The 115343-nt window shown below is 71.9% G+C and carries 101 protein-coding genes and 3 tRNA genes (2 of these 104 cut by a window edge); 45 read left to right on the top strand and 59 right to left on the bottom strand.

Annotated features, from left to right (window positions below; all coding sequences use genetic code 11):
- Window positions 1–1113, top strand: the 3' portion of a protein-coding gene (locus tag AB0398_RS09510; protein WP_366373313.1) for a M18 family aminopeptidase. It extends 195 nt beyond the left edge of the window; only the last 1113 of its 1308 coding nucleotides appear in the window; its start codon lies off the left edge, out of view; it ends in the stop codon at window positions 1111–1113.
- Window positions 1114–1180: 67 nt separating this feature from the next.
- Window positions 1181–1525, top strand: a complete 345-nt coding sequence (locus AB0398_RS09505) for a hypothetical protein (RefSeq protein ID WP_366373312.1) — start codon at window positions 1181–1183, stop codon at window positions 1523–1525.
- Window positions 1526–1529: 4 nt separating this feature from the next.
- Here the strand turns inward: AB0398_RS09505 and AB0398_RS09500 are convergent, their stop codons facing one another.
- The gene (locus AB0398_RS09500; protein WP_366373311.1) at window positions 1530–3329 is read right to left on the bottom strand and encodes an NHL domain-containing thioredoxin family protein; all 1800 of its coding nucleotides are present in this window, start codon (window positions 3327–3329) and stop codon (window positions 1530–1532) included.
- A gap of 146 nt (window positions 3330–3475) precedes the next feature.
- Between AB0398_RS09500 and AB0398_RS09495 the strand changes: the two genes are divergently transcribed.
- From AB0398_RS09495 to AB0398_RS09485, 3 genes are read left to right on the top strand one after another with little or no spacing between them, the layout of a single operon-like run.
- Window positions 3476–4897 (top strand): hypothetical protein, encoded by a 1422-nt coding sequence (locus tag AB0398_RS09495; protein WP_366373309.1) that lies wholly within the window; start codon window positions 3476–3478, stop codon window positions 4895–4897.
- Window positions 4898–4899: 2 nt separating this feature from the next.
- Window positions 4900–5649 (top strand): hypothetical protein, encoded by a 750-nt coding sequence (locus AB0398_RS09490; RefSeq protein ID WP_366373308.1) that lies wholly within the window; start codon window positions 4900–4902, stop codon window positions 5647–5649.
- 31 nt (window positions 5650–5680) lie between these two features.
- A complete protein-coding gene (locus AB0398_RS09485; RefSeq protein WP_366373307.1) occupies window positions 5681–6172 on the top strand; it encodes an LURP-one-related family protein in 492 nt (163 codons plus the stop codon).
- 7 nt (window positions 6173–6179) lie between these two features.
- Here the strand turns inward: AB0398_RS09485 and AB0398_RS09480 are convergent, their stop codons facing one another.
- Entirely contained in the window at window positions 6180–7367 is a 1188-nt protein-coding gene (locus AB0398_RS09480) for an aminotransferase class I/II-fold pyridoxal phosphate-dependent enzyme (RefSeq protein ID WP_366373305.1), read from the bottom strand.
- 63 nt (window positions 7368–7430) lie between these two features.
- Between AB0398_RS09480 and AB0398_RS09475 the strand changes: the two genes are divergently transcribed.
- On the top strand, window positions 7431–9014 hold the full coding sequence (locus AB0398_RS09475) for a PLP-dependent aminotransferase family protein (RefSeq protein WP_366373303.1): 1584 nt from the start codon (window positions 7431–7433) through the stop codon (window positions 9012–9014).
- 65 nt (window positions 9015–9079) lie between these two features.
- Here AB0398_RS09475 and AB0398_RS09470 read toward each other — a convergent pair whose 3' ends face one another.
- Window positions 9080–9892, bottom strand: a complete 813-nt coding sequence (locus AB0398_RS09470) for a carbon-nitrogen family hydrolase (RefSeq protein WP_366373302.1) — start codon at window positions 9890–9892, stop codon at window positions 9080–9082.
- Between the two features lie 155 nt (window positions 9893–10047).
- On the opposite strand from AB0398_RS09470, the gene AB0398_RS09465 reads away from it, so the two are divergent.
- The gene (locus tag AB0398_RS09465; RefSeq protein ID WP_366373301.1) at window positions 10048–10875 is read left to right on the top strand and encodes a maleylpyruvate isomerase family mycothiol-dependent enzyme; all 828 of its coding nucleotides are present in this window, start codon (window positions 10048–10050) and stop codon (window positions 10873–10875) included.
- 15 nt (window positions 10876–10890) lie between these two features.
- On the opposite strand, the gene AB0398_RS09460 is transcribed toward AB0398_RS09465, so the two are convergent.
- The 5 genes from AB0398_RS09460 to pdhA (AB0398_RS09440) form a co-directional block, all read right to left on the bottom strand.
- Complete coding sequence (locus tag AB0398_RS09460) at window positions 10891–12207, bottom strand: MFS transporter (protein ID WP_366373299.1); 1317 nt, start codon at window positions 12205–12207, stop codon at window positions 10891–10893.
- Window positions 12204–12845, bottom strand: a complete 642-nt coding sequence (locus AB0398_RS09455) for a GntR family transcriptional regulator (protein ID WP_366373298.1) — start codon at window positions 12843–12845, stop codon at window positions 12204–12206. Before AB0398_RS09455 ends, AB0398_RS09460 begins: the two co-directional genes overlap by 4 nt.
- 110 nt (window positions 12846–12955) lie before the next feature.
- The gene (locus AB0398_RS09450; RefSeq protein ID WP_366373718.1) at window positions 12956–14365 is read right to left on the bottom strand and encodes a dihydrolipoamide acetyltransferase family protein; all 1410 of its coding nucleotides are present in this window, start codon (window positions 14363–14365) and stop codon (window positions 12956–12958) included.
- Between the two features lie 31 nt (window positions 14366–14396).
- Window positions 14397–15377 carry an alpha-ketoacid dehydrogenase subunit beta gene (locus AB0398_RS09445; protein WP_366373297.1) on the bottom strand — a complete coding sequence of 327 codons (981 nt, stop codon included), beginning with the start codon at window positions 15375–15377 and terminating at the stop codon, window positions 14397–14399.
- Between the two features lie 2 nt (window positions 15378–15379).
- Window positions 15380–16573, bottom strand: a complete 1194-nt coding sequence (pdhA, locus tag AB0398_RS09440; protein WP_366373296.1) for a pyruvate dehydrogenase (acetyl-transferring) E1 component subunit alpha — start codon at window positions 16571–16573, stop codon at window positions 15380–15382.
- A gap of 342 nt (window positions 16574–16915) precedes the next feature.
- On the opposite strand from pdhA (AB0398_RS09440), the gene AB0398_RS09435 reads away from it, so the two are divergent.
- The 3 genes from AB0398_RS09435 to AB0398_RS09425 all read left to right on the top strand — a co-directional run bounded on the left by AB0398_RS09435 (window position 16916) and on the right by AB0398_RS09425 (window position 19266).
- A complete protein-coding gene (locus AB0398_RS09435; RefSeq protein ID WP_366373294.1) occupies window positions 16916–17575 on the top strand; it encodes a response regulator transcription factor in 660 nt (219 codons plus the stop codon).
- 86 nt (window positions 17576–17661) lie between these two features.
- A complete protein-coding gene (locus tag AB0398_RS09430) occupies window positions 17662–18114 on the top strand; it encodes a pyridoxamine 5'-phosphate oxidase family protein (protein WP_366373293.1) in 453 nt (150 codons plus the stop codon).
- Window positions 18115–18270: 156 nt separating this feature from the next.
- Window positions 18271–19266, top strand: coding sequence for a phosphotransferase (locus AB0398_RS09425; RefSeq protein WP_366373716.1), 996 nt, complete (start codon window positions 18271–18273; stop codon window positions 19264–19266).
- 113 nt (window positions 19267–19379) lie between these two features.
- Here the strand turns inward: AB0398_RS09425 and AB0398_RS09420 are convergent, their stop codons facing one another.
- Window positions 19380–21014 carry a protein kinase gene (locus tag AB0398_RS09420; protein WP_366373292.1) on the bottom strand — a complete coding sequence of 545 codons (1635 nt, stop codon included), beginning with the start codon at window positions 21012–21014 and terminating at the stop codon, window positions 19380–19382.
- 263 nt (window positions 21015–21277) lie between these two features.
- On the opposite strand from AB0398_RS09420, the gene AB0398_RS09415 reads away from it, so the two are divergent.
- The 6 genes from AB0398_RS09415 (at window position 21278) to AB0398_RS09390 (ending at window position 29017) form a co-directional block, all read left to right on the top strand.
- A complete protein-coding gene (locus AB0398_RS09415; RefSeq protein ID WP_366373291.1) occupies window positions 21278–22909 on the top strand; it encodes a protein kinase in 1632 nt (543 codons plus the stop codon).
- A 203-nt stretch (window positions 22910–23112) separates the two neighbouring features.
- Window positions 23113–23871 (top strand): hypothetical protein, encoded by a 759-nt coding sequence (locus tag AB0398_RS09410; protein ID WP_366373289.1) that lies wholly within the window; start codon window positions 23113–23115, stop codon window positions 23869–23871.
- Between the two features lie 85 nt (window positions 23872–23956).
- Window positions 23957–24592: a PadR family transcriptional regulator gene (locus tag AB0398_RS09405; RefSeq protein WP_366373287.1), complete on the top strand. Its 636-nt coding sequence runs from the start codon at window positions 23957–23959 to the stop codon at window positions 24590–24592.
- Window positions 24593–24778: 186 nt separating this feature from the next.
- Complete coding sequence (locus AB0398_RS09400; protein WP_366373285.1) at window positions 24779–25513, top strand: ABC transporter ATP-binding protein; 735 nt, start codon at window positions 24779–24781, stop codon at window positions 25511–25513.
- Window positions 25510–28374: an FtsX-like permease family protein gene (locus AB0398_RS09395; RefSeq protein WP_366373283.1), complete on the top strand. Its 2865-nt coding sequence runs from the start codon at window positions 25510–25512 to the stop codon at window positions 28372–28374. The genes AB0398_RS09400 and AB0398_RS09395 overlap by 4 nt, the downstream gene beginning before the upstream one ends.
- 97 nt (window positions 28375–28471) lie before the next feature.
- Window positions 28472–29017 (top strand): bacterial proteasome activator family protein, encoded by a 546-nt coding sequence (locus AB0398_RS09390; RefSeq protein WP_030206591.1) that lies wholly within the window; start codon window positions 28472–28474, stop codon window positions 29015–29017.
- 69 nt (window positions 29018–29086) lie between these two features.
- Here the strand turns inward: AB0398_RS09390 and AB0398_RS09385 are convergent, their stop codons facing one another.
- From AB0398_RS09385 to pdhA (AB0398_RS09355), 7 genes are all read right to left on the bottom strand, one after another.
- Window positions 29087–30073: an NAD(P)H-quinone oxidoreductase gene (locus AB0398_RS09385; RefSeq protein WP_366373281.1), complete on the bottom strand. Its 987-nt coding sequence runs from the start codon at window positions 30071–30073 to the stop codon at window positions 29087–29089.
- A gap of 71 nt (window positions 30074–30144) precedes the next feature.
- On the bottom strand, window positions 30145–31230 hold the full coding sequence (locus AB0398_RS09380; RefSeq protein ID WP_366373279.1) for a potassium channel family protein: 1086 nt from the start codon (window positions 31228–31230) through the stop codon (window positions 30145–30147).
- Window positions 31227–32735 (bottom strand): molybdopterin molybdotransferase MoeA, encoded by a 1509-nt coding sequence (locus tag AB0398_RS09375; RefSeq protein WP_366373277.1) that lies wholly within the window; start codon window positions 32733–32735, stop codon window positions 31227–31229. The genes AB0398_RS09380 and AB0398_RS09375 overlap by 4 nt, the downstream gene beginning before the upstream one ends.
- Before the next feature lie 20 nt (window positions 32736–32755).
- Window positions 32756–33607, bottom strand: a complete 852-nt coding sequence (locus AB0398_RS09370; protein WP_366373275.1) for an NTP transferase domain-containing protein — start codon at window positions 33605–33607, stop codon at window positions 32756–32758.
- Between the two features lie 80 nt (window positions 33608–33687).
- Window positions 33688–35037 (bottom strand): dihydrolipoamide acetyltransferase family protein, encoded by a 1350-nt coding sequence (locus tag AB0398_RS09365; protein WP_366373272.1) that lies wholly within the window; start codon window positions 35035–35037, stop codon window positions 33688–33690.
- The gene (locus AB0398_RS09360) at window positions 35037–36083 is read right to left on the bottom strand and encodes an alpha-ketoacid dehydrogenase subunit beta (protein ID WP_366373270.1); all 1047 of its coding nucleotides are present in this window, start codon (window positions 36081–36083) and stop codon (window positions 35037–35039) included. The genes AB0398_RS09365 and AB0398_RS09360 overlap by 1 nt, the downstream gene beginning before the upstream one ends.
- The gene (pdhA, locus tag AB0398_RS09355; protein ID WP_366373715.1) at window positions 36083–37228 is read right to left on the bottom strand and encodes a pyruvate dehydrogenase (acetyl-transferring) E1 component subunit alpha; all 1146 of its coding nucleotides are present in this window, start codon (window positions 37226–37228) and stop codon (window positions 36083–36085) included. Before pdhA (AB0398_RS09355) ends, AB0398_RS09360 begins: the two co-directional genes overlap by 1 nt.
- A 201-nt stretch (window positions 37229–37429) precedes the next feature.
- Here pdhA (AB0398_RS09355) and AB0398_RS09350 point away from each other — a divergent pair, with 201 nt between their 5' ends.
- The gene (locus AB0398_RS09350; protein ID WP_366373713.1) at window positions 37430–37939 is read left to right on the top strand and encodes an Lrp/AsnC family transcriptional regulator; all 510 of its coding nucleotides are present in this window, start codon (window positions 37430–37432) and stop codon (window positions 37937–37939) included.
- A gap of 23 nt (window positions 37940–37962) precedes the next feature.
- Here the strand turns inward: AB0398_RS09350 and AB0398_RS09345 are convergent, their stop codons facing one another.
- Window positions 37963–38556 carry a TetR/AcrR family transcriptional regulator gene (locus AB0398_RS09345; RefSeq protein ID WP_366373269.1) on the bottom strand — a complete coding sequence of 198 codons (594 nt, stop codon included), beginning with the start codon at window positions 38554–38556 and terminating at the stop codon, window positions 37963–37965.
- Entirely contained in the window at window positions 38553–40220 is a 1668-nt protein-coding gene (locus AB0398_RS09340) for a 3-hydroxyacyl-CoA dehydrogenase (RefSeq protein WP_366373267.1), read from the bottom strand. Before AB0398_RS09340 ends, AB0398_RS09345 begins: the two co-directional genes overlap by 4 nt.
- A gap of 124 nt (window positions 40221–40344) precedes the next feature.
- Between AB0398_RS09340 and paaN the strand changes: the two genes are divergently transcribed.
- Window positions 40345–42042: a phenylacetic acid degradation protein PaaN gene (paaN, locus tag AB0398_RS09335; RefSeq protein WP_366373265.1), complete on the top strand. Its 1698-nt coding sequence runs from the start codon at window positions 40345–40347 to the stop codon at window positions 42040–42042.
- Window positions 42043–42089: 47 nt separating this feature from the next.
- Here the strand turns inward: paaN and AB0398_RS09330 are convergent, their stop codons facing one another.
- Genes AB0398_RS09330 through AB0398_RS09320 form a run of 3 tightly spaced genes read right to left on the bottom strand, consistent with a single transcriptional unit; the run spans window position 42090 to window position 44889 of the window.
- A complete protein-coding gene (locus AB0398_RS09330; RefSeq protein ID WP_366373263.1) occupies window positions 42090–42785 on the bottom strand; it encodes a TrmH family RNA methyltransferase in 696 nt (231 codons plus the stop codon).
- Complete coding sequence (locus AB0398_RS09325) at window positions 42782–44017, bottom strand: HTTM domain-containing protein (protein ID WP_366373711.1); 1236 nt, start codon at window positions 44015–44017, stop codon at window positions 42782–42784. The genes AB0398_RS09330 and AB0398_RS09325 overlap by 4 nt, the downstream gene beginning before the upstream one ends.
- Window positions 44018–44043: 26 nt before the next feature.
- Window positions 44044–44889: a DUF5819 family protein gene (locus tag AB0398_RS09320; protein ID WP_366373261.1), complete on the bottom strand. Its 846-nt coding sequence runs from the start codon at window positions 44887–44889 to the stop codon at window positions 44044–44046.
- Window positions 44890–45001: 112 nt separating this feature from the next.
- Between AB0398_RS09320 and paaA the strand changes: the two genes are divergently transcribed.
- From paaA to AB0398_RS09295, 5 genes are read left to right on the top strand one after another with little or no spacing between them, the layout of a single operon-like run.
- Window positions 45002–46033, top strand: a complete 1032-nt coding sequence (gene paaA, locus AB0398_RS09315) for a 1,2-phenylacetyl-CoA epoxidase subunit PaaA (RefSeq protein ID WP_366373259.1) — start codon at window positions 45002–45004, stop codon at window positions 46031–46033.
- A complete protein-coding gene (paaB, locus tag AB0398_RS09310; RefSeq protein ID WP_030206642.1) occupies window positions 46030–46317 on the top strand; it encodes a 1,2-phenylacetyl-CoA epoxidase subunit PaaB in 288 nt (95 codons plus the stop codon). The genes paaA and paaB overlap by 4 nt, the downstream gene beginning before the upstream one ends.
- Window positions 46314–47066 carry a 1,2-phenylacetyl-CoA epoxidase subunit PaaC gene (gene paaC, locus AB0398_RS09305; RefSeq protein ID WP_366373256.1) on the top strand — a complete coding sequence of 251 codons (753 nt, stop codon included), beginning with the start codon at window positions 46314–46316 and terminating at the stop codon, window positions 47064–47066. Before paaB ends, paaC begins: the two co-directional genes overlap by 4 nt.
- Window positions 47060–47557 (top strand): 1,2-phenylacetyl-CoA epoxidase subunit PaaD, encoded by a 498-nt coding sequence (gene paaD, locus AB0398_RS09300; protein WP_351971073.1) that lies wholly within the window; start codon window positions 47060–47062, stop codon window positions 47555–47557. The genes paaC and paaD overlap by 7 nt, the downstream gene beginning before the upstream one ends.
- The gene (locus AB0398_RS09295) at window positions 47558–48646 is read left to right on the top strand and encodes a 2Fe-2S iron-sulfur cluster-binding protein (protein WP_366373254.1); all 1089 of its coding nucleotides are present in this window, start codon (window positions 47558–47560) and stop codon (window positions 48644–48646) included.
- Between the two features lie 49 nt (window positions 48647–48695).
- On the opposite strand, the gene AB0398_RS09290 is transcribed toward AB0398_RS09295, so the two are convergent.
- The 4 genes from AB0398_RS09290 to AB0398_RS09275 form a co-directional block, all read right to left on the bottom strand.
- Window positions 48696–49040: a rhodanese-like domain-containing protein gene (locus tag AB0398_RS09290; RefSeq protein ID WP_366373252.1), complete on the bottom strand. Its 345-nt coding sequence runs from the start codon at window positions 49038–49040 to the stop codon at window positions 48696–48698.
- 56 nt (window positions 49041–49096) lie between these two features.
- Entirely contained in the window at window positions 49097–49912 is an 816-nt protein-coding gene (locus AB0398_RS09285; RefSeq protein ID WP_366373709.1) for a hypothetical protein, read from the bottom strand.
- A 70-nt stretch (window positions 49913–49982) separates the two neighbouring features.
- Window positions 49983–51446, bottom strand: a complete 1464-nt coding sequence (locus AB0398_RS09280) for a DUF2252 domain-containing protein (RefSeq protein WP_366373251.1) — start codon at window positions 51444–51446, stop codon at window positions 49983–49985.
- Window positions 51447–51574: 128 nt separating this feature from the next.
- Complete coding sequence (locus AB0398_RS09275; protein ID WP_366373249.1) at window positions 51575–52717, bottom strand: hypothetical protein; 1143 nt, start codon at window positions 52715–52717, stop codon at window positions 51575–51577.
- A gap of 91 nt (window positions 52718–52808) precedes the next feature.
- Between AB0398_RS09275 and AB0398_RS09270 the strand changes: the two genes are divergently transcribed.
- Complete coding sequence (locus tag AB0398_RS09270; RefSeq protein ID WP_366373707.1) at window positions 52809–53276, top strand: MarR family transcriptional regulator; 468 nt, start codon at window positions 52809–52811, stop codon at window positions 53274–53276.
- 190 nt (window positions 53277–53466) lie between these two features.
- Here the strand turns inward: AB0398_RS09270 and AB0398_RS09265 are convergent, their stop codons facing one another.
- From AB0398_RS09265 to AB0398_RS09255, 3 genes are all read right to left on the bottom strand, one after another.
- On the bottom strand, window positions 53467–54126 hold the full coding sequence (locus AB0398_RS09265) for a response regulator transcription factor (protein WP_366373247.1): 660 nt from the start codon (window positions 54124–54126) through the stop codon (window positions 53467–53469).
- 36 nt (window positions 54127–54162) lie between these two features.
- Window positions 54163–55950, bottom strand: coding sequence for a histidine kinase (locus AB0398_RS09260; protein WP_366373245.1), 1788 nt, complete (start codon window positions 55948–55950; stop codon window positions 54163–54165).
- A 253-nt stretch (window positions 55951–56203) separates the two neighbouring features.
- Window positions 56204–56290: transfer RNA gene (locus AB0398_RS09255), tRNA-Leu, on the bottom strand.
- A gap of 550 nt (window positions 56291–56840) precedes the next feature.
- Here AB0398_RS09255 and AB0398_RS09250 point away from each other — a divergent pair.
- From AB0398_RS09250 to pknB, 6 genes are all read left to right on the top strand, one after another.
- The gene (locus AB0398_RS09250) at window positions 56841–57683 is read left to right on the top strand and encodes a DUF3662 and FHA domain-containing protein (protein WP_366373243.1); all 843 of its coding nucleotides are present in this window, start codon (window positions 56841–56843) and stop codon (window positions 57681–57683) included.
- A gap of 10 nt (window positions 57684–57693) precedes the next feature.
- Window positions 57694–58215: an FHA domain-containing protein gene (locus tag AB0398_RS09245; protein ID WP_366373242.1), complete on the top strand. Its 522-nt coding sequence runs from the start codon at window positions 57694–57696 to the stop codon at window positions 58213–58215.
- Window positions 58216–58413: 198 nt separating this feature from the next.
- Entirely contained in the window at window positions 58414–59910 is a 1497-nt protein-coding gene (locus AB0398_RS09240) for a Stp1/IreP family PP2C-type Ser/Thr phosphatase (RefSeq protein ID WP_366373240.1), read from the top strand.
- A 25-nt stretch (window positions 59911–59935) separates the two neighbouring features.
- A complete protein-coding gene (locus AB0398_RS09235) occupies window positions 59936–61357 on the top strand; it encodes an FtsW/RodA/SpoVE family cell cycle protein (protein ID WP_366373238.1) in 1422 nt (473 codons plus the stop codon).
- Window positions 61354–62820 (top strand): penicillin-binding transpeptidase domain-containing protein, encoded by a 1467-nt coding sequence (locus AB0398_RS09230; RefSeq protein ID WP_366373236.1) that lies wholly within the window; start codon window positions 61354–61356, stop codon window positions 62818–62820. The genes AB0398_RS09235 and AB0398_RS09230 overlap by 4 nt, the downstream gene beginning before the upstream one ends.
- A 190-nt stretch (window positions 62821–63010) precedes the next feature.
- Window positions 63011–65053, top strand: coding sequence for a Stk1 family PASTA domain-containing Ser/Thr kinase (gene pknB, locus AB0398_RS09225; RefSeq protein WP_366373234.1), 2043 nt, complete (start codon window positions 63011–63013; stop codon window positions 65051–65053).
- A gap of 118 nt (window positions 65054–65171) precedes the next feature.
- Here pknB and AB0398_RS09220 read toward each other — a convergent pair whose 3' ends face one another.
- From AB0398_RS09220 to AB0398_RS09200, 5 genes are all read right to left on the bottom strand, one after another.
- Window positions 65172–65849, bottom strand: coding sequence for a class E sortase (locus AB0398_RS09220; protein WP_366373233.1), 678 nt, complete (start codon window positions 65847–65849; stop codon window positions 65172–65174).
- 37 nt (window positions 65850–65886) lie between these two features.
- The gene (locus AB0398_RS09215) at window positions 65887–67269 is read right to left on the bottom strand and encodes a class E sortase (RefSeq protein ID WP_366373231.1); all 1383 of its coding nucleotides are present in this window, start codon (window positions 67267–67269) and stop codon (window positions 65887–65889) included.
- Window positions 67266–67904 (bottom strand): aminodeoxychorismate/anthranilate synthase component II, encoded by a 639-nt coding sequence (locus tag AB0398_RS09210; RefSeq protein WP_366373230.1) that lies wholly within the window; start codon window positions 67902–67904, stop codon window positions 67266–67268. The genes AB0398_RS09215 and AB0398_RS09210 overlap by 4 nt, the downstream gene beginning before the upstream one ends.
- Window positions 67901–68062 (bottom strand): hypothetical protein, encoded by a 162-nt coding sequence (locus AB0398_RS09205; RefSeq protein WP_148003371.1) that lies wholly within the window; start codon window positions 68060–68062, stop codon window positions 67901–67903. Before AB0398_RS09205 ends, AB0398_RS09210 begins: the two co-directional genes overlap by 4 nt.
- Window positions 68063–68211: 149 nt before the next feature.
- Window positions 68212–68979, bottom strand: a complete 768-nt coding sequence (locus AB0398_RS09200; RefSeq protein WP_366373229.1) for a DUF881 domain-containing protein — start codon at window positions 68977–68979, stop codon at window positions 68212–68214.
- A gap of 140 nt (window positions 68980–69119) precedes the next feature.
- Between AB0398_RS09200 and crgA the strand changes: the two genes are divergently transcribed.
- Window positions 69120–69374, top strand: coding sequence for a cell division protein CrgA (gene crgA, locus AB0398_RS09195; RefSeq protein ID WP_366373228.1), 255 nt, complete (start codon window positions 69120–69122; stop codon window positions 69372–69374).
- Window positions 69375–69690: 316 nt separating this feature from the next.
- On the opposite strand, the gene AB0398_RS09190 is transcribed toward crgA, so the two are convergent.
- On the bottom strand, window positions 69691–70554 hold the full coding sequence (locus AB0398_RS09190) for a rhomboid family intramembrane serine protease (RefSeq protein ID WP_366373227.1): 864 nt from the start codon (window positions 70552–70554) through the stop codon (window positions 69691–69693).
- A gap of 22 nt (window positions 70555–70576) precedes the next feature.
- A complete protein-coding gene (locus tag AB0398_RS09185) occupies window positions 70577–71104 on the bottom strand; it encodes a peptidylprolyl isomerase (protein WP_366373226.1) in 528 nt (175 codons plus the stop codon).
- 172 nt (window positions 71105–71276) lie between these two features.
- On the opposite strand from AB0398_RS09185, the gene AB0398_RS09180 reads away from it, so the two are divergent.
- Window positions 71277–71990 carry a DUF5324 family protein gene (locus AB0398_RS09180; RefSeq protein WP_366373225.1) on the top strand — a complete coding sequence of 238 codons (714 nt, stop codon included), beginning with the start codon at window positions 71277–71279 and terminating at the stop codon, window positions 71988–71990.
- Window positions 71991–72329: 339 nt separating this feature from the next.
- Here AB0398_RS09180 and AB0398_RS09175 read toward each other — a convergent pair whose 3' ends face one another.
- The 3 genes from AB0398_RS09175 to AB0398_RS09165 form a co-directional block, all read right to left on the bottom strand.
- The gene (locus AB0398_RS09175) at window positions 72330–72713 is read right to left on the bottom strand and encodes a DUF6344 domain-containing protein (protein WP_366373224.1); all 384 of its coding nucleotides are present in this window, start codon (window positions 72711–72713) and stop codon (window positions 72330–72332) included.
- 145 nt (window positions 72714–72858) lie between these two features.
- Window positions 72859–74046: an MFS transporter gene (locus AB0398_RS09170; protein WP_366373223.1), complete on the bottom strand. Its 1188-nt coding sequence runs from the start codon at window positions 74044–74046 to the stop codon at window positions 72859–72861.
- A gap of 360 nt (window positions 74047–74406) precedes the next feature.
- Window positions 74407–74479: transfer RNA gene (locus AB0398_RS09165), tRNA-Ala, on the bottom strand.
- Window positions 74480–74608: 129 nt separating this feature from the next.
- Here AB0398_RS09165 and AB0398_RS09160 point away from each other — a divergent pair.
- Both AB0398_RS09160 and AB0398_RS09155 read left to right on the top strand, forming a co-directional pair.
- Entirely contained in the window at window positions 74609–75169 is a 561-nt protein-coding gene (locus tag AB0398_RS09160) for a DNA-binding protein (protein ID WP_366373222.1), read from the top strand.
- A 61-nt stretch (window positions 75170–75230) separates the two neighbouring features.
- Window positions 75231–76637, top strand: coding sequence for a protein kinase (locus tag AB0398_RS09155; RefSeq protein ID WP_366373221.1), 1407 nt, complete (start codon window positions 75231–75233; stop codon window positions 76635–76637).
- Between the two features lie 4 nt (window positions 76638–76641).
- On the opposite strand, the gene AB0398_RS09150 is transcribed toward AB0398_RS09155, so the two are convergent.
- The 11 genes from AB0398_RS09150 to dnaA all read right to left on the bottom strand — a co-directional run bounded on the left by AB0398_RS09150 (window position 76642) and on the right by dnaA (window position 90968).
- A complete protein-coding gene (locus tag AB0398_RS09150) occupies window positions 76642–77973 on the bottom strand; it encodes a hypothetical protein (RefSeq protein WP_366373220.1) in 1332 nt (443 codons plus the stop codon).
- Between the two features lie 169 nt (window positions 77974–78142).
- The gene (locus tag AB0398_RS09145; protein WP_003958712.1) at window positions 78143–78277 is read right to left on the bottom strand and encodes a DLW-39 family protein; all 135 of its coding nucleotides are present in this window, start codon (window positions 78275–78277) and stop codon (window positions 78143–78145) included.
- 169 nt (window positions 78278–78446) lie between these two features.
- A tRNA-Ile gene (locus AB0398_RS09140) sits at window positions 78447–78520 on the bottom strand.
- A gap of 110 nt (window positions 78521–78630) precedes the next feature.
- Window positions 78631–79197, bottom strand: a complete 567-nt coding sequence (locus AB0398_RS09135) for a DUF3566 domain-containing protein (RefSeq protein WP_366373219.1) — start codon at window positions 79195–79197, stop codon at window positions 78631–78633.
- 109 nt (window positions 79198–79306) lie between these two features.
- Entirely contained in the window at window positions 79307–81919 is a 2613-nt protein-coding gene (gene gyrA, locus AB0398_RS09130; RefSeq protein ID WP_366373218.1) for a DNA gyrase subunit A, read from the bottom strand.
- 41 nt (window positions 81920–81960) lie between these two features.
- A complete protein-coding gene (gyrB, locus tag AB0398_RS09125; RefSeq protein WP_366373217.1) occupies window positions 81961–83991 on the bottom strand; it encodes a DNA topoisomerase (ATP-hydrolyzing) subunit B in 2031 nt (676 codons plus the stop codon).
- A gap of 407 nt (window positions 83992–84398) precedes the next feature.
- On the bottom strand, window positions 84399–84968 hold the full coding sequence (locus AB0398_RS09120) for a DciA family protein (protein ID WP_366373216.1): 570 nt from the start codon (window positions 84966–84968) through the stop codon (window positions 84399–84401).
- A gap of 13 nt (window positions 84969–84981) precedes the next feature.
- On the bottom strand, window positions 84982–86103 hold the full coding sequence (gene recF / locus AB0398_RS09115) for a DNA replication/repair protein RecF (RefSeq protein ID WP_366373215.1): 1122 nt from the start codon (window positions 86101–86103) through the stop codon (window positions 84982–84984).
- Between the two features lie 56 nt (window positions 86104–86159).
- Window positions 86160–87038, bottom strand: a complete 879-nt coding sequence (gene gnd, locus AB0398_RS09110; RefSeq protein WP_366373214.1) for a phosphogluconate dehydrogenase (NAD(+)-dependent, decarboxylating) — start codon at window positions 87036–87038, stop codon at window positions 86160–86162.
- A gap of 123 nt (window positions 87039–87161) precedes the next feature.
- Window positions 87162–88292 (bottom strand): DNA polymerase III subunit beta, encoded by a 1131-nt coding sequence (gene dnaN, locus AB0398_RS09105; RefSeq protein WP_030205035.1) that lies wholly within the window; start codon window positions 88290–88292, stop codon window positions 87162–87164.
- A 903-nt stretch (window positions 88293–89195) separates the two neighbouring features.
- Window positions 89196–90968, bottom strand: coding sequence for a chromosomal replication initiator protein DnaA (gene dnaA / locus AB0398_RS09100; protein WP_366373213.1), 1773 nt, complete (start codon window positions 90966–90968; stop codon window positions 89196–89198).
- Between the two features lie 396 nt (window positions 90969–91364).
- On the opposite strand from dnaA, the gene rpmH reads away from it, so the two are divergent.
- The 9 genes from rpmH (at window position 91365) to AB0398_RS09055 (ending at window position 98064) form a co-directional block, all read left to right on the top strand.
- Window positions 91365–91502 (top strand): 50S ribosomal protein L34, encoded by a 138-nt coding sequence (gene rpmH, locus AB0398_RS09095; RefSeq protein ID WP_007265229.1) that lies wholly within the window; start codon window positions 91365–91367, stop codon window positions 91500–91502.
- A 21-nt stretch (window positions 91503–91523) separates the two neighbouring features.
- A complete protein-coding gene (rnpA, locus tag AB0398_RS09090; protein WP_366373212.1) occupies window positions 91524–91895 on the top strand; it encodes a ribonuclease P protein component in 372 nt (123 codons plus the stop codon).
- The gene (gene yidD, locus AB0398_RS09085; protein WP_015034858.1) at window positions 91892–92218 is read left to right on the top strand and encodes a membrane protein insertion efficiency factor YidD; all 327 of its coding nucleotides are present in this window, start codon (window positions 91892–91894) and stop codon (window positions 92216–92218) included. Before rnpA ends, yidD begins: the two co-directional genes overlap by 4 nt.
- A gap of 3 nt (window positions 92219–92221) precedes the next feature.
- Entirely contained in the window at window positions 92222–93553 is a 1332-nt protein-coding gene (gene yidC, locus AB0398_RS09080) for a membrane protein insertase YidC (protein WP_366373211.1), read from the top strand.
- Window positions 93554–93583: 30 nt separating this feature from the next.
- The gene (locus AB0398_RS09075; RefSeq protein WP_366373210.1) at window positions 93584–94096 is read left to right on the top strand and encodes a R3H domain-containing nucleic acid-binding protein; all 513 of its coding nucleotides are present in this window, start codon (window positions 93584–93586) and stop codon (window positions 94094–94096) included.
- 121 nt (window positions 94097–94217) lie between these two features.
- On the top strand, window positions 94218–94934 hold the full coding sequence (gene rsmG / locus AB0398_RS09070) for a 16S rRNA (guanine(527)-N(7))-methyltransferase RsmG (RefSeq protein ID WP_366373209.1): 717 nt from the start codon (window positions 94218–94220) through the stop codon (window positions 94932–94934).
- A 272-nt stretch (window positions 94935–95206) separates the two neighbouring features.
- Window positions 95207–96301 (top strand): ParA family protein, encoded by a 1095-nt coding sequence (locus AB0398_RS09065; protein WP_366373705.1) that lies wholly within the window; start codon window positions 95207–95209, stop codon window positions 96299–96301.
- On the top strand, window positions 96298–97278 hold the full coding sequence (locus AB0398_RS09060; RefSeq protein ID WP_366373208.1) for a ParB/RepB/Spo0J family partition protein: 981 nt from the start codon (window positions 96298–96300) through the stop codon (window positions 97276–97278). The genes AB0398_RS09065 and AB0398_RS09060 overlap by 4 nt, the downstream gene beginning before the upstream one ends.
- Before the next feature lie 168 nt (window positions 97279–97446).
- Window positions 97447–98064, top strand: a complete 618-nt coding sequence (locus tag AB0398_RS09055; RefSeq protein ID WP_366373207.1) for a GNAT family N-acetyltransferase — start codon at window positions 97447–97449, stop codon at window positions 98062–98064.
- A gap of 110 nt (window positions 98065–98174) precedes the next feature.
- On the opposite strand, the gene trxA is transcribed toward AB0398_RS09055, so the two are convergent.
- From trxA to AB0398_RS09020, 7 genes are all read right to left on the bottom strand, one after another.
- The gene (gene trxA / locus AB0398_RS09050; RefSeq protein WP_366373206.1) at window positions 98175–98507 is read right to left on the bottom strand and encodes a thioredoxin; all 333 of its coding nucleotides are present in this window, start codon (window positions 98505–98507) and stop codon (window positions 98175–98177) included.
- Between the two features lie 47 nt (window positions 98508–98554).
- Complete coding sequence (trxB, locus tag AB0398_RS09045) at window positions 98555–99538, bottom strand: thioredoxin-disulfide reductase (protein ID WP_366373205.1); 984 nt, start codon at window positions 99536–99538, stop codon at window positions 98555–98557.
- Between the two features lie 139 nt (window positions 99539–99677).
- Window positions 99678–100610 (bottom strand): hypothetical protein, encoded by a 933-nt coding sequence (locus AB0398_RS09040; RefSeq protein WP_366373204.1) that lies wholly within the window; start codon window positions 100608–100610, stop codon window positions 99678–99680.
- Window positions 100607–101311: an RNA polymerase sigma factor SigM gene (gene sigM, locus AB0398_RS09035; RefSeq protein ID WP_366373203.1), complete on the bottom strand. Its 705-nt coding sequence runs from the start codon at window positions 101309–101311 to the stop codon at window positions 100607–100609. Before sigM ends, AB0398_RS09040 begins: the two co-directional genes overlap by 4 nt.
- Before the next feature lie 26 nt (window positions 101312–101337).
- On the bottom strand, window positions 101338–103032 hold the full coding sequence (locus AB0398_RS09030) for a protein kinase family protein (RefSeq protein ID WP_366373202.1): 1695 nt from the start codon (window positions 103030–103032) through the stop codon (window positions 101338–101340).
- Window positions 103033–103149: 117 nt separating this feature from the next.
- Window positions 103150–105417 (bottom strand): murein biosynthesis integral membrane protein MurJ, encoded by a 2268-nt coding sequence (murJ, locus tag AB0398_RS09025; RefSeq protein WP_366373201.1) that lies wholly within the window; start codon window positions 105415–105417, stop codon window positions 103150–103152.
- Window positions 105418–105462: 45 nt separating this feature from the next.
- On the bottom strand, window positions 105463–107856 hold the full coding sequence (locus tag AB0398_RS09020) for a DUF6049 family protein (RefSeq protein WP_366373200.1): 2394 nt from the start codon (window positions 107854–107856) through the stop codon (window positions 105463–105465).
- Window positions 107857–108080: 224 nt separating this feature from the next.
- On the opposite strand from AB0398_RS09020, the gene AB0398_RS09015 reads away from it, so the two are divergent.
- Window positions 108081–109547: a CCA tRNA nucleotidyltransferase gene (locus AB0398_RS09015; RefSeq protein ID WP_366373199.1), complete on the top strand. Its 1467-nt coding sequence runs from the start codon at window positions 108081–108083 to the stop codon at window positions 109545–109547.
- An 89-nt stretch (window positions 109548–109636) separates the two neighbouring features.
- Here the strand turns inward: AB0398_RS09015 and AB0398_RS09010 are convergent, their stop codons facing one another.
- From AB0398_RS09010 to AB0398_RS09000, 3 genes are all read right to left on the bottom strand, one after another.
- Window positions 109637–110896, bottom strand: coding sequence for an MFS transporter (locus AB0398_RS09010; protein WP_366373198.1), 1260 nt, complete (start codon window positions 110894–110896; stop codon window positions 109637–109639).
- A gap of 73 nt (window positions 110897–110969) precedes the next feature.
- Window positions 110970–112052 carry an inositol-3-phosphate synthase gene (locus AB0398_RS09005; RefSeq protein WP_366373197.1) on the bottom strand — a complete coding sequence of 361 codons (1083 nt, stop codon included), beginning with the start codon at window positions 112050–112052 and terminating at the stop codon, window positions 110970–110972.
- 49 nt (window positions 112053–112101) lie between these two features.
- Window positions 112102–112782 carry a helix-turn-helix transcriptional regulator gene (locus AB0398_RS09000; RefSeq protein WP_366373196.1) on the bottom strand — a complete coding sequence of 227 codons (681 nt, stop codon included), beginning with the start codon at window positions 112780–112782 and terminating at the stop codon, window positions 112102–112104.
- 368 nt (window positions 112783–113150) lie between these two features.
- Between AB0398_RS09000 and AB0398_RS08995 the strand changes: the two genes are divergently transcribed.
- A protein-coding gene (locus AB0398_RS08995) for a transglycosylase domain-containing protein (RefSeq protein WP_366373194.1) crosses the window boundary here: on the top strand, window positions 113151–115343 show its 5' portion. Its footprint extends 567 nt past the window's final position; the window shows 2193 of its 2760 coding nt (coding positions 1–2193); its start codon is at window positions 113151–113153; the stop codon falls past the right edge of the window.

The following is a 115343-nucleotide window of genomic DNA, read 5'->3' as shown; positions in this document are numbered from 1 at the left end:
GTCCGCGGCGGCGCGATCATCGCCTGGTACGTGCCGGAGGGCGCCGCCGCCCACACCCCGTACCGGATCGTCGGCGCCCACACCGACTCGCCCAACCTGCGCGTGAAGCCGCGCCCCGACATGGGCGCGCAGGGCTGGCGGCAGGTCGCCGTCGAGGTCTACGGCGGCACCCTCCTCAACACCTGGCTCGACCGCGACCTCGGCCTCGCGGGCCGCCTGACCCTGCGCGACGGCGGCCACCGCCTGGTGAACGTCGACCGGCCGCTGCTGCGCGTCCCGCAGCTCGCCATCCACCTCGACCGGCAGGCCAACGACGGCCTCAAGCTCGACCGCCAGCGCCACATGCAGCCGGTCTGGGGCATCGGCGACGTCCACGAGGGCGACCTGATCTCCTTCGTCGCCGACGAGGCCGGCGTCGACGCCGAGGACGTCACCGGCTGGGACCTGATGGTCCACGCCGTGGAGGCCCCCGCCTACCTGGGCCGCGACCGCGAGCTGCTCGCCGGGCCGCGCATGGACAACCTGCTCTCCGTGCACGCCGGCACCGCCGCGCTCGCCTCCCTCGCGGGCCGCGACGACCTGCCGTACATCCCGGTCCTCGCCGCCTTCGACCACGAGGAGAACGGCTCCGAGGCCGACACCGGCGCCCAGGGGCCCCTGCTCGGCAACGTCCTGGAGCGCTCGGTGTACGCCCGGGGCGGCGGCTACGAGGACCGGGCGCGCGCCTTCGCCGGCACCGTCTGCCTCTCCTCCGACACCGGCCACGCGGTCCACCCCAACTACGCGGAACGGCACGACCCGACGCACCACCCGCGCGTCAACGGCGGCCCGATCCTCAAGGTGAACGTCAACCAGCGCTACGCCACCGACGGCAGCGGCCGGGCCGTCTTCGCCACCGCCTGCGAGAAGGCGGGCGTGCCCTGGCAGTCCTTCGTCTCCAACAACGACATGCCCTGCGGCACCACGATCGGCCCGATCACGGCCGCCCGCCACGGCATCAGCACCGTGGACATCGGCGTCGCGATCCTCTCCATGCACAGCGCCCGCGAACTGTGCGGCGCGGAGGACCCGTTCCTCCTCGCGAACGCGCTGGTGGCGTTCCTGGAGGGCTGAGTCCCGGGCGGGGGCGGGACCGGCGGCGAAACATCCGCGAAAGGTCCCGCCCGGCAGGCTCGTCCCCATGCACCGTCATGAGGGTCCGCCGCCGCGGAAGTTCGTCCCGTTCGCCGTCGTCGGCGTGCTCGCCGCCCTGACCGGGACGGGGCTGCTGATCGGGGCGTACGACGACCGGCCGCCGTGGGGCACGGACATCGCGTACGAGGGCGGGTACGTCCTGGCCTCGCGGATCCGCGGGTACGACGTGGACGGGTCGCGGACGAAGGCGCTGATCGCCGGGGGGTGCGTGCGGATGGAGCGGGAGGGGCAGGGCGGCGACCGGGCCGTCCACGACCCGGCCGCCTGGGTGGCGGGCTGCCTGGACGGGGCCTCGGGGCGCCCGTCCAGGAACCAGGGGCTCGTGCGCTAGACGGTCAGGCCTGCTCGTCCATGCCCGCCAGGATCAGCGGCAGCCGGGAGACGCCCGTGTCCGTGACCTTCACCGGGACGCCCCAGTCCTGCTGGTGGACGTGGCAGGCCGGGTACTCGTTGGCCGGGTCGTCGTCGCAGGAGGCGGCCATCGCGGAGACGTGCAGGACGCCCTCGGTGAGCTCCGGGTTCAGGTCCAGCTCGCGGAAGAGGTCCGTGCCCGTGCCCTCGCCGCCGAGCAGCAGCTCCGGCGGGGTCGAGGAGACCAGGAGCCGGGTCGAGGGGCCGTAGCGCTCGTCCAGCTTCTGGCCGGTCGGGGCGCGGAAGACGACGTCGAGGCGGAGGCGGCCGGGGGCGACCTCGGTGGCCTCGCGCCGGGTGCGGTGGGCGACCGCCTCGACCCGGACGGCCTCCTCGGGCAGCCGCAGCCGGGTCAGCCGGTGCCGGGCGGACTCGACGACCACGATGTCCCCGTCCACCAGGACCGCGTCGCTCGGCTCGCGCAGATCGGTGGCGAGCGTGGTGACCTCGCCGGTGGCGGGGTCGTAGCGGCGCAGGGCGTGGTTGTACGTGTCGCTGACGGCGACCGAGCCGTCGGGCAGGGCGGTCACGCCCAGCGGGTGCTGGAAGAGCGCCTGGCCGGCGTCGCCGTCGCGGTGCCCGAAGTCGAAGAGCCCGGTGCCGACGGCGGTGCGCACGACGCCGTCCGCGTCGATCCAGCGCAGGGCACTGGTCTCGGAGTCCGCGATCCACAGCCGGTCCTCGGTGGCCGCGAGGCCGGAGGGCTGCGCGAACCAGGCCTCGGCGGCGGGGCCGTCGACGAGCCCCTCGTTGGTGGTCCCGGCCGCGACCCCGACGGTCTTCGTCTCCGGGTCGTACGTCCACAGCTGGTGGACGCCGGCCATGGCGATCCACACCTTCCCCCGCCACCAGGCCACGTCCCACGGCGAGGACAGGTCGACCTCCAGGGCGGGCCCCGAGGTCGGGGACCCCTGCCACCACTGCTTGCCGGTGCCGGCGATCCGCTCGATCGCGCCGCTCTCCGGGTCGTACGTCCGCAGGGCGTGGTTCACCGTGTCGGCGACGACGACCTTGCCGTCGGGCAGCCGCACGAGGCCCTGCGGCTCGCGGAAGACGCCCTCGCCGATGCGGCGCACGACGGTCTCGCCGTCCGCCGCCAGCTCGACGAGCTGGTGCCGGGTGGTGTCGGAGACCAGGAAGTTCCCGGAGGGGAGGGTGATCGCCTTGCCGGGGAAGCGCAGGTCGGTGGCGACAGGCTCGGGCGCCACGTACGGCCCGTCGCCGCGCCGCAGCGTCCCCTTGGCCTCGTGCTCGGCCTCCAGCTCCTCCACGAGGGTCCGGATGGCGTTGGCGTGCCCCTCGCCCGCGTGCTGGGCGACGACGTACCCCTCGGGGTCGATCACCACGAGCGTCGGCCAGGCGCGCACGGCGTACTGCTTCCAGGTCGCGAGCTCCGGGTCGTCCAGTACGGGGTGGTGCACCTCGTACCGCTCGACGGCGTCCACCACGGCCTGGTGCTCGGCCTCGTGCACGAACTTCGGCGAGTGCACCCCGACGATCACCAGGGTGTCGCGGTGCTTCTCCTCCAGGTCGCGCAGCTCGTCGAGGACGTGCAGGCAGTTGACGCAGCAGAAGGTCCAGAAGTCGAGGAGGACGATCTTCCCCCGCAGGTCGGCGAGGGTCGGTCGTTCTCCGCCGGTGTTCAGCCAGCCGCCCTTGCCGATCAGCTCGGGGGCGCGGACACGGGCACGTCGGGGCGCGGAGGTGGGCGCGGGATCGTTCATGGTTCCAAGGGTGCCGTACGGGTGGAAAGTGGGGGTCGGGCGGGGGCGGAGGGCGTGTCCGGGAGCGGGTTCCGGGGCGGGGGCCGGTCAGCATGGCGAGCATGGCGGAGCACGTGGGCAGATCATCGGACTATTCCCGCTGTCGGGTGAGTGCCGGTTTACTCGTGGCGGTGCTGCTCGCGTCCGCCCTCCTGGAGGGGTCCGTGTGGGCCGGCGGGGTCGGGGACGGCGACCTGCGGCTGACCGTGACCGTGAACGGCCGGCCCGACAGCGACCGCCGGCCCCCGGAGGTACGGGTCGGGACGTGGGTCGTGAAGCGGTACCGGCTCCTGAACCTGAGCGAGGCGGACCTGCACCGGGTGCGGGTCCTCGACCCCGGCGCCCCCGCCGGGTCCGTGCGGTGCCCGGCGGCGCCGCTCCTCGCGGCCGAGGAGGTGGAGTGCGTGGCCCGGTTCCGGGCCGTGGCGGGGAGACACGTGCATCCCGTACGGGCCGAGGGCGACGTCCCCTCCTCGCACACGCGGCTCACCGCGACCGCCCGCGCCGGGTACGTCGGGGTCGCCGGGGTTCTCCAGCTCACGGAGGAGGTGGTGGTCGCGACTCCGGGGGCGGAGGCGGGGCCTGGGGCGGGTGTGGGGTCGGGGTCGGGGCCAGGTGTGGGGCCTGGGTCGGGGTCGGGGTCGAGTGCGGGTACGGGTACGGGTACGGGTACGGGTGCGAGCGCAGGTGCGGGTTCGGGTGCGGCCGTGGCCACCGTGACGTACACCGTCGCCAACCAGGGGAACCTTCCCCTCTACGCCGTGCTGGTCGAGGACCCCGGGCTCGCCCTCGCGCCCGGCGCGCCTGACTGCGGGGGACAGGGCGGGACCGTGGCCGTCCTCGCCCCGGACACCTCCGCCCTGTGCCGATCGACCGTACGGCTCCGCCCGGGGACCTACCGGAGCGCCGGCCGCGCCTCCGGGAGCGACCGGGCGACCACGTTCGGGGCGGGCGGCGAACGGGTCTCGGCGCCGGTGCTCACGGCGGGGGCCTCGGCCGTCTTCGTGGTGCGGGAGGCGGCGGCGGTGAGGACGGGCGGGGCTCCGGGAGCGGGCGGAACTCCGGCTCCGAGGGCTTCGGGGGCGGCCGGAGCTTCGGCGACGGCCGGGGCGGTTCCCGGCGCTCCCGGCGCTCCCGGCGCTCCCGGCGCTCCCGGCGCTCCGGGGGCTCCAGGGGCCCTCGCGGGAGCGGATTCGGGAGCAGGTGCAGGCGCAGGCACAGGCGCGGCCGGAAGGCTCGCGGGCCCCGTCGTTCCCGGTGCGGGGGCCGTACCCGGAGCCGTACCCCCCGGAGCCGTACCCCCGGGCGGCGTGTCCCCCGGAGCCGTACCGCCCTCCTCCGTGCCCCCGGGAGGAACCGTTCCCCCTCCCGGGCTCCGGCGGGCCGACGGGCTCGACGACGAGGGGTTCCTCGGGCGGGTGCGGCGGCGGGGGCGGGAGGCGCGGGAGCTCGGGGTGGCGACGATGCTGCTGTTGATCCTGATCCCGGCGGCCGTCGCCGCCGCGCTGCTCGGCAGCAGGAGGAAGTGACCGTGGTCCTGCTCGAAACCCTCGTCGTCGTCCTCGGGGTCGCGCTCGTCGCCGCCCTCGCCGTGTTCGCCAAGACCAGGCTCTTCCCGGTCGGGGAGGACGAGGAGCCGCGCGAGGACGTGGCCGAGTACATCGCCATGATGGTGTCGGTCCTCTACGCCGTCGTCCTCGGCCTCTGCCTGGTCTCCGTCTGGGAGACGCGTTCGGCCGCCTCCGACCACGTGCAGGCCGAGGCGAGCGCCCTGCACCAGACGTATCTGCTCGCGGACGCGCTCCCGCTCGCCCAGCGGGAGCCGGTGCGCGACGCGGCCCGGACGTACGCGAGCCACGTCGTGGACGTCGAGTGGCCCGCGATGGTCGGCCGCGAACCGCTCGACGCCTCGGGCTGGACGCTGCTCGACCAGCTGCGGCGGGCGGGCGAGGTGACCCGCTCCGACCGGGTGTCCGAGCAGATCGCGGCCCAGGAGCTGCTGGCCCAGCTCGGTTACGTGGACGACGCGCGGCGCGGCCGGGAGGCGGCGGCGCAGGAGCGGCTCTCGCCCGTGCTGTGGACGGGGCTGCTGATCGGCGGCGTGCTGACGCTCGCGTTCATGTTCCTCTTCGGGATCAAGCGGAGCACGACCCACGTGGTGATGGTGATGGGCCTGTCCGGGTTCATCGCCTTCACGGTACTGCTGATCCATCAGCTCGACTCGCCGTTCGGGGAGATGCTCGGGGCGGGTCCGGACGCGTTCACCCGCTACTTCGGGTGAGAAGCGGCTCCGGCCGGGCAGGAGTAACCGGGTGAAATATCTCGTACGGGACAAGATCTTCGCGATCGGCGACGACTACTGGATCGAGGACGAGGACGGCCGCCACGCCTTCCTCGCCGACGGCAAGGCCATGCGGCTGCGCGACACCCTGGAGCTGAAGGACCCCGACGGACAGGTCCTGATCACCCTGCGGCAGAAGATGTTCAGCCTGCGGGACACCATGACGATCGAGCGGGACGACCGGCCGCTGGCGACCGTCCGCCGCAAGCGGCTCTCGCTGCTGCGCAACCACTACCGGGTGACGCTGGTCGAGGGCACGGAGTTGGACGTCAGCGGCCGGATCCTGGACCGGGAGTTCGCCGTCGAGTACGAGGGCGAACTCCTGGTCCACGTCTCCCGGCAGTGGTTCCGCGTCCGCGACACGTACGCGGTGAACGTGGTCCGGGAGGACGCCGACGCCGCCCTCATGGTCGCGGTGGCGGTGTGCGTGATCCGGATGGCGGAGCGGGAGCGGGAGGACTGAGGGCCCGTCAGGCCGCCTTCTTCCATGCCTGGTCCAGTGCCTGCTCCAGGTCCGCCCACAGGTCCTCGACGTGCTCGATGCCGACCGAGATCCTGACCGTGCCGGCGCCGATGCCCGCCGCCGCGAGGGCCTCCTCGTCGAGCTGGTGGTGGGAGGTGGAGGCCGGGTGCATCACCAGCGTCTTCACGTCGCCCAGGGAGACGCTGAGCGAGACGAGCCGGACCGCCTCGACGAAGGTGCGGCCCGCCTCCCGGCCGCCCGCGAGGTCGACCGAGACGACTCCGCCGCCGCCGGAGGGCAGCAGGCGCGCGGCGATCTCCCGGTCCGGGTGGTCCGCGAGGGACGGGTGGCGGACGGCGGCGACCGCCGGGTGCGCGGCGAGGCGGGCCGCGAGCTCGGCGGCGTTCGCGCACTGGCGCTCGATGCGCAGGGAGAGGGTCTGCAGCCCGCGCAGGGTGAGCCAGGCGGCGAACGGGTCGGTGGAGGCGCCCTGTTCGACGGCGTGGCGGCGGACCCGCCCGTACAGCTCGCGGTCCTTGAAGACGGCGATCCCGCCGAGGACGTCCGCGTGCCCGGCGAGGTACTTGGTGGCGGAGTGGATCACGACGTCGGCACCGTGGTCGAGGGGGCGGCAGAGCAGCGGGGAGGCGAAGGTGTTGTCGACGGCGACCGGGATCCCCGCCTCGGCGGCGACGGCGGCGAGGGCGGGCAGGTCGGAGACGCGGGTGGTGGGGTTGGCGATGGTCTCCAGGTAGAGCAGGCGGGTCTCGGGGCGCAGGGCCGCCCGCACCTCCTCCGGGTCCGTGCCGGAGACGTACGTGACGTCGACGCCCCAGCGGGCGGCGAGGTCACCGAGGACCGCGTACGTGCCGCCGTACAGGCAGGTCTGGGCGACGACGTGGGCGCCGGAGCCGAGGAGGGAGAGGAGGACGGCGTTGACGGCGCCCATGCCGGAGGCGAAGGAGAGGCCGGAGGCGCCGCCTTCGAGGCGGGCGACGGCGTCCTCCAGGGTGCGGACGGTGGGGTTGCCGAGGCGGGCGTAGAGGAAGGCGTCCGGGGAGGTGAAGCCCTCGGCGAGGGCGTCGGCGGAGTCGAACGCGAAGACGTGGTTCTGGTGGAGGGGGACACCGAGGGGCCTGCTGCCGGTGAGCTCGACGTGGGGCGGGTGGACGGTGAGGGTCTCGGGCCGGGTCATGAACCCAGTCTGGGAAGGGGCGGCTTGCCTTCCCAGGGCCAATCCGGGCAGATTGGTCCGGCGATGGAGCCAATCGATGTCCCCCCGCCCGCCCAGCGCCTTCCCCTCCCCCCTCGCGGTTCTCCTCCGCCTGCCGAGCGCCTTCCCCTCCCCTCCTCCGAGCCCCTTCCTCCTCCCTCCCTCGACGTCCTGGTCGCCCGGCTCGGGCGCTGGTCCGCCGGGCGCGGGCCGCTGTACCTCCTGCTCGCCGCCCGGCTGCGGCGGCTGATCGACGAGGGGGCGCTGCCGCCGGGCACGCTCCTGCCGCCGGACCGGCGGTTCGCGACGGCCCTGGCCGTGGGCCGTACGACGGTGGTCGCCGCCTACGACACGCTGCGGCAGGAGGGACGGCTCGTACGGAGGCAGGGCAGCGGTACGCGGGTGTCGCCGGCCGCGCTGACGGCGAAGCGCCTCCGGGCGGCGGGAGCGGGTACGGGGTCGGGGGTGCCCCGGGTGCGGGAGACGTCGAACCCGCTCTTCCTGCACCTCCTGGAGGCGCCCGACGGCGTGATCCTGCTGAGCTGCGCGGCCCCCGACCGGGCGCCGGACGAGCTGACGGAGGCGTACCGCTCCCTCGAACTGCCCGTCGGGGACATCGGCTACCACCCGGCCGGGCTCGGGGTGCTGCGCGAGGCGGTCGCCGCGCGGTACGCGGCGCGGGGCGTGCCGACCGGGCCGGAGCAGGTCCTGGTGACCACCGGCGCCCAGCAGGGGCTGGCGCTGCTCGCGCGACTGCTGCTCGCGCCCGGGGACGGGGTCCTGGTGGAGGCGCCGACGTATCCGGGGGCGCTCGACCTCTTCCGGGAGGCGGCGGCCGTGCCGCTGCCGGTGGCGGTGGGCCCGGACGGGGTCGACGTGGCGGAGGCGGTGCGGGTGATGGAGCGTCACCGTCCCGCCCTGGCCTATCTGGTGCCCCGCTTCCAGAACCCGACCGGGACCGTGCTCCCGCCGCTCGCCGGGCGCCGGCTCGTCGAGGCGGCGAACGCGCTCGGGGTGCCGCTCGTCGACGACGAGGCGCTCGCCGACCTGGCCTTCGACGCCGGGGCGCCGTGGACGCCGCTCTCGGCGTACGGGGAGGTGGTCGCGGTCGGGTCGCTCAGCAAGGTGGTGTGGGGCGGGATCCGCATCGGCTGGGTGCGCGGCCCGGCCCCGCTGATCGCCCGGCTCGCCCGGCTGAAGGCCCTGCACGACCTGGGCAGCGACGTCCCGGCCCAGCTGGCGGCGGCCCGGATCCTGGACGGTTTCGGGCCGGTCCTGGCGGCGCGGACGCGGGCGGTCCGGGCGGGCCACGCCCATCTGCGGGCCGAGCTGGCGCGGCTGCTGCCGTCCTGGTCCTCCGTCCCGGCGACGGGCGGCCAGACCCTGTGGGTGCGGCTCCCCCACGGCGACGGCGTCTCCTTCGCGCAGCTCGCCCTCCGGCACGGGGTCGCCGTCCTCCCCGGCGCCACCGCCGACGCGCTCGGCGGCAGCGTCCGCCACCTGCGGCTGCACTTCCTTGCGTCCCCGGAGGTGCTGACGGAGGCGGTGCGGAGACTGGCGGCGGCCTGGGCGGAGTACGCCCCGGGTCCGGAACCGGGGCGGGCGGCCCTGCACGCGATCACGGTGTGACGGGCGGGAGGGGCGGGCCTTGCCGGGACCTGGCCGTAGCCCCGCGGGCCCCGCCGGGCCGGGCCCTAGGGTCGCGTCGGCGTCGCCCGCTTCGGCGTCCGCACGCCCAGGACCCGGTCCTTGAGGGCCGGGAAGTCCTCGCGGGTCGTGGCAACCCGGCCGGGGTCGAGCTCGACGCGCAGGACCTCCTCGCCGGGTCCGGCCTCCGCCAGGACCTCGCCCCAGGGGTCGACGACGATCGAGTGTCCGGCCTGCTCGACGCCCGCGTGGGTGCCGGCGGTGCCGCAGGCCAGGACGTACGCCTGGTTCTCGACCGCGCGGGCCCGGGCGAGGAGGGTCCAGTGGCCGCGGCGGCGGGCGGGCCAGCCGGCCGGGACGACGAAGGCCTGGGCGCCCGCGTCGACCAGGCCGCGGAACAGCTCGGGGAAGCGCAGGTCGTAGCAGGTGCCGACGCCGACGGTGAGGTGCGGCAGGTCGACGGTGACCAGGTCCTCCCCGGCGGCCATGAGCACCGCCTCGCCCTGGTCGAAGCCGAAGCGGTGGATCTTCCGGTAGGAGGCGGCGAGTTCGCCGTCGGGGGAGAGGACGAGCGAGGTGTTGTAGAGGGCGCCGGCCTCCGTCTCGACGAAGGAGCCGGCGTGCAGCCAGACCCCGGCGTCCCGGGCGGCCTCGGCCATCGCCCGGTGCGTGGGGCCGTTCAGCGGCTCGGACTCGGCGGCGAAGAGGTCGGACGCGAAGGCGCCGACGGTCCACAGCTCGGGGAGGACGACGAGGTCGGCGTGGCCGGATTCCTCCCGTACGAGGCGCGCCGCGCGGGCGCGGCGGGCGTCGACCGGTTCGTCCGGGTCTACCGCGATCTGGATCAGCGAGGCGCGCACAGTACCACCGTCCTGGCATTCGAGCCGTCAACACCGGCCTACGATCGTCACACGAAAGCACTGCCGGGGTGCCTTCGGGCAGCGTAACTTAGCGTCCGAGCCTCCCACCCAGTCGTGTTTTCAGCCCGCGCACCGAAGAACCGCCGAGGGGTCCCGTGACCGTCCATCCCAGCCTCCAGAACCACGCCGACGCCTGGACGCACGCCGTCGAGGCGATAGCCGAGCTGGTGCAGCCGCTCGTGGAGGGCGAGTGGAACCGGCCGACCCCGTGCCCCGGCTGGTCGGTGCGGGACATCGTGTCGCACGTCATCGGCATGGAGACGGAGATGCTCGGCGACCCCCGGCCGATCCACTCGCTGCCGCGCGACCTCTACCACGTGCGCAGCGACTTCGCGCGCTACATGGAGGTCCAGGTCGACGTGCGGCGCCACCACACGGCGCCGGAGATGACGTCGGAGCTGGAGTACATCCTGATCCGCCGGGCCCGGCAGCTCCGCAACGAGAACCGCTCCCCCGACCGTCTGATCCGCGCCCCGCTGGGCGCCGAGCAGACGCTCGAAGCGGCCTACCGGGAGCGGGCCTTCGACGTGTGGGTGCACGAGCAGGACCTGCGGGCGGCGCTCGGGGTGCCGGGAAACCTGGACTCGCCCGGGGCGCTCGTGGCCCGGGACGTGCTCCTGGAGGCGCTGCCGAAGGTGGTCGCCAAGGACGCGGGCGCGCCGGCCTCCTCGGCGGTGGTGCTGGACGTGACCGGTCCGGTGGAGTTCCTGCGGACGGTGCGGGTGGACGCGGAGGGGCGCGGTTCGATCGACGGCGCGCCCTCGCTCGGCCCGGCGGTGTCGCTCACGACGGACTGGGAGACGTACGTGCGGCTCGCCTGCGGCCGGGTCCGGGCGGCCGACGTGGCGGACCGGGTCAAGGTGGAGGGCGACGAGCGGCTGGCGCGGGCGATCCTCGACAACTTCGCGGTGACGCCCCGATAGCTCCCCCCCTTCGGGTCAGACGGGTACGTGCACGGCCTCCACGCGGCTGGCGACGAGCCGTTCGCGTTCCCTGCGGTGGGTGCGGGCCTTGAGGCGCAGGATCTGCACGACGCCGAGGGCTTCGAGGACGAAGACCGAGGAGAACGCGATCCGGTAGTCGTCGCCGGTCGCGTCGAGCAGTACGCCGACGGCGAGGAGCGTCGTCATCGAGGCGACGAAACCACCCATGTTGACGATGCCGGAGGCGGTTCCCTGACGCTCCGGCGGGTTCGCCGGGCGGGCGAAGTCGAAGCCGATCATCGAGGCGGGTCCGCAGGCCCCGAGGACCAGGCAGAGGGTGACGAGCAGCCACATCGGGGCGTGGTCGCCGGGGTACGCGAGGGTGGTCCCCCACAGCAGGGCGGTGGCCGCGACCGTGCCGAGGGCGAGCGGGGCGCGGGCCGCGTGATGGCGGGCGATGATCTGTCCGTACGCGAGGCCGACGACCATGTTCGAGAGCACGACCAGGGTGAGCAGCGTCCCGGCGGTGGACCGCGACAGGCCCTGCGCCTCGACGAGGTACGGCAGTCCCCACAGGAGCAGGAACACCATGGCCGGGAACTGGGTGGTGAAGTGCACCCACATGCCGAGCCGGGTGCCGGGCTCGCGCCAGGACTCGGCGATCTGGCGGCGGACGTAGGCCGCGCCCGCGTGCTGGGCGGGCCGGGGCTCGTACCCCTCGGGGTGGTCCTTGAGGAAGAGCAGCAGCAGGACGAGGACGAGGACGCCGGCGAAGGAGCTGCCGACGAAGGTGGCGGTCCAGCCGAGTCCGTGCAGGGCGCGGGCGATGAAGACGGTGGAGACCAGGTTCCCGGCCATGCCGAAGAGGGCGGCGACCTGGCCGATGAGCGGGCCGCGCCGGGCGGGGAACCAGCGGCTGCCGAGCCGCAGGACGCTGATGAAGGTCATGGCGTCGCCGCAGCCGAGGAGCGCGCGGGAGGCCAGGGCCGTGCCGTACGACGGGGAGAGCGCGAAGCCGAGCTGGCCGGCGGTGAAGAGGACGACGCCGAGGACCAGGACCTTCTTGGTGCCGAGCCGGTCGACCATGAGGCCGACGGGTATCTGCATGCCGGCGTAGACGAGCAGCTGGAGTATGGAGAAGGTGGAGAGCGCGGAGGCGTTGACGTCGAAGCGGTCGGCGGCGTCGAGTCCGGCGACGCCGAGCGAGGTGCGGAAGATGACGGCGACGAAGTAGACGGCGACGCCGACGCCCCAGACGAGGGCGGCGCGGCGGCCGCCGGGCGGGTCGCCGGGGAGGGTGACGGCGGAGCCGTGTCCGTTGCGGTTGCTCACCGGTCCTCACCCCGGACCAGGACCTTGACCCAGCTGAGGTGCTGGCGGACGCAGTGCGCGGCGCCCTCGGCGTCGCCGGCCTTGATGCGGTCGAGGATCTCGGCGTGCTCGGTGATGTTCTTGGCGACGCGGTCGGGCTGGGACTGCATCACGGCGACGCCCATGCGCAGTTGGCGGTCGCGGAGCTGGTCGTAGAGCCGGGCGAGGATCTGGTTGCCGGCGTACTGGACGATCTCGGCGTGGAAGCAGCGGTCGGTGACGGCGACCTCGGCGAGGTCCCCGGCCTCGGCCCGCCGCTTCTGCTCCTCCAGGAGCTCTTCGAGGCGGGCGATCAGGCCGGCGGGGGCGGGCACGGCCCGGCGGACGGCGAACTCCTCGACGAGGAGCCGGGTCTCGACGACGTCGGCGATCTCCTGCGCGGAGACAGCGAGAACGAGGGCGCCCTTCTTCGGGTAGAGCTTGAGCAGCCCTTCCATCTCCAGCTTGAGCAGCGCCTCGCGGACGGGGGTCCGCGACACTCCCACGGCCGTGGCGAGTTCGCCCTCGGTCAGGAGGGTGCCCCCTTCGTAACGCCGGTCGAGTACGGCCTGCTTGACGTGCATGTAGACGCGATCGGCGGCGGGGGGAGCTGAAGGCATGCGTACAGCATAGATACAACATGGATGCCGCACAGGGCCCCGTCCACATCATGGACGGGGCCCCTATGAGCACGTGCGCCGGTTTCACGTGAAACAACGCGAGTCGGGCGTCACGCCCAGGTGATCAACCGCTTCGGCTGCTCCAGGATCGCGGCGACGTCCGCCAGGAACTTGGAGCCCAGCTCGCCGTCAACCAGGCGGTGGTCGAAGGAGAGGGCCAGGGTGGTGACCTGACGCGGCTTCACCTTGCCCTTGTGGACCCATGGCTGGAGCTTGATCGCGCCGACCGCGAGGATCGCGGACTCGCCGGGGTTGAGGATGGGCGTACCGGTGTCGACGCCGAAGACGCCGACGTTGGTGATGGTGAAGGTGCCGCCCTGCATCGCCGCCGGGGTCGTCTTCCCCTCGCGGGCCGTGGCGACCAGCTCGCTCAGGGACTTCGAGAGCTCGGGCAGGGTCTGGGCGTGCGCGTCCTTGATGTTCGGCACGATCAGACCGCGCGGGGTGGCCGCGGCGATGCCCAGGTTCACGTAGTGCTTGAGGACGATCTCCTGCGCCGCCTCGTCCCAGGCCGCGTTGATCTCCGGATTGCGCCGGACCGCGACCAGGATCGCCTTGGCGATGAGGAGCAGCGGGTTGACCCGCAGGCCCGCCATGTCCTTGTCGGTCTTGAGCTCCTCGACCAGCTTCATCGTGCGCGTGATGTCGAAGGTCACGAACTCGGTGACGTGCGGGGCGGTGAAGGCCGAGCCGACCATCGCCGCCGCCGTGGCCTTCCGCACGCCCTTGATCGGGACACGGGTCTCCCGGGCGCCGGACGTCTCCGTGGTGGGCGCGGCGGCCGGGGCCGCGGCGGGAGCCGGGGCCTGGACCGGGGCCGGAGCCGCGGCCGGGGTCTCGACGGCCGGCGCGGGCGCCGGGGCGGCGGCCGCGTGGACGTCCTCGCGGGTGATGATGCCGTCCGGGCCGGTCGGGACGACCGTCGTCAGGTCGACGCCGAGGTCCTTGGCGAGCTTCCGGACCGGCGGCTTGGCCAGCGGCCGGCCGGCCGCCGACGCGTGCCCGTTGAGCTGCTCGGGCACGGAGACGGCGGCGGGCGCCTGCTGGACGGGAGCGGTCGGGACCACGTCCCCGGACGCCTTGCGGGGGCGCCGCTTGGTGGAGCTGGCGGCCACGCCGTAGCCGACGAGGACCGGCTGGCGGCCCTGCGGCTCGTCCTCCTCGGCCACCGGCTCCGCCGGTACGGCCTGGGCCGCGACGGACTCGGTCACCGGGGCCGCCGGGGCGGGGGGCGCGTCGCCGCCGACGTTCACCGAGATGATGACCTGGCCGACGTCGACCGTCGTGCCCTCGGGGAAGCACAGCTCGTGGACCGTGCCGTCGAACGGGCTCGGCAGCTCGACGGCCGCCTTCGCCGTCTCGACCTCGCACACGACCTGTCCGTCGGTGACGGTGTCACCGGGCTGGACGTACCACTTGAGGATCTCGGCCTCGGTGAGGCCCTCGCCCACGTCGGGCATCTTGAATTCGCGGATCGTCACGGTGCTCTCCTCAGTACGCCAGCGAGCGGTCGACGGCGTCGAGCACGCGGTCGAGACCCGGCAGGTACTCCTCCTCCAGGCGCGCCGGCGGGTACGGCGCGTGGTAGCCGCCGACCCGCAGGACGGGGGCCTCCAGGTGGTAGAAGCAGCGCTCGGTGATGCGGGCGGCGATCTCCGCGCCCGAACCGAAGAACACCGGGGCCTCGTGGACGACGACCAGGCGGCGGGTCTTCTCGACCGAGGCCTGGACGGTGTCGAAGTCGATCGGGGAGATCGAGCGCAGGTCCACGACCTCGATCGACCGGCCCTCCTCGGCGGCGGCCGCGGCCGCCTCCAGACAGGTCTTCACCATCGGGCCGTAGGCGAGGAGGGTGAGGTCCGTGCCCTCGCGGGCGACCCGGGCCTTGTGCAGCTCGCCGGGGATGGCCTCGGTGTCGACCTCGCCCTTGTCCCAGTAGCGGCGCTTGGGCTCGAAGAAGACGACCGGGTCGTCGCTCTGGATCGCCTGCTGGAGCATCCAGTAGGCGTCGGAGGGGGTCGCCGGGGTGACCACCTTGAGGCCCGCGACGTGCGCGAAGAGCGACTCGGGGGACTCGGAGTGGTGCTCGACGGCACCGATGCCGCCGCCGTACGGGATGCGGATGACGACCGGCACCTTCACCGCGCCGAGCGAGCGGGCCCGCATCTTCGCGAGCTGCGTGACGATCTGGTCGTACGCGGGGAAGACGAAGCCGTCGAACTGGATCTCCACGACCGGCCGGTAGCCGCGCAGCGCGAGGCCGATCGCGGTGCCCACGATGCCGGACTCGGCGAGCGGGGTGTCGACGACCCGGTCCTCGCCGAAGTCCTTCTGGAGGCCGTCGGTGATCCGGAAGACGCCGCCGAGCTTGCCGACGTCCAGGCCCATGACGACGACCTTGGGGTCGGTCTCCAGGGCCGTGCGCAGCGACTCGTTGAGCGCCTTCGCGAGGGGAAGCTTCTGAACAGCCATGATTACTCGGCCTCTCCGTTCGCGAAGGACGCCTGGTAGGCGGCGAACTGCGCGCGCTCCTCGTCGACGAGCGCGTGCCCGTCCGCGTACACGTTGTCGAACATCGCCATGTGCTCCGGCACGGGCATGGCGCGGACGACCTCGCGGACGTGCTTGCCGAGGGTCTCGCTCTCCGCCTCCAGCTCCTCGAAGAAGGCCGCGTCCGCGTGGCCCTCGTTCTCCAGGTACACCCTGAGGCGCAGGATCGGGTCCTTGGCCTCCCACTCCTCGCGCTCCGCGTCGCGGCGGTAGCGGGTCGGGTCGTCGGAGGTGGTGTGGGCGGCCATCCGGTAGGTGAACGCCTCGACGAGCGTCGGGCCCTCGCCGCGGCGGGCGCGCTCCAGGGCGGAGCGGGTGACCGCGAGGCAGGCCAGGACGTCGTTGCCGTCGACCCGGACGCCGGGGAAGCCGAAGCCCTGGGCGCGCTGGTAGAGCGGGACGCGGGTCTGCTTCTCGATGGGCTCGGAGATGGCCCACTGGTTGTTCTGGCAGAAGAAGACGACCGGGGCGTTGTAGACCGCGGAGAAGACGAACGACTCGTTGACGTCGCCCTGGCTGGAGGCGCCGTCGCCGAAGTACGCGATCACGGCGGAGTCCGCGCCGTCCTTGGTGATGCCCATGGCGTAGCCGGTGGCGTGCAGGGTCTGCGAGCCGAGGACGATCGTGTACAGGTGGAAATTGTTGCTGTTGGGGTCCCAGCCGCCGTTGTTCACTCCGCGGAACATGCCGAGGAGGTTCGTCGGGTCGACCCCGCGGCACCAGGCGACGCCGTGCTCGCGGTAGGTCGGGAAGACGTAGTCGTCGTCGCGCAGGGCGCGGCCCGAACCGATCTGGGCGGCCTCCTGGCCGAGGAGCGAGGCCCACAGGCCCAGCTCGCCCTGGCGCTGGAGGGAGGTGGCCTCGGAGTCGAAGCGACGGGTGAGGACCATGTCGCGGTAGAGGCCGCGCAGCTCCTCGGCGCTCAGGTCGATGTCGTAGTCGGGATGCTGGACGCGCTCCCCTTCGGGCGTCAGGAGCTGGACGAGCTCGGGCTCCGTCGCTCCCGCCGCGGCGCGCGTGCTCGTCTTCTTGGTGGTGCTCTGGCTCGCGCTTGCGGTGCGCTTGGTGCCGCTGCTGCGTCGCGTCGTCTTGCGCGCGGCAGTGCTCTCCACGGTCACGTGCGTGCTCCTCCGTCGGTCCGGCCCCCGGGTTCGCCGGTGAGGCCAGTGCGGCTCTCCGCCTTATCCGTACCCTTCGCACGGGGTGGGTGCGACGCGGCCGGGGTCGGGCGTGACAAGTGCCCCGGCGAGCGCCCTGTCATAGGCACGTTACCCACAGCGCCGCATTCCCGCGAAACCCTTCTTGACCTGCGATTTTGCTTGGATTTCCAAGTAAATCGAGAAAAGTGGGAACAGCGGCTGGTCAGCGCGTCGGCAGCGGCTTGGAGGGCCGCCGGAACAAGCGGCACGTTATCCCGCGCACCCCGGGCGCGGGAAGAGCCAATATGTGAGACTGACCGGGTGCGCGAAGAAGGAAAAATCCGGGTATTTCTGCTGGACGACCACGAAGTCGTCCGGCGCGGCGTCCACGAGCTGCTCTCCGTGGAGGGCGACATCGAGGTGGTCGGCGAGGCCGGCACGGCGGCGGACGCGCTGGTCAGGATCCCCGCGTCCCGTCCGGACGTCGCGGTGCTCGACGTGCGCCTCCCGGACGGCAGCGGCGTCGAGGTGTGCCGGGAGGTCCGCTCCCGGGACGAGGACGTCAAGTGCCTGATGCTGACCTCGTTCGCGGACGACGAGGCCCTCTTCGACGCGATCATGGCCGGGGCCTCGGGCTACGTCCTCAAGGCCATCCGGGGGAACGAGCTCCTGAACGCGGTGCGGGACGTGGCGGCCGGAAAGTCTCTGCTCGACCCGGTGGCGACCGCCCGGGTCCTGGAGCGGCTGCGCGACGGGAACACCCCCAGGAGTGACGACAAGCTCGCCGCCCTGACGGACCAGGAGCGCAGGATCCTGGACCTGATCGGCGAGGGCCTGACCAACCGGGTCATCGGCGAGCGGCTCCACCTCGCGGAGAAGACCATCAAGAACTACGTCTCCAGCCTGCTGTCGAAGCTGGGCATGGAGCGGCGCTCGCAGGCGGCGGCGTACGTGGCGCGGAGGCAGGCCGAGAGGCGCTGAACCGGTCCGCTTCGGGACCTACGTCCCGCCCCGAGGGGGGCGGGGGCCCCTTCTCGGACACCCGGCGGTGACGGAGAGTGGAAGACATGTCCACCGACGAGATCCGCGCCATCGAGCTGCTGCACCGCGTGTCGTACGGCCGGGTGGCGACGAGCGTGCGGGCGATGCCCTTCGTCGCCCCGGCCCGCCACGTCGTGGTGGACGGCCGGGTCCTGCTCCGGATGCACGAGGGCCTCGGCTACCACGGCGCCTGCGACGGCGGCGTCGTCGCGTACGGGGCGGACAACTTCGGCACGGGCGCCGAGCACGTCTGGTCCGTGCAGCTCTGCGGCACCGCGAGGGTCGTCGAGCCGACCGGGGAGGAACGCGCGGCCTTCGGTCCCGAACCGGAGCTGGTGGACGGCGAGCCCTTCGTCGCGGTCTACCTGCGGATCGAACCCCGGTTCGCGACGGTGCACGCGCTCGACTACGCGAGCGAGGCGCCGGAGACCCTGCCGACGGCCCGTTCCGTACGGCGACACCTGCACCACGTAGCGTGATCTAACATCTGGCGGGTGCCGCGCTCATCTGAAACCCTCTCCCCGCCGACCGGCGCACCGCCACCGCCCGCCCGCCCGGCCACCGCCCCGCCGCCCCGGCCCACCGCTGTCCGACCCACCGGCGTCCGGCCCGCCGGCGTCCCGCCCGTCGACGCCCTGCTGCGCCGGCACCGGCACGCCGGGGAGCCGCTGGCCTGCGTGCCGGTCACCGAGGGGCTGCTCAACCGCGGTTTCCGCCTCACCACCACCCGCGGCACCTACTTCCTCAAGCAGCACCTGGACGCCGCCACCGCCGACCGGGCCACGGTCGCCCGCCAGCACCGCGCCACCCAGCGGCTGCACGCCCTCGGCCTGCCTGTCGCCCCGCCGCTCGCCGACGCCCGGGGCCGTACGGTCGCCGTCGTCGGCGGCCACTGCTACGCCCTGCACCCCTGGGTTGAGGGCCGCCACCGGCACGGCGGCCAACTCTCCACCGGTGGCTGCCGCCGCCTCGGCGCCCTCCTCGGGCAGGTCCACACCGCGCTCGACCGGGTGATGGGCGCCCCGGGGCCCGACGGCCCCGGCGGGACGGACGCGGAGGCGTGCGCGAGCGCGGACCCCCAGGACACCTTCCGGGCCATCGACGAGCTGATCCGCCTCGTCCGCGCGCACCGCCCCCGCGACAGCTTCGACGCGCTCGCCGAGCACCGGCTCAGGGAGCGCCGCGGGCTGCTCGCCCAGCACGCCCACCACCGGCCCCCGGCCGCCTCGGCCGCCGGCTGGGTGCACGGCGACTTCCACCCGCTGAACCTGCTCTACCGGGGCACGAAGCCCGCCGCGATCGTCGACTGGGACCGGCTCGGGCTCCGCCCGAGGGCCGAGGAGGCGGTCAGGGCCGCCGCCATCTTCTTCGTACGACCGGAGGGCGAGCTGGCCCTGGGGAAGGTACGGGCCTACGCGCGCGCGTACCGGCGGGCGACGGGCGCCGACGGCGCCGAGCTGGCGGCTGCGGCGCACCGGGTGTGGTGGGAACGGCTCAACGACTTCTGGACCCTGCGCTGGCGCTACCAGCTGCACGACCGGAGGGCCGACGCGCAGTTCCCCGCGGTGTCGGCCCTGGCGGTCTGGTGGACCCGCGAGTACGAGGCGGTGCGGGAGGCCTTCGCGGGCTGAGCCCGGCGCTCGTCGGGCCCCGTGGTGGGTCCACCGGGCCCGGAGGCCTTCGCGGGGCGAGCCCGGCGCTTCCGCCGAACCCGCCCGTCAGCCTGTCGAGCCCCGTCAGCCCGTCAGCCGGAGGTGCCGGTGGTGGCCGTCGGCTGCGTGCCCGTGCCGCCGTCGCCGCCGTCACCACCGCCGTCGCCGCCCCCCGAGGGGTTGCCGTCGGTCGGCTCGGAGGTCGCCGTGCTCGTGGGACGGGTCGTCGGCTCGCCCGTCTTCGTGGGCGTGTCCGTGGGATCGACCGGCGGCGTGGTGGTCGGCTCGGTCGGCGTCTCGGTGGTCGGCCGGCCCGTGGGCCAGTTCGGCTGCCGCGTCGGCTGCTCGGTCCACGGCTCCCGCGTCGAACCGCCGGTGGACGTGCCCGGGTCCTGCGTCGGGTCCTCGGAGGGCTTCTCCGAGGGCGTGGGCTCCTCCGAGGCCTTCGTCGACGGCGAGGTGCTGACGGTCGGCGTCTTGTTCTCCGTACCGCCGCCGCCGTTCCCGCCCGCCTTGCTGAGGGCGAACGCGACTCCGGCGACCACCGCGACCACCGCGAGCGCGGCGAACAGCCACATCTTGCCGCGGCCGCCGCCACCGCCCTGCGACCCGTACGAGCCGCCCTGGCCGTAGCCCCCGCCGCCCGTGCCGCCGTCATAACCGCCGTCGTCGGGGTTCATCGGCGGGAGGATCGGGCGCTGCGCGGTCTCCCCGTGCGTCGGGTGGCCCATCGCGGTCGTCGCGGCCACGCCGCCGGCCGGGGTCCGCCCGCCGTCGTGCACCTCGATCGGGCCGGTGTTCCACGTGCCGGTGTAGCCGCCCTGCTGCTGGAGCATCTGGAGGGCGTACTGGATGAGCCCGCGCATCTCCTCGGCGCTCTGGAACCGGTCGTCCGGCTCCTTCGCGAGCGAGCGCATCACCAGGCCGTCCAGCTCCGGCGGCACGGACCCGGTCACGTCGGACGGCGGGACCGGCACGTCCTGGACGTGCTGGTAGACGACGGACAGCGGGGTCTCGCCGGTGAAGGGGGGACGCAGCGCGAGGAGTTCGTAGAGGAGGCAGCCCGTCGCGTACAGGTCGGAGCGGTGGTCGACGGCCTTGCCGAGCGCCTGCTCGGGGGAGAGGTACTGCGGCGTGCCCATGACCATGCCGGTCTGGGTCATCGTCGACTGCGCGCCGTGCAGGGCGCGGGCGATGCCGAAGTCCATGACCTTGACGGCGCCGCCGTGGGTGATGATCACGTTCGCCGGCTTGATGTCGCGGTGCACGATGCCGTGCTGGTGCGAGTAGGCCAGCGCCTCCAGGACCCCGGAGACGATGATCAGGGCCTGCTCGGGGCCGGGCGCCTCGGCGCTCAGCAGCAGGTCACGGATGGTGCGGCCCTCGACCAGCTCCATCACGATGTACGGCACGGGGCGGCCGCCCACCAGGTCCTCGCCGGAGTCGTACACGGCGACGATCGCGTGGTGGTTGAGGCCCGCGACGGACTGCGCCTCGCGCGTGAAGCGGGCCTTGGAGACCGGGTCCTCGGCGAGGTCGGCGCGCAGCAGCTTGACGGCCACGGTGCGGCCGAGCCGTACGTCCTCCGCCGCGAACACCTCGGCCATGCCGCCGCGTCCCAGACGGTGCGTCAGCCGGTAGCGGCCGTCGCCGACGACGCCGCCGACGCCCCAGGATTCCGCGGACGCGTCCGGCACACCGCCACCTGCTCCGGATTCGGGTGCCATCAGTCCTCGCCGTCGTCTGTCGTGCCGTGTCCAGTCGTCACGCTACAGGCTCCGTACGACATCACGGTCCGAGATGGACCGGCCATCCAATCCCGTTCACGTACACCTGTGCAAATTCGACGCTTTCCCGCACCGGTTCGGAAACGCTTCCTGTGCGGAGGGTCACGTAACGGGCACCCGGCTTGACGGGTCACCGCCCTGGGGCAGACTTGGCCGGGAAATCCATGTCGACGTCGCCACGCGCGCGTGTAGGGGGAGCACAGATGAGCCAGGACGGCGGACAGGGCCGCTACGCGGGCGGTTCGGTCGCGGGCGGCCGGTACCAGCTGCGCGATCTTCTCGGCGAGGGCGGCATGGCGTCGGTGTACCTGGCGTACGACACCGCCCTCGACCGGCAGGTCGCCATCAAGACGCTGCACACGGAGCTCGGCCGGGAGCAGTCCTTCCGCGAGCGGTTCCGGCGCGAGGCGCAGGCCGTGGCGAAGCTCTCCCACACCAACATCGTCTCGGTCTTCGACACCGGCGAGGACACCCTCGACGGCGCCGTCATGCCGTACATCGTCATGGAGTACGTGGAGGGGCAGCCGCTCGGCTCGGTCCTCGCGGCGGACGTGCGGCAGTACGGCGCGATGCCGGCCGACAAGGCACTGAAGGTCACGGCCGACGTGCTCGCCGCCCTGGAGGTCAGCCACGAGATGGGGCTGGTCCACCGGGACATCAAGCCGGGCAACGTGATGACGACCAGGCGCGGCGTGGTCAAGGTCATGGACTTCGGCATCGCGCGGGCCATGCAGTCGGGGGTGACCTCGATGACCCAGACCGGCATGGTCGTCGGCACTCCCCAGTACCTCTCCCCCGAGCAGGCCCTCGGCCGCGCGGTGGACGCCCGCTCCGACCTCTACTCGGTCGGCATCATGCTCTTCCAGCTCCTCACGGGCCGGCTCCCCTTCGACGCCGACTCCCCGCTCGCCATCGCGTACGCACACGTGCAGGAGGAGCCGGTCGCCCCGTCCTCCGTCAACCGTTCGGTGACGCCGGCGATGGACGCGCTCGTCGCCCGCGCGCTCCGGAAGAACCCGAACGAGCGGTTCCCGAGCGCGGCGGCCATGCGCGACGAGTGCCTGCGGGTCCTGTCGGCCGGGCAGACAAGCGCCCCCGTGATCGTCGCGGGCGGCCCCGTCAGCAGCGGCGCGGGCGTCGGCTCGGCGGTCTTCCCGCCGGTCGGCCAGACCTCGCCGCCCGGCCCGTACTCCACGCCGCACGGCGTGCAGCAGCCGTACGCGCCGACGCCGCAGCCGGGCCCGTACGGCCCCGTGACCCCGGCGCCCGCCCCGTCGTACGGCTACCCGCAGCAGGCCCCGACGCCCGCCCCGTACGCCCAGGCCCCGACCCCCGCGCCGTACGCCCGGACGCACGCGCCCGCCCCGGCGGGCGGCGGCTCCCGGCGGAACACCCCGGTGGTCGTCGGTGCGATCGCGGTCGCCGTGATCGCGGTCGGCGGCCTGGTCCTGGCGCTCAACCTGGACAAGGGCGAGAAGGACCCGCAGGCGGGGAGGACCGGCGGCACGGGCACCCAGCAGAGCCAGTCGGCGACGCCGGGCCACAAGGGCCCCGACCTGACCAAGACCATCGACGTGAAGAAGTGCACCCAGCCGAGGGAGTCGAGCAGCGACCCCGAGAAGTTCGAGGTGCCCAACTTCAAGTACCGGAACATCCAGTCGGTGAAGGACTGCGTCCAGGCCGCCGGGTGGAAGATCAAGGTCCAGACCCCGGTGGACGAGGCGACGTACGGCGAGGGCACGGTCCTGGAGCAGTACCCGTCGGCCGGTACGGACATCGACGCCAAGGACGCGGAGTTCACCCTCCAGATCTCGACGGGCAACCCGCCGCAGTAGGTCCCGGGGGTTCCGTGGGCCCCGGGGATCCCGGGGCGGTCTCGGGGGTCGGGCGGGTCCTGTGATTCCCGGAGGTCTCGCCGCGGCGGGCCCCCGGGGGATTCCCGTCTCCCTCTCCGGGCGCGTACCGGATGCCGGAATCATCCCGACATGTGACGCTGAGCCGAAGACCTCGGCGGCTCGGTACGGGAGGGGGTCACCCGGTGACTCCAGTACTCCGCGGGGCGCGGGCCCGAGCCCTGCGCCCCGCACTCATCTGCGCGTTCACCTGCGCCTGCGCCCTGTACGCCGCCCCCCTCGCGCATCCGGAGGGGCCCCCCGCCGCCACGGCGGGGACCACGGCCCCGGCGCCCACCGGCACCACCCCGGCCCCCTCCGCCTCCTCCTCCGCGGCCCCGCCGGGCATCCCCTCCGCGACCGCTCCGCCGTCGGCCCCCGCGTCCGCATCGGCGTCCGCCTCCGCTCCCGTCTCCGCTTCGGCTCCCGCGTCCGCCTCCGGTGCCGCCTCCGTCCCGCCGGGGCGCGTCGGAGCCGTGGTCCCGCCCGCTCCCGCGCCCGCCGGTGCCGGAGCGGCCTCCCCGGTCACGCAGACCGGGCCCTCCGGCGTCCCCGCGCCGGAGCCCTCCGCCTCCCTCGCGGGCCGGCCCGCCGCCGAGGGCAGGGTCCGGCCCGGCCGCACCGAGACCGCCCCGACGCCCCCGGAAAGCTCCTCCCGTACCGAAACCGCTACGGAATCGGAGCCGTGGGAGGACGCGGAGGAGGAGGGCGGAGCGGTACGCGAGGAGGAGCCCGCGCCGCCCGAGGCCGCGCCCGCCAGCCTGTCCGACGTCGCACCCGAAATGGACAACGAGGCCGCCTCCGACCTCGTTCACCAGCGGATTCCCGTGCTCACCCTGGGAGTGGGGCTGGCCCTGATGGGGCTCGGGATCGGTTTTCTGGGGCTTCGGATGCGCCGCCGCTGAGGGCCGGAGTCCCCCTTGAGTGGGACCTCCCGCTTCCGCCTCAGGTCGGTTGTCCGCGGCGGCATACCCGGTATACATACTGAGTATGTCCATCCGCCACGGGCTCCTCGCCCTCCTCGAACGCGGTCCGCGCTACGGCTCCCAGCTCCGTACGGAGTTCGAGTCCCGCACCGGTTCCACCTGGCCGCTCAACGTCGGCCAGGTCTACACGACCCTCAACCGCCTGGAGCGCGACGGAATGGTCGCGCAGGGCGGCGAGGACGAGGCCGGGCACACGCTCTACGCGATCACCGACAGCGGGCGCGCCGAGCTGAGGACCTGGTTCGAGAAGCCGGTGGACCGCACCAGCCCCGCCCGTGACGAGCTCGCGATCAAGCTCGCCATGGCGGTGGGCGCGCCCAGCGTCGACATCCGCGACGTCATCCAGTCCCAGCGCCGCCACACCGTGCAGGCGATGCAGGACTACACCCGGCTCAAGGCCCAGGCGCTCCTGGCCGTCGAGGGCGGCGGGAGCCTGGAGCGGGACGACGTGGCCTGGCTGCTCGTCCTGGAGCAGCTGATCTTCCAGACGGAGGCCGAGGCGCGCTGGCTGGACCACTGCGAGTCCCGGCTGATCCGCCTCTCGGCGACCGCGCGCTCGGCACCGGACGCCGAGGCCCCGGCGCCCGCCCCGGCCCCCGCCGCGCGGTCGGGCGCCCGGGCCGCCCGCACCCGTTCGTGACTCCGGGAGCACTGCGCACCCGTCCATGACTCCGGGGCGCGCCGACCGCCCGTCTGCGCCCCTTCGTCCGTCCGGCGCATCCGTACCTCCGCACTTCCGACGCATCCGTACTTCCGACGCACCACCTTCCACCGCACGCTCCGTACCCGGCCGACCGCCCGGTGCGCCCAAGGGGGGAACCCTTCCATGTCCGCACAGCAGCCCGTGCTGCAACTGAAGAACCTGACCCGGGTCCACGGCTCGGGCGCCACCGAGGTGCACGCCCTGCGCGGCATCGACCTCGCCGTGTACCCCGGTGAGCTCGTCGCCGTCATGGGCCCGTCCGGCTCCGGCAAGTCCACCCTGCTCACCATCGCGGGCGGCCTGGACTCCCCCACCTCGGGCGAGGTGATCGTCGAGGACACCGACATCACCAAGGTCGGCATCAAGCAGCTCGCGGCCCTGCGCCGCCGCAGCATCGGCTACGTCTTCCAGGACTACAACCTCATCCCGGCCCTCACCGCCGCCGAGAACGTCGCCCTGCCGCGCGAGCTGGACGGGACCTCCGCCCGCAAGGCGCGCGTCGAGGCCCTCGCCGCCCTGGAGGAGATGGCGCTCGGGCACCTCGCCGACCGCTTCCCCGACGAGATGTCCGGCGGTCAGCAGCAGCGCGTGGCCATCGCCCGCGCCCTGGTCGGCGACCGCCGTCTGGTCCTCGCCGACGAGCCGACCGGCGCCCTCGACTCCGAGACCGGCGAGTCCGTCCTCGCCCTGCTCCGCTCCCGCTGCGACGCGGGCGCCGCCGGCGTCCTCGTCACCCACGAGCCCCGGTTCGCCGCCTGGGCCGACCGCGTCGTGTTCCTGCGGGACGGCGCCATCGTCGACCAGACCGTGCGCAGCGAGGCCGACTCCCTCCTCTCGGGCCGGGTGGCGGAAGCGTGAAGACCTGGTTCCACTCCTGGCGGGCCGCGATCCGCATCGCCCGCCGCGACGCCTGGCGCGCCAAGGGCCGCAGCGCCCTCGTCCTCGCGATGATCGCCCTGCCCATCCTGGGCGTCAGCGCCTTCGACCTGACCTTCCGCAGCTCGGAGCTGTCCCCCGCCGAGAAGGCGGACCGGACGATCGGCGCGGCCGACGCGCGCTTCCGGGACGCCGACATGGCCGGCGTGCCGATCCTCCAGGACCCGGCCGGTGAGATGAGCGCGCCGGCCAGGAAGGAGGACGACGAGCGGTGGCCGTCGGGCAGCACCGACGTCAGCAAGACCTTCCCCGCGGGCGCCACCGTCCTCACGGACCGCGTCGGGTCGGCCAAGCTGACCACGTCCCACGGCCTGCTCATGACCGAGGTGCGCGAGCTGAAGGCGTCCGACCCGGTCGCCCGCGGCATCATGCCGCTCCTGGAGGGGCGCTACCCGGAGAAGAGCGACGAGGTCATGGCGACCTCGCACTTCCTGGAGACCAGCGGTCTGTCGATCGGCTCGACCCTTTCCGCTCGCAACTTCGAGCGTCCGTATCGGATCGTCGGCTCCTACGAACTTCCCGACTCGCTCAAGGCGGATCAGGTCAACGCGCTTCCCGGCGCCTTCCTCGCCCCGTACGCGACGGCCGTCCAGAAGGCCGGTCTGCCGGCCCCCGGCTCCTCCGTCTCGTACCTGGTGCGGAAGTCCGGTGGTTTCACGTGGAACACCGTCCAGGAGATCAACACCAAGGGCGTCCTGGTCGCCTCGCGCGCCGTGCTCCTCTCCCCGCCCGCCGACGCCGACGTGCCGCTCTACCAGAAGGACGGCTGGGGCAACTACGAGGTCGGGCCCGGGGGACGGGCCGCCGAACTCGCCGCCGTCGCGACCGTCGTGGGCCTGGCGATGCTGGAGATCTGCCTCCTCGCCGGACCCGCCTTCGCGGTCGGCGCCCGCCGCTCGCGCCGCCAGCTCGGTCTGGTCGGTGCCAACGGCGGTGCCCGCAGCCACATCCGGGCGATCGTGCTGAGCGGCGGTCTGGTCATCGGCGTCGCGGCGGCCGTCGTCGGCACCCTGCTCGCCGTGGCCCTGACCCTGGCGCTCCAGCCGCTCCTCGAACAGGCGATGGGCCAGCGGTTCGGCTCCTTCGACGTCCGGCCGCTCGAACTCCTCGCCATCGCGCTGCTCGCGGTCCTGACCGGTCTGCTCGCCGCGATCGTCCCAGCCGTCACCGCCTCCCGGCAGAGCGTCCTCTCCTCGCTCACCGGCCGGCGCGGTGTCCGCCGCGGCAGCCGGGTGCTGCCGGTAATCGGCCTCGTGGCCCTCCTGCTCGGCGGGTCCGTCGCCCTCCTCGGCTCCCTCGTCACCGAGCAGGTCGCCGTGGTGGCGGCCGGCTCCGCCCTCGCCGAGCTGGGCGTCGTCGCGATGACCCCGGCCCTGGTGGGCCTGTTCGGACGCACCGGACGCTGGATGCCGCTCTCCCCGCGCCTGGCGCTGCGGGACGCCGTCCGCAACCGGGGCCGTACGGCTCCGGCCGTCGCCGCCGTGCTCGCCGCCGTCGCGGGGACGGTCGCCGTCTCCACGTACATGGCCAGCAGGGAGGCCGAGAACAGGGCCTCGTACGAGCCCAAGCTGCCGTACGGCGTCGCCGCCGCCTTCGTCCGCGAAGAGGGCGGCCGGGACGTCCCGGCGGTCCGCGAGGCCGTCCAGCGGTACCTTCCCGTCGAGCTGCGCGCCGACGTCGACCGCGTCACGGTCGGCAAGCCCGGCTGTGCCCCGTGGAGCAACGACGCGGGCTGCGGACGCTTCGAGGTCGTCGTGCCCCCGGCGAACGAGTGCCCGCTGTACGTGTCGGTCCCGGGCGGCGGCGACCCCGCGGAGAAGTTCACGCCCGACCAGCGGCGGAAGATGCTCACCGAGGACTGGCGCTGCAAGGAGTCCTTCCACAGCGGGATCTACGTCGACGGCGGTCTGCTCGTCGGTGACGCCACGCTCCTCAAGGTGCTCGGCGTCGACGACCCCGGGGCCGAGAAGGCCCTCGCCGACGGCAGGATCGTCACCTTCGACCGGGCCCAGATCGACAAGAACGGCACCATCGGGCTCAAGCAGATCACCGACACCACCGCCGCCGACAAGGCCATGGAGGAAGGCCGTCCCGCACCCGGCAAGGTCAGCTCCGTGCCCGCCTACCTGGTGCCCGGCGGCAAGAACTCCTACGGGCTCCAGGCCGTGATGACCCCGGCCGCGGCCAAGGCCGCCGGTCTCTCCACCGTGCCGCTGGGCGTGTACGCCGCCACCGACCGGCTCCCGGACGGCGAGCAGCGGCAGAAGCTCGACGGCGAGATCGCCAAGCTCGGCAGCGACGTCGAGCTGCATGTGGAGGAAGGTTTCGTCAACGAGTACGGCATCGTCCTGCTCTCGCTGGCGATCTTCGCGGGCCTCGTCACCATCGGCGCCGCCGGCATCGCCACCGGGCTCGCCCAGGCCGACGCCGAGGCCGACCTGAAGACGCTCGCCGCCGTGGGCGCCCCGCCCCGGGTCCGCCGCACGCTCAGCGGTTTCCAGTGCGGGGTCGTCGCCGCGATGGGCGTGGTCCTCGGCTCGGCCGCCGGACTGCTGCCCGCCGTGGGGCTCCGGCTCACCGAGGAGCGCGACCAGCTCCGCTACCACGAGCAGAGCATCGCCGAGGGCTGGACCGGAACCGACGCGGTGCCGCCGGACCTGCCGATCGTCGTCCCGTGGGAGACGCTGGCCGTCCTGCTCGTCGCCGTGCCGCTGGGCGCCGCCCTGCTCGCCGCCCTGGTGACCCGCTCGCGCGGCGCGCTGGCCCGGCGCGCGGCGACCTGACGCTCTTCGCCGCCCATCTGTGCCCCTGTACGAGGGTGGATCACCCTCGTACAGGGGCACACCCCGTGGTGAAGCACGTGTACGAGAGAATGGCGGCATGGAGATGCCGAGGAATGACAGGTCGCAGGAGAGCCCCCAGGTCCTCATCGTGGGACAGGACGGGATGGCGCTCGGCGGCACTCAGGGCGACGACGAATCCCGCGAGGTCCCGGTGACGGAAATGGTCGAGCAGCCTGCGAAGGTCATGCGGATCGGCAGCATGATCAAGCAGCTCCTGGAAGAAGTACGCGCGGCTCCTCTGGACGAGGCCAGCCGGGTCAGGCTCAAGGACATCCACGCCAGCTCCGTGAAGGAGCTGGAGGACGGGCTCGCGCCCGAACTGGTCGAGGAACTGGAGCGGCTCTCCCTGCCGTTCACGGACGAGGCGATCCCCTCCGAGGCGGAGCTGCGCATCGCGCAGGCGCAGCTGGTGGGCTGGCTGGAGGGCCTCTTCCACGGCATCCAGACGGCGCTGTTCGCCCAGCAGATGGCGGCCCGCGCCCAGTTGGAGCAGATGCGCCGGGCCCTGCCGCCGGGGGCCGGTCACGACGATGACGACGACCACGGCCCGGGCCACGCGGTCCGCTCGGGGCCGTACCTGTAGGTCGTACGGCGGTCGTACGCACAGGGGCCCGGCACACACACCGTGTGCCGGGCCCCTGTGCGTAACGGGTCAGGCGCCGGGAGCGAGGAGCAGGACCTTGCCGACGTGGTCGCCGGCCTCCAGCGCCCGGTGCGCGTCGGCGGCCTCCGGCAGCGGCACCGTGCGGTCGACGACCGGCCGGATCGTGCCCGCCTCGATCAGCGGCCAGACGTGCTCCCGGACGGCGGCGACGATCGCCGCCTTCTCCTGCGGCGGACGGGACCGCAGCGTGGTCGCCATGACGGCACCGCGCTTCGCGAGCAGCGCCCCGAGGTTCAGCTCGCCCTTCACCCCGCCCTGGAGGCCGATGATCACCAGGCGCCCGTTCACGGCGAGCGCCTTCACGTTCCGTTCCAGGTACTTGGCGCCGACGATGTCCAGGATGACGTCCGCCCCGGCCCCGTCCGTCGCCCCGGCCAGCTCCTCGACGAAGTCCTGCTCGCGGTAGTCGATGAGGACGTCCGCGCCCAGCTCGGCGCAGCGCGCCAGCTTCCCGGGGCTTCCGGCGGTGACCACGACCCGGGCCCCGACCGCCTTCGCGAGCTGGATCGCCATCGTGCCGATCCCGCTCGCGCCGCCGTGCACGAGGAGCGTCTCGCCCGGCCGCAGATGGGCGATCATGAAGACGTTGGACCAGACCGTGCACGCCACCTCGGGGAGCGCGGCGGCCGTGGCCAGGTCGAGGCCCTTGGGCACCGGCAGGAGCTGACCGGCCGGGACCACGACCTTCTCCGCGTAGCCGCCGCCGGTGAGCAGCGCGCACACCTCGTCGCCGACGGCCCAGCCGGACACCCCGGGGCCGAGCGCGGCGATCCGGCCCGAACACTCCAGGCCGGGGTACGGGGAGCTGCCCGGCGGCGGGTCGTAGAAGCCCTGGCGCTGGAGCAGGTCGGCGCGGTTGACCGCGCTCGCCACCACCTCGACGAGCACCTCGCCCTCGCCGGGTACGGGATCGGGCACCTCGGACCAGACCAGGGCCTCGGGTCCGCCGGGTTCCGGAATCGTGATCGCATGCATGGCGGCGAGGCTACTCCGGCGATCACCGCCGGGACGGGTGCGCCGTGGTGGATCCGTCCCGGCGGACAGACTCAGTCCTCCGGCGGGGTGGAGAGCCGGGTCACCGGCGTGGCGCGCACGATGGTGATCACCCGGTCGGTGGCCTGGAGCGGACCGGCGGCGGGGTCGTCGTAACTGAGCAGGCGGTGGCCCCGGAGCACGCTCACCACCAGGTCCTCGGTCTCCCGGGGGCCCTTGCCCACCTCGCTCTTGGTCACGGGGCGGTCGACCAGGTCGAGCCCGGAGCCCTGCTGGATCAGGTCCTCCATCACCGTGCCGGCGCTGGGACTGAGTACCGAGAGGCCGAGCAGGCGTCCGGCGGCGCTGGCGCTGGTGATGACCGCGTCCGCGCCGGACTGGCGCAGCAGCGGCGCGTTCTCCTCCTCACGGACGGCGGCGACGATCTTCGCGCCCCGGTTGAGCTGGCGCGCGGTCAGGGTGACCAGGACGGCCGTGTCGTCGCGCTGGGTGGCGATGACGATCTGTCGGGCCCGCTGCACCTCGGCGCGGAGCAGTACGGCGCTGCGGGTCGCGTCGCCGATGACGCCGACGAAACCGTCCGCGTTCGCCGTCTCGATCACCTTGCTGGAGGGATCGACGATGACGATCTGCTCCTTGCTGAGCCCGGTCGCGCAGAGGGTCTGGATCGCGGACCGCCCCTTCGTGCCGAACCCGACGATGACGGTGTGGTCGCGCAAGGTGGACCTCCAGCGATTCAGCCGGAACTCCTCCCGGGTCCGCTCGGTGAGGACCTCCAGGGTGGTACCGACCAGGATGATCAGAAACAGCACGCGCAGGGGCGTGACCAGCAGGATGTTGACGAGCCGCGCCGAGTCGCTGTACGGGACGATGTCGCCGTACCCGGTGGTGGAGAGCGTCACGGTCGCGTAGTAGGCGCAGTCGAGGAAGTCGAGCGCCTCGTCGGCGTTGTCGTGGTAGCCGTCCCGGTCGAAGTAGACGAGGAGGATCGTCACGAAGAGGACGCCGAGCGCCATGAGCAGCCGCTTGCCGACCTGGCGGAGCGGCCGCTCCACCTCCCGGCGGGGCAGGGTGACCCGCGGGCCGGAGATCTTCTCCTCCGCCTGGCGGGCCATCACGTCACGACTGGGAAGTTTCACGTGAAACACGCTCCTTGGGCCGGTACGGCCCCCGCCGTCGGCGGCCAGGGAAGATCGAGGACGTCCAGTTCCTGTCCGGGCCGTGCCCCGCCGGGCGGGACGACGGCCAGGCCGTCCGCGGCGGCGATGCCGCGGAGCATGGCCGGACCGTTGTAGCGCAGCGGAACGGCCGACCCGCTGCGGCGGACGACCGGGACGAGTCGTGTGTCATGGGGGTGCCCGTGCACCTCGTCCCGAACGGGCACACGGTACGGCACGGGGGTGCGGGCCTCTGATCCGGCCCCGTCCTCGGGGCGGCTCCCGCCCTCGGCGAGGGGGTCGGCCCCCGTGGGAGGTACGGGCTCGGTCAAAGCGTCGAGCAGCGGGGCGGCGAGGGTGAGGAGCCCGGAGACGGCCGCGAGCGGGTTGCCGGGCAGGCCGACGAGATGGCGTACGTGGAGCGGGCGGGCGGGGTCGGCGCCGAGGCGGGCGAGGAGCATGGGGTGCCCCGGCCGCACCTTCACCCCGTCGACCAGGAGCGTGGCACCGGCCTTGTCGAGCACGCGGTGGACGTGGTCCACGGGCCCGGCGGCGGTGCCCCCGGTGGTGACGACCAGATCGGCGGCGGAGCCGGTGACGGCCGCGTACAGCGCTTCGGCGTCGTCGCCGATCCTGCGGGTGGCGAGGACGTCCGCGCCGAGCGCCGCCAGCCAGGGGCCGAGCATCGGGCCGAGGGCGTCCCGGATGAGGCCCTCGCGGGGGAGACCGGAGGCGAGGAGCTCGTCGCCGAGGACCAGGACCTCCACGCGGGGGCGGGGCAGCACGGGGAGTTCGTCGTATCCGGCGGCCGCGGCGAGGCCGAGGACGGCGGGGGTGACGAGGGTGCCGGCGGGCAGCAGCGCGTCGCCGGTGCGGCACTCCTGGCCCCGGGAACGGATGTCCTGCCCGGCGACGACCTCGCGCAGGGCGTGCAGCAGCGCGTGACGCCCGCCGCCCGAGTGCTCGGTACGGGCGTACTCCGTGCGGGGAGGTTCGGTGTCGGAGGGCCCCGTGCGGGGAGGTTCGGTCTCGGAGGGCCCCGTGCGGGGTGGTTCGGTGCGGGCGTGCTCCGTGCGGGAGTGCTCGCTCCGGAGGACGGCCGTGGTCCCGGGCGGGACGGGGGCGCCGGTGGCGATCCGTACCGCCTCGCTGTCGGCCAGGGCTGCGGCCGGGGCGTGCCCGGCGAGGACCGCGGTCCCCTCGCGCACGCGCCAGGGTCCGGGGCCCGCGACCGCCCAGCCGTCCATGGCGGAGGTGTCGAAGGGGGGCAGGTCGGCGAGGGCCGTGAGCGGTTCCGTCAGGACCTGGCCGAGCGCCTTCGCCGACGGGAGCGCCGACGGCTCCCGGCCGGCCCGGGCCGCGATCCCGGCCCGGCGCGCGGCGGCCCGCGCCTCGGGCCAGGCGGTGGCCCGGTGCGGGTGCCCGGCTCCGGCGCCACCGGCGGGTGCGGCGGGGTGGGGCGCGTCGTCGGCGGATCCGGGGGCCACGGGAGCGGGCTCCTTCAGGCTCATCCGGCCCCGTCCTGCTCGGCTTCCCAGCGCAGGGCGAGCGCCGCGGCCTTGCGGGCTGCCTCCGCGACCGCCTCCGGGCCGCCCTCGCCAGCACGCGCCGCCGCGTATCCCACCAGGAAGGTGGTCAGGGGCGCGGCGGGGCGGGCCACGTTGTGGGCGGCGTCGCGGGCCAGATCGAGCAGTACGCCGGTGTCGACGTCCAGCTCGATGCCCAGTTCGTCCTTGACTGCGGTGATCCATTCATCCAGCACGCTCCCATGCTCCCTGATGCGGGCGCGGGCCGTGGCGATGTCCTCCCAGGTGTCGCAGTCGAAGGAGGCGAGAGGGCCCGCGGGGAGCCGGGCGAGCCGGAGCGCGTGCGTGAGGCGGCGCAGGGGGAGACGGGCGAGACCGCCGTGCTCGTGCGCGAGCCGGTCCAGCTCGCGCCGCAGCGGACCGGACCGGTACGCGGCGACGAGCGGCTGGTCGCGCCCCTCGGCGTCGGTGAGGAGCACGGCCTCGGTCCCGGGGTCCTCGTCCAGCGCGCCGAGGAGGCTCCGTACGGTGGCGCCGTCCAGGAAGGGCAGGTCGGCGGAGAGGACGAGCAGGACGGCGGCCTCCGTCTTCCGCGCCCCCGCGTCGAGGGCGGCCACCGGGCCGCCGCCGGGCGGGTCCTCCCCGGTCCAGCGGACGGGGCGGCCGGTCGGCCGGGGGGAGCCGACGACCACGGTCCGGCCGGCGTCGGAGCAGGCCGCGAGCACCCGGTCGAGGAGGGTCCGGCCGCCGACCCGTACCCCGGGCTTGTCGGTGCCGCCGAGGCGCCGGGCGGCGCCCCCGGCGAGCACGACGGCGTCGTATGCGGTGGTCACCCCAGCAGTATGGGCCGCCGGGACCACGGACGCCCGGCCCGTCCCACGGGGAGGGACGGGCCGGGCGGCGACGGGTGCCGTCAGACCGTGCGGAGCAGCACCGACGGCTGTTCGACGCAGTCCGCCACGTACCGCAGGAAGCCGCCCGCCGTGCCGCCGTCGCAGACGCGGTGGTCGAAGGTGAACGAGAGCTGCACCACCTGACGGACGGCCAGTTCGCCCCGGTGCACCCAGGGTTTGGGGATGATCCGGCCGACGCCGAGCATCGCGGCCTCGGGGTGGTTAATGATCGGCGTGGAGCCGTCGACCCCGAACACCCCGTAGTTGTTCAGGGTGAACGTGCCTCCCGTCAGGTCGGCCGGGGTGAGCGCGGACTGCCGGGCGGCCTCGGTCAGGCGCCCGAACTCCTCCGTCAGCGACTCGGCCGTCCGCCTCCCCGCGTCCTTGACCACGGGGACGACCAGGCCGCGCGGGGTCTGGGCGGCGAACCCGAGGTGCACGTCCGGCAGTCGGACGATCTCCCGGGCGGCGGTGTCGACCGTGGAGTTGAGCTCGGGGAACCGGGCCAGGGCGTGGACGCAGATCCGGGCGAGGAGCGCGAGCAGTGAGATCTTCGGCCCGCCCGCCGCGTTCATCGCCGCCCGCGCGGCCATCAGCTCGGTCGCGTCGGCGTCGACCCAGCAGGTCGCGTCGGGGATCTCCGTACGGCTGCGGGACAGCTTGTCCGCCACCGCGCCGCGCACCCCGCGCAGCGGGACCCGCTCGCCCGCCGCCGTGACGGGGGCGGCGGACGCCGTGGGGGAAGGGACGGGCGCGGGCGCGGCGGTCTGCCGGTCCCCGGCCGTGGTGAGTGCCAGCTCCACGTCGGCCCGCAGGATCAGCCCCTCGGGCCCCGAACCGCGCACCTGCCGCAGATCGAGCCCCCCGTCCCTGGCCAGCTTCCGTACGAGCGGCGAGATGACGGGCACGGGCCCCTGGTGGGCGGGGACGGGAACGGGTGCGGGCGCCGTCTCGGGCGTCGCGGCCGGGACCGTCTGCCGCACCCGGCGGCGCCGGGCGGCGGGCCCGGCGGTGCCGTACCCGACGAGGACGTTGCCGGAGTACTCGGAGGAGACGGCCGATTCGGCGGCGTCCCCGGAACCCTCCTCCGCGGCGGGAGCGTCCGTGCCCCCCGCCCCTCCCGTACCGCCCACGGCGACCGTCAGGAGCGGTGCGCCGACGGGCAGTTCGGTGCCCTCCTCGCCGTACCGCGCGGTGACGACGCCGCCGTACGGGCAGGGCACCTCGACCATGGCCTTGGCCGTCTCGACCTCGACGACCGGCTGGTCGACGGCGACGACGTCGCCGACGGCGACCAGCCAGCGCACGATCTCGGCCTCGGTGAGTCCCTCGCCGAGGTCGGGAAGCTTGAATTCGAGGACCTGGGCCATCAGTTGCCCGCCTCCCACTGGAGCCGGGCCACCGCGTCCAGGACCCGGTCCACGCCGGGCAGGTGGTGCCGCTCCAGCATCGGCGGCGGGTACGGGATGTCGAAGCCCGCGACCCGCAGCACCGGCGCCTCCAGGTGGTGGAAGCAGCGCTCGGTCACCCGGGCGGCGATCTCCGCACCGGGGCCGCCGAAGCCGGTCGACTCGTGGACCACGACCGCGCGTCCGGTGCGCCGCACCGAGGCGCAGACGGTCTCGTCGTCGAACGGCACGAGCGAGCGCAGGTCGACGACTTCGAGGTCCCAGCCCTCCGCCTGCGCGGCCTCGGCGGCCTCCAGGCAGACCGGCACCGAGGGGCCGTAGGTGATCAGGGTGGCGCCGGTGCCCCGGCGGCGCACGACGGCCTTCCCGATCGGCTCGACGGACGCGGGCGCCTCGGGGGACCAGTCGGACTTGGACCAGTAGAGCCGCTTGGGCTCCAGGAAGACCACCGGGTCGTCGGAGGCGATGGCCGCGCGCAGCAGGCCGTAGGCGTCCTCGACGGTGGCCGGGGTGACGACGTGCAGGCCCGGGGTGGCCGTGTAGTAGGCCTCGGAGGAGTCGCTGTGGTGCTCAACGCCGCCGATCCCGCCGCCGTACGGCACCCGGATGACGATCGGCATCGGCATCGCGCCGCGCGTGCGGTTGCGCATGCGGGCCACGTGGGAGATCAGCTGCTCGAACGCCGGATAGGCGAAGGCGTCGAACTGCATCTCCACAACCGGCCGCAGGCCGTACATGGCCATGCCGACGGCCGCGCCGAGGATGCCGGCCTCGGCCAGCGGGGTGTCCGTGCAGCGGTCCTCGCCGAACTCCTTCGCGAGTCCGTCGGTGACCCGGAAGACCCCGCCGAGGGTGCCGACGTCCTCGCCCATCACGTGGACGGTCGGGTCCTCGGCCATGGCGTCGCGCATGGCGCGCTGGAGCGCCTGCGCCATCGTGGCGGGCTTGGCCTTCCCGGCCTTCCCGCCGGCCCCGGACGCCTTGGGGCCGGTCGTCGCGGTCGTCATCACGCCTCACCCTCGGCTTCGAGCTCGGCGCGGAGCTGCGCCGCCTGTTCGCGCAGTTGCGTGGTCTGCTCCGCGTACACGTGGGCGAACAGGTCCATCGGGTCGAGCACCGGGTCGGCGTTCATCCGTTCGCGCAGCTCCGCCGCCATCGTCTCGGCGGCCTCGGCCGCGGCGCGCCTGCCGTCCTCGTCGAGCAGGCCGCGCTCGGTCAGTTCCCGTTCGAGGATCAGGACGGGGTCGTGCGCCCGCCAGGTCTCGACCTCGGCCGCCTCCCGGTAGCGGGTGGCGTCGTCGGCGTTGGTGTGGGCGTCGATCCGGTAGGTGACGGCCTCGACGAGGGTCGGTCCGCCGCCGCGCCGCGCGCGTGCCACGGCCTCGCCGAGCACCTGGTGGACGGCGACCACGTCGTTGCCGTCGACCAGCCGGCCCGGCATGCCGTATCCGACGGCCTTGTGGGCGAGGGAGGGGGCGGCGGTCTGCTTGGCGAGCGGCACGGAGATCGCGAAGCCGTTGTTCTGGACGAAGAAGACCACGGGGGCCTGCCAGACGGCCGCGAAGTTCAGCGCCTCGTGGAAGTCGCCCTCGCTGGTGCCGCCGTCGCCGACCATGGCGAGGGCGACGACGTCGTCGCCCTTGAGGCGGGCGGCGTGGGCGAGGCCCACGGCGTGCGGGAGCTGGGTGGCCAGGGGCGTGCAGAGCGGTGCGATCCGGTACTCGTGCGGGTCGTAGCCGGTGTGCCAGTCGCCGCGCAGCAGGGTCAGGGCCTGGACGGGGTCGAGGCCGCGGGCCACGGCCGCCAGGGTGTCGCGGTACGAGGGGAAGAGCCAGTCCCGGTCCTCCAGGACGGCCGCGGCGGCGATCTCGCACGCCTCCTGGCCGGTGGTGGACGGGTACACGGCGAGCCGGCCCTGCTTGGTGAGGGCGGTGGCCTGCGTGTTGTAGCGGCGGCCGCGGACCAGCTCCGCGTAGAGCCTCAGCAGCAGCGCGGGATCGGCGTCGGCCACGGCGTCCGTGCCGAGCACGCGCAGCGGCTCGGCCTCCGGCAGCAGCGGCGCGGGGTCGGTGCGCGGCTGCCAGGCCGGCGGGGCGGTCCGGTGGGCGGGGGCGCCGGGCGGCTCTTGGACTGTCGAACTGCGCTGTCGCAACGAGTCCACCTCCTCGTGGGAGCGGGCATGAAGCCCGAAGGCGGGCGGCGCGAGTGTGGTGCGCCTCACCTACCGATTGTTCGGTCGTGGAGGCATTTTGGCTACAGGCACCTCCAGCCTGTGGACAAACGGTTCTCCACAGCCTGGGATGGGAACAGGTCGTCCACCGGAGAGAGGCGGGGGCACATGGCGGATGAACAAATGGCCGACGAGTGGGAGCAGGTCGTGTCCCCGGCTCCCGCGACGGAGCCGCCGGGCCCGCCCGCGCGCCCGCTGGACGCCGTCGACCGCGACATCCTGCGCATACTCCAAACGGACGGACGCGCCTCGATCCGCTCCGTGGCCGACCGGGTGCACGTCTCCCGGGCCAACGCCTACGCGCGGATCAACCGGCTCATCGACGACGGGGTGATCCGGGGCTTCAGCGCCCGCGTGAACCACGAGCGGGCGGGCCACGGCGCCTCCGCCTACATCACGCTCAAGATCGTCCAGAACTCCTGGCGGACCGTGCGGGAACAGCTCCAGGCCCTGCCGGGAGCCGCGCACATCGCTCTGGTCAGCGGCGATTTCGACGTGCTGCTCCTGGTGCACACCCCGGACAACCGGTCCCTGCGCGAGCTGGTGCTCACCAAGCTCCAGTCGATCCCGGAGGTGCTCTCGACCCGGACCCTGCTGGTCTTCGAGGAGACGGACCTCGACCCGGACCACTGAGGCGCCGCCCGGGCCGACCGCCGTCAGTCGGCCGTCCGCAGCCCGTCGAAGGCGAGGTGGACGACGGTCCCGGCGATCCGCTGCCGCTCCGCCGCCGTGTCCGGGTGCGGCCGGTACCACTCCACCAGCGAGTTGATCATGCCGAAGAGCAGCCGGGTCGCGAGCCGGATGTCCACGTCGGCCCGCAGGTCGCCCTCGGCGACGGCAGCCTTCAGGAGGTCGGCCACCCGGTGGTCGAACTCGCGGCGCCGCTCCATCGCCCACCGCTCGGTGGCCGTGTTGCCGCGCACCCGGAGGAGGAGCGTCACGTACGGCAGCTCCTCGATCAGCACCTCGACCGTGCGGCGCGTGACGTACTCGACCCGCTCGACGGCCCGGCCCTGCCCGGCCCCCGGCTCGTCGAGGACCGCGAACAGGCCGTCGAGCGCCCGGCTGACCGCCCGCCGGAGCAGCTCCTCCTTGCCGGACACGTGGTGGTAGATCGACGACTTGGAGATGCCCGCCGCCTTCGACAGGTGCTCCATGGACGTGCCGTCGTAACCGCGCTCGTTGAAGACCCGCACCGCGACCGAGAGCAGCGTCTCGGGGGTGTACGTGTCGCGCTTCGCCGTGGTCATCGGGAGTCACGTCCTTCCTCGGCGTATCCCCGGCGGGCGGTGCCCAGGCTCGGCGCGTACCGCCCCGTCGGGTAGCGCTCGTGCAGGGACATGAGCAGCCCCCGTACGCGCGCGTGCCCCACCTTCCCGGCCCACTCCAGCGGCCCCAGCGGATAGTTCACGCCGAGCCGCATCGCCGTGTCGACGTCCTCGGCGGTGGCGACCCCCCGGTCGACCGCGTCGGCCGCCAGGTCAGCCAGCATCGCGACCGTACGGGCGACGATCATGCCGGGCACGTCGCCGATGACGGAGACCTGCTTGCCGAGGGCCTGGAAGAGGCCGACGGCCTCGGCGAGGGATTCGGGCGGGGTGTCCTCGCCGGTCGACAGCACGATCCGGGTCGCGCGCGCGTAGTCAAGCGCGAGGTCGAAGTAGATGATCTCCTCGCCGGGGTACTCGAAGGCGGTCTCGCCGTCGGCCAGGCCGAGCCGGGCGCCGCCGGGGAGCTGGATGTATCCGCTGCCGCTCTTGCGCCGGACCTTGATCCCCGCCTCCTCGAAGAGCTTCACCAGCGGCTCGGCGGGCTCCAGGTCGCCCCGGACGGTGATCTTCTCCGGCGCCTTCGCCGGCGGCGCCGTGTGCGGTTCGGGGCGCTCGGCGCCCTCTGCGTACGAGAACCAGCCGTGGCCCGTCTTGCGGCCGAGGCGCCCCGACTCGACGAGCCGGCGCTGTGCGAGCGACGGGGTGAACTTGGGGTCCTGGTGGAAGGAGTCCCAGACGGAGCGGGTGACGGCCTCGTTCACGTCCTGGCCGATCAGGTCGGTCAGCTCGAACGGGCCCATGCGGAAGCCGCCGCTCTCACGCAGGGCCGCGTCGATGGTGGCCGGGTCCGCGCCGCCCTCCTCGTGGACGCGCAGCGCCTCGGCGTAGAAGGGGCGCGCGACCCGGTTCACGATGAAGCCGGGGGTGTCCGCGCAGCGCACCGGCGTCTTGCCCCAGCCCTTCACCGTCCCGTACGCGCGCGTGGCGGTGTCCGGGTCGGTGGCGAAGCCGCTGACGACCTCGACGAGCGGGAGCAGCGGCGCCGGGTTGAAGAAGTGCAGTCCGACGAACCGGCCGGGCAGCCGCAGGCCCCCGGCGATGGCGGTGACGGAGAGCGACGAGGTGTTGGTGGCGAGGACGGTGTCGTCGCCGACGACCTCCTCCAGGTCGGCGAAGAGCCGCCGCTTGACCGTCAGGTCCTCGACGATCGCCTCGACGACGAGGGCCGCGTCCGCGAGCTCGGCGAGTTCCCCGGCCGCGTGCAGCCGTCCAACGGCCGCCTCGCGCGCGCCGGCGTCCAGGCGGCCCTTCTCCACGAGCCGGTCGAGGCGGGCGGCGAGGGCGGCGACGGCCTCCCCGGCCCGGCCGGGGGCGCTGTCGTAGAGGCGCACGGGGTGGCCGGCGACCAGCGCGACCTGGGCGATGCCCTGGCCCATGGTCCCGGTGCCGACGACGGCGACGACGCGGTCCCGGGCGACGGGCTCCGCGGCTTCGGCCCGGTCCGTCTCCGCGTCCGCGCTCCGGCCCGCCCCTCCGTCCCCGGTCCGGTCCGTCTCCACGGCTTCAACGCGTTCCTGCTCCACGGCGGCGGCCTCGTTGGCGGTCACGTCGTCGCTCCCCCTGACGGTCACGTCGGCACTCATGGGAGTGATCCTCCCCGATGGGTTTTCCACAGGATCGGCGGACCCCCTTGTCCCGACCGATCGTTCGGTTACTCTAACTCCGTACGTGTCTCCCTGCCCAGCTCGACGAGGAGTTGGTCCACCCATGGCCACCGCTCAGCCGACCACCGACCGTCTGGCCGAGAAGCACCGGTCCACGCTCGACCAGGCGCTCGACACCATCCGCACCCGCGCCTACTGGTCGCCGCACCCCGAGCACCCGAAGGCCTACGGGGCGGACGGCTCGCTCGACGCGGCGGCCGGCCTCGCCGCGTACCAGTCCCTGCTGAACGGCCGCTTCGAGCTGGACCAGCCCGGCACGGACGGCTGGACCGGCGGCGAGGTCTCGCCGTACGGCCCGGAACTCGGCGTCGAGTACCCGCACGCGGACGTCGACGTCCTGCTGCCCGCCATGCGCGAGGGGACGGGCGCCTGGCGCGACGCCGGGCCCGAGACGCGCGCCCTGGTCTGCCTGGAGATCCTCGCCCGGATCTCCGCCCGCACCCACGAGTTCGCCCACGCCGTCATGCACACCAGCGGCCAGGCGTTCATGATGGCGTTCCAGGCCGGCGGCCCGCACGCCCAGGACCGGGGCCTGGAGGCCGTGGCGTACGCGTACGCGGAGCAGACCCGCACCCCCGCCGGGCGGGCCGGCTGGTCCAAGCCCCAGGGCAAGCGGGACCCCCTGGAGCTGAGCAAGGAGTTCACCCCGGTCGGCCGCGGCGTCGCCCTGGTGATCGGCTGCAACACCTTCCCCACCTGGAACGGCTACCCGGGCCTGTTCGCCTCCCTCGCCACCGGCAACCCGGTCCTGGTCAAGCCCCACCCGCGCGCGGTCCTGCCGCTCGCGCTCACCGTCCGGATCGCCCGCGAGGTCCTCGCCGAGACGGGCTTCGACCCCAACCTGGTGGCGCTCGCCGTCGAGCGTCCCGGCGAGGGCATCGCCAAGACCCTGGCCGTGCGCCCCGAGGTCCGGATCATCGACTACACCGGCTCGACCGCCTTCGGCGACTGGCTGGAGGCCAACGCCCGCCAGGCCCAGGTCTACACCGAGAAGGCCGGGGTCAACACGGTCGTGGTGGACTCCACCGACGACTACCGGGGCATGCTCGGCAACCTGGCCTTCTCGCTGTCCCTCTACAGCGGCCAGATGTGCACCACCCCGCAGAACCTGCTGATCCCCCGCGACGGCATCGCCACCGACCAGGGCCCCAAGTCGTACGACGAGGTCGTGGCCGACCTCGCGGCGGCGGTCGACGGCCTCCTCGGCGACGACGCCCGGGCCAACGGCCTGCTGGGCGCGCTGGTCAACCCGGACGTGAAGGCGCGCCTGGAGGCCGCCGCCGAGCTCGGCGAGGTGGCGCTGGCCTCCCGCGAGGTGGCCCATCCGGAGTTCCCCGACGCCGTGGTCCGCACCCCGGTGATCGTGAAGCTGGACGGCGCCAAGCCGGAGGCCCGGGACGCGTACTTCTCGGAGTGCTTCGGCCCGGTCTCCTTCGCCGTCGCGGTGGACTCCACCGACGACGCCCTGGAGCTGCTGCGGCGCACGGTCCGCGAGAAGGGCGCGATGACGGTCGGCGCGTACACGTCCTCGGAGGAGGTCGAGCGCGCGGTGGAGGAGGTCTGCCTGGAGGAGTCGGCCCAGCTGTCGCTGAACCTGACGGGCGGGGTGTACGTGAACCAGACGGCCGCGTTCTCCGACTTCCACGGCTCCGGCGGCAACCCGGCGGCGAACGCCGCCCTGTGCGACGGCGCCTTCGTCTCCAACCGCTTCCGGGTGGTGGAGGTCCGCCGCCAGGCCTGACCTCCCGCGTGCGGCGGGGCCCACCGGGCCCCGCCGTCCCGGCGCCCCTAAGGCGTCTCGATCTCCGCGTACCGCTGGATCCACGCGTGCATGGCGATGGCGGCGGCCGCCCCGGCGTTGATCGACCGGGTGGAGCCGAACTGGGCGATCGAGCAGACCGTCTCCACGTGGGCGCGGGCCTCCTCGGTGAGGCCGGGGCCCTCCTGCCCGAAGAGCAGCACGCAGCGGCGGGGGAGCACGGTCCGCTCCAGGGGCACGGCGCCGGGCAGGTTGTCGATGCCGATGACGGGCAGGCCCTCGGCCGCCGCCCACGAGGTCAGCGACCCGGTGTCCGGGTGGTGGCGGACGTGCTGGTAGCGGTCGGTGACCATGGCGCCGCGCCGGTTCCAGCGGCGCCGGCCCACGATGTGGACCTCCTTGGCCAGGAAGGCGTTGGCGGTCCGCACCACCGAGCCGATGTTGAAGTCGTGGCCCCAGTTCTCCACCGCCACGTGGAAGTCGTGGCGCCGGGTGTCCAGGTCGGCGACGACCGCCTCGCGCGTCCAGTACCGGTAGCGGTCGACGACGTTGCGCCGGTCGCCGCCGGCGAGCAGCTCGGGGTCGTACCGCTCGCCCTCGGGCCACGGCTCCGGGTGCGGCCCGACGCCGACCTCGGTGCCGAACCCCTCGTCGTACTGGACCGGCTCCGGCTCGGGTCCGGCGGTCTCCTGCCCGGTCCCGGGCGTCTCTTCGGTGGTGCTCACCCGACGAGGGTACGGGGGGCACCCTCCCCGTCCGCACGGCGCTGCTCGGGCAGCGTCCCCGCCGGCGTCCGCCGCAGCAGCCGGTCCCTCACCCGCGTCACCCGTGTGCCCAGGGCCACCAGGAAGACCGTCGGCAGGAACACCGCGTCGGCGGAGATCATCGCCATCGAGAAGATCGGCAGGCCGAGGAGCAGGGCGATCCCGGCGTGCTCCAGCATCATCGCGACGAGGAGGACGTTCTTGACCTTGCGGTTGAAGAGCGTGAAGGGGAAGGCGACCTGCACGATCACGGTGCCGTAGGTCAGCACCATCACCATGATCCCGCCGGCGGCGAGCAGCTCGGAGAGGGCGGGCCAGGGCGTGAAGTAGTCCAGGTGGAGCGGGTAGAACAGCGCGGTGCCGTCCTGCCAGCGCGAGCCCTGGATCTTGTACCAGCCGGCCGTGGCGTAGATCAGGCAGACCTCTGCCATGAGCACCAGCAGGGTGGCGTTGTGCGCGAGGTTGGCGAGGGCGTCGAGCAGGGTGCGGGGCTCCCCCGGGGCGTACCGGCGGACCAGCCACCACAGCGCGTTCCCCAGCCAGAGCACCCACAGCAGCAGCAGCGTCCACCACTCGCCGCTGACGTCGGAGAACCAGGTGGCGGCCACGAGGAAGCCGCCGAGCACGGTCCACAGCAGCGGGCCGGTGAGGTCGCGGCGCGGGGGCTCCCCGGCGCGGGCGGCACGGTCCTCGCGGGCCATCCGCCGGGCGTCGAGGGACCACACCTGGGAGCAGCGGGTCAGGACGAGGTAGATCGCGGCCAGGTGGAGGACGTTGTCGCCGCCGTCGCCCACGAAGACGGCGCGGTTCTGGAGCGACAGGACCCCGACCATGAAGACCACGGAGACGGCCCGGGTGCGCCAGCCCACCAGGAGGAGGGCGGTGGAGAGCACCGCGAGTCCGTAGACGATCTCGAACCAGATCCGGCCGTCCGACCACATGAGCACGGTGAAGGCCCGGTTGTCGGCGATCAGCCGCTCGGCCATCCCCCACGACCAGGGGCTCTCGGAGCCGTAGAGCTGGTGGCGGTGCGGCAGTTCGCGCAGCAGGAAGAGCAGCCAGGTCAGCGAGAAGCCGATCCGTACGATCGCGCTCTGGTACGGGCCGAGGGAGCGGCCGGTGACGTTCTGGACGGCGCGGGCGAGCCGGCGGTCGAAGGGCTCGCGGGCACGCGCACGCGTGGGCGCGGACATCGGCGTCGGCGTCGGGACCGGGGCGCTCATCGGGCCTCCTCCGTGCGGTGCGGGGCCGCGTCCGCGCTCTTCCGGTCGGCACCGGTGTCGGCGGACCGGTCGGTGTCAGTGATCCGCCACCACGGGAGGTCGCGGTAGGTGGGGGACGTCTTCCGCTTCTCGTCGCTCCACTGCGGCGCGGGAACCGGCCGGTTGACGGCCCGGAGCTGGACGCGCCGCACGTCGGAGCCGGCCAGGGAGGGCAGGGCGTCGAGCCGCTGCACCGCGATCCGGCGCATGTACTGCTCCGAGAGGCGGCCGCGCAGCCCGTTGGGGCGGTGGTCGTCGGAGTGCGAGTTGAAGTAGAAGTCCACGGCCCTGCGGAGCTGGTTCTGCTGGGTGTGGCTCGGCATCGGGTTGTGGCGGATGGCCTCGATGTCCTGGACCGTGAGGTCGATCCAGCCGGTGGTCCGGCGGGTGCCGTCGGCGGCGGTGACCTCGGCGCGGGCCTCGACGGAGACGTTCTGCTGGAGCGGATTGGGCGCGAAGAGCTTCCAGTTCTGCTCGAACTCGGGGTAGATCCAGTCGTCGACGGCCTGGCCGTTCTGCTTGGTCAGCGTGTTGGACGGCGCCACGTGCAGGAAGACCATCGCCAGGTGGACGCAGGCGAAGACGCCGACGACGGCGAGCGCGACGGCGACGACGACCTGGTACGGCAGGGACAGGGCCATGATCCCGCCGCCCGTCCCGCTGCCACTCCCCGTCCCGCCCGTATCGCCTGCTCCGGCGGCCTGTGGGGACGCGGGGTCCGGGTGCGCGGGCGGCGGTTCCTCCGGGGGCGTCCGCCGGTCGTCCCCCACCTCGACCGCGTCCTTTTCGACGTACGCGTCCATCCCGCCCCGATCCCGATCGGCCCACCTCGGTTATCCACAGGGTTGACACCATACGGGCCGCCGTCTCACCATTGAAGCCAATGAACCGAACGATCGGTCGGTAGGGGATCTGATGACCGCAGTGACGGCAGGAACGGCAGGGACCGCGAGCACGGCGGGCGGCGCGGGCACGACCGGCGCGGCGGACGCGGCCGCGGTGGAGGCGGCCGCCCACGAGGCCGTGTTCGACGCCGCCGTCGCCGCCGACGAGCGCATCGAGCCGCGCGACTGGATGCCCGAGGCCTACCGCGCCTCGCTCGTCCGGCAGATCGCGCAGCACGCCCACTCCGAGATCATCGGCATGCAGCCCGAGGCGAACTGGATCACCCGCGCGCCCTCGCTGCGCCGCAAGGCGATCCTGATGGCCAAGGTGCAGGACGAGGCCGGCCACGGCCTCTACCTGTACAGCGCGGCGGAGACCCTCGGCACCAGCCGGGACGAGCTGCTCGACAAGCTCCACTCCGGCCGCCAGAAGTACTCCTCGATCTTCAACTACCCCACGCTGACCTGGGCCGACGTCGGCGCGATCGGCTGGCTGGTGGACGGCGCCGCGATCACCAACCAGGTCCCCCTGTGCCGCTGCTCCTACGGCCCGTACGCCCGCGCGATGGTCCGGGTCTGCAAGGAGGAGTCCTTCCACCAGCGGCAGGGGTACGAGGCGCTGCTCGCCCTGTCGAACGGCACCGAGGCCCAGCACGCCATGGCGCAGGACGCGGTGGACCGCTGGTGGTGGCCCTCGCTGATGATGTTCGGCCCGCCGGACGACGAGTCGACGCACACCGCCCAGGCGATGGCCTGGAAGATCAAGCGCCACTCCAACGACGAGCTGCGGCAGCGCTTCGTCGACATCGCCGCCCCGCAGGCCGACGCGCTCGGCCTCACCCTCCCCGACCCCGACCTGCGGTGGAACGAGGAGCGCGGGCACTACGACTTCGGGCCGATCGACTGGACCGAGTTCTGGGACGTCCTCAAGGGGAACGGCCCCTGCAACGACCAGCGGCTGAGCAGGCGGCGCCAGGCCCACGAGGACGGCGCCTGGGTCAGGGAAGCCGCGGCGGCCCACGCGCGGAAGCACACCGGAGAGAACGGGGAGGCACAGGCATGACGAGCGACGGTTGGCCGCTGTGGGAGGTGTTCGTGCGCTCGCGCCGCGGGCTGTCCCACACCCACGCGGGCAGTCTCCACGCGCCCGACGCGGAGATGGCCCTGCGCAACGCCCGCGACCTGTACACCCGCAGGAGCGAGGGCGTCTCGATCTGGGTCGTGCCCTCCGCGGCGATCACCGCCTCCTCGCCCGACGAGAAGGACCCCTTCTTCGACCCGGCGGCGGACAAGCCCTACCGCCACCCGACGTTCTACGAGATCCCGGAGGGGGTGAAGCACCTGTGAGCACCCCCGACACCCGCGAGGGCGCCGTCGCGGTGCCCGCCGTGCCCGTCGGCGCGGCCCTCGCCCTCGGCGACGACGCCCTGGTCCTCTCCCACCGCCTGGGGGAGTGGGCCGGCTCCGCCCCCGTCCTGGAGGAGGAGGTCGCCCTGGCCAACATCGCGCTCGACCTGCTCGGCCAGGCCCGCGTCCTGCTCTCCCTCGTCGGCGACGAGGACGAACTGGCCTACCTCCGGGAGGAGCGCTCCTTCCGGAACGTCCAGCTCGTCGAGCAGCCGAACGGCGACTTCGCCCACACCATCGCCCGGCAGCTCTACTTCTCCACCTACCAGCACCTGCTGTACGGGCGGCTGGCCTCCGGCGACGGGCCCTTCGCCGGCCTCGCGGCGAAGGCCGTCAAGGAGGTCGCCTACCACCGGGACCACGCCGAGCAGTGGACGCTGCGCCTCGGCGACGGCACCCCCGAGAGCCACGAACGGATGAGCCGGGCCTGCGAGGCCCTGTGGCGGTACACCGGCGAGCTGTTCCAGCCGGTCGAGGGACTCGACGTGGACCGCGCGGCCCTGGAGAGCGCCTGGCTGGAGTCGGTGACGGACGTCCTCGGCAGGGCCACGCTCGACGTGCCCTCCGGGGCGCGCACCGGCGCCTGGAGCGCGGGCGCGGGCCGGCAGGGCCTGCACACCGAGTCCTTCGGGCGGATGCTGGCCGAGATGCAGCACCTGCACCGCAGCCACCCGGGGGCGTCGTGGTGACCATGACGGCCCTGGAGGAGGAGCTGAGCCGGGTCGCCGGCTCCGTCCCCGACCCGGAGCTGCCCGTCCTCACCCTGGAGGAGCTGGGCGTGATGCGGGGCGTCCACGTCACCGGTCCCGGCCGGGTCGAGGTCACCCTCACCCCGACGTACACGGGCTGCCCGGCGATCGAGGCCATGTCCTCGGACATCGAGCGCGCGCTCCACGACCACGGGGTCCCGGAGGTCTCCGTCGTCACGGTCCTCACCCCCGCCTGGTCCACCGACGACATCAGCGAGGAGGGGCGGCGCAAGCTCACCGAGTTCGGCATCGCCCCGCCACGCCCGCAGGGCCCGGCCGGCGGCCCGGTGCCGCTGACGCTGGCGATCCGCTGCCCGCACTGCGGCTCCACCGACACCGAGCTCCTGAGCCGCTTCTCCTCCACCGCGTGCAAGGCCCTGCGCCGCTGCACCGCCTGCCGCGAACCGTTCGACCACTTCAAGGAGCTGTAGATGGTGTCCTCAGGCGCGGGACGGGCCGGGTTCCATCCGCTCGCGGTGAGCGAGGTCGAGCGGCTCACGGACGACTCCGTGGCCGTCACCTTCGCGGTCCCGTCCGAGCTCCACGAGACGTACCGGCACCTGCCCGGCCAGCACCTCGCGCTGCGGCGCACCGGCGAGCGGGGCGGGGAGGTCCGGCGCACGTACTCGATCTGCGCCCCCGCCGCCCCGGCCGGCGAGCCGCCCGTCCTGCGCGTCGGCATCCGGCTCGTGGACGGCGGCGCGTTCTCGACGTACGCGCTCAAGGAGCTGGCCGTGGGCGACCTCGTCGAGGTCATGGAGCCGACGGGCCGCTTCACGCTCGCCCCGCGCCCCGGCTACTTCGCGGCCGTCGTCGGCGGCAGCGGCATCACCCCGGTGCTCTCGATGGCGGCCACCCTGCTCGCCCGCGAACCGGAGGCCCGGTTCTGCCTGGTCCGGAGCGACCGCACCGCCGCGTCCACGATGTTCCTGGACGAGGTGGCCGACCTCAAGGACCGCTACCCCGGCCGCTTCCAGCTCGTCACCGTGCTCTCCCGGGAGGAGCAGCAGGCGGGTCTTCCGTCGGGCCGACTCGACCGCGAGCGGCTCGCCGGACTGCTTCCCGCGCTGCTGCCGGTCGGCGACGTCGACGGCTGGTTCCTGTGCGGCCCGTTCGGGCTCGTGCAGGGCGCCGAGCGGGCGCTGCGCGACCTGGGCGTCGACCGGAGCCGGGTCCACCAGGAGATCTTCCACGTCGACGACGGCTCCGCGCCCGTAGCGGCCCCGGCATCCGACACCCCCGCGCACGCCACCCTGACCGCGACCCTGCACGGCCGGTCCGGCACCTGGCCGGTGGAGCGGGGCGAGAGCCTCCTGGACACCGTGCTCCGCGCCCGCGCGGACGCCCCGTACGCCTGCAAGGGCGGGGTGTGCGGCACCTGCCGGGCCTTCGTCGTCGGCGGCGAGGTGCGGATGGACCGCAACTTCGCCCTGGAGCCGGACGAGACGGAGGCCGGTTACGTCCTGGCCTGCCAGTCCCGCCCCACCACCGCCGACGTGGAGCTGGACTTCGACCGCTGACGGGGCCGGCCCGGAGGGAACGGGAGAACGGCGCGGGGGCCGGGAGGGATCAGAGGACGAACGCCTGGGCGCCGTTCTCCGTCACCATCGGGCGCCCGGCGCCGTCCCAGGCGATCATCCCGCCGTCGATGTTCACCGCGTCGAAGCCCTGCTGGACCAGGTACTGCGTGACCTGCGCCGACCGGCCGCCCACCCGGCACATCACATAGGCCCGGCCGTACTCGGCCAGGGACTCCGTGACCTCGCCGAAGCGGGCCACGAAGTCGCTCATCGGCACGTGCACCGCGCCCTCGACGTGGCCGGCCGCCCACTCGTTCTCCTCCCTGACGTCCAGCACCAGGGCATCGGCCGGCACGGAAGCCGCGTCCACCGAGGGCAGCGGGGAGAAATTCATGGGACCGGCCTTCTCTCGTCAGAACCGCCCGAAGGGGCTCGGGCGCACGGAAAAACCTACTGCACCAGACCGGACAGCTCGGTCTCCCGCTCGGAGACCTGCGCGAGCAGCTGCTCCGCGATCTCCTCCAGGAGCCGGTCCGGGTCGTCCGGCGCCATCCGCAGCATCGCGCCGATCGCGCTCTCCTCCAGCTCGCGCGCCAGCGCCGACAGCATGTCCTTGCGCTCCGCCAGCCACTCCAGGCGCGCGTACAGCTCCTCGCTCTCGCCGGGCCGCTCCTCGGCCGGTGCCGGACCGGCCTCCCACTCGGCGGACAGCTCGCGCAGCAACCTCTCGTCGCCGCGGGCGTAGGCGGCGTTCACCCGGGTGATGAACTCCTCGCGCCGCTTCCGCTCGCCCTCCTCGCGGGCCAGATCGGGGTGGGCCCTGCGGGCCAGCTCGCGGTAGAGCCTGCGGGCCTCCTCGCTGGGCCTGACCCGCTTGGGCGGCTGGACCGGCCGCTCGGTGAGCATGGCCGCCGCCTCGGGGGAGAGGCCGTCGGTGTCGATCCAGTCGTGGAACAGCTCCTCCACCCCGGGCATCGGCATGACGGCGGCCCGGGCCTCCTGGGCCCGCCGCAGGTCCTCGGGGTCGCCGGTGCGCGCCGCACGGGCCTCGGCGATCAGCGCCTCCAGCTCGTCGAGCCGCGCGTACATCGGGCCGAGCTTCTGGTGGTGCAGCCGGGAGAAGTTCTCCACCTCGACCCGGAAGGTCTCGACGGCGATCTCGAACTCGATCAGCGCCTGCTCGGCCACCCGCACGGCACGTTCGAGCCGCGCCTCGGGCCGCTCGTCGCCCCCGGCTTCCGCTCCCTGCTCCAGGCCCTGGTCCACGTCGCTGTCCTCGCTCCGGCTCGTCACCCTCCCAGCGTAAGGGGCCGGAGCACCGGCCCCCGCGCGGGAGTCAGACGCCGAGCTCGGCCGCCACGCGCCCGGAACGGACGGCGGAGAGCAGGTCGGCGTGATCGGCCGTGGTGCGGTCCGCGTACGCGACGGAGAAGGAGGCGACGGCCTCGTCCAGCTCCTCGTTCTTGCCGCAGTACCCGGCTATCAGGCGCGGGTCGGCGCTGTGGGCGTGGGCGCGGGCGAGCAGGGCGCCGGTCATCCGCCCGTAGTCGTCGACCTGGTCGGCGCCGAGCGCGGCGGGGTCGACGCTGCCCTTGCGGTTGCGGAACTGGCGCACCTGGAACGAGCGTCCCTCGATCGTGGTCCAGCCGAGCAGGATGTCGCTGACGACCTGCATCCGCTTCTGCCCGAGCACCACGCGCCGCCCCTCGTGGCCCGTGTCCTGGACCGGGAAGCCGGCGGCCGGGAGGTGGGGGAGCAGGGCCGAGGGCCTGGCCTCCTTGACCTGGAGCACCAGCGGCTCGCCCCGGTGGTCGAGGAGCAGGACGACGTAGGAGCGGGTGCCGACGCTGCCGGTGCCGACCACCCGGAAGGCCACGTCGTGGACGGCGTACCGCGCGAGGAGCGGTAGCCGGTCCTCGGACACGGTCTCCAGGTAGGCCCCGAGGGAGGCGGTCACCAGGGCCGCCTCGGCGTCCGGGACCCTCCGCAGCACCGGAGGGGCGTCGACGAACCTGCGGCCGCCGCCCTCGGCGTCCGGCACGGCCTCGGTCGACCGGGAGGCGAACCGGGCGCTGGTGTTGTTGCGCGCCTTGGTGGAGACCTTCTCCAGGATGCCGAGGAGGTCGTGGGCGTCGGCGTGGGAGACGAGTTCCTCGTCGGCGATCGCGTTCCAGGCGTCGGCGGCGGGGAGCCGGGCTAGCAGGCGCATGGTGCGCCGGTAGGCGCCGACGGCGTCGAAGGCGGCGGCCCGGCAGACCTCCTCGCTCGCGCCGACCTCCCGCCCGGCGAGCACGAGGGAGGTGGCGAGCCGCTTGAGGTCCCACTCCCAGGGGCCGACGACGGTCTCGTCGAAGTCGTTGAGGTCCATGACGAGCCGGCCGCGCGCGTCCCCGTAGAGGCCGAAGTTGGCGGCGTGCGCGTCGCCGCATATCTGCGCGGCGATCCCGGTGACGGGGGTCCCGACGAGATCCTGGGCCATCAGTCCGGCGGATCCGCGCAGGAAGGCGAACGGGCTTGCCGCCATCCTGCCGACCCGTATCGGCGTGAGCCCGGGGACCCGGCCGAAGTTCGACTCCTCGACGGCGCGGACGGCGTCCGGGCGGTCGGTGGCGAGGTCCTGCCGGACGTGCGAGGAGCGGGGGACCCGCTCGCGCAGCGCCTTGCCCCGCTCCCTGAGGGAGGAACCGGTCCCCGCGGCCGCCCGGCGCGCGAATCCCGGCACGTGCGGGACGCGCTCCACGTCCGGCGCCACCCCGCCCGTACCGCGCTGTTCCGGCACGACAGCCGTGATCACGTCCATGGGACGCCCTCCCCCGATGCGATGCTCGTCCTCGTTCGGCCCCGACGGTACCCCCGCCGCCGATCGGCCGTCTCCCCCTGTGGACGAGTACCTGTGGACAACTCCCCGTCGTGGGGACCGGGCGGGATTCAGACCGCGACGGCCTCCTCCATCTCCTCCTCGGCCTCGGCCTTCCCCTCCCCGGAAGACCCGACGGCGGACCCGGCGGCGAGCCCGACGGCAGGACCACCTGAGGACCCACCTGTGGACCCGGCGGAAGACCCGACGACGGACGCCCCCGCGGCCTGCTTCGCGCGCCGCGCCTCCGCGAGGCCCGCGACAGTCACCAGGGCGGCGCCGACGAGGAACCAGAGGGCGAGGACGAGGACGTTCCCGCCGAGGGCGTGGCCGTCGAAGTACACGTGGGCGCGCACGCCCTCGACGAAGCCCGCGCCGTTCCAGAAGGCGTGCAGGGCGCCGAAGAAGCCGGGCTGGAGCTCGGGCCGGTAAATGCCCCCGGAGCTCGTGAAGTTGAGCATGACGAAGAGGACCATCACGCCGAGCGTGGTCCAGCGGCGCAGGAAGGTGTGCAGACCGACGCCGACCAGCAGGATGCCCGCCGCGTACAGCCAGGACATCGCCCAGACCCCGCCGAGCCCCCGGTCGACCAGGTGGAAGACCGGCCCGGCGAAGAGGGTGCCGATCAGGCTGACGACGAACGACATGCCGGCGGCGAGGAGGACCCTGATCCGCATGGGCAGGACGGCTCCGGCGCCGCCGATGACGGCGACGGAGGCGTACGCGCCGATGCTGAGGGCGACCAGGAGGAAGAAGACGCCCTGGCCGGTGGGGTCGCCGGAGGCGGTGGGGGCGACGTCGGTGACGTCGAGCGGGGCGCCCTGCGCGGCGGCGACCTTGGTGAACACCTTCTCGACGGCCATGGCGCTGGTGTCGGAGGAGCCCGAGGCGACGAGGAGTTCGGGCTTCTCGCCCGGCACGTAGGCGCCGAAGCTGTGCTGCTCGCGCAGCGCGGTGACGGCCGTCTCCCGGTCGGCGACGGTACGGACGTCGAGGGCGCCCGCCCCCTTGTCCTGGAGCGACTGGGCGAGGACCTGGGTCGTGGGCCCCGAGCCGACGACGTCGACGCGCAGGTCGTGGGGTTCGGGGGCGTGGAAGGCGCCGAGGTAGGCGAGTCCCATGCCGACGCACATCAGCAGGGGGGTGAGCAGATGCCCGAGGACGTGCTTCAACGCTCCCCTGGTGTTCGGTCCTGCGGACACCGAGACCTCCATGGTTGGCTTTTACAACTAAGTAACCGTTGTACTATACAACTGAAAGGCCATGGTGGGCGAACAGCGCCCGCACGACGACGAGGGAGCCCCCATGACCGGCGGCGCGGAACCACCCCGTGAGGCGTCCCTGGACGTCATCCAGCGCGAACTGACGGCCTTCGCCCGCCGGGCCCGCGCGGCGGCGGCCCGGGTCCATCCCGAGCTCCCGCTCGTCTCGTACACGCTCCTCGCCCACATCGAGGAGCGGCACGGCTGCCGCGCCACCGACCTCGCGGCCCACTACCTGCTGGACAAGTCGACGGTCAGCCGCCAGCTCGCGGGCCTGGAGAAGCTCGGCTTCGTGGAGCGCCGCCCGGCCCCCGACGACCACCGCGTACAGGTCCTGCACGCCACGGAGGCGGGCACGAAGGTCCTCGCCTCGGCCCGGACGAACCGCCAGGCGGCCTACCAGGAGCGCCTCAAGGACTGGTCCGCCGAGGACCTGGCCCACTTCGCCGCGTACCTCCTGCGCTACAACGACGCCGGCACGAGCGGCCTCCCGGACCACCCCACGAGCTGACCCGGACCCCCAGGCCCCGCGCCGCCCTGGCCCCGGCCCTGGCCCTGGCCCCGGCCCGGGCCGGTTCCGGCCCCAGCCCCAGCCCCAGCCCCAGCCCCAGCCCAGGTTCCAGCCCCGATCCAGATTCCGGCTCCAGCCCAGATTCCAGCCGTGACCCCGGCCCCGGTTCTGGCCGCCCTCGTCGCCCCCCTTACAACCCCGCGTCCCGCGCCAGCAGCGCCGCCTGGACCCGGTTCTCGCAGTCCAGCTTGGCCAGGATCCGGCTCACGTACGTCTTCACCGTGCCCTCGCTCATGTGCAGCCGCTTCCCCGCGTCCGCGTTGGAGAGCCCCTCCCCGAGCAGCGCCAGGACGTCCCGCTCCTTCTCGCTCAGCGCCGCCACCCGCCCCCGGGCCTCCTCTGCACGGGCCGCCTCCCGGCCCTTGGCGAGCCGCTCCACCACGTGCCGGGTCGCCGCGGGCGACAGGTACGCGTCCCCCGCCGCGGCGGCCCGCACCGCCCCGATCAGCTCCGCGGGCGCCGTGTCCTTCAGCAGGAACCCGGCACCCCCGTGCTCCAGCGCCCGCAGGACGTTCTCCCGCTCGCCGAAGGTCGTCAGGATGATGACCCGGGCCGCGGGCGCCGCCCGCCGCAGCTCCGGCAGCGCCGAGAGCCCGTCGAGGACCGGCATCTGGATGTCGAGCAGCACCACGTCGGCGGCGTGCGCCCGCGCCGCCTCGATCGCCGCCCGCCCGTCGGCCGCCTCACCGACGACCTGGATCCCCGGGTCCGAGATGAGGATCATCCGGATCCCGGCCCTGATCAGCGGCTCGTCGTCGGCGATCACGACCCTGATGGGCTGCCCTGCCACAGCTTCTCCCCCACGGCTCCGGTACGAGCGGCCGCGCTACCGCTGCTCGGCCATGTACGACTTCTTCTCGATCAGCTTGCCGTCCTTGAAGCAGAACCGGAAAACGGGCTCCTCGTCCCAGCTCTCGCTCGTCTCCGAGGACAGCAGCACCAGGCACTCGGAACCCTCCGGCCGCGCGGGCCCCGAGCCCTGGAGGCCGACCGTGGCTATCGAGTCGCCGGAGGGCAGTTGGGCACGGACCTCCTGCTCGCTCGCACCGACCTTCACCGCCTCGTACTCCGCGGTCTCGATCATCCCCTTCTCCAGCGAACCGATCAGGAAGTAGAGGCCGAAGCCCCCCGCCACCAGAAGCAGGACGAGCACCCCGAACGCGATCCCGCATCCCAGCGCGACCCCCCTGCCCGTGCTCGCGTCCCTGCCCCCACGCATCGCCATCGCCAACTCCCGCTCGGTGAAAGTCCAGTCGGCCGGTCCGACCACGACCGGACGACCATCTCCCACCAGCGGCTCCGTGGTCTGCTGCCGGAAGTCGTCGGCCGCATCGACCAAAGGCACCGCCTCCGCGACCGGCGCCGCCCCGTACGGCAGCATCCCGGCCACCCGGAACCCACCGCCGTCGGCCGGCCCGGCGTGGCACATGCCGCCCACCAGCCGGGCCCGCTCGGCGAGACCGGTCAGCCCCTGACCGCCGCTCACCATGCCCTCGGCGGGCCCGTCCACCGGTTCCTCGTTGACGACCTCTACCACGAAGGCGTCGGGCTCGTACCGCAGTTCGACGCCGATCGGTGCTCCCGGCGCGTACTTGTAGGCGTTGGTCAGGGCCTCCTGCGCGATCCTGTACGCGGCGTGGTCGGCCGCCGGCGCGAGCGGCCGCTCCTCCCCCGTCCGCCGCAGCCCGACCTCGGTGCCGGCCGCACGGGCCGCCGCCACGAGCCCCTCGATGCCGGCGATCCCCCGGGCCGCCCTCCCCGTCTCGTCCCCGGCGGGCGCGGGCGCCGCCGCGGTCCCGTTCGCCGCCCCGACCCCGTCGCGGAGTATCCCGACGACCTCCCGCAGCTCGTGCATCGCGGTCACCGAGGCGTTCCGCAGGACGCCGACCGCCTCGCGCTGCCGCTCGCTCAGCTCCCGGTCCACCTCCAGAGCCCCGGTGTGCACGGCGATCAGGGCCAGTTGGTGACCGAGGCTGTCGTGCATGTCCTGGGCGATGCGCTGCCGTTCCCGCAGCCGCGCCTGCCAGACCACCATGGTCCGCTCGCGCAGCAGTTGGGCGTTGCGCTCCTGGAGCGCGTGCAGCAGGGTCCGCCGCTGGGTCCAGTAGCGGTGGGCGAGCCCGGGGGCCAGGGTGGTCCCCAGGTAGTAGAGGGTCGCCATGAAGACGACGGTGAAGAGCCGCTGCCGGTCCCAGGTGTCCAGGAGCGTCCCCCCGACGTCGAGGACGAAGGCGGCGATGAACGCGGCCAGCGCCCGCCCGGCGCTCGCGATGTACCGGCCGGCCGACCAGCCGGCCACGATCAGCAGCGGACCGAACCCGGCGACGAAGGGGGAGAGCGCCGCCGTCAGGACGAGCACGCTCGCGGGGAGCCGCCGTCGCAGCAGCGACAGCACGGCGGCACCGGCGGCGACCGCCGCCAACCGCCACCCCTCGCCGCCCAGCAGCTCCTCGGTCCCGGCGGCGAGCAGCCCCACGACCACGGCGAGCGCCACCTCACCGGTGGTCCTGCGTCCCGACCACTGTCCGGGCACCGCGAACCAGGCCCACCCGGCGGCGAGTGCGGCCCCGATCCCGTACGAACCCCGGTCCCCCGACTTCGACAAAGCGTCCACGCCCGCACCCTAGGCACCGGTCCCACCGCCGGCCTTCCCCCTTTCGTCGCACTCGCCCACGACGAAGGTCTCGCGCCCGGCACGGAGAACGGGCGCGAGCGGACGAGAGCGAGGGGAAGGAAGACGGGAGAAGAGGAGGAGTGCCTGTGCAGTACCTCACACCACCCGTCCGGCAGGTGCCGGGAAAAGCGAGAAGGCCGACACCATCTTCATGGTGCCGACCTTCTCATCGTTACATCTGGAGCGATGCTCCTGGTGCGCGAGGGGGGAGTTGAACCCCCACGCCCTTTCGGGCACTGGAACCTGAATCCAGCGCGTCTGCCTATTCCGCCACCCGCGCATTGGGTGTGCTCCGGACTCTCTCACTTTTCGGTGGGAGCGCCTGGCGACATCAGAAGATTAGCACGTCGCAGACCGTGGATTCACATCCGTTGTTTCGGCTCCACTCGCGGAGACCAAGGTGTCCAGGGGGAGGGAGTGACAGGAGGACGGACGGGGGTAGGCCGGAGCGGAGAGGACGGAGAGACGAGGGGGAGGGGAGGGCCGAACGGCCGGACGAGGGGGGCCGCCGGAGAGGACGGACAGGGGAAGAGCGGGGAAGCGGGGGAAGAGGAAGCGCGGGGAAAGCGGGGAAGAGGACGGGCGGGGGAAGCGGGAGCGGGGAGGGGAACACGGGAGGAACGGGGACGGACCGCCCGGCCCCCGGACCGAGCCCCACGTACACAGCCGGGTGCGGGACACTGTCCACAGGCCGCCTCTACGATCCGTGGGGGCAACCTGTGAGAGGTGACACTCGTCCACAGGGCAGAGAAGGGGAACCAGCCGATTTCCCGACGCGTGGATACGATCAGTGAGCAGTACCAGGACGGCAACGACGGAGGAGGTGCCCCATGGGAGTCATGAAGCGTTTCGAGCAGCGTCTCGAAGGTCTGGTCAACGGCACCTTCGCCAAGGTCTTCAAGTCCGAGGTCCAGCCTGTCGAGATCGCCGGCGCTCTCCAGCGCGAGTGCGACAACAACGCGCAGATCTGGAACCGTGAGCGGACCGTCGTGCCCAACGACTTCATCGTCGAGCTGAGCACGCCGGACTACGAGCGTCTCAGCCCCTACTCGGGCCAGCTCGGCGACGAGCTCGCCGGCCTGGTCAGGGACTACGCCAAGCAGCAGCGGTACACCTTCATGGGGCCGATCAAGGTCCATCTGGAGAAGGCCGAGGACCTCGACACCGGCCTGTACCGCGTCCGCAGCCGCACGCTGGCGTCGAGTACGTCACAGTCCCAGCCGCCCGCGGCCGGACAGCAGCAGGGCCGCGACGGCTACGGGTACCCCCCGGCCGGCGCCCCGCCCATGCCCGCCTCCCCGCCCCCCGGCGCGCCCGGCCACCGGCCGTCGGCCGCCGCGGGACGTCCCGGCGCCATGCCCGGACCCGCCACCCACGGCGGGGCGGGCACCCAGGTGCGCCGCTGGATCGAGATCAACGGCACCCGCCACCAGATCTCGCGCTCGACCCTGGTCCTCGGCCGCAGCACCGACGCGGACGTGAGGATCGACGATCCCGGCGTCTCCCGTCGGCACTGCGAGATCCGGACCGGAACGCCCCCGACGATCCAGGATCTCGGATCCACCAACGGCATCGTGGTGGACGGGCAGCACACCACCCGCGCTACGCTCCGCGACGGCTCGCGGATCGTCGTGGGCAGCACCACCATCGTTTACCGGCAAGCCGAAGGGTGAAGCGGGGGCAATGTCAGAGCTGACCCTTACGGTCATGCGGTTGGGTTTCCTGGCCGTTCTGTGGCTGTTCGTCATCGTGGCCGTGCAGGTCATCCGCAGCGACCTCTTCGGTACGCGGGTCACCCAGCGCGGTTCGCGGCGCCAGGAGGCGCGGCCCCAGCAGGCCGCGCGCCAGGCCGCCGCGCCCCCGCAGCAGCGCGGCCAGCAGCAGAGCACGGGTGGCCGCCAGCGCCGTGGCGCCCCGACCAAGCTCGTCGTCTCCGAGGGCACCCTCACCGGCACGACCGTCGCCCTCCAGGGCCAGACGATCACGCTGGGCCGGGCCCACGATTCGACGATCGTCCTGGACGACGACTACGCCTCCAGCAGGCACGCCCGGATTTACCCGGACCGGGACGGCCAGTGGATCGTCGAGGACCTCGGGTCCACCAACGGCACGTACCTCGACCGGTCCCGTCTGACCACCGCCACGCCGATTCCGCTGGGCGCGCCGATCCGCATCGGCAAGACCGTCATCGAGCTGCGGAAGTAGTGGCTGCATCATGAAGAGGCGCGAGCGGAGCGAGCGAGCCGGGACGGTCCCCGTCGCGGGACGTGCCGCACTCGCGGCCGGAGTGGCCGGAGCGGTTGAAGCGTCCGGAGCGACTGAAGTGACCGGAGCGACCGGAGGGTGGGCAGTGTGGGTCGAGACCGGCTGTACCCCGATGCAGCGTCGACAGGGCAGGTGCGCATGACTCTGTCGCTGCGATTCGCCGCGGGCTCGCACAAGGGCATGATCCGCGAGGGCAACGAGGACTCCGGCTACGCCGGTCCCCGGCTGCTCGCCATCGCCGACGGCATGGGCGGCCAGGCCGCCGGTGAGGTCGCCTCCTCCGAGGTGATCTCCACCCTCGTCACGCTCGACGACGACGTCCCCGGCTCCGACATCCTCACCTCGCTCGGTACGGCGGTGCAGCGCGCCAACGACCAGCTGCGGATGATGGTCGAGGAGGACCCGCAGCTGGAGGGCATGGGCACCACGCTCACCGCCCTCCTGTGGACCGGCCAGCGGCTCGGTCTGGTGCACGTCGGCGACTCGCGCGCCTACCTGCTCCGCGACGGCGTCCTCACCCAGATCACCCAGGACCACACCTGGGTCCAGCGGCTCGTCGACGAGGGCCGGATCACCGAGGAAGAGGCCACCACCCACCCGCAGCGCTCGCTCCTCATGCGCGCGCTCGGCAGCGGCGACCACGTCGAGCCCGATCTCTCCATCCGCGAGGTCCGGGCCGGCGACCGCTATCTGATCTGCTCCGACGGCCTGTCCGGCGTGGTCTCGCACCAGACGCTCGAAGACACCCTCGCCAGCTACCAGGGCCCGCAGGAGACCGTGCAGGAGCTGATCCAGCTCGCGCTGCGCGGCGGTGGCCCCGACAACATCACGGTGATCGTCGCCGACGTCCTCGACGTCGACGGCGGCGACACCCTCGCCGGTCACCTCAGCGACACCCCGGTCATCGTGGGCGCGGTCGCCGAGAACCAGGCCCAGCTCAACGACGGCGGGGTCATGCAGACCCCGGCCGGCCGCGCCTCCGGGCTCGGCCGCCACGCCTCCCACCGGCAGCAGCCCCCGGCCGGCGGCTTCGGTCCGCCCGGCAGCGGCGACGACCACGGTTACAGCCACGACGGGATGCCCCCGGAGGGCTCCTTCGAGTCGTACACCGAGGACGACTTCGTCAAGCCGCGCAAGGGCCGCAAGTGGCTCAAGCGCTCCTTCTTCCTCCTCCTGGTCCTCGCCCTCCTCGGCGGCGGCCTCTACGGCGGCTGGCGCTGGACGCAGACCCAGTACTTCGTGGGGTCCAAGGACCAGCACGTGGCGCTCTACCAGGGCATCAGCCAGGACCTGGCGTGGGTCTCGCTGTCGAAGGTCGAGAAGGACCACCCCGAGATCGAACTCAAGTACCTCCCCGCCTACCAGCGGAAGCAGGTCGAGGACACGATCGCGGGCGGCAGCCTCGTCAAGGCCCGGACGAAGGTCTCCGAGCTGGCCGTGCAGGCCTCCGCCTGCAAGAAGACCGAGGAGCGCCGCGCCGCCGCCGAGAAGGCCGCCGACCAGGCCAGCAAGCCGCCGGCCCAGAAGCCCGACGGCACCACCCCCGACCCCAAGCCCACCGCAGCCGCTCCGTCCCCGGGTCCCACCCTCACGGCGGAGGAGCAGAAGCTGGCCTCGAACTGCGGCAAGCAGTAAGCACCCGTAGGGGGCCTTCACCACCATGAGCGTTGTCACCAATACGACCACCATCGGCGCGATCGAGGCGCCGAGCCGTCGCAACACCGAGCTGGCGCTGCTCGCGTTCGCCGTCATCATCCCGGTGTTCGCGTACCTCAACGTCGGTCTGGCCATCGACGGCAAGGTCCCGGCCGGCATGCTCGGGTACGGACTCGGCCTCGCCCTCCTCGCGGGCGTCGCGCACCTGGTGGTGCGGAAGTGGGCGCCGTACGCGGACCCGCTGCTGCTGCCCCTCGCGACGCTGCTGAACGGCATGGGCCTGGTGCTGATCTGGCGGCTCGACCAGTCGCCGCGGCTGATCGCCACCTCGATGCGGCGGTACGGCAGCTTCAGCCCGGACGCCCCCAGCCAGATGATGTACTCGGCGATCGGCATCGCCATGTTCGTGGGCGTGCTGCTGCTGCTCAAGGACCACCGCGTCCTCCAGCGCTACACGTACATCTCCATGGTCGTGTCCCTCGTCCTGCTGCTGCTGCCGCTCGTGCCGGGCCTCGGCATGGACAGCTTCGGCGCCAAGATCTGGATCCGGGTGGCCGGCTTCTCGATCCAGCCGGGCGAGTTCGCGAAGATCGTCCTCGCGGTCTTCTTCTCCGGCTACCTCATGGTGAAGCGCGACGCGCTCGCCCTGGCCAGCCGCCGCTTCATGGGGCTCTACCTGCCCCGCGGCCGCGACCTCGGGCCGATCCTGACGATCTGGGCGGTCAGCCTCCTCATCCTGGTCTTCGAGAACGACCTCGGCACCTCGCTGCTGTTCTTCGGCATGTTCGTGATCATGCTGTACGTGGCGACGGAGCGGACCAGCTGGATCGTCATGGGCCTCCTGATGTCCATCGCGGGCGCGGTGGGCGTGGCGTCCTTCGCGAGCCACGTGCAGGCCCGTGTCGACGCCTGGGCCGACCCCTTCAGCTGCGCGGACAAGGTCGACGCCTGTGACCAGATGACCCAGGTGCTGATGTCCTTCGGCTCCGGCGGCATCCTCGGCACCGGCCTCGGCCAGGGCAACTCCGACCTGATCGGCTTCGCGGCCAACTCCGACTTCATCTTCGCCACGGTCGGCGAGGAGCTGGGCCTCACCGGTGTGATGGTCTTCCTGCTCTTCTACGGCCTGATCGTCGAGCGCGGCATCCGTACCGCCCTCGCCGCCCGCGATCCCTTCGGCAAGCTGCTCGCGATGGGCCTCTCCGGCGCCTTCGCGCTCCAGATCTTCGTGGTCGCCGGCGGTGTGATGGGCCTCATCCCGCTCACCGGCATGACCATGCCGTTCCTCGCGTACGGCGGTTCCTCCGTGATCGCCAACTGGGCCCTGATCGGCATCCTGATCCGGATCAGCGACACCGCGCGCCGTCCCGCGCCCGCGCCCGCCCCGTCCCCCGACGCCGAGATGACCCAGGTGGTCCGTCCGTGAACAAGCCGCTGCGACGGGTCGCGATCTTCTGCGGCCTGCTCATCCTCGCCCTGCTCATGCGGGACAACTGGCTCCAGTTCGTCCGCGCCGACGAACTGAGCACCCACGCCTCCAACCGGCGGGTCCAGGTCGAGCGGTACGCCAACGAGCGCGGCAACATCATCGTCGACGGCAAGCCGATCACCGGCTCCGTCGACTCCAAGGACGAGTACTACAAGTACAAGCGGACCTATGCCGACGGCCCCATGTGGGCCCCGGTCACCGGCTTCGCCTCGCAGGCCTACGACGCCACCCAGATCGAGAAGCTCGAGGACGGCATCCTCACCGGCAACGACGACCGGCTCTTCTTCGACCGCACCCTCGCCATGTTCACCGGCGAGAAGAGGAAGGGCGGCGACGTCGTCACCACCCTGAACGGCGCCGCGCAGAAGGCCGCCTTCGAGGGCCTCGGGAACAACACCGGCGCCGTCGTCGCCATCGAGCCGAAGACCGGCAAGATCCTGGCGATGGCCTCCACGCCCTCCTACGACCCCTCCTCCATCGCCGGCTACTCCGGCAAGGACGAGAAGGCGTGGATCGCCCTGGAGAAGGACAAGAACAAGCCGAAGCTGAACAGGGCGCTCCGCGAGATCTACCCGCCCGGTTCCGTCTTCAAGGTCGTCACCGCCGCCGCCGCGCTGGAGGCCGGCAAGGTCACCGACATCAACGCGCCGACCGAGACCCCCGAGGGCTGGAAGATCCCCCTCTCCACCAAGGAGATGGTCAACCACGCCAGCGGCTGCGCGAACGCCAGCCTGAACCGGGCGCTGGAGATCTCCTGCAACTCGGTCTTCGCGAAGCTCGGCGACGACGTCGGCCGCGACAAGATGGTCGAGACGGCCGAGAAGTTCGGCTTCAACGCCGAGCAGTACACCCCGGTCCGCTCCGTCGCCTCCGTCTACGACAAGAGGGCCGACCGGGGCGGCAACGCGCTCTCCTCCATCGGCCAGTTCAACACCGCGACCACCCCGCTCCAGATGGCGATGGTCACGGCGGCGATCGCCAACGACGGCAAGCTGATGAAGCCGTACATGATCGACGAGCTGCGCGCGCCCAACGTCGACCTGGTCAAGAAGAACGAGCCCGAGGAGATGAGCCGCCCGGTCTCGCAGGAGACCGCCCAGAAGCTCCAGCAGATGATGGAGAACGTCGTCTCCAACGGCACCGGCGGCAACGCCGACGTGAAGACGGACGGCGTGAAGGTCGGCGGCAAGACGGGCACGGCCCAGCACGGCGAGAAGAACGCCAAGCGCCCCTACGCCTGGTTCATCTCGTACGCGAAGACCTCCGAGGGCTCCCCGGTCGCGGTCGCCGTCATCGTGGAGGACTCGGCGGGCACGAACCGCGAGGACATCAGCGGTGGCGGTCTGGCCGCCCCGATCGCGAAGGCCGTGATGAAGGCGGTCCTGAAGACCCGGGGCTGACCCCCGAACCCGGCGGGAACCCCCGTAAGGGCCCCGTAAGGGCCCGACACGGGCCAGGTACCGGTCGGGTATCAAGCTACCGGCCCCGGGCGGAACGCCTGCCCGGGGCCGGTAGCGTATGCGCGAACAGCACACACCGCCGGACCACCCATGGGTGCGGTCGGGACAGACGGAGAGGGCTGGATTAGCTATGGAAGAGCCGCGTCGCCTCGGCGGCCGGTACGAGCTGGGCTCGGTGCTCGGCCGTGGTGGCATGGCCGAGGTGTACCTCGGCCAGGACACCCGGCTCGGCCGCACCGTCGCCGTGAAGACGCTGCGGGCCGACCTGGCCCGTGACCCGTCCTTCCAGGCCCGGTTCCGCCGTGAGGCACAGTCCGCCGCCTCGCTGAACCATCCGGCGATCGTCGCGGTCTACGACACCGGCGAGGACTACGTCGACGGGGTCTCCATCCCGTACATCGTGATGGAGTACGTCGACGGGTCGACCCTGCGTGAGCTGCTGCACTCCGGGCGCAAGCTGCTGCCCGAGCGCACCCTCGAGATGACGGTCGGCATCCTCCAGGCGCTGGAGTACTCGCACCGCGCCGGCATCGTGCACCGCGACATCAAGCCGGCGAACGTCATGCTGACGCGCACCGGCCAGGTCAAGGTCATGGACTTCGGCATCGCGCGCGCCATGGGCGACGCGGGCATGACCATGACGCAGACCGCCGCGGTGATCGGCACGGCCCAGTACCTCTCCCCGGAGCAGGCCAAGGGCGAGCAGGTCGACGCCCGCTCCGACCTGTACTCCACCGGCTGCCTGCTCTACGAGCTGCTCACCGTCCGTCCCCCGTTCATCGGCGACTCCCCGGTCGCGGTCGCGTACCAGCACGTCCGCGAGGAGCCGCAGCCGCCGAGCAACTTCGACGCCGAGATCACGCCCGAGATGGATGCCATCGTCCTCAAGGCGCTGGTCAAGGACCCCGACTACCGCTACCAGTCCGCCGACGAGATGCGCGCGGACATCGAGGCCTGCCTCGACGGCCAGCCGGTCGCGGCCGCCGCCGCGATGGGCATGGCGGCCGCGCCCGCGTACGGCGGTGGCTACGGCGGCTACCCGCCGGAGGACCAGCCGACCACGGCCCTGCGCCAGGCCGACCCGGGCGGCCAGACCGCCATGCTCCCGCCGGTCAACCCGAACGACGGCGGCTACGGCTACGACGACCGCCCGGACCGCCGTCGCGGGAACGGTGGCCAGAAGAAGTCGAACACCTCGACGATCCTGCTGGCCCTCGCCGGCGTCCTGGTGCTCATCGGCGCGATCTTCATCGGCGTCGCGGTCTTCGACAAGAAGGACGGCGCACAGCCGGTCACGGTGCCGAACCTGGTCGGCGAGAAGCTGGACGTCGCGACGAACCGCGCCGCCAACGTGAACCTGAAGGTCGAGCAGGCGGGCACGGAGCGCTGCGAGCAGCCCGCCGGCGCCGTCTGCCGTCAGGACCCGGTCGCGGACAACGTCGCGAAGCTCCAGCCCGAGAGCACGATCAAGGTGTTCCTCTCCGAGGGCGCGCCGCTCGTGGAGGTCCCGGACGTCCAGGAGCAGTCCCAGGAGCGGGCCACGAAGTCCCTGGAGGACAAGGGCTTCAAGGTCAAGGTCGAGGAGGAGGAGTCCGACGAGGACCTCGGCTCGGTCCTGCGCCAGAACCCGGGCGGCGGCACCAAGGCGGAGAAGAACTCCGAGGTGACGATCACCATCGCGAAGAAGAAGCTCTCGCAGCTTCCCAACGTGAAGGACCGCGCCTACGACCAGGCCGTCCAGCAGCTGAACACGGTCGGCTTCACCAACGTGGTCAGGGAGGACGTCGACTCCGACAAGCCCGCGGGCACCGTCGTCGACCAGACCCCGCAGGGCGACTCGAACCAGCCGAAGGACGTCCAGGTCACGCTGAAGGTCTCCAAGGGCCCGCAGCAGACCCAGGTCACGATCCCGGACGGCCTCGCGAACCGTCCCTTCAAGGACGTCAAGGCACAGCTCGAAGGCATGGGCCTGACGGTCGTCCAGAAGGGTTCGGACAAGGAGGACGCGCTGGTGGTCGCCACGAACCCGGGCGCGAACACCCCGGTCAACACCGGCACCTCGGTGGACGTCTTCACCATGGGCGGCGGCTTCCCCAGCAACCCGGGTGACGGCAACAACGGCGACGGCGACAACAGGGGCAACGACAACGGTGGCGGCGGCCTGTTCGGCTGATCACCGACCACCTCGTACGACGGGAGAGCCCCGGCATCCGGAAGAACGGATGCCGGGGCTCTCCCGTCGCCGGGGCTCTCCCCGTCGTGGGGGCTCTGTCATTGCCGGGTCCGGACGCTCAGCGCAGCTCCGCCGGGGGCGTCCGGTCGCCGTCGACCCGTTCCGTGCGCTCCAGCTCGCCCCAGACGATGTACCGGTAGTCCGAGGTGTACATGGGCGTGCAGGTGGTCAGCGTGATGTAGCGGCCCGGCGCGGACTTGCCGGACTCCTCGGGGACGGGCTGGAGGACGTCCACGTTGAACTTCGTGGTCGACGGCAGCGTCTTGTAGACCTTGTAGACGTACCAGGTGTCCTTGGACTCGAAGACGATCGCGTCCCCGGTCCTCACCTTGTGGATGTTGTGGAACTTCGCCCCGTGCCCGTCCCGGTGCGCGGCCAGCGTGAAGTTGCCCTTCTCCTCCTGTGGGAGCGCGGACTTGATCGGGTCGGTGTAGTAGCCGGCCACGCCGTTGTTGAGGACGTCGGGATCGGTGCCCCGCTTCACCAGGACCTCGCCGCCGCCCATCGCCGGCACGTGCAGGAAGCCGATGCCGTCGCGGGTGTCGAGCGCGCCCGGGGCGTCGTCGGCCCAGTGGTCGCGGACCTGGGCGCCGTCCTGGTCGGCGGCGCGGTCGGCGAGGACGTTGGTCCACCACAGCGAGTAGACGACGAAGAGACCGAGCACCAGGCCGGCTGTGATGAGGAGTTCGCCGAGGACACTGATGATCCCGGCGATCCGGTTGCGCGCTCGTGCCACTAGGTCGTCCCGTCGTCCCGTCCGGAGGTGTGGGGTCTCAGCCTACGAGCGCTTCTGGCTTTCCCTTGCTGCGCGGACGCTCCTCCAGGAGCCTGCCCCACACGATCATGCGGTACGTGCTGGTGAACTCGGGCGTGCAGGTGGTCAGCGTGATGTACCGGCCGGGCTCGGTGAAGCCCGAACCCTTCGGGACGGGCTGGATCACGGACACGTTGGAGGGCGGGGTCTGCGGCAGGATGCTCGCCATCTCGTACGTGTAGTACGCGTTCCGGGTCTCGACGACGATCGGGTCGCCGGGCTTCAGCCGGTTGATGTACCGGAAGGGCTCGCCGTGCGTGTTCCGGTGGCCGGCCACAGCGAAGTTTCCCTGCTTGTCGGAGGGCATCGCGGTCTTGAGGCCGCCCTCGGCGTAGTGGCCGACCATGCCCTTGTCGAGGACCTTGGTCTTGTCGATGCCCTCGGCGATGGGGACGACGACGTCCAGCTTGGGGATGTACATGATGGCGAAGCCCTCGCCGGGCTCGAAGGCTCCCGGCTGGTCCTCGCCCCCGCCCTTGGCCCAGGTGTCCTCGATCCGCTCCTTGGCCTGGTTCGTCTCCTGGCCGGCCAGGACGTTCGTCCACCAGAGCTGGTAGGTGACGAAGAGCAGCATGACGACGCCGAGGGTGATGAAGAGCTCGCCGACGATCCGGCTGGCGACGACGCCGACGCTCTCCTTGGCCTCGCGGGCGGCCCGCCGGGCCTCGACCCGGGAGAGGGGCGCGGCCGGCTTCGCGGCGGCGGGCGGGGTGGAGGGGCGGCGGCCCTTCCCCCGGCCGCCCTTGGCGGCACGGCGCCGCTCGGCCCGCCCGGGACCGGGAGGCGGCCCGTCCGCCGCCCCCGAGTGCTCGGAGGGCCCTTCAACGACCGGCAGGACCGCCGTCTCGTCCGGCGGGACCGTCGGCACCTCCTCGGCGCCGTACGGCCCGTAGGGGGGCTCGTAGGGGCCCTCGGAGGAGGTGTCCCCCCGGGCGGAGGCCCGCTCCTGCGGGTACGACCGGGGCCGCGCATAGGAATTGTCCGGTACGTACGGATCGGCGGCGGGCGCGTGGGGGTCCGGAGGGGCATACGCCCCCGGGTTCCCGTACGGGTCGGCGGGCGCCGTGTACTGCTCCGCACGCGCGTACGGATCGACTGCGGGCGCGTAAGCCCCCGGGGACGCGTACGGGTCGGCCTGCCCCCGCGCATCGGGCCGCCCGTGCGGCTCCGCCTCCGGCGCGTACCCGCCCTCCGGTACGTAACCGCCCCCCGGCACGTATCCGCTCTCCGGTACGTACCCGTCCCCCGCCGCGTACCCGTCATCCGGTACGCGCTTGTCCCCCCGTATCGGCTCCTGCCCCGGCTCCTGCCTCGCCCGGAACCACGGCGAGCCCGTCGTCACGCGACGGCCTTGCCCACCACCGGCGCGAGCCCCGCCGACCGGTCGACCGCTCCCTTGTCGCCGCACTCCTCCAGCCAGTTGGCGAGCATCCGGTGACCGTGCTCGGTGAGCACGGACTCGGGGTGGAACTGCACGCCCTCGACCGGGAGTTCGCGGTGCCTGAGGCCCATGATGATGCCGTCCTCGGTCCGCGCGGTGACTTCGAGCTCGGCGGGCAGGGCGGAGGGCTCGGCGGCCAGCGAGTGGTAGCGGGTCGCCGTGAACGGCGAGGGCAGTCCGGCGAAGACGCCCCGGCCGCCGTGCGTGACGGGCGAGGTCTTGCCGTGCAGCAGCTCGGGCGCCCGGTCGACGACGCCGCCGTACGCCACGGCCATCGACTGCATGCCGAGGCAGACGCCGAAGACGGGCACGCCGGTCTCCGCGCAGTGCCGGACCATGTCGACGCAGACCCCGGCCTGCTCGGGCGCTCCGGGCCCGGGCGACAGGAGGACGCCGTCGAAGCCGTCCTGGGCGTGGCTCAGCTCGACCTCGTCGTTGCGGAGGACTTCGCACTCGGCGCCGAGCTGGTAGAGGTACTGAACGAGGTTGAAGACGAAGCTGTCGTAGTTGTCGACGACGAGAATTCGCGCGCTCACTGGCCGTCCACCGTCACATCGTTGAACGGAAGCAGCGGCTCCGCCCAGGGGAACACGTACTGGAAGAGGACGTAGACGACCGCGAGGGCCAGCACGATCGAGATCAGCGCCCGCACCCACGCGTTGCCCGGCAGATGCCGCCAGATCCAGCCGTACATGACGTCGACCGCCCCTTCCGTTCGTTACGGGCACCAGAGTACGGGGCGCGGGGGTCGGGAGGGGTTGACTGTCCAAAGCCTGTGGACAACGCGCCGCGACCGGGAATCGTCGTCCACAGCCCGTGGACGGGCCCATGGGCGGGATCCGGTCAGCCCACCGGCTTCGCGTAGTGGAGGTCCACCGTGCCCGAGTAGCCGGGGAGGGTCACCGACCGGTGCTCGTCGACCTTCCAGCCCAGCCCGTACGCCTTGACGTAGAGCTGGTAGTTCCGGATCGCCGGGGAGTCGGCCAGCGCCCTGGTCAGCCGCCCCCGGTCACCCACGGCGGTGATCTTGTACGGCGGCGAGTAGACGCGGCCCTGGAGGATCAGGGTGTTGCCGACGCAGCGCACGGCGCTGGTGGAGATGAGCCGCTGGTCCATGACCCGGATGCCCTCGGCGCCGCCCTGCCAGAGGGCGTTGACGACGGCCTGGAGGTCCTGCTGGTGGATGACCAGGTCGTTGGCCTGCGGCTCGGGGTAGCCGGGGGCGGACCGGGCGTTCGGCGGGGCGTCGTCGAGGGTGACGGTGAGGCCGGAGCCGGAGACCTCGGTGGTGCCGGCCGCCGCTTCGAGCGCTTCGAGCTTCTCGTCCTCCGCGCGCGTGGAGCCGTCGTCGCGGGCGGCGAGGGAGTCCACCTCGGAGCGGAGGGCGGCGGCGGTCTCGTCGAGTCCGGCGTTCTTGTGGCTGCGCTCCTCGATCAGGTCGGAGAGCCTGAGGAGGGAGGCGTCCGTGCGGAGGTTGGTGCCCTTGGCCGTGTTGAAGCTCGTGACGAAGATCAGTCCGGCGAGGGCGAAAACGGCAAGGGTGAGCAGCCGGACGGGGCGCCACCTCGCGGTGCGGCCCGGCCCTTCAGGAGTGCCGGCGGAATTGCTCAACGTACCCTGATCCCCTTCGGTGCCGCGGAACCACTACGCTAACGGACGCCTGGGGGACGCAGACGTCCTCCTTCGTCACATCCCGGCGCCAGCCACAGTTCCCTGCGCGGTCACGCAGCGCATCGACAGGAGAGTCCCTCGTGCCGAAGTCACGTATCCGCAAGAAGGCCGACTTCACGCCTCCGCCCGCCAAGCAGGCCACCAGCATCAAGCTGACCAACCGCAGCTGGGTGGCGCCGGTGATGCTGGCGCTGTTCGCCATCGGTCTGGTCTGGATCGTGGTCTTCTACGTCACCGACGGCACGATGCCGATCGAGTCGATCCGGAACTGGAACATCGTGGTGGGCTTCGGCTTCATCGCGGCCGGTTTCGGCGTCTCCACGCAGTGGAAGTAGCGACGGCCCGCTCGTCCACGGCGGCGGCCTAGCGCCCGTGCCGGGTGCCCGTCAAGCTCTCCCCTGAGTTTATCCACAGCGTTGTGCACAGCACTGGATAACTTACGAAGATCTGTGGATAACTCATGCCGGGGTTGACGCCGGTATGACCGCGATCACCTTCGGCACGATGTGTCGCGCCCCTCACCTCCCTGGAAAATCCCCAGGTCAGAGGTGAGGGGCGCGTTCTTTCTCCACGGAGCGGGAGGAGTTCGCCACACACTGTGGATAACTCTGGGGAAAGCTCACACGGAAGCTCATCCACAGCCTTGTGCGCTCAGGCGAGCACGGCCGATCGGAAGAGCACGATCCCCAGGTCGAGCAGGAGAACCAGTCCACAGGCTGTGTACTGCACCAGGTTCCGCCGGGCCCGGGGCGCGTGCACCAGCGCGTACGTCACCAGGGCGCCGCCGACCAGACCGCCGATGTGGGCCTCCCAGGAGATCCCCGGACGGGTGAAGGTCAGCAGCAGGGACAGCGCGACGAAGAGGACGACCGGCCGCATGTCGTGCCGCCGGCGGCGGGCGAGGACGACCCAGGCGCCGATCAGCCCGAAGACGATCCCGGAGGCGCCGAGCGAGAACTGGTTCTGCGGGGAGAGCAGATAGGCGAGCGCCGAACCGGAGAGCCCGGACAGCAGGATCAGGGCCGTGTACCGGATCCGGCCCAGTTCGGGTTCGACGATCCCGCCGATCACCCAGAGTCCCAGCATGTTGAAGAGGAAGTGCGGGATCTCCTGGTGGAGGAAGGCCGAGGTCAGCAGCCGGTACCACTCGCCGTCCGCGACCCCGACCAGCTCGCCGGTCGGGAGGAGGGCATACCCGATGAGCGCCAGGTCGTCGACGAGCCGGTCGCCCACCGCCTGGACGGCGATGAAGAGGGCCAGGTTGATCGCGATGACGATCTTGGTGACGAAACGTTCGTCCGTGGCCACCCGGCCGCCCGCGAGCGTCCGGGGCCGGTTGGCGTCGGGGGCGTGTCCGGTGCCCGAACCGCCGCGTACGCAGTCGGGGCACTGGAAGCCGACGGAGGCGGAGACCATGCACTGCGGACAGATGGGCCTGTCGCAGCGGACGCAGCGGATGCCGGTCTCGGTCTCCGGGTGGCGGTAACAGCGCGGCAGACCGGGCTGCGCGTCCATGGGAGGTCCCGTCCCTTCCGGCTCAGCGCTTCTCGATCACCACGGACTCGACGACCACGTCCCGGAGCGGACGCTCGGTGTGCGGATCGGTCCCGGTCTCCGCGATCGCGTCCACGACCTTCCGGCTCTCCTTGTCCACGACCTCGCCGAAGATCGTGTGCTTGCGGTTCAGCCAGGTCGCGGGGGCGACGGTGACGAAGAACTGCGAGCCGTTGGTCCCCGGGCCGGCGTTGGCCATGGCGAGCAGGTAGGGGCGGTCGAAGAAGAGCTCCGGGTGGAACTCGTCGGCGAACTCGTAGCCGGGACCGCCCGTGCCGTTCCCCAGGGGGTCGCCGCCCTGGATCATGAAGCCCTTGATGACCCGGTGGAAGACCGTCCCGTCGTAGAGCGGGTCCTCGGAGACCGCGCCGGTGGCGGGGTGCGTCCACGCGCGCTCGCCCGACGCGAGTTCGACGAAGTTGCGCACCGTCTTCGGCGCGTGGAACGGCATCAGCCGCACCTCGATGTCGCCCAGGCTCGTCTTGAGGATCGCGTACAGCTGCTCGGCCACGGTCGCCTTCCGTCCACATCGGTGCGCGTCATGTCACGCCTGACTCTGCAGTGAACGATCCTCGCATGCCCCGGATGCCCGCCCCACATGCCGGACCTGGCTTCGGCGGGCATGATTCCGAAGAGGATGGAAAGGCGAAAACCTGACATCGCCACCGAGGAGGAGGAATCCCGTGACCCGCATGGACAGCGTGCGCGCCGCCACAGGTTCGGCGAAGGAGAGCGTTCTGCACGCCGCGGAAGTGGTGGCGCCGTACGCGGAAACGGCCCGGGACCAGGCCACACAGTATGCGAACGAGGCGCGTGAACTGATCGCGCCGAAGCTTTCGAAGGCGGCTCATCAGGCCCGGACGCAGGCTCGTACGCAGTACGACGCGTACGTCGCACCGCGGGTCCCGCCGCGGGTCGACGCGGCCGCACACCGTGCGGCGGTCAAGACCCGCCGGGCCGCCCGTCAGGCAGCCGACTACACCACTCCGCGCGTCGAGAGCGCGGTCGCCGCGACCGGTCCCGTCCTGGAGGAGGCCGGTGCGCGCTCCACGGCCGCCTGGGCCGCGCTGCGCGGTCAGGTGACGCCGAAGGAGATCCGGAAGATCGTGAGGAAGCACGAGCGCCGGGCCAGGGCCGGGCGCTTCGCCAAGGGACTCGTCGTCCTCGGCGTGGTGGCCGGCGGCGTGTTCGCCGCCTGGAAGTGGTGGGACAAGCAGTCGAACCCCGACTGGCTGGTCGAGCCGCCCGCCGCCACCGAGGTGGACGAGGAGGTCACCGTGCTGACGTCCGTCGACGGCAGTGGGGCCACCCTCGATCCGGAGGTGGAGGTCAAGGAGGCGGAGGCCGCCGAACTGGACGCCACCGAGGCCGCCGAGCGCCGCGACGAGGGCCGCTGACCGGACGGGGACTTCGTACGGGGTCCTGCCGGGCTCTGCCGCGCGGTTCCGGAGACCGCCGGGTGCGGTTGGGTAGTGCCGGAGCCTGCCGGGTGCATTGGGGTAGTGCCGGGTTCTACCCGGCCCTGCCATGCGGTGCCTGACCCTGTCGGGGCCTGGCGGGTGCTGCCGGATCCTGTCGGGTCCGGCCGTACGGTGCCGGGTGCCACCAGGTGGTCCAGGTGCTTCGGACGCTTTGGATGACGCCGGTTCCTACTACGTGATGCCGGATGGGCACTGCGTGGTGCCGGATGGGCACAAGTGGGGTGCGGGGAGTGCACGTCGTGGTCTCCCCGCGCCCTACGCCGCCGTGGCGAGCGCCAGCTCCGTCAGCGCGACCGGGTCGCTCTCGACGGCGGCGGGCACGGCCGACCGCTGACGCGCGGCGGGGGAGGAACCGTGGGCCTCGGCGGCGATGCGCTGCTTGATGGTGGGCGGCAGGGAACGGTCCCCCGCGAGCAGCGGCCACCGGTGTGCCCGCTGTGCCGGTACGGAGGCGGACGCGCGCTCCCCCGCGGCGGAGGAGGTCGTGGCGGCGGCAGCGGGAGCCACCGGCTCCTCGGGCTGCCGCACGGCGGGCTGCTGGGCCGCGGCGGCGGTGCCCGCCAGGCCGACGGAGGCGAGCAGGGCGAAGAGGACGGAGATGAAGGCGGCCCAGAACTGCTTGACCTTGGCGGTGGCCATGGTCCCTCGCTTTCGTGGTGTTCTCGGATGGTTCATTTCGAGTTGCGCGCTTTACATACCTTCCTCATGATGTGACTGCGCCCCGGAATGGCACGGAGCGACGCCGCCCGTGCGCAGTTCTTCGGATGAACACCACTCGTACGGATCAGCGGGCGGTGTCCGCCCACCGCACGGCGGGGCCGGTCGCCGCGCCCGCGACCAGGAAGACCCCGCCCAGGAGCAGCCACCCGGGCACGCCCCAGCCGATGAGCAGGGTCGTCACGAGCAGGGGCCCGAGGGTGCGGGCGACGGGGACCCCGGAGCCGTAGAAGCCCTGGTACTGGCCGATCCGGTCGGCGGGGGCCAGCGCGAATCCGATCTGCCACGAGCCCGCGGAGTGCCGCATCTCGGCGAGCACCTGGAGCACGGCCCCGAGGACGAGCACCGCCGCCGCGACCCCCGCCCCGGCGCCACGACCCGCCTCCGACGCCCCCGAGAACGCGAAGACCGCGCACGCGGCGCACATGACCGCCCCCGACCACCGCACCGCACGCGCGGCCGTGGCGAGGTCCGTCACGGACCGGGCGGCACGGACCTGGAAGAGCGTCACCACGACGGTGTTGAGGACGAAGAGCGCCGACACGGTCCAGCCGGGAGCCGCCGTCCGCTCCACGATCCACAGCGGCAGGGCGAGGCTGAGGAGCGGCATCCGCAGCAGCATCAGGGCGTTGAGGAGGGCGAGCAGCGCGTACGGCCGGTCCCGCAGCACCGCGAGCCCCGGCCCGCCGCCGGACGGCCCCGGGGCGGGCGCCACCGCGGGCAGCCGGCCCAGGACGAGCGCGCAGACCAGGAAGGCGGCGGCGTCCAGGGCGAACACGGCGAGGTACGCGCTCCGCGTCCCCGCGTGCAGCGCGAGCCCGCCGAGCGCCGCCCCCACGGCGAGCCCGCCGTTGAGGACGGCCTGGAGCCGGGCGAGCGCCCGCGTCCGCACGGCCGGTCCGACCAGCCCGGCGAGCAGGGCCTGCCGGGCCGCGGCGAGCCCGCTCTGCGCCGTGGCGTACGCGACGGCCGCGCAGAGGAACGGCACGAAGGAGCGCAGGACGAGGAAGAACGCGACGGACCCGGCGGTGGCCAGGGCGAGCAGTACGGCGGTCCCGCGCGGCCCCCGCCGGTCGGCCAGGTGCCCCAGCGGCACCCCGGCGACCGACCCCACGGCCCAGGCGACCGCGAGCCCGGCCCCGATCTGCGGCGCGGAGAGCCCGACGATCCGCGTGAAGTAGAGCGCCGAGGAGACGTAGAAGGCCCCGTCCCCGACCGCGTTGACGAACTGCGCGACCACCAGCGCACGGGGCACACGCCCGCCGGCCTCCCCACGCGCTCCCCCGTCGCCCTCCCCACGCGCTTCCCCGCTCGCGTGCCCGCCGGCTTCCCCGCCGGCCTCCCCGCGCGCGTGCCTGCGGATTTCGCGCGCGTACGGCTCGGCCTCGTCCGTCCGCCCCCGCGCGTTCCCTCTGTTCGCCATGGACACGACGCTAGAACCGAGTGGCCCACCGTTCCTGGTCCATTCGCACCTCCGGAGCCTGGGCCACTTGGGCCCCTGCTCACCCAGCGCCACGCCCCCGGGCCCCGGTCCCGGCCGCCGTCCGCGTACCGGAGGAGACGCGAAAGACCCCTCTGGCCCGCGCTTCCGCAGGTCAGGGGGGTCCATCCGGAGTGGAGCCTAGGGGAGTCGAACCCCTGACATCTGCCATGCAAAGACAGCGCTCTACCAACTGAGCTAAGGCCCCGGAACGAGGACAGCGTACCGGGTCACCCCCCATGTCCGGCAAAAGGATTGGGACTCCCGGTCCGCGACCACGCTCCGTAAGATGCTGCCCGAGGTTCGCAGTGGCGAACCGCAGGGATGGGGAGAAGTGATGGACGCAGCGCAGCAGGAAGCCACGGCCAGAGCCAGAGAGCTTCAGCGCAGTTGGTACGGGGAGCCGTTGGGGGCGCTCTTCCGTCGGCTGATCGACGATCTCGGGCTCAACCAGGCCAGGCTCGCGGCCGTGCTCGGGCTCTCCGCGCCCATGCTGTCCCAGCTGATGAGCGGCCAGCGGGCGAAGATCGGCAACCCGGCCGTCGTCCAGCGCGTCCAGGCGCTCCAGGAGCTCGCCGTGCAGGTCGCCGACGGCAGCGTCAGCGCCGCCGAGGCCACCGACCGCATGGAGGAGGTCAAGAAGTCGCAGGGCGGCTCCGTCCTCACCGGCTCGGGCCAGACCGGCGCCGGCACGGGCACCGGCTCCGGCGCCCCGACCGTGCGCCGGGTGGTCCGCGAGATCCAGTCCCTGCTGCGCTCCGTCGCGGCCGCGGGCGACATCATCGACGCCGCCGACTCGCTCGCCCCGGCCCACCCGGAACTGGCAGAGTTCCTCAGGGTGTACGGCGCCGGGCGCACCGCGGAGGCGGTCGCCCACTACGAGTCGCACCAGAACTGAGGGGCCCGGCGGCCGGCCGGATCCGCGGAGAGACGACGCAACGGGGAGCGGGCGCAGCACGATGGGTGAGGTCTTCGCCGGACGGTACGAGCTGATCGACCCGATCGGACGGGGCGGGGCGGGCGCGGTGTGGCGGGCCTGGGACCACCGGCGCCGCCGCTACGTGGCGGCCAAGGTGCTCCTGCAGAGCGACGCCCACACCCTGCTCCGCTTCGTCCGCGAGCAGGCGCTGCGGATCGATCACCCCCACGTCCTCGCCCCGGCCAGCTGGGCCGCCGACGACGACAAGGTCCTCTTCACCATGGACCTGGTGGCCGGCGGCTCGCTCGCCCACGTCATCGGGGACTACGGCCCGCTGCCGCCCCGCTTCGTCTGCGTCCTCCTCGACCAGCTGCTCTCGGGCCTGGCCACGGTGCACGCCGAGGGGGTCGTCCACCGGGACATCAAGCCGGCCAACATCCTCCTCGACGTCACCGGCACCGGACGGCCGCACCTGCGCCTCTCCGACTTCGGCATCTCCATGCGCAAGGGCGAGCCCCGGCTCACGGAGACCGACTACGTCGTGGGGACGCCCGGCTACTTCGCGCCCGAGCAGCTCCTCGGCGCCGAACCGGACTTCACCGCCGACCTGTTCGCCGTCGGCCTGGTCGCGCTCTACCTGCTCCAGGGCCGCAAGCCGGACTCCCAGGCCCTGGTCGAGCACTTCCTCGCGTACGGCACCCCGAGCGCCCCCGAGGGCCTCCCGGAGCCCCTGTGGCAGGTGCTCGCGGGACTGCTCCAGCCCGACCCGCAGGCCCGCTTCCGGACGGCCACGGGGGCGCGCAAGGCGCTGAGCGCCGCCGTCGAGATGCTGCCCGATCCGACCGCCGACGAGGAGCCGGTCGAGATCTTCGACCAACTCGGCCCCCTGCCCCCGGGCTTCGGTCCCGAAGGCCCCACGAGCACCACGAGCACCACCGGCACCACCGGCACCACGAGCTCCTCACCCCCCGCGGCCGACGCGACCCCCGCCCCGGCCCCGCCCACAGCCACCGACCCCGAGCGCCCCCTCTCCGCGCCCGTACCGGCCCCGGAACAGCCCGCGGGCCCCGCGCACCCCGTGCCGCCACAGCACCGGCCCCCGCACCCGGCCACCCCGGTCACAGCCCCGGTCACCCCCGCCGCTCCGGCCGTCCCGCCCCACCCCTCCGAGACCGGCAGCTTCCACCTGCCCCCGCCGGCCCCGCACCCGGGTCCCGCCTTCAACCAGGGGATCGCCCCGGCGGGCCCGTACGGGCAGGCCCCCGCGAACCCGTACACCGCCCACCCCGTCCAGGCCCCCGGCCCCTACGGGTACCCGCACCCGGTGACGGCCCCCGTGCCCGCCCCCGTACGCCGTCCGGGACCGCCCCCGAAGGTCGCGGTCCCGGTGCTCCTGCTCGCGCTCGTCTGCCTCGCGGTCGGCTTCTGGGCCCTCACTCAGGTCTGAGGCGTCACGCCGTCCGCCTCCGCGCCACCAGCGTCCACGCGCCGAGGCCGAGCAGCAGCACCGTCCCGGTGCCGATCCCAGCGGTGGCGACCAGCCGCATGGAGTCGCCGCGCTCCGCCTCCTCGGCCGCCTGCGCGCCGCTGGACCCCTTCTCGGCCGACCTCTTGTCGTCGGGGGTCACGGCGAACGGGCCGGGGTCCCCGTCGTACCCGGGACCGGCCTTCGCCGCGTTCAGCACGTTCACCCGCAGCGTCAGCGGCACCGGCCCGTCGCCGTACTCCCCGGCGAGCTCCGGGCTGAGCGTGGCGGACAGGTAGTACCAGCCGGCGAACCGCATCCCGCTCGTGGCCTCGGTGTACGAGGTGCGGTTCTCGTGCGCCACCGGCCGCTGCGGGCCGAGCGCCAGCGTCGCCTGCTTCCCGCTGTAGCCGACGGTCTCGGCGTCGACGTGGCCGAGCGCCGGGTTCTCCAGGGAGAGCACCAGCGCGTTGGAGACGTAGTCGTCGCCCTCGACGCTGCTGCCCAGCTCGGCGGTGGCGAAGAGCTGCTGCCCCCAGTCGAGGGGGACCCGGTAGAAGAGGGTCTGCCCCGGCCGGATGTCGGACCGCCACTCGCCCCGCGTGAGCGAGGCCGCGTCGTGGATCCCCGAGCCGCCCTGCCGTGGCTTCGGTTCGCCCGTCAGGGGCGCGGGCGTGGCGGACGGCCAGGCCTCCGGAAGTTCGGTCGGCCCCGCCTTCTTCAGGAGCGGCTCGGCCAGGTGCCGGATCTCGACGTCCCAGTCGGACTGGTCGGAGCCCGTCTTCGTGGTGCGCTCGACGAGCACGTAGTAGTTGCCGGGCTGCTGGCAGCTCGAACTGTCCGGGTCGACCGTGCGGCGGGCGTAGGCGGCGAGGGGGCGGGTGTACCGGGCCGAGGAGAAGCCCGTCTGCTGGTAGCCGCACTCGGTGCCGGAGTCGTCCTGGATGCTGACCTTGAAGCCGTCGCCGTACTCGACCTTGCCGCCCGGCTCGGGGACGGCGACCACGGAGACGTACGTGTTCCGCTTTCCGTCGAGGACGATCCGGTAGTAGACCTTGCCGTTCTTCCGGAGCGTGTCGCGGTAGGTCCGCCCGGTCCTCAGCTCCTGCGCGTCCGAGCTGGAGGCGGCGCCCCGGACCCGCTGGGCGGTGGAGTCGAAGGTGTACGGCGGGAGCGCCTCCCCGCCGGCGGCCCGGACCTGGGCCTGAATCCGAGTGTGGGCCTGTGCCTGGGCGGGCGTCCCCGCCACCGTTCCCACCGCCGCGGCGGCCGCGATCAGGGCCCCCGCCCTCCTGCCGATGCCGACCCGCTTCTTCACGCGCTCCCCCTCGTCACTTCCTCATCGCTTCCTCTTCGCTTGAGCAAGCAACATATTCGCCCGGGCAAACCGCCGACAGGGCCCGGCGGGATCCGGACGGCCCCGGAACAGAGCGAAGCCCCGGCCCGCACAAGTGCGGCCGGGGCTTCACCCACAGACGGTCTTCGTCTCAGACACCCGAACCTGCGGGCACGGAGTCGGTCGCCTCCGTCCACAGATCCTGCTCGGCGCGATCCGCCTGGATCTGGCGGTACACGAGGAGCCCGCCGATGGCGGCCAGTGCGACCAGGAGAAGCTTCTTCACCGCGCGACCTCGTCTTTCGTTGACGTAGGAGACTTCTGACGCCCACTCTACACATCGACCGATACCGATCGGTGACCTGTGCGAGTTTCAAACCCACGACGTCCCCGATTCCCTCCGGGGCAAAGAGAATCGGCCCGGACGGTTGAACCGTCCGGGCCGATCTGAAATGTGGGGCTAACAGGATTTGAACCTGTGGCCTCATCCTTATCAGGGATGCGCTCTAACCAACTGAGCTATAGCCCCGCCGCGCTTTGCGGTGTGTGTCCCGCGCGCTGACTCCTGAAGATTAGCGCACGTGGGGGCCAGTCCCAAAATCCGTTCCCGGGACCGGCCCCGCGCGTCCCGCTCGGCCGCTACTCGTCCTCGGCCAGCGTCAGCTCGACGCCGCCCACGAAGCCGGCCGACAGGTTGTAGATGAACGCGCCGAGCGTCGCCAGGGCGGTCATCAGGACCACGTCGATCACGGCGATCACCGAGGTGAACACCAGCACCCGCGGCAGCGACAGGAACGACTGCAGGTCGAAGCCGTTGGACTCGTTCGAGCCCGTGGCCTCGCTGATCGTCCCGCCGACCGTCGAGAAGACGCCCATGGCGTCCATGACCATCCACAGCACGGCCGCGGCCACGACCGTGCAGATGCCGAGCGCGATGGAGAGCAGGAAGCTCACCTTCATCACCGACCACGGATCGGCCTTCGCCACCCGCAGCCGGGCCTTGCGCGTCCGGGGCGTCGTGCGGGCGCCCGTCCGGGGCCGGCGCACGGCCCCGGACTTGCCGCCGCCCGCCGTGCCGCCCGTCGTCGGGGCTCCGTAGGCCTGCGGCGGGTGGTACGGCCCGCCGGTCTGCCCACCGGGCCGCTCGCCGGGCAGCGGCCCGTTGTAGCTGTCGTACGAGGGCTGCTGCCCCCGAGTGTCCGTCACCGCAACCCCCTGGGAGTCCGTGGCGGAACCACGGGCGCCGCTCGCGCCGGCACCTGCAGAAGAAGCTCCGGCGGCCGCCGATCCGGCGCCCGTGGCTCCACTCACGCTCTTACTCCTCGTGCTCCCCGGCCGAGGACTCCGTGCCCTCGGCTGTCCCGCCCTCGACCATCTCGGTCTCGGACACCTCGACGACGCCCTCGGCCTCGTCGGCGTCGTCGACCTCGTCGTCGCCGCCGGCCTCGGCGTTCCGCGCGATGCCGACGACGGCGTCGCGCTTGCCCAGGTTGATCAGCTGGACGCCCATGGTGTCACGGCCGGTCTCCCTGACTTCGTTGACTCGCGTACGAATCACACCGCCGGACAGCGTGATGGCGAGGATCTCGTCCGTCTCCTCGACCACCAGCGCGCCCACGAGCGAGCCGCGGTCCTCCACGATCTTGGCGGCCTTGATGCCGAGGCCGCCACGGCCCTGGACGCGGTACTCGTCGACGGGGGTGCGCTTCGCGTACCCGCCGTCGGTCGCGGTGAAGACGAACGTACCCGTCCGGACGACATTCATCGAGAGCAGTTCGTCGTCCTCGCGGAAACTCATGCCCTTGACACCCGAAGTGGCGCGTCCCATCGGACGCAGCGCGTCGTCCGTGGCGGTGAAGCGGATCGACTGCGCCTTCTTGCTGATGAGCAGCAGGTCGTCCTCGGCCGAGACCAGCTCGGCGCCGATCAGCTCGTCGTCGCCGCCGTTCTCCAGCTCGCGCAGGTTGATGGCGATGACGCCGCCGGAGCGGGGCGAGTCGTAGTCCTTCAGCGCGGTCTTCTTCACCAGGCCGGCCTTGGTGGCGAGCACCAGGTACGGCGCGACGCCGTAGTCGCGGACCGCCAGGATCTGGGCGATCTGCTCGTCCGGCTGGAAGGCGAGGAGGTTGGCCACGTGCTGGCCGCGGGCGTCCCGGCCGGCGTCCGGCAGCTCGTACGCCTTGGCCCGGTAGACCCGGCCCTTGTTGGTGAAGAAGAGCAGCCAGTGGTGGGTGGTGGAGACGAAGAAGTGGTCGACGATGTCGTCCTGCTTCAGCTTCGTGCCCCGCACGCCCTTGCCGCCGCGCTTCTGCGAGCGGTAGTCCTCGGTCTTCGTCCGCTTCACGTAGCCACCGCGCGTGATGGTGACGACGATGTCCTCCTCGGCGATCAGGTCCTCGATGGACATGTCGCCGTCGAAGGGCACGAGCTTGGAGCGGCGGTCGTCGCCGAAGCGCTCGACGAGCGCGGCCAGCTCCTCGCTGACGATCGTCCGCTGCCTCTCGGGCGAGGCCAGGATCGCGTTGTACTCGTTGATCTTCGCCTGGAGCTCGTCGTGCTCGGCGACGATCTTCTGGCGCTCCAGGGCGGCGAGCCGGCGGAGCTGCATCTCCAGGATCGCGTTGGCCTGGATCTCGTCGATGCTCAGCAGGTCCATCAGGCCCGTGCGGGCGACCTCGACCGTGTCGCTGCGCCGGATCAGCGCGATGACCTCGTCGATCGCGTCCAGGGCCTTGAGCAGGCCACGCAGGATGTGGGCGCGCTCCTCGGCCTTGCGCAGCCGGAAGCGGGTCCGGCGGACGATGACCTCGATCTGGTGCGTCACCCAGTGGCGGATGAACGCGTCGAGCGAGAGGGTGCGCGGCACGCCGTCGACGAGCGCCAGCATGTTGGCGCCGAAGTTCGACTGGAGGTCGGTGTGCTTGTAGAGGTTGTTCAGGACGACCTTGGCGACGGCGTCGCGCTTGAGCACGATGACCAGGCGCTGGCCGGTCCGGGACGAGGTCTCGTCGCGGACGTCGGCGATGCCGCCGATCTTGCCGTCCTTCACCAGGTCGGCGATCTTCTGCGCGAGGTTGTCCGGGTTGGTCTGGTACGGCAGCTCCGTGACCACCAGGCACTGGCGGTTCTGGATCTCCTCGACCTCGACGACCGCGCGCATCGTGATGGAGCCGCGACCGGTGCGGTACGCCTCCTCGATGCCCTTGCGGCCGACGACGAGCGCGCCGGTGGGGAAGTCCGGGCCCTTGATCCGCTCGATGAGCGCGTCGAGCAGCTCCTCGTGCGAGGCCTCGGGGTGGGCCAGGTACCACTGGGCGCCCTCGGCGACCTCGCGCAGGTTGTGCGGCGGGATGTTGGTCGCCATGCCGACCGCGATGCCGGCCGAGCCGTTGACGAGCAGGTTCGGGAACCGGGCCGGCAGGACCGTCGGCTCCTGGTTGCGCCCGTCGTAGTTGTCCGTGAAGTCGACGGTCTCCTCGTCGATGTCCCGGACCATCTCCATCGACAGCGGCGCCAGCTTGCACTCGGTGTAGCGCATGGCGGCGGCCGGGTCGTTGCCCGGGGAGCCGAAGTTGCCGTTGGAGTCGACGAGCGGCAGCCGCATCGACCAGGGCTGGGCGAGGCGGACGAGCGCGTCGTAGATCGAGGAGTCGCCGTGCGGGTGGTACGTGCCCATGACGTCACCGACGACGCGGGCGCACTTGTAGAAGCCCTTCTCCGGCCGGTAGCCGCCGTCGTACATCGCGTAGAGCACGCGCCGGTGGACGGGCTTGAGGCCGTCCCGTACGTCGGGCAGCGCGCGGGACACGATGACGGACATCGCGTAGTCGAGGTACGAGCGCTGCATCTCGGTCTCGAGCCCGACGGGCTCGATCCGCAGCACGGGCTCCTGCTCTTCGGTGGTGCCGGAGGTGTTTTCGTCGGCCATTGCTGGTCGTCAGTCCTTTCGTACGGTCAGCGGGGACCGACTCAGATGTCGAGGAAGCGGACGTCCTTGGCGTTCCGCTGGATGAACGAGCGGCGTGCCTCGACGTCCTCGCCCATCAGCACCGAGAACAGGTCGTCGGCCTGGGCCGCGTCGTCCAGGGTCACCTGGCCGAGCACGCGGTGGTCGACGTCCATGGTGGTGACGCGCAGCTCCTCGGCGTTCATCTCGCCGAGACCCTTGAAGCGCTGGATCGAGTCCTCGCGGATCCGCTTGCCGTTCTGCTTGCCGAGCTCGACGAGCGCGTCCCGCTCCCGGTCCGAGTAGGCGTACTCGAAGTCGTCCCGGCCCCACTTGATCTTGTAGAGCGGCGGGCGGGAGAGGTAGACGTGGCCGGCCTCGACCAGCGGGCGCATGAAGCGGAAGAGGAAGGTCAGCAGCAGGGTGTTGATGTGCTGGCCGTCGACGTCGGCGTCCGCCATCAGGATGATCTTGTGATAGCGGAGCTTCTCGATGTCGAAGTCCTCGTGCACGCCGGTGCCGAAGGCGGAGATCAGCGCCTGGACCTCGGTGTTCTGCAGGATCTTGTCGATGCGGGCCTTCTCGACGTTCAGGATCTTGCCGCGGATCGGCAGGATGGCCTGGTACATCGGGTTGCGGCCGGACTTGGCCGAGCCGCCGGCGGAGTCGCCCTCGACGATGAAGATCTCGCACTTGGACGGGTCGTTCGACTGGCAGTCGGAGAGCTTGCCCGGCAGGGACGCCGACTCCAGGAGGCCCTTGCGGCGGGTCAGGTCGCGCGCCTTGCGGGCGGCCACGCGCGCGGTGGCGGCCTGGATGCCCTTGCGGATGATGTCCGCGGCCTCGTTCGGGTTGCGGTCGAACCAGTCCGTCAGGTGCTCGTGGACGACCTTCTGCACGAAGGTCTTCGCCTCGGTGTTGCCGAGCTTGGTCTTCGTCTGGCCCTCGAACTGCGGCTCGCCGAGCTTGACCGAGATGATCGCGGTCAGACCCTCGCGGATGTCGTCGCCCGTGAGGTTGTCGTCCTTCTCGCGGAGCAGCTTCTTGTCGCGCGCGTACTTGTTGACCAGCGTGGTCAGCGCGGCGCGGAAGCCCTCCTCGTGCGTACCGCCCTCGTGGGTGTGGATCGTGTTCGCGAAGGAGTACACGCCCTCGCTGTACGAGGAGTTCCACTGCATCGCGATCTCGACCGAGAGCATGCGCTCCTTGTCCTCGGCCTCGATGTCGATGACGGTGGGGTTGATCAGCTCGCCCTTGCGCGAGTTGAGGTACTTCACGAAGTCGACGATGCCGCCCTCGTAGTGGTACGTCACCGTGCGGGCGGCCGGCTCGGCGGCGGCCTCGGCGTCCGGGTCGTCGGCGCCGACCGTGGCCTTCGCGGACTCGCGCTCGTCGGTGAGCGTGATGGTGAGGCCCTTGTTGAGGAAGGCCATCTCCTGGAAGCGGCGCGAGAGCGTCTCGAAGGAGTACTCGGTGGTCTCGAAGATGTCCGGGTCGGACCAGAAGGTCACCGACGTGCCGGTCTCGTCGGTCGCCTCGTGCTGGGCGAGCGGGGCCGTCGGGACGCCCATCTTGTAGTCCTGCGTCCAGCGGTGGCCGTCCGTCCTGATCTCGACGGAGACCTTGGTGGACAGGGCGTTCACGACGGAGACGCCAACGCCGTGCAGGCCGCCGGAGACGGCGTAGCCGCCGCCGCCGAACTTGCCGCCCGCGTGCAGCACGGTCAGGACGACCTCGACGGCCGGCTTGCCCTCGGAGGCGACGATGCCCACGGGGATGCCTCGGCCGTTGTCGACGACGCGGACGCCGCCGTCGGGCAGGATCGTCACGTCGATGGTGTCGGCGTGGCCAGCCAGGGCTTCGTCGACCGAGTTGTCGACGACCTCCTGCACCATGTGGTGCAGACCGCGCTCACCGGTCGAGCCGATGTACATGCCAGGGCGCTTGCGCACGGCATCCAGGCCTTCGAGGACCTGGATGTTGCTGGCGGTGTACTGGTTGTTCTCGTTGGGGTTGCCGGAATCGGCCACGAAGCGCCCTTTCTGGCACAGCACAGGCCGTTCTCCGGGCATGCGGGAGCGGCTGCGTCGTTCGACATGTTCCGCAGGGTGGCGGGATTGTCTCCAGTCTACCGGTAGCTCTGACACTCATGGGGGTTTGCCGGTACCTGAGTCCGCATGTGCCGCCCTGAGCGGGAGCGAGACGACTCCCCATATCCGGACAGGGGCTCCAGGGCCCCCTGACGGCCGCCCAGCGCTTCGGGCCGTAGCGCGGCGTGGGCGCGGGGTGACCGACGTTGTCAAGGAGCGCTCCCCCTCGTACCCGCACCACGAGAACGAGGCCCCGAAGGGCCCCGCGCACAGAGGGAGCACCGGCCCCCGAGAACCCCGGCCGTCCGGCGCCCCGGGGCCCGTCCGGCGGGTAGGGGTCGCGGCCCCGGCCACGCTCCGCCGGACAGGCCCTAGCCGTACGTGTCGCCGGGTCCCGTCGACCCCGGCGCCCGCAGCGGCCCGTATCCCCGCCGCGGCGCCCCCGGCCCCAGGACCTTGATCAGCCGCACCGTCCCGTGCCCCAGGTCCTCGTTGAGCCGCGCGACGAGCGTCGGCGCGAGGAGCCGCAGCTGCGTGGCCCAGGCGGTCGAGTCGCACTGCACGGTCAGCACCCGCGCGTCCGGCTCGTCGTCGAACCGCACCGGCACGCAGTGCTTCGCCAGGTCCTCGCCGACGATCTGCGGCCAGCGGCCCATGACCCCGCCGACCGCCGCAGGCGTCTCCCAGCCCCGCTCGGTGATCAGCCGGTTGATCGCGGCGCCGAGCGCCATCGGGTCGCGCCCGTCGGCACGCGCGCCGGAGCGCAGCCCGCCGCCGCGCCGGGCCTGCTTCTTCTGCTGCGCGGCCGCGCCCCGCGCCCTCGCCTGCTCCTTGGCGGCGCGCAGCGCGACCCGGGCGAGGTCGACGCCCGAGGGCTCGGGCACCGCGGTCCCGGGAGCCGCCGCGCCGTCCACAGGCTGGGGAAGGCTTTCCTCGCTCATGCGCGCTCCACGGTCATACGCGTTCCACCGTTCCCCCGGCCACCGCGTACCGCGCCCCGGCCAGGACGCCCGGCACGTCGTCGTCCACGGCGGCCGTCACCAGGACCTGCTCGCCGTGCGCCACCAGCTCCGCGAGCCGCTCGCGCCGGCGCGCGTCCAGCTCGGCGAAGACGTCGTCGAGCACGAGGACCGGCTCGTTGCCCTCGGCCCGCAGCAGGTCGTACGAGGCCAGCCGCAGCGCGAGCGCGTACGACCAGGACTCGCCGTGGCTCGCGTACCCCTTCGCCGGCAGGTCCCCGAGCTTGAGCAGCAGCTCGTCCCGGTGCGGTCCGACGAGCGTGACGCCCCGCTCGACCTCCTGCTTGCGCACCTCGGCGAGGGCGGCGAGGACCTGCTCGTACAGCTCCTCGCGGGTGCTCCCGGGGCCCGGCGCGGAGGGGCGGTACTCCAGGAGGATCGGCCCGCCGCCGGGGGCGAGCTGTTCGTACGCCTTGTCCGCGAGCGGCTGCAGCACGCCGATGAGGTCGAGCCGCCGGGCGAGCAGCTCGGCGCCCGCCCGCGCCAGGTGCTGGTCCCAGACGTCCAGGGTCGACAGGTCCATGCCCCGGCCGCCGTGCCGCCGGGCCATCGCGGCCGACTTCAGGAGCGTGTTGCGCTGCTTGAGCACGCGCTCGTAGTCGGAGCGCACGCCCGCCATGCGCGGCGAGCGCGCCGTGATCAGCTCGTCGAGGAAGCGGCGGCGCTCGCCGGGGTCGCCCTTCACCAGGGCGAGGTCCTCGGGGGCGAACAGCACGGTCCGTACGATTCCGAGCACGTCACGCGGTCTGACCTGCGAGGACCTGTTGATACGGGCGCGGTTGGCCCGGCCCGGGTTGAGCTCCAGCTCGATCAGCTGGGAGCGCTCGCCCTGGGTGACGGCGGCCCGGATCACCGCGCGCTCCGCCCCCATCCGGACGAGCGGGGCGTCGGAGGCGACGCGGTGACTGCCGAGCGACGCGAGGTAGCCGACGGCCTCGACCAGGTTGGTCTTGCCCTGGCCGTTCGCGCCCACTAAAGCGGTGACGCCCGGGTCGAGCGGGACCTCGACCCGGGCGTAGGAACGGAAGTCGGCCAGCGACAGATGCGTGACGTGCATGGTTGGGCGCCGACCTTCCCCGGCTGCTGTGCACCGCCGGGTGCACAGCCTGTGGATTACTTCTTCTTCTCGACCGCGTGGCCGCCGAACTGGTTGCGCAGCGCGGCGATCATCTTCATCTGCGGGGAGTCGTCCTGGCGCGAGGCGAACCGCGCGAACAGCGAGGCGGTGATCGCCGGCAGCGGTACGGCGTTGTCGATGGCGGCCTCGACCGTCCACCGGCCCTCGCCGGAGTCCGACGCGTAGCCGCGCAGCTGGTCCAGGTGCTCGTCCTCGTCCAGGGCGTTGACGGCCAGGTCGAGCAGCCAGGAGCGGATGACCGTGCCCTCCTGCCAGGAGCGGAAGACCTCGCGCACGTCGGTGACGGAGTCGACCTTCTCCAGGAGCTCCCAGCCCTCGGCGTAGGCCTGCATCATCGCGTACTCGATGCCGTTGTGGACCATCTTGGCGAAGTGGCCGGCGCCGACCTTGCCCGCGTGGACCGAGCCGAAGTCGCCCTCGGGCTTGAGCGCGTCGAAGACCGGCTGGACCTTCGCCACGTTCTCGGCGTCGCCGCCGTACATCAGCGCGTAGCCGTTCTCCAGGCCCCAGACGCCGCCGGAGACGCCGCAGTCGACGAAGCCGATGCCCTTGGCGGCCAGCTCCTCGGCGTGCTTCTCGTCGTCCGTCCAGCGCGAGTTGCCGCCGTCCACGACGACGTCGCCGGGGGAGAGCAGGTCGGCCAGCTCGTCGATGGTGGACTGGGTCGCGGCGCCCGCCGGGACCATGACCCACACGACGCGCGGACCCTTGAGCTTGCCCACAAGCTCTTCGAGGCTGTGGACGTCGGCGAGGTCCGGGTTGCGGTCGTATCCGATGACGGTGTGGCCTGCGCGGCGGATGCGCTCGCGCATGTTGCCGCCCATCTTGCCGAGACCGACGAGACCGAGCTCCATCAGAGATTCCTTAAGCGTCGTGTGCGGTTCGTACCCGCGTCCGAGCCTACGCCCGGACGCGGGTGCACACCTGTGGGGTCGGCCGCTCAGGCGAAGCCCCCACGAAGGCCGCGGAGCAAGGCGTCAGCCGCTGAGGCGCACCGGCATGATCAGGTACTTGTAGGCCTCGTCCGCCTCGGCGTCCACGGCGGGCTTGCCGCTGAGCAGCGCCGGCTTGGTGGAGGTCGTGAAGGAGAGCTGGGCGACCGGGGAGTCGATCGCGCTCAGGCCGTCGAGCAGGAAGGTCGGGTTGAAGGCGATCGAGATGTCGTCGCCCTCCAGCTGCGCGTCGACCCTCTCCACAGCCTGTGCGTCGTCGCTGGAGCCCGCCTCCAGGATCAGCACGCCCTGCTCGAAGCTCAGCCGGACCGGGGTGTTGCGCTCGGCCACCAGGGCCACGCGCTTGACGGCCTCGACGAAGGGGGCGGTCTCGATCACCGCGACCGAGTTGAACTCGGTGGGGAAGAGCGTCCGGTACTTCGGCAGGTCGCCTTCGAGCAGCCGGGTGGTGGTACGGCGGCCCGCGCCCTCGAAGCCGATGAGGCCCTCGCCCTTGCCGGAGCCGGAGAGCGCCAGGGTGACCGTGTCGCCGCTGGTGAGCGCCTTGGCGGTGTCCAGGAGGGTCTTCGCGGGCACCAGGGCGACCGCGGAGGCGTCCGGGGACTCCGGCTTCCACAGGAACTCGCGGACCGCGAAGCGGTAGCGGTCGGTGGAGGCCAGGGTGACCGTGTCGCCCTCGATCTCGATGCGCACGCCGGTGAGGACGGGGAGCGTGTCGTCGCGGCCGGCGGCGATGGCCACCTGCGCGGCGGCGGAGGCGAAGACCTCGCCGGGGACGGTGCCCGTCGCGGTGGGCATCTCCGGCAGCGCCGGGTACTCCTCCACAGGCAGGGTGTGGAGGGTGAAGCGGGAGGAGCCGCAGACCACGGTCGCCCGTACACCGTCTGTGGAGATCTCCACGGGACGGTTGGGGAGGGCGCGGCAGATGTCGGCGAGCAGGCGGCCGGAGACCAGGACGGTGCCGTCCTCCTCGACCTCAGCCTCGACCGAGACCCGCGCGGAGACCTCGTAGTCGAAGCTCGAGAAGCTCAGGGCGCCGTCCTCGGCCTTCAGCAGAAGGCCCGCGAGTACGGGCGCCGGCGGACGGGCCGGGAGGCTGCGGGCCACCCAGGCCACCGCCTCCGCGAGTACATCGCGCTCCACCCGGATCTTCACCGGAACCGCCTCCTGCTGTTGCTGGCTCTTCGTCGACTGCGGGAACCAGTCTGACGTACGCCGCCGACACTCGGTGCTGCTCGGGGTCAAGTCGGGACGAGGGGCGGTCGGAGCTCCGGCGCCGAGTTGTGCACAGGCCCCGCTTCAAAGCGGATTCCGAGCTAACTCTAGGTGGGAGTAGTAGTAGGGCCTGTGGAAACCGTGGATAACCCCGTCCACGCAGGTCAGACCCAGTTTTTTATCCACTGCGCCTGTGGGTGGAACCGGTGGAAAACCAGGGGTCTCTGTGGACACCCGAAAGTTCTGCACACCCCATACACAGGACACAGGGAGTTCTCCCCAGCGCTGTCCCCAGCTTTACCCAGGTTCCCCACAGCCCAATCGTCTCCCTTGGTGTGACGGCTTTCACTCGACGAGGTGAGGACGGGTGTTTCGTTGCCGAACAGTGGACAGCGCTGTGGAGAAGCTGTGGGCAACCGACCCCTCCCTGTGGGCAGCCGGTGGACAACCTTCGAGGCCTCCTGTGGACGAAGGTTCTGTCCACAGTCTGTGGATAACGTTTGCCAACAATTCCCCAGGGACCTGATCTGGGGCGATGCCCTGTCACCAGGCAGCCCTGTGGACAGAATCCGGATAACTTCGCAGTCCCCACCCTGTGGACGGGTGATCATCCCGCAATCTGTGGAGAACCCGCCAGCGGAACGCCGCAATCGAACGGCTCCACCTCGCCGTTGACCCGTCGCCGGCCCGTCCTCAGCCCGTCCCCAGCCTGTGACCGGCCGTCGGCGAGCCCCGCAAGGCCCCCACAAGACCCCCGGGAACGCCGAAGGGCGCCCCGGGAAGAGAGAGTTTCCCGGGGCGCCCTTCGGAGGTCAGGGGCCGTGTCGGCCGCCGTCGAGGCCGTCAGCCGTTCTTGATGCGGTTGGTCAGTTCGGTGACCTGGTTGTAGATGGAGCGCCGCTCCGCCATCAGGGCGCGGATCTTCCGGTCCGCGTGCATCACCGTCGTGTGGTCGCGGCCGCCGAACTGCGCGCCGATCTTCGGCAGCGACAGGTCCGTGAGTTCGCGGCACAGGTACATGGCGATCTGGCGGGCCGTCACCAGGACGCGGCTGCGCGAGGATCCGCAGAGGTCCTCCACCGTCAGGCCGAAGTAGTCCGCGGTGGCCGCCATGATCGCGGGAGCGGTGATCTCCGGCGCGCTGTCCTCGCCGCCGGGGATCAGGTCCTTGAGGACGACCTCGGTGAGCCCGAGGTCCACCGGCTGCCGGTTGAGGCTCGCGAAGGCCGTCACCCGGATCAGCGCGCCCTCCAGCTCGCGGATGTTCCGCGAGATCCGGGAGGCGATGAACTCCAGTACCTCCGGCGGGGCGTTGAGCTGCTCCTGCACCGCCTTCTTGCGGAGGATCGCGATGCGTGTCTCCAGCTCCGGCGGCTGCACGTCGGTGGTGAGGCCCCACTCGAAGCGGTTGCGGAGCCGGTCCTCCAGGGTCACCAGCTGCCGGGGCGGCCGGTCGGAGGAGAGCACGATCTGCTTGTTCGCGTTGTGGAGGGTGTTGAAGGTGTGGAAGAACTCCTCCTGCGTCGACTCCTTGCTCGCCAGGAACTGGATGTCGTCGACGAGCAGGATGTCCACGTCGCGGTAGCGCTTGCGGAAGGTGTCGCCCTTGCCGTCACGGATCGAGTTGATGAACTCGTTGGTGAACTCCTCGGAGCTCACGTACCGCACGCGCGTGCCCGGGTAGAGGCTCCGCGCGTAGTGTCCGATCGCGTGCAGCAGATGGGTCTTGCCGAGCCCCGACTCCCCGTAGATGAAGAGGGGGTTGTACGCCTTCGCCGGCGCCTCGGCCACCGCGACCGCGGCCGCGTGCGCGAACCGGTTCGAGGAACCGATCACGAAGGTGTCGAAGAGGTACCGGGGGTTCAGGCGCGCGTGCTGCTCGCCCGGGGCGCCGGAGCCCTGCCCGGAGGAACCGGAGGACGAGGAGCCGTGGACGCCCCCGGGGCCGGGGCCGCCGCCCGGCCGGGGGCCGGGACGCGCGGCGTGGCCCGGCGGGTCGGGCAGCTCGGCGCGCTCGGGCCGCTGCTGCTCGTAGCCGTGGGAGGGCTCGTCGTAGCGCGTCTGCCGGGACTGCTCGGGCCCGGTGTACGGCGCGCGCTCCTGGTAGCCGCCGAGCCGCGGCTGCTGCCAGGAGAGGTCCTCCTGGGCGCGCGGCCAGGAGCCGGGGTCCGGCCGCTGCGGCTGCTGGTAGTCCGGGTAGGCCGGGCGCGCGGTCGGCAGCCCGTCGTCGGACATCGGCCGGTGCCCGTAGCCGTCGTACTTGTCGTACGAGTCGGACCGGTCGCGCTCGTCGTAGCGGGGCTGCGGCTGCGGCACGGTGGGCACGGGCGGCGCCGGCTCGCCGACGGAGTCGTCGACGGTGATCGCGATCCGGATCGGCCGGCCGCACTCGCGGCTGAGGGTCTCGCTGATCAGCGGGGCGAGCCGGCCCTCCAGGACCCGCTTCCCCCACTCGTTGGGCACGGCCAGGAGGGCCGTGTCGGCGACCAGGGCGAGCGGCTGGCAGCGCTCGATCCACTGCTTGTCCTTGGGCTCGATCCCCTGCTGGCCCTCGGCGAGGAGCTGTTCGAGGACCCGCGGCCACACTGCGGCAAGATCGGCAGGTACGTCAGCCACAGGGCACGCTTTCTCGCAGGTCCCACGAAGGTGTGGTTCTCGGGGACGGTGGATCGAAGTCCGGAAGACCGGTCCGTTGAGGACAGGTGAGGACAGAACGGAAAAGATTGTGGAGTCCGCCCACGGTAGTCGGGCGGACTGACGTGGTTCAAGTTGTTGTCCACAGCCTGTGCACAATGGGGGGTGACGACAGGTCGGTTTGACCGGATGGCGTAGCCGCGCGTACCGTAACCAGGTCGAGTTGTCGATGGCTGCTGCCGCCTGCCTCCGATGGGCAAAGATCACTCTCCGTGATCACGAAGCGGTGCACTCGGGCGTATTGCGAGCTACTCGTGGGCGCACGGTGACAGCCAGGCGATGTCCCGCCACCACCCGAATCATTTCTGGAGCCCCCGAGTGAGCAAGCGCACCTTCCAGCCGAACAACCGTCGTCGCGCGAAGACCCACGGCTTCCGCCTGCGGATGCGTACGCGCGCCGGCCGCGCCATCCTTGCGAACCGCCGTTCCAAGGGTCGCTCGGCGCTGTCCGCCTGATCCACTTAAACAGGTCATGACGTGCTGCCTACCGAGAATCGGCTGAGGCGGCGCGAGGACTTCGCAACCGCGGTACGCCGAGGGCGCCGGGCCGGTCGCCCGCTCCTCGTCGTCCACCTGCACAGCGGTGCAACGGACCCGCACGCGCCTGGGGAGAGCGCTTCCCCGACGCGTGCGGGTTTCGTCGTGAGCAAGGCCGTGGGCGGTGCGGTCGTACGCACCCAGGTGAAGCGTCGTCTGCGTCACCTCGTCCGAGACCGCCTCTCCGCCCTGCCCCCCGGTAGCCTGGTGGTGGTACGGGCGTTGCCCGGAGCCGGCGACGCCGATCACGCACAGCTGGCCCGAGACCTGGACGCCGCTCTTCGGCGGCTCCTGGGAGGGGGCACGCGATGAAGTACCCGCTGCTGGCTCTCATCAAGCTGTACCAGTGGACGATCAGCCCCCTGCTGGGCCCCGTCTGCCGGTACTACCCGTCGTGTTCCCACTACGGATTCACGGCCATCGACCGGCATGGCGCGATCAAGGGTACGGCCCTGACCGCCTGGCGCATCCTGCGGTGCAACCCGTGGTCGCCCGGCGGTGTGGACCACGTTCCCCCGCGGAAGCGCCCCCGCTGGCACGAAATGCTGAGGAACGCGTTGCGCGGCGACAAGGGCGGGTCCACCGCCGAGACGAGCCCGGCCGCAGAGACCTCGCCCAATGCTCAAGGAGCCTGATTAGTGGACACGATTGCCAGTCTGTTCAGCTTCATCACCTGGCCCGTTTCCTGGGTCATCGTCCAGTTCCACAAGGTGTACGGAGCGATCTTCGGCCCCGACACCGGGTGGGCCTGGGGTCTGTCCATCGTGTCCCTCGTGGTCCTGATCCGCATCTGTCTGATCCCGCTCTTCGTGAAGCAGATCAAGTCGACGCGGAACATGCAGGCGCTCCAGCCGAAGATGAAGGCGATCCAGGAGCGCTACAAGAGCGACAAGCAGCGTCAGTCCGAAGAGATGATGAAGCTGTACAAGGAGACGGGCACCAACCCGCTCTCCTCGTGCCTTCCCATCCTGGCCCAGTCGCCGTTCTTCTTCGCCCTCTACCACGTGCTGTCCAACATCGCGTCGGGCAAGGAGATCGGCGTCATGAACCAGGCGCTGGTCGACAGCGCCCGGCAGGCCCACATCTTCGGCGCCCCGATCGCGGCGAAGTTCATGGACAGCCCGGAGAAGGTCGAGGCCCTCAACGCCTCGCTGACCGATGTCCGCATCGTCACCGCGATCATGATCATCATGATGTCGGCCTCGCAGTTCTTCACCCAGCGCCAGCTGATGATGAAGAACGTCGACCTCTCGGTGAAGACCCCGTACATGCAGCAGCAGAAGATGCTCATGTACATCTTCCCGGTGATCTTCGCCGTCATGGGCATCAACTTCCCCGTCGGCGTCCTCGTCTACTGGCTGACCACCAACGTGTGGACCATGGGCCAGCAGATGTACGTGATCAACCAGAACCCGACGCCGGGCAGCAAGGCCCAGGACGCCTACCTCCAGCGCCTGCTCAAGAGCATCACCCACCACGGCGAGGTCCGCGGCCGTCGCCGCAAGAGCGTCGTCAAGGTCGTCGTCGCCAAGGGCAGCGACCGCAACGAGAACGAGCGCCGCTTCTTCGGGGGCCTCGCCAAGGCCGGCTTCGCCGCTCAGGCCGACGGCACCGTGATCAAGGGCGACACCATCGCGGCCGAGGCCGAGGGCGGTGCCGCCGCCAAGCGCCAGCAGCCCAAGCGCCAGACCAAGGCCCAGCGCCAGGCCGCCGCGGCCCAGCCGACCATGGCCAAGGACACCGACGAGGTCTCCGAGCACGTCGCCGAGAAGGCGTCCCCCTCGCTGGAGAAGAAGCCCCAGGGTCCGGCCAAGACCGGTGCCACCGACGTCACCGCCGCGAAGGACGAGGCCCAGGGCGACAAGCCCGCGCGTCCGAGCCGCGCCAACTCCGGCAACTCCCGCCAGCAGGGCAAGACCGGTCAGCGCAAGGGCCAGCAGCGGCCCAAGCACCCCTCCTCCAAGAAGTAAGCCTCCCCCGACGCAAGAAGGAGCCCGTCCGTGACGGAAGGCACCACCTCCGCCGCCGCCGAGGGTGGCGACACCCTGACCCGCCTGGAGCAGGAGGGTGAGATCGCGGCCGACTACCTCGAAGGCCTGCTCGACATCGCCGATCTCGACGGCGACATCGACATGGACGTCGAGGCGGACCGGGCGGCGGTCTCGATCATCAGCGACTCCCACAGCCGTGACCTCCAGAAGCTGGTGGGCCGCGACGGCGAGGTCCTGGAGGCGCTTCAGGAGCTGACCCGCCTGGCCGTGCACCGGGAGACCGGGGACCGCAGCCGTCTGATGCTCGACATCGCCGGCTTCCGTGCCAAGAAGCGCACCGAGCTCGCCGAGCTGGGCGCCAAGGCCGCGGCCGAGGTGAAGGCCGGCGGCCAGCCGGTCAAGCTGGACCCGATGACGCCGTTCGAGCGCAAGGTCGTGCACGACGCGATCGCCGCCGCCGGTCTGCGCAGCGAGTCCGAGGGCGAGGAGCCGCAGCGCTTCGTCGTCGTGCTCCCGGCCTGACCCCTCACGTAGTCTCGGCCCCGTCTGTCCACAGGCGGGGCCGATCTTTGTCAGCCCGATAGTTCAGCCACCACCACAGTGCGCTCGCACGTCATGCGTGCGGTACGGAAGGACGGTTCCCGTGACGGAGGCAGCGGAGCTCCCCGAGGCGCCGGAGCAGGCACGGACAGTCTTCGGTGAGTACTTCCCGGAGGCCGTGCGGTACGCCGAGCTCCTCGCGGACGCGGGGGTGAAGCGCGGTCTGATCGGCCCGCGCGAGGTCCCGAGGCTCTGGGAACGCCACCTGCTGAACTGCGCCGTCCTCTCGGAGGTCGTCCCCGAGGGCGTCACGGTCTGCGACGTCGGCTCGGGCGCCGGTCTACCGGGCATCCCGCTGGCCCTGGTCCGGCCGGACCTGAAGATCACGCTCCTGGAACCGCTGCTGCGCCGGACGAACTTCCTCCAGGAGGTCGTCGAGCTGCTCGGCCTCGACCACGTCACCGTGGTCCGGGGGCGCGCGGAGGAGATGCTCGACAAGATCACGCCCGTGCACGTGGTGACCGCGCGCGCGGTGGCTCCGCTGGACCGGCTGGCCGGCTGGGGCGTTCCCCTGCTGCGTCCGTACGGAGAGATGCTGGCACTCAAGGGCGACACCGCGCAGGAGGAGATCGACGGCGCTCGTGCCGCCCTCTCCCGGCTCGGCGTGGTGGAGACCTCGGTGCTGCACGTGGGCGAGGGGATCGTCGATCCGATGTCCACGGTCGTCCGGGTGGAGGTCGGCGAGAGCCCCGGCGGTGTGCGGTTCGCGGCCAAGCGGGCCAAGGCCGCCCGTACGAGCAAGGTCCGCCGGCGCCGCTGACGGGACCCCGACGGCAGGGCCGGCTGACGCCGCCGGGCGTCGCATACGTCCGATTTCGGAGTGTCGGCCGGTCCCGGCGGGATGGCACGGGCATGGTGTTTCACGTGAAACATCGCTCACTGCTGCAGGGGATCATCAGCCGTGGTCGGGCAGCCGCCACGCCCCGGGACCGTAGGCCCCGCGTGAATCCACCCGCGAGGGTTACGGAGATGTCCACAGAGGTGGATTCCTCCACAGAACCCCCGACCTCGCTGGTTCGCGACCCCGAAAGCATGGCAGGCTCTCCTCATTGCGAGCCCGAAGTCGAGGAGAGTGAATCCTTGCGGTCCGACGCCAACATCGCGGGACCGATGACCGATCCGGTCCCCGGCCCCCGAACCGAATCGGTGGGAGGCGATGTTTCACGTGAAACATCGCCCTCCATGGAAACGCCGCCCCCCATGGACGACACCCCCATCGGTCGCGCTGCCCAGCTGGCAGTAGAGGCCCTGGGGCGTGCCGGTGAGGGGCTTCCCCGCCCGGCCCAGACTCGCGTCATGGTGGTCGCCAACCAGAAGGGTGGCGTGGGCAAGACGACCACGACGGTCAATCTCGCCGCGTCCCTGGCCCTGCACGGCGCCCGCGTCCTGGTCATCGACCTGGACCCGCAGGGAAACGCCTCCACGGCGCTCGGCATCGACCACCACGCCAGCGTCCCCTCGATCTACGACGTCCTGGTGGACAGCCGGCCGCTCTCCGAAGTGGTGCAGCCCGTCATGGACGTGGAAGGCCTCTTCTGCGCCCCCGCCACCATCGATCTCGCCGGTGCGGAGATCGAGCTGGTGTCGCTGGTGGCACGTGAGAGCCGCCTTCAGCGGGCGATCCAGGCCTATGAGCAGCCGCTGGACTACATCCTGATCGACTGCCCGCCCTCGCTCGGCCTCCTCTCGGTCAACGCCCTGGTGGCGGGGGCCGAGGTGCTGATCCCGATCCAGTGCGAGTACTACGCACTGGAGGGCCTCGGGCAGCTCCTGAAGAACGTCGACCTGGTCCGGGGGCACCTGAACCCCACGCTCCACGTCTCGACCATCCTGCTCACCATGTACGACGGCCGCACGAGGCTCGCCTCCCAGGTCGCCGAAGAGGTGCGCACCCACTTCGGCGAGGAGGTGCTGCGGACCAGCATCCCCCGTTCCGTCCGCATCTCGGAGGCGCCGAGCTACGGCCAGACGGTGATCACGTACGATCCGGGCTCCAGTGGTGCTCTGTCGTACATCGAAGCGGCTCGCGAGATCGCCCTCCGGGGCGTCACCGTGCACTATGACGCCCAGCACGCACGTGTGGGGCACCAGAACCATCAGCGCAGCATGTCGGAGGGAATTCAGTGAGTGAGCGACGTAGGGGATTGGGGCCGCGTGGGCTCGGTTCGCTGATCCCGCAGAGCGCTCCGTCTCCCGAGTCGGCGGTGGCATGGGCCGAGGCAGTGAAGACGGCCGAGCCGGAGACCCCCGCCGGGGCGTACTTCACCGAGATCCCGATCGACGCCATCGTGCCCAACCGGCACCAGCCGCGACAGATCTTCGACGAGGACGCCCTCGCGGAGCTGGTCACCTCCATCAAGGAGGTCGGTCTGCTCCAGCCCGTGGTCGTCCGCAAGGCCGACGGCGACCGCTATGAGCTCGTCATGGGTGAGCGTCGTCTGCGGGCCTCCACGACGGCGGGTCTGGAGCGGATCCCGGCGATCGTCCGGGAGACCGACGACGAGAAGATGCTCCTGGACGCGCTCCTGGAGAACCTCCACCGGGCGCAGCTGAACGCGATCGAAGAGGCGCACGCCTACGAGCAGCTGCTCAAGGACTTCGGCTGCACCCACGATCAGCTCGCGGACCGGATCGGACGCTCCCGTCCGCAGATCTCCAACACGCTGCGGCTGCTGCGCCTCTCTCCCCCGGTACAGCGCCGGGTTGCCGCCGGGGTGCTCTCCGCCGGCCACGCACGGGCCCTGCTCGGTGTGGAGGACGTGGAGAGCCAGGACAAGCTGGCGGCCCGGATCGTCTCCGAGGGCCTCTCGGTGCGCTCCGTCGAGGAGATCGTGAGCCTCCTGGGCTCCGAGGAGCCCGCCGGTGCGGTCAAGCCGAAGAAGCCGCGTGCCGGTGGCCGTGTCTCGCCCGCTCTCACGGACCTGGCCACCCGGCTCTCGGACCGCTTCGAGACCCGGGTGAAGGTGGACCTGGGGCAGAAGAAGGGCAAGATCGTCGTCGAGTTCGCCTCTATGGACGATCTGGAGCGGATCCTCTCGACCCTGGCCCCGGGCGAGGGCCGGGTCCTGGACCAGAAGAGCGTCGAACAGGGCGCCAGGGGCTGACCCCCTCGCACACCCGCTTCACCGAGGTCACGCGAGGGCGGGCCACGATCCGGTTCCACCGGGCCGTGGCCCGCCCTTTGCCTGTGGGCGGTGTCCTCCCGATCGTCCGATCGATACGATTCCGAGAGGCACATGCGTACGCGAAGGCGAGGGAAGTGAGGAACAGCCGTGGGGCGTCGGCTCATACCGCTCACGCTGGACAACCTTCCGGACCTCCCCACACGATGTCGCTCCTGCGTCTTCTGGGAGCTCGACCCGGTTAGCGGTGAGGCCGCCGTGAAGGCGGGACGCGCGGAGCCGGAGAAGGAGTCCTGGATCTCGGCCGTGCTTCTGGAGTGGGGCTCCTGCGGTCGGGTGGTCTACGTCGACGAGGTGCCGGTCGGCTACGTCCTCTACGCTCCTCCGGCCTATGTGCCGCGGTCGACGGCCTTTCCGACGAGTCCCGTGGCGGCTGACGCCGTCCAGTTGATGACGTCGTGGGTCATGCCGGGTTATCAGGGCCAGGGGCTGGGGCGCGTGATGGTGCAGACCGTGGCCAAGGACGTGCTGAGGCGGGGCTTCAAGGCGATCGAGGCGTTCGGGGACGCCCGCTGGAAGGAGCCGGCCTGTGTACTGCCGGCCGATCATCTGCTCGCGGTGGGCTTCAAGACCGTTCGACCGCACCATGCCTTTCCCCGGCTGAGGCTGGATCTCAGGACGACGCTCTCCTGGAAGGAGGACGTCGAGATGGCCCTGGACCGCCTGCTCGGAGCCGTACAGAAGGAGCCCGCCCTGCGTCCCCTCTAGCTCCGGGGAAGTAAACGCGGCTCCTCCGGATACGAGAACGGCCCGCCCCGGCGAGGGAGCGGGCCGCTGTTGTTCCACCTGAATGTTTCACGTGAAACAGCGAAGAGACATCAGACCTTGGGGGCCTCGACAAAGCCCTCCAGGTCGCGCAGGATGGCGGCCTTCGGCTTGGCACCGACGATGGTCTTCACGACCTCGCCGCCCTGGTAGACGTTCAGCGTCGGGATGGACATGACGCCGTACTTGGCGGCCGTGTCGGGGTTCTGGTCGATGTTGAGCTTCACGACCTCGATCTCACCGTGCTCGGCGGCGATCGCCTCCAGCGACGGGGCGATCTGGCGGCACGGACCGCACCACTCGGCCCAGAAGTCCACCAGAACGGGCTTCTCGCTCTTGAGGACTTCCTCTTCGAAGGTGGCGTCGGTCACAGACTTCAGGGCCACAGCGGCCTCCTTGAATTCGCGGGGTGTGGGTGGGGGGACGGGCGGGGTCAGACCACGGGGGTCTCGGCCAGCTTCTCGGGCTCGGCCACCTTCTCGGTGTCGGCGAGGGCGGCCAGGAAGCGCTCGGCGTCGAGCGCGGCGGAGCAGCCGGTACCGGCGGCCGTGATGGCCTGGCGGTAGGTGTGGTCGACGACGTCACCGGCACCGAAGACACCCGGGAGGTTCGTGCGCGTCGACGGGGCGGCGACCTCGAGGTAGCCCTCGTCGTCCAGGTCCAGCTGGCCCTTGAAGAGCTCGGTCCGCGGGTCGTGGCCCACGGCGATGAAGAGGCCGGTGACCGGGAGCTCGCGGGTCACGCCGGTCTTCGTGTCGCGCAGGGTCACACCGCTGAGCTTCTGGTCCCCGTGGATTGTGGTGACCTCGCTGTCCCAGGCGAAGGAGATCTTCGGGTCGGCGAAGGCGCGGTCCTGCATGGCCTTCGAGGCGCGCAGGGTGTCGCGGCGGTGGACGATGGTGACGGACTTGGCGAAGCGCGAGAGGAAGGTGGCCTCCTCGATCGCGGTGTCACCGCCGCCGACGACGGCGATGTCCTGGTCCTTGAAGAAGAACCCGTCGCAGGTGGCGCACCAGGAGACACCGCGGCCGGAGAGGGCGTCCTCGTTGGGGAGGCCGAGCTTGCGGTGCTGGGAGCCCGTAGTGACGATGACGGCCTTGGCGCGGTGCACGGTGCCGGCGGTGTCGGTGACGGTCTTGATCTCACCGGTCAGGTCCACGGCGACGACGTCGTCCGGGACGAGCTCGGCGCCGAAGCGCTCGGCCTGGGCCCGCATGTTGTCCATCAGGTCCGGGCCCATGATGCCGTCACGGAAGCCGGGGAAGTTCTCGACCTCGGTCGTGTTCATCAGGGCGCCACCGGCGGTGACCGCACCCTCGAAGACCAGAGGCTTCAGCGACGCTCGGGCCGTGTAGAGCGCAGCGGTGTATCCCGCGGGCCCCGAGCCGATGATGATCACATTACGGACGTCGCTCACGGGTTTCTTCCTCGTCTCTGCAGACTGCCACTGCCTACGGGGGCGGTTGTCTCGGTCGCTCACCCCACCCAACGGATCCTAAGGGGCGTGCATTCCCGAGACCGCCGCGCGGCACGTGACAGGGGCGGGAGAGAGGGGTTCAGGAGCGGGGGTAGGCCTTGCTGAGGAGGACCTCGGCGGCGGGAGCTCCGCTCTCCGCCCGGTCGGCGCAGGAGGCGTCGACCACATAGGCCTGGACCCGTGTGGTGTCGGTGGGGTCCGGCAGGACGAGCAGATAGGCGGGCTTCCCCTGGTACTCGCCCCGCTCGTGGCCCAGCACCGTGTCGGTGCGGCCGGTGCCGGCGAGGACGCAGGCGGGGACGGCACTGTCGCCGCTCCGCCGGGGGGGCGTGGCCCCGGTGTCGGAGGACATCGATTCGGGTCCGACCCCCTGGGGGGTCCTCAGCGTCTTGTCCGGGACCAGGAGGTCCTGGACCCGCTTCTCGACCGGTGATCCGGAGAAGGAGGCGGCAGCGGCCTCGACGGAGGCGTCGGCCTTCTTCACACCGTTCGCCACGCCGTCGCCGGCGGTGTCGCCCGCCTGGCTGAGGTACAGGCTCGTTCCGAGGATCATGGCACCGAAAGCGGCACCGATCGTGGAGAGCAGGGCGATCCGGCGGCGGTGCCGACGGGGGCGCCCCGGGCCGGTGGCCGCGCGGGGACGTCCGGCGGGACGGTCCGGGGCCGGAGAGGAGGAGGGGGACGGCTGCACGGAGGGGCGCGATGTTTCACGTGAAACAGCGGCCTCGCCGTCGTTGTCCGGGGCGGTGGCGTCGAGGAGTGCCTCGGCGGCGAGGGCGGCGTCGATCCGGCCCGCGATCTCGGCGGGCATCCGGGGCGGCCCGGGCAGGGTGCCGAGCAGACTCCGGATCTCCTCCAGGGAGGACCGCACGTCCGCACAGAGAGGACAGTCGTCCACGTGTCGGCGCACGGCCGCGGAACGGGACGGCGAGAGCAGCCCCTCGGTCAGGTCGGAGATCTCCGAGACGTCCGGGTGCTGTGTGGTGTCAGCCCTGTCGGCCGTGGAAGTCACGTGCGCCCACCTCCGCCCTTCACAGCAGCTGGATCAGTCGGTCCGGTGTCCGTCGGCCCCGGCACCGGTGGGACGGATGTCCCCGGCGTCCGGTTCCTTCCCCCTTCGGTGGCCTCGTTACCCACGGTGTCGGCCCGCAGATGAGTGACCAGGGGAAGGAGGCGTGCCCGGCCCCGTGCGCAGCGGCTCTTCACGGTTCCGGCGGGAACGCCGAGGATACGGGCCGCTTCCGCGACCGGGTATCCCTGCATGTCGACCAGGACGAGGGCGGCCCGCTGATCGGCGGGGATCGAGGCGAGCGCGGCCAGGACCTCGCGGTGGAGGTCCCGGCGCTCCACAGGTGCCTCGGCGGACTCGTGCGGGTCGAGGAGCTGTTCGAAGCGGTCGTCGTCGTTCACGGGCGAGGTCCGGCGTGAGGCGGTCTTGCGCGCCCGGTCGAGGCAGGCGTTCACCGTGATCCGGTGGAGCCAGGTCGTGACGGCCGACTGGCCGCGGAAGGTGTGGGCGGCGCGGAAGGCCGAGAGAAGCGCGTCCTGGACGGCGTCAGCGGCCTCCTCGCGGTCCCCCAGGGTCCGCAGGGCCACCGCCCACAGCCGATCGCGGTGCCGCCGCACGAGCTCACCGAAGGCATCGTGGTCCCCGGCGACGTGACGGGCCAGGAGCTCCCGGTCGTCGGTGGCCTCGTCTATCGGATCGTCCAACGGTGAGCCCCCTCCCTGTGCGGTCGTCAGCCCAGGATCTTGATTTCCGTCAGCTTGCCGCGGAAGCCCCCGTCGTTGGCGGGCAGCTCGGTGAGCCAGATCAGAACGTAGCGGGTGGTGACGGGCACGGTGGTCTTCAGCGTCACGTCGGTACCGGATGTGGATGCCCGGGTGGTGAACTGAGAGGGCATGGTCGGCGCCGACACCGCGTCCGCGGGTGCGGTCCGCAGCTCCACCGAGGTGTGTCCCAGGAACGACAGGTCAACCGAGCTGACCTTCTGGGCCTTGCCCAGGTCGAGGACGATGCCCACGCCGGTCTTCAGGTTCCCGAAGCGGGCGGAGTAGTAGCTGTCGGTGTACCAGTAGGTGCTGGGATCACCGTCGTAGGCCTTCGGTATGGCCTGGGGCTTCTCCGAACCGCCGCCCAGCGGGTCGAAGTCGTGCGCGGACTCGATGGAGATCGGCTTGGGCTGCACCGGCTTCTCGTCGGTCACGACCGTCGGGGGCGCTTCCGGTGTCTTGGGGGCGGCCTCCTTCGGGCCGAGGAGCCGGTCGGCGATCTGCCAGCTGCCCAGGCCCAGGGCGGCGATCAGCAGGGCCGAGACGGTCCACTTCAGCGCCCTGCCGGTGCGGCTCTGGAGCGGGGGCGGCGGGACGACGACCGTCTGGGTGGCCGCCGGGTGCGGCTGCGGACGCCCGTACGTGCCCTGCTGGTACGTCGTGCGCTGGTACTCGGGCGGGGCCGCGAACTCCGGCTCCGGCGGCTTCACGCGGGGCATCGTGGACACGGCCCTGGCCAGCTCGTCCGGCGTGGTGCAGGGCGGCTCCTGGCGCGAGGCGGTGGCCCCGTCGTTGGCGAGGGCGCGCATGGCGATCTCGGAGAGGCCCCGGTGGACGCCGGCGCGGACCTGGTCGGGCGGAAGCAGCCCGACGCCCTTGGGCAGCCCGGAGAGACCGTGGGCGTCGCTCTCGTACGGCCAGCGCTGGGTGAGCGAGGCGTACAGCAGGGCGCCGATGGCCTCGGTGTCGGTGCGCTGCGGACGCTCGGCCGTGATGCCGCGCAGGGCGGCGTTCACGGCGAGCCCACGGATCCGGTACTGGCCGGTGGAGCTGCGCAGGACCGCGCTCGGGGTGAGCCGGAGGTGGGAGAGGCCTTCGCGGTGGGCGGCGGCCATGGCCTGGGAGACCTGGCTGACGAGCTGGTAGGCGTCGTGGGCCTCCAGCGGGCCGGCCGCGAGCAGCGCGGTCAGCTCGACGGAGTCGGGCAGCCACTCGTGCACGACGTACACGAGGTCGTTCTCCTCGACGGCGTCGAGGACCTGGACGAACCGGGGGTCGCCCAGGAGGGCGGCGGAGCGGGCCGCGGCCAGGACCGAACGTGCCCGGGGGTGGTCGGCGGGCAGCAGATGGACCCCGACGGCGCGCCGGAGCTTCTCGTCGACGGCCCGCCAGCTGCTGAAGCCGTCCAGACGAGTGACGCACTCCTCCAGCCGGTAGCGCCTGGCCAGTTTGTGGCCGCTGTGCAGTTCCGGAGCCGGGAGGGAGGGCTGTTCACCGCTCTGTCGTTCGACCGCCTCGTTGTTCGTGGCCTCGGCGGTCTTGCCCGCCGTTTTCTGTTCTTCCGCCACCCCGTCGGTCGCGGCCTTGTCCGCCTTGGCGGCCAGCGGGTCGTCACCGCTGTTGTCGGCCACGTCGACGGCAGCCGTGCTACGTTCCGCCACCGTCGTTCCTGCCTCCCCATCCGTTGCGCCACATCCAACAGCCAAGCCAATTGTGCCCACAGTCGGACGCTATGCACGACACGCGGTCCCCGTCGATGGTTGTGCGGGACCTCCGGTTCAGCGTCCCAGGCGGCCGCGGACCATGCCGACCAGGGTGTTCAGTTCCGTGATCCGCATGCGCTTGGCCGCGACGAAGAAGACTCCGAGGAGCACGGCCCCGCCGACGACCAAGGCGACGAGCGAGCCGAGCGCGTCCTCGCCGAGGAGCTTCAGGAGGCCGAACCCGACGGCACCGGCGACGATCGCGGCGGGCACGGAGGCCATGCAGAGCCGGGCGTAGGTCCGCAGCACGTGGGTGCCGTCCAGGTCGCCGCCCAGCCGGTTGCGGAGCCGGCGCCAGGCGACGCCGACGCCGACCGCGTAGGCGAGGCCGTACGAGGCGGCCATGCCGACGACGGCCCACTGGGCGGGCAGGACGACGTAGCAGACCGCCGAGGCGGCCGCGTTGACGGCGGCGACGATGACCGTGTTGTAGAAGGGCGTCCGGGTGTCCTCGTAGGCGTAGAAGCCGCGGAGCACGACGTACTGGACGGAGTAGGGGATCAGGCCGAGGCCGAAGGCCATCAGGATGAAGCCCATGCCCTGGGCGGCCTCGATGCCGCTGGAGGCGTAGAGCAGGGTGCACATCGGGACGCCGAGCGCCAGGAACGCGAAGGAGACCGGGACGATCGCGACGGCCGAGTTCCGCAGGCCCTGCGAGATGTCGTCGCGGACGGCGCCCGGGTCGTCGTCGTGGGCGGCGCGGGAGATGCGCGGCAGCAGCGCGGCCATCACGGAGACGGTGATGATGGCCTGCGGCATGCCCCAGATCAGCTGGGCGTTGGAGTAGGCGAGGAAGCCCGCGCCGTTCTTCCCGGACTCCTCGCCGGCGGCGGTGGCGAGCTGGGTGACGACCAGGACGCCCGCCTGGTTGGCGAGGACGAAGAGCACGGTCCACTTGGCGAGCTTGACGGTCTTGCCGAGCCCGTGGCCCTTCCAGTCGAAGCGGGGCCGGAAGCGGAAGCCCGTCTCGCGCAGGTACGGGATCATCGCCAGGGCCTGGACGACGAGGCCGAGCAGGGTGCCGATGCCGAGCAGGCGGATGCCCTCGTCCGGAATGGTCTGCACGCCCATCTGGGACTCGGCGGAGGTGCCGTAGACCCAGATGAACAGGCCGAAGGTGACGATCATGACAATGTTGTTGAGGACCGGGGTCCACATCATCGCGCCGAACTTGCCGCGGGCGTTGAGGATCTGCCCCATCACCACGTGCACGCCCATGAAGAAGATCGTGGGCAGGCAGTAGCGGGCGAAGGTGACGGCCACGCTGTTGGCCGCCGCGTCGTCGGCGATGGTGTTCGACATGAGCCGGATCAGCAGCGGCGCTGCGAAGACGGCCAGCGCGACGATCGCGGCGAGCGCCACCATGACCAGGGTGAGCAGACGGTTGGCGAAGGCCTCGCCGCCGTCCTCGTCGTTCTTCATCGAGCGGACGAGCTGTGGGACGAAGACCGAGTTGAGGCCGCCGCCTACGGTGAGGATGTAGATCATCGTCGGCAGGGTGTAGGCGATGGTGAAGGTGTCGCCGAGCAGGGCGGCGCCGAGCGCGCCGGTGATGACCAGGCTGCGGACGAAGCCGGTGAGGCGGGAGACCAGGGTGCCGGCCGCCATCACGGCGCTCGACTTGAGCAGCCCGGAGGCACGGCCGGTCTTCTTGGGGGCGGGCGCGGGCAGCGGGTCCGGCTCCGGGGTGGGCGGCGGCACCTGGCCGGGCGCCTGCTGGTCCCGGTAGAGGTGCGCGAAGGCGTCCGGCTCGGGCGTCTCCTCGCTCGCCCGGGTCACCAGGTCGTCGACGCCGGTGAACTGGACCGTGCGCGCGTCGTCGCCGTACGGAAGGTGGCGCGAGGGGCCGTCGGGCTCCGGCGCCGGGGTCTGCGCCCACACCCGGGGGTCGGGGGCGTGCGGGGGTACGGCCGGCTGCTGGTAGAGCGCCTGGGGGTCCTGGTAGGTGCCGGGGGGCGGCGGCGGGTGCGCGGCGCGGTCGTAGAGCGCCTCGGTCACCGGGTCCTGTGCGGAGAGGTCCTGCGCCCGGTACGGATCGTGGGCGTAGGCGTCCTGGACGTAGGGGTCCTGGGGGTAGGCGCCCTGGGCGTACGGATCCTGGGCATACGGATCCTGCGCGTAGGGGTCCTGCGCGTACGGGTCCTGCCCGGGCGGGTGCTGTGCCGGGGCGCCCTGCTGAGGGGCCTGCGGGTGGCCGGGACCGGAGGGTGCCGCGGGCGTCCCACCGGACGGCGCGGTGCCGCCCGCGCCCTGGCCGCGGTCACCGTCGTACGGCGCGTTCATGGTTACCCCACCTCATCGTCCCCGGCCGACCGGCCACGACATCGCTCAACGGTCCACTTTCTCACCCGTGGCCGACGGGTCGCCGCTTTCGGGCCCGGTGTCCGGTGTCGGGTCACTCGGCTGCTCGGGTCCGTCCGCACCGTTCTTCTTCCGCTCCGCGACCGGCCCGTCCGCTCCGGCCCCTTCCGACTCCCCGGCCTCGTCGGCCCCTTCGGTCGCCTCGGCCTCTTCCGCTTCCGCGGCCTGGGCCGCCAGTCGCTTGCGCTGGGTGTACATCCGCACACCGGCGAGGACGAGGAGGAGGACGCCTCCGGCGATCACCAGCATCACCGTGGGGGTGATCTCGGAGACCTTCACGGTGAACGACATCGGCTTCCCGTACGGGGTGCCGTCCTCGGTGTAGAGCTGGGCCGTCACCGGCACCTGGCCGTTCACGGCGGCCGTGGCGTCGAACTTCACCGACTGGCTGTGTCCGGCGCCGACCTTCACGGGCAGCTCGGCGATCCGTTCGCCGTTGATCTTCAGCCGGTTCCTGTTGTTGGAGGTGAGGCGGAGGACCAGGTGGTCCACGCCCTGCAGCAGCTTGTTCTGGACGGTGACGGGGATGGTCGCGCTGCGGCCGGAGAGCGTGAGGTCCGACTTGTCGACCAGCTGGATGCTCTTGGTGAGCCGCTGCAGATAGCCCTGGACGTTGTCCCGGTAGATCGCGGCCTCCCTGGTCCGGTCGCGCCAGGACGTCGACATCTCGCGGTTGACCGCGTTGCCGAACGGGGCCACGACGCGGTCCGGGAACGTCAGGACGACCTTGAAGTCGTTCAGCTCGTCCCGGGTGGTCTTCATGTCGCGGAAGGCCTGGACCGGCAGCTCGCGGTCGCGCAGCTTCTTCGGGTACCGCGAGGCGGCGGGCACCGCGGTGGAGGCGTCCGGGTCGGGCTTGGCCGTCGCCGCCGCGACGAGGTCGCTCGGCTGGCTCCAGCGCCGGCCGGAGAGGCCGCGCAGGGCGGTCGCCATGGTCTGCGCCTGGGCGACGGTCGGCACCCGCTGGGGGGCGACCACGACGTTCCGCTGCTTCTCCGGCTGCTCCAGGGTGATCGCGAGCGACTGGGAGAGGAACTCCTGGACGGCGAGCGTGGCGTTCTCCGAGCGGACCATGTCGCCCTCGAAGACGGTGGACAGGAGCGCGTCGCTCACCACGGCCGTGGTGCTGCCGTCGCCCAGGGGGCGGGCCGCCGTGGGCGTGTAGGGGAGCTCGTCGCGGACGCTGTCGCTGCGGGCGATCACCTTGTCGGCACCGGCCGAGGTCGCGACCGCCACGATGGCGGGGTCGACGGCCCCTTCGACGGGCCAGGCGAAGTCGGTGGAGGGCTGCACGTGGAGGATGGTCTCGACCGTCATCCCGGCGAGGGCGGTGGCCGACTGGAGGTGCCCCAGGGAGCCGGGAACGTCCTTGCCGCGGTGGGCCAGGGAGGCGAGGTCGGGGTCGGCGAAGGGGAGGGCGACGACCTTGTGCCCCTGCACCGCCTTCTCCACCGCGTCCAGCCACCGCCCGGCGAGCTCCTTGTGGGTGCCGGGGACGTGCAGGGAGCCGTTCTTGACGCGGTAGCCGTTCGCCATGGCGTCGACGGTGGCCAGCAGGTCGGGATCGATCACCCAGGTGACCGGCAGGTCCTTGCCCAGCGCCACCATCTGGTCGAGCCGCCCGCCCGGGCGCAGCTCGGCCACCAGGGCGTCGTCCTCGAAGACCGGGGTCTGCTGGTCGTCCGTGGCCGTCTCCGCCGAGACGTGGGCCGAGGCGATCAGCGGCCAGAGGTAGGTGATCTGGGTCTTCTTCTCGGTGGGCTCGGGCTGGTAGGGCAGGAAGGTCCGCTCGATGCCGAGCACCCGGGGGTAGGAGCGGTCCGGGGTCTGCCCGGTGAGGGAGACGCCGAGCTGGTAGACGCCCGCCCCGTCGAGTCCGAGGTCGGCGACCGGGACGGAGAGGGAGAACTCCGCACTGAGACCGGCGCCCAGCTGGGGGATCTTGGCGGTGGGGGCGTCCGGCACGGGAGCAGGATCGCTGTCGTCCCGGTAGCCCGTGCGCCCCGTCACCTGCTCGATCTCGCTGCGGCTGGTCATCAAGGGCCCGACGCGCAGTTCGACGGACGCGTCGGTGACGGGCTTCTTGCCCCGGTTGGTGACCATGCCCGTGAGGGTGACGGTGTCGCCCTCGACGGGGGTGTTCGGAGTCAGGGTGTCGATCGACACGTCGACGGTCTTCGATCCGGTGGCGTCCTCGGCGGCGACCGCCGAGGGGGCGGTGACCGCGGCGGGGGCGGCGGAGACCGGAGCCTGGAGCAGTCCGGCGAGAAGGGGTGCTCCCACGGTGACGGTGAGTGTGCGCCGCAGCCATCGGCGGGCAGGTGAGGGAGCGGTCCCCTTGATGTCTGCCGCCTCGGCCACGCGTTCGCCCGTCCTCGTCGTTGTCTGTGGTGTCGGGGGTTCCCGGTTGCTGTGTCCAGGCATGGTAACGAGGCATGCTGGGAGCAAGTGCCGGGGACTGCTCCAGGCGATCTTCGACCGGCCGCCGGTGCACGCGGACCGGCGCCCCGCGCCCGGGGGCGGGCGGCCCCGCTCCCGGAAAACGAGGACATCGGGGTGAGTCGGGGCACGTACCCTTTTCTGTTGTGCCGAACGCCAACGAAGACACCCCGACTGCACTGAGCCAGGTGCAACGCCGCGCGGTCAGTGAACTACTGCGCGTGTCCCCCGCCGCCGACGACCTCGCCCGCCGCTTCGAGGAGGCCGGGTTCAGCCTCGCGTTGGTCGGTGGCTCGGTACGGGACGCCCTGCTCGGCCGGCTCGGCAACGACCTGGACTTCACCACCGACGCGCGCCCCGAGGACGTACTGAAGATCGTCCGCCCGTGGGCCGACGCCGTGTGGGAGGTCGGCATCGCCTTCGGGACGGTCGGCTGCCAGAAGGACGCCCGGGTCGGGGACACCGTTCAGCGCTTCCAGATCGAGGTCACCACGTACCGCTCGGAGGCGTACGACCGGACCTCGCGCAAGCCCGAGGTCTCCTACGGCGACTCGATCGAGGAGGACCTCGTCCGGCGTGACTTCACCGTCAACGCCATGGCCGTGGCCCTCCCCGCGAAGGAGTTCATCGACCCGTACGGCGGCCTCGAGGACCTGGCCGCCCGGGTGCTGCGTACGCCGGGCACGCCGGAGGAGTCCTTCTCCGACGACCCGCTGCGCATGATGCGGGCCGCGCGGTTCGCCGCGCAGCTGGACTTCGAGGTCGCCCCCGAGGTCGTCACGGCTATGAAGGAGATGTCCGGCCGGCTGGAGATCGTCTCCGCCGAGCGCATCCGCGAGGAGCTCAACAAGCTGCTCCTCTCGGCACACCCGCGGAAGGGCCTCGGCCTCCTCGTGGACACCGGTCTCGCCGAGCACGTGCTGCCCGAGCTGCCGTCGCTGCGGCTGGAGAGCGACGAGCACCATCGGCACAAGGACGTCTACGAGCACTCGCTGACCGTGCTCGATCAGGCGATCGACCTGGAGGAGGACGGCCCCGACCTGGTGCTGCGCATCGCGGCCCTGCTGCACGACATCGGCAAGCCGCGCACCCGTCGCTTCGAGAAGGACGGGCGGGTCTCCTTCCACCACCACGAAGTCGTGGGCGCGAAGATGACCAAGAAGCGCATGACCGCGCTCAAGTACTCCAACGAGATGATCAAGGACGTCTCGCGCCTCGTGGAGCTGCACCTCCGCTTCCACGGGTACGGGACCGGGGAGTGGACCGACTCGGCCGTCCGCCGCTATGTGCGGGACGCCGGTCCGCTGCTCTCGCGCCTGCACAAGCTGACCCGCTCGGACTGCACCACGCGCAACAAGCGCAAGGCGGCCGCGCTCTCCCGCGCCTACGACGGCCTGGAGGAGCGCATCGCCCAGCTCCAGGAGCAGGAGGAGCTGGACGCGATCCGTCCCGACCTCGACGGCAACCAGATCCAGGAGATCCTGGGCATCGGCCCCGGCCCGGCCATCGGTCAGGCGTACAAGTTCCTTCTTGAGCTCCGGCTGGAGAACGGCCCCATGGAGCACGACCAGGCCGTCGCCGCGCTCAAGGAGTGGTGGGCGACGCAGGGCTGAACGGCTCCCGACGGGTGGGCCGGTGTTTCACGTGAAACACCGGCCCACCCGTCGAGTACGTGACGAGGGGTGGCGTTTCACGTGAAACATCACCCCTCTTTGCGTGCCCCGTGCAGGGCCACGGCGATCGATCCGTAGATCACGGCCACCAAGATGATCAGCGGGACGGAACGCCCGTCGGACGGCAGCAGCAGCGCCGCGACCCCCGCCGCGCCGACGAAGGCGACGTTGAAGAGCACGTCGTAGAGCGAGAAGATCCGGCCCCGGTAGGCGTCGTCCACGGACGTCTGCACCACCGTGTCCGTCGCGATCTTGGCTCCCTGGGTGACGAGCCCGAGCAGGAAGGCGGCGGCGAGGAAGGGCACGGGGGCGAAGGTCAGGCCGAGTGCCGGTTCGAGCACGGCCGCCACCGCCGTGCACACGGTCATCCAGCCGAAGGGCCCGAACCGCCGGACCGCCCACGGGGAGAGGACCGCGGCGACGAAGAAGCCCGCTCCCGACAGGGCGACGGCCAGTCCGAGGAGGCCGAGTCCCTCGGACTCGGTGGAGCTCCAGGTGTAGCGGCAGAGCATGAGCACGGTGACGAGCAGGGCGCCGTAACAGAACCGCATGAGGCCGACCGCGGTGAGCGCCCGGAGGGCGGGCCGCCGTTCGGCGAGATGGCGCAGTCCCTCGGCCAGGCCGCGGGCCGTCGACCGCAGGGCCGTGGTGAGGCGCTGGGACACCAGGTCCGGATCGGGCCCGAGAAGCTCCCGGGACATCCGCAGGGAGGCGAGGGCCGCGCAGAGGTAGAGGACGGCGCCGAAGGCCACCACGGCGGCGTCGGAGCCGTCGGCGAGCAGGCGGACGCCGAAGGCGAGGCCGCCCCCGACGGTCGCGGCGAGCGTGCCGGCGGTGGGGGAGAGCGAGTTCGCCACGACCAGCCGTTCGTCGTCGACGACGCGCGGGAGCGAGGCCGAGAGCCCCGCGAGGACGAAGCGGTTGACGGCCGTGACGGAGAGCGCGGAGGCGTAGAAGAGCCAGTCGGGCACGGAGGCGAGGACGAGCAGCGCGGTCCCGCACGCGAGCAGGGCGCGCAGGAGGTTCCCGTACAGGAAGACCTGGCGGCGTTGCCAGCGGTCGAGGAGCACACCGGCGAAGGGCCCCACGAGCGAGTACGGGAGCAGGAGCACCGCCATGGCGGAGGCGATCGCCGTGGGGGAGGTCTGTTTCTCGGGGGAGAAGACGACGTACGTGGCCAGCGCCACCTGGTAGACGCCGTCGGCGCACTGGGAGAGCAGCCGGACGGCGAGCAGGCGCCGGAAGTTCGTCAGGCGCAGGAGTAAGCGCAGATCACGTACGACGGACATGGCAGCAAGACTCACACACGAGGAGGGCCCCGGGCAGTGCCCGGGGCCCTCGATCGTCAGGCGTGCGGCGTGATCAGCGCTCGACCTCGCCCTTGATGAACTTCTCGACGTTGGCGAGGGCCTCGTCGTCGAAGTACTGCACCGGCGGGGACTTCATGAAGTACGAGGACGCCGAGAGGATGGGGCCACCGATGCCCCGGTCCTTGGCGATCTTCGCGGCGCGCAGGGCGTCGATGATGACACCGGCCGAGTTCGGGGAGTCCCACACCTCGAGCTTGTACTCCAGGTTCAGCGGAACGTCGCCGAAGGCACGGCCCTCGAGGCGCACGTACGCCCACTTGCGGTCGTCCAGCCAGGCCACGTAGTCCGACGGGCCGATGTGGACGTTCTTCTCGCCCAGCTCGCGGTCGGGGATCTGCGAGGTGACGGCCTGCGTCTTGGAGATCTTCTTGGACTCCAGGCGCTCGCGCTCCAGCATGTTCTTGAAGTCCATGTTGCCGCCCACGTTGAGCTGCATGGTGCGCTCGAGACGGACACCGCGGTCCTCGAACAGCTTCGCCATCACGCGGTGCGTGATGGTCGCGCCGACCTGCGACTTGATGTCGTCGCCGACGATCGGAACGCCCGCCTCGGTGAACTTGTCCGCCCACTCCTTGGTGCCGGCGATGAAGACCGGGAGGGCGTTGACGAAGGCGACCTTGGCGTCGATGGCGGCCTGCGCGTAGAACTTCGCGGCCTGCTCGGAGCCCACGGGCAGGTAGCAGACGAGAACGTCGACCTGGCGGTCCTTGAGGATCTGGACGACGTCCACCGGCTCCTCGGCGGACTCCTCGATGGTCTGGCGGTAGTACTTGCCGAGACCGTCGAGGGTGTGGCCGCGCTGGACCGTGACGCCCTTGCTCGGGACGTCGCAGATCTTGATGGTGTTGTTCTCGCTGGCGCCGATGGCGTCGGAGAGGTCGAGGCCGACCTTCTTCGCGTCGACGTCGAAGGCGGCGACGAACTCGACGTCACCGACGTGGTACTCGCCGAACTGGACGTGCATCAGGCCGGGCACCTTGGCCGCCGGGTCGGCGTCCTTGTAGTACTCGACGCCCTGGACCAGCGAGGCGGCGCAGTTGCCCACGCCGACGATGGCTACGCGAACCGAACCCATTCCGGTTGCTCCCTGTGTGATCGTGTGAAGCCCTGCTGTGTGCGGGGATTCACGTGGTGGTGTCGTCGGACGGATCCGGCCGGGTACTGCCCCCGTGCCGGGGCAGGCCGCCCGTTTCTCCAGAATCGTTGTCGTGCAGAGCGGCGGCCCCGGGACCGGATCGTCGATCCCGTCCCGCCCGCTCGCTCTCGATGAGCTCGTTCAGCCAGCGCACTTCGCGCTCCACGGACTCCATGCCGTGGCGCTGCAGCTCAAGCGTGTAGTCGTCGAGGCGCTCGCGCGTCCGGGCCAGGGAGGCGCGCATCTTCTCCAGGCGCTCCTCCAGCCGGCTGCGGCGGCCTTCGAGGACGCGCATCCGCACCTCGCGCTCGGTCTGCCCGAAGAAGGCGAAGCGGGCGGCGAAGTGCTCGTCCTCCCAGGAGTCCGGCCCGGTGTGGGAGAGGAGCTCCTCGAAGTGGTCCTTACCTTCCGGGGTCAGCCGGTAGACGATCTTGGTCCGGCGTCCCGCGAGCGACGCGGCGAGGGTGTCCTCGGGAGCACTGCCCGGTTCCTCGATCAACCAGCCGTTTGTGACCAGCGTCTTGAGGCAGGGGTACAGCGTTCCGTAGCTGAAGGCCCGGAAGACGCCCAGCGAGGTGTTGAGCCGCTTCCGCAGCTCGTATCCGTGCATCGGAGCCTCGCGCAGCAGGCCGAGAACGGCGAATTCGAGGATGCCGGAGCGTCTGCTCATCCGTCGCCTCCTCCTTCTGCCGGTGTCCTTATGCCGCACTGATGTATCGACTCGATACATCAGCACGATAGAACGGTCACTCTGTGGCGACAAGTGGACCCGTCGTGACCGGCGTCACATCCTCAATTCACAGCAGGCGACTTGCCTGATTTGGGGTGAAGTCCGGCTCCAGGTGGTTTTTGGCCGTGCGTAGTCTGTGCGGATGCAGACCACCGGGAACCGAGCGATGCCCTGCGGCGTCAGTGCTGCGGGTGACCGGCTGCGGTACGGGGGGACCTCCGATGGGTCCTGGCCGTGCGCATTTCGGGGGGACCGGAACTCAACTGCCGCTTCCAGGCGTACTCGCCTGCCCGAGGAGTAGTCGTTCGATGAGCGAGCATCGTCGCAAAGCGCCGCAGCAGCAGCCACCGACGGGTGGACGCGCGGCGGCACGGCGCGCTGCCCAGCAGCCGGCGGGCCGCAGGTCGGCCCCGGTCCGAGACGCCGGTACGGGGGCCCCTTCGGCTTCCTACGGACCGCCTTCCGCCCAAGGCGGAGAAGAGCGTCCCTACGGCGGACGCGCGGAGGCCCGTCGCGCCGCCCAGCGCGGCAGCCGCAGGAAGGGAGCCGGCTCCGCTCCCGGCGGCCCCGGCGGGTCCGGTGGTGGCCGGCGCGGTGGCGGCGGCGGGGGGCGCGGCCCGGGAGGCGGTCCGGAGGGGCGCGGACCCGGCAAGAAGCGGATCATCGACTATCCGCGCCACAACAAGTACGGCTGGCGGCGCTGGCTGCCCTCGTGGCGGCTCGTGGCGGGCACGTTCCTGTTCTTCGCGGTGAGCCTGATGGGCGCGGCCGCCTTCGCGTACACGCAGGTGGACATCCCCAACGAGGCCGACACCGCCAAGTCGCAGAACAACATCTACCACTGGGCCGACGGCTCCGTCATGGTCGCGACGGGCGACGGCGCCAACCGCCAGATCGTCCAGCTTTCGGGCATCTCGAAGAACATGCAGAACGCCGTGATCTCGGCGGAGAACAAGACCTTCTGGGACGACTCGGGCATCGACCCGAAGGGCATGGGCCGCGCCATCTGGAACATGGCCAAGGGCGGCCAGACCCAGGGCGGTTCGACGATCACCCAGCAGTACGTGAAGAACAACCTCCTCGACGACCAGTCGCAGACCCTCACCCGCAAGGCGAAGGAGTTCTTCATCGCCCTGAAGGTCGGCAACGAGGTCGGCAAGGAGAAGGTCATGGCCGGCTACCTGAACACCGCGTACTACGGGCGCGGTGCCTACGGCATCCAGGCGGCTTCCCGGGCCTACTTCAACACCGACGCCGGCAAGCTCGACCCCAGCCAGGCGGCCCTGCTCGCCTCGGTGCTGAAGGGCGCGACGTACTACGACCCGGCCGGCTACCCCGAGATCGACCCCAACGCCACCGCCGAGAAGAACACCGAGCGGGCCACCAAGCGGTGGAGGTGGATCCTCGACGAGATGGAGAAGGACGGGCACATCACGTCCGCGGAGCGGGCGAAGTACACGGAGTTCCCCAAGATCCAGAAGCCCGGCCAGAGCGCCAACCTGGGCGGTCAGATCGGCTACCTCGTCAGGACCGCCAAGGCGAACATCAAGACCCAGTTCGACCTCGGTGAGGCGGAGCTGGAGCGCGGCGGCTACGAGATCTACACGACCTTCGACAAGAACAAGGTGGCCGCGCTCGAGAAGTCGGTCAAGAAGGTCTACGACGAGAACATCGATCCCAAGAAGCGCCCCGACAAGGACACGCACGTCCAGTTCGGCGGCGCCTCCGTCGACACGGGGACGGGCGCGATCGTCGCGATCTACGGCGGCGTCGACGCCACCAAGCACTTCAGCAACAACGCCGACGCCACCGGCGCCATGGTCGGCTCGACGTTCAAGCCCTTCGTGCTCGCCTCCGCGATGACGGACGGCGTGCGGGACAAGGAGCTGGGCGCGGACCAGGACGCCTCCACCCGCACGATCGTGGACCCGGACAAGAGCCGTTACTCCGGCAAGAACGGGCTGGTCGTCCGGAAGTACAACGGCGAGATCTGGCACAACGAGAAGGGCGAGGAGTGGCGCCAGACCAATGACGGTCAGGAGGACTACGGCAACATCTCGCTGCGCAGGGCCATGATCCGGTCCGCCAACTCGCCCTACGTGCAGCTCGGCATGGACGTCGGCATCGACAAGGTCCGCGAAGCCGCCGTGAAGGCCGGTCTGCTGGAGAGCTCGCTCGTCAAGGGCGAGGTCCCCTCGTTCTCCCTCGGCATCTCCAGCCCGAGCGCCATCCGCATGGCCGGCGCCTACGCGACCTTCGCGAACGCGGGCAAGCAGAACGACCCGTACTCCGTGCAGACGGTGAAGAAGGACGGAAAGGTCCTCCACAAGCACGAGGCGGACACCGACCTGGCCTTCACCCCGGCCGTCGCCAGCAACGTCACCGACGTCCTGCGGGACGTCGTGGACGACGACGAGGGCACCGGCAAGAAGGCGCGGCTCGCCGGCCGTGACGTGGCCGGCAAGACCGGTACGACCGACGACAACCGTTCGGCCTGGTTC

Source organism: Streptomyces sp. NPDC086147 (genome assembly GCF_040702165.1).
GTDB lineage: Bacteria > Actinomycetota > Actinomycetes > Streptomycetales > Streptomycetaceae > Streptomyces.
This window is presented reverse-complemented; position numbering and strand designations above follow the sequence as displayed.

Excerpts from the sequence above, each read along its gene's own strand:
- AB0398_RS09505 (WP_366373312.1), top strand. The coding sequence starts at position 1,181 with ATGCACCGTCATGAGGGTCCGCCGCCGCGGAAGTTCGTCCCGTTCGCC.
- AB0398_RS09500 (WP_366373311.1), bottom strand. The coding sequence starts at position 3,329 with ATGAACGATCCCGCGCCCACCTCCGCGCCCCGACGTGCCCGTGTCCGC.
- AB0398_RS09480 (WP_366373305.1), bottom strand. The coding sequence starts at position 7,367 with ATGACCCGGCCCGAGACCCTCACCGTCCACCCGCCCCACGTCGAGCTC.
- AB0398_RS09475 (WP_366373303.1), top strand. The coding sequence starts at position 7,431 with ATGGAGCCAATCGATGTCCCCCCGCCCGCCCAGCGCCTTCCCCTCCCC.
- AB0398_RS09455 (WP_366373298.1), bottom strand. The coding sequence starts at position 12,845 with ATGCCTTCAGCTCCCCCCGCCGCCGATCGCGTCTACATGCACGTCAAG.
- AB0398_RS09450 (WP_366373718.1), bottom strand. The coding sequence starts at position 14,365 with ATGCCCGACGTGGGCGAGGGCCTCACCGAGGCCGAGATCCTCAAGTGG.
- AB0398_RS09445 (WP_366373297.1), bottom strand. The coding sequence starts at position 15,377 with ATGGCTGTTCAGAAGCTTCCCCTCGCGAAGGCGCTCAACGAGTCGCTG.
- AB0398_RS09430 (WP_366373293.1), top strand. The coding sequence starts at position 17,662 with ATGTCCACCGACGAGATCCGCGCCATCGAGCTGCTGCACCGCGTGTCG.
- AB0398_RS09420 (WP_366373292.1), bottom strand. The coding sequence starts at position 21,014 with ATGGCACCCGAATCCGGAGCAGGTGGCGGTGTGCCGGACGCGTCCGCG.
- AB0398_RS09415 (WP_366373291.1), top strand. The coding sequence starts at position 21,278 with ATGAGCCAGGACGGCGGACAGGGCCGCTACGCGGGCGGTTCGGTCGCG.
- AB0398_RS09405 (WP_366373287.1), top strand. The coding sequence starts at position 23,957 with ATGTCCATCCGCCACGGGCTCCTCGCCCTCCTCGAACGCGGTCCGCGC.
- AB0398_RS09400 (WP_366373285.1), top strand. The coding sequence starts at position 24,779 with ATGTCCGCACAGCAGCCCGTGCTGCAACTGAAGAACCTGACCCGGGTC.
- AB0398_RS09390 (WP_030206591.1), top strand. The coding sequence starts at position 28,472 with ATGGAGATGCCGAGGAATGACAGGTCGCAGGAGAGCCCCCAGGTCCTC.
- AB0398_RS09385 (WP_366373281.1), bottom strand. The coding sequence starts at position 30,073 with ATGCATGCGATCACGATTCCGGAACCCGGCGGACCCGAGGCCCTGGTC.
- AB0398_RS09365 (WP_366373272.1), bottom strand. The coding sequence starts at position 35,037 with ATGGCCCAGGTCCTCGAATTCAAGCTTCCCGACCTCGGCGAGGGACTC.
- AB0398_RS09360 (WP_366373270.1), bottom strand. The coding sequence starts at position 36,083 with ATGACGACCGCGACGACCGGCCCCAAGGCGTCCGGGGCCGGCGGGAAG.
- AB0398_RS09350 (WP_366373713.1), top strand. The coding sequence starts at position 37,430 with ATGGCCGACGAGTGGGAGCAGGTCGTGTCCCCGGCTCCCGCGACGGAG.
- AB0398_RS09345 (WP_366373269.1), bottom strand. The coding sequence starts at position 38,556 with ATGACCACGGCGAAGCGCGACACGTACACCCCCGAGACGCTGCTCTCG.
- AB0398_RS09340 (WP_366373267.1), bottom strand. The coding sequence starts at position 40,220 with ATGAGTGCCGACGTGACCGTCAGGGGGAGCGACGACGTGACCGCCAAC.
- paaN (WP_366373265.1), top strand. The coding sequence starts at position 40,345 with ATGGCCACCGCTCAGCCGACCACCGACCGTCTGGCCGAGAAGCACCGG.
- AB0398_RS09325 (WP_366373711.1), bottom strand. The coding sequence starts at position 44,017 with ATGTCCGCGCCCACGCGTGCGCGTGCCCGCGAGCCCTTCGACCGCCGG.
- AB0398_RS09320 (WP_366373261.1), bottom strand. The coding sequence starts at position 44,889 with ATGGACGCGTACGTCGAAAAGGACGCGGTCGAGGTGGGGGACGACCGG.
- paaA (WP_366373259.1), top strand. The coding sequence starts at position 45,002 with ATGACCGCAGTGACGGCAGGAACGGCAGGGACCGCGAGCACGGCGGGC.
- paaB (WP_030206642.1), top strand. The coding sequence starts at position 46,030 with ATGACGAGCGACGGTTGGCCGCTGTGGGAGGTGTTCGTGCGCTCGCGC.
- AB0398_RS09295 (WP_366373254.1), top strand. The coding sequence starts at position 47,558 with ATGGTGTCCTCAGGCGCGGGACGGGCCGGGTTCCATCCGCTCGCGGTG.
- AB0398_RS09290 (WP_366373252.1), bottom strand. The coding sequence starts at position 49,040 with ATGAATTTCTCCCCGCTGCCCTCGGTGGACGCGGCTTCCGTGCCGGCC.
- AB0398_RS09280 (WP_366373251.1), bottom strand. The coding sequence starts at position 51,446 with ATGGACGTGATCACGGCTGTCGTGCCGGAACAGCGCGGTACGGGCGGG.
- AB0398_RS09275 (WP_366373249.1), bottom strand. The coding sequence starts at position 52,717 with ATGGAGGTCTCGGTGTCCGCAGGACCGAACACCAGGGGAGCGTTGAAG.
- AB0398_RS09270 (WP_366373707.1), top strand. The coding sequence starts at position 52,809 with ATGACCGGCGGCGCGGAACCACCCCGTGAGGCGTCCCTGGACGTCATC.
- AB0398_RS09250 (WP_366373243.1), top strand. The coding sequence starts at position 56,841 with ATGGGAGTCATGAAGCGTTTCGAGCAGCGTCTCGAAGGTCTGGTCAAC.
- AB0398_RS09245 (WP_366373242.1), top strand. The coding sequence starts at position 57,694 with ATGTCAGAGCTGACCCTTACGGTCATGCGGTTGGGTTTCCTGGCCGTT.
- AB0398_RS09240 (WP_366373240.1), top strand. The coding sequence starts at position 58,414 with ATGACTCTGTCGCTGCGATTCGCCGCGGGCTCGCACAAGGGCATGATC.
- AB0398_RS09235 (WP_366373238.1), top strand. The coding sequence starts at position 59,936 with ATGAGCGTTGTCACCAATACGACCACCATCGGCGCGATCGAGGCGCCG.
- pknB (WP_366373234.1), top strand. The coding sequence starts at position 63,011 with ATGGAAGAGCCGCGTCGCCTCGGCGGCCGGTACGAGCTGGGCTCGGTG.
- AB0398_RS09205 (WP_148003371.1), bottom strand. The coding sequence starts at position 68,062 with ATGTACGGCTGGATCTGGCGGCATCTGCCGGGCAACGCGTGGGTGCGG.
- AB0398_RS09190 (WP_366373227.1), bottom strand. The coding sequence starts at position 70,554 with ATGGACGCGCAGCCCGGTCTGCCGCGCTGTTACCGCCACCCGGAGACC.
- AB0398_RS09175 (WP_366373224.1), bottom strand. The coding sequence starts at position 72,713 with ATGGCCACCGCCAAGGTCAAGCAGTTCTGGGCCGCCTTCATCTCCGTC.
- AB0398_RS09160 (WP_366373222.1), top strand. The coding sequence starts at position 74,609 with ATGGACGCAGCGCAGCAGGAAGCCACGGCCAGAGCCAGAGAGCTTCAG.
- AB0398_RS09155 (WP_366373221.1), top strand. The coding sequence starts at position 75,231 with ATGGGTGAGGTCTTCGCCGGACGGTACGAGCTGATCGACCCGATCGGA.
- gyrA (WP_366373218.1), bottom strand. The coding sequence starts at position 81,919 with ATGGCCGACGAAAACACCTCCGGCACCACCGAAGAGCAGGAGCCCGTG.
- AB0398_RS09120 (WP_366373216.1), bottom strand. The coding sequence starts at position 84,968 with ATGAGCGAGGAAAGCCTTCCCCAGCCTGTGGACGGCGCGGCGGCTCCC.
- recF (WP_366373215.1), bottom strand. The coding sequence starts at position 86,103 with ATGCACGTCACGCATCTGTCGCTGGCCGACTTCCGTTCCTACGCCCGG.
- gnd (WP_366373214.1), bottom strand. The coding sequence starts at position 87,038 with ATGGAGCTCGGTCTCGTCGGTCTCGGCAAGATGGGCGGCAACATGCGC.
- yidD (WP_015034858.1), top strand. The coding sequence starts at position 91,892 with ATGAAGTACCCGCTGCTGGCTCTCATCAAGCTGTACCAGTGGACGATC.
- AB0398_RS09065 (WP_366373705.1), top strand. The coding sequence starts at position 95,207 with ATGGCAGGCTCTCCTCATTGCGAGCCCGAAGTCGAGGAGAGTGAATCC.
- murJ (WP_366373201.1), bottom strand. The coding sequence starts at position 105,417 with ATGAACGCGCCGTACGACGGTGACCGCGGCCAGGGCGCGGGCGGCACC.
- AB0398_RS09010 (WP_366373198.1), bottom strand. The coding sequence starts at position 110,896 with ATGTCCGTCGTACGTGATCTGCGCTTACTCCTGCGCCTGACGAACTTC.
- AB0398_RS09005 (WP_366373197.1), bottom strand. The coding sequence starts at position 112,052 with ATGGGTTCGGTTCGCGTAGCCATCGTCGGCGTGGGCAACTGCGCCGCC.
- AB0398_RS09000 (WP_366373196.1), bottom strand. The coding sequence starts at position 112,782 with ATGAGCAGACGCTCCGGCATCCTCGAATTCGCCGTTCTCGGCCTGCTG.